We start from the raw sequence: 106,475 nt of genomic DNA on the forward strand, positions 1-106,475 counted from the left end.
GCACCAGGATCCAGCGATCGGACGATTTGGTGAGATAGGCGAAGTCAGCGGTGCGCCCCGCGATCGGGAACTTCGCAATCACGCAGTTCATATGGAGGCGGTGGTTTAGCAGCCAGGAACTCGTGTCGAGCAGTTCGGTATGCTGCTCAAGGAAAGTCTGAATGTCGTTTTCGTTCTTGCCATCGTCGGCGAGCAATTGCTCGAAGGCGGAGGCGAGCGCTTCGTCCGGCGGTTGTCGCATGGGTGGTCTTTTTCTCTTTATGCTGGTTTGTCGGAAAAGGCGCCCTCAGCGGATCGCCACCACTTTCGCACCAACGTCTGCGGCCACATCCTTCCAGGCGCGGTTCGCAGTATAGGCCGGCACGCCAAGCCGCTTCGCCAACGCGAGGCAGAAGCGGTCACCGAGCGAAAGACCCGCCGCGCTGGTGACAGCGCGCAACGCGCCCGCCTCCCAGCCCAGCGCTTCGTCTGCGGGTAGGACGGTATAGGGCAGCGCGCCGAGCATCGCCCTGATCTCTTCGATCGGCGCGCCAAGGTGAACGAAATGGCTCACCACCTCAGCCTCGTTGAAGACCCCCACCGCCGCGTCGCCCACCACATTGGCAACCTTACTTCCTCCGCGCTCTCCCTTCAGCAGCGCGAGTATCGCGGACGCATCGAGAACCGCCTCCGTCACTCGCCACTTTCCGCCCGACGGGTGGTAAGGAAGGCGCCCACGGACGCGTCGGGATGGTCAGCATATTTCTTCGCGATCGCCTGCGCGCGCGCGACCGCCTGCTGAACCGTCCTCAGCACCACGCCATCCTCGGTTTCCTCGAGCAAGACCGCGCCGCCGCCTTCGAGACCGAGCCGCTTGCGGATGCTTGCCGGCAAGCTCATGCGTCCGTTGGGCGTTATGTTCACTTGGACGGTCATGAGTCGCATCGTCTCCGCTGTGGCAAGCGAGGGATCACATACCACATGGTGCCTCATAGGAACAGCGTTGTTGCATATGCCAAGATTTGCAACACATGCCACTCGATGTAATTAGCGATAAACTTGATTCCCGCGAAAAGATGTTGGCGGTTTCGGGAGCACTTGTCGGTTCTCCTGAAAGGGTGGACTCGCGGCTAGATTGCCGCTTAGCGACGACGTGCACCTGAAACATTGGACATTGTTCCCGAAACAGCGGACGATCGCCCAGCTGGGACCACCCGAGGCGTCGTGCCATGCGAACCGCGGACCTGAGGACGGCGAGCGACGCCGACTGGGCGGAGGCGCATCGCCGCGAGAAGATCATTCGCCCGCTCGCCTCGATGACGCGCGTGCCCGGCGATGTGGCCGCCCAAGCCATGGTCCAGCTGGAACTCGGCCGCGCTCGCTTCCACAAGCTCCTGCAACTCTACCGAGCCACGCCCGCTGCGGCGTCACTGCTGCCGCGACCGCGAGGAAGGGAGAAGGGGGAGCAGCGGCTCTCGGCCGCGGCTGAGCATCTTATCGCTCGCGGCATCGCTGATTTCTACCTCACGCTCGAGAAGCCCAGCGTTCAGGCGCTCCGCCGCTGGCTGCGACACGAAGGAACGAAGATCGGGGTCAAGGTGCCCAGCACCAAGGCGATCCAGGCCCGGTTGGACCGGCTCGCTCCCCAGCTCGTTACGGCCCGCAGACAGGGTGCCAAGGCAGCCGCTGACAAGTGGGAGCCAACGCGAGGCGTGCTCGAGGCGGACTACGCGCTTGAGCTCGTCCAGTCGGACCACACGCTGGTCGACGTGATCGTTGTCGACGACCTGTACCGCAAGCCTATCGGCCGGCCTTGGCTCACGCTGATGATCGACTTGGCGAGCCGAACCGTGCCCGGCTTCCACCTCGACATGCTGGCGCCGTCCGCTGTTTCGGTCGGTATGTGCATGCGGCACGCCGTTCTCCCCAAGCGGGACTGGCTGGCCGAGCGGAGCATGAAGGCACCGTGGGACAGCCAGGGGCTCATGGATCGGCTGCACCTCGACAACGCGCGCGAGCACCGCTCAGACGCGCTGAAGCGCGGCTGCCGAGCTCATTCGATTGCGCTCGAATATCGGCCGGTGCGTCGGCCGCACTTCGGCGGTCACATCGAGCGGCTGATTGGCACGATGATGGGGGCCGTCCACCTCCTACCCGGAACGACCTTCTCTAACGTCGCCGAGCGTGGCGACTACGATGCGGAAGGTGAGGCGTGTATGACGCTGAGCGAGCTGGAAGTCTGGCTCGCCGCGCAGATCATCGGCCCATATCATGCGGAGCGGCACCGCGGGATCGGCATTCCGCCCGCCCTTGCTTGGGCCGAGGGGGTGGAACGACGCCCGGAGCTGGTCCGCCTTCCGGCCGACGATGCCGCGTTCCTGTTCGACTTTCTACCCTGCGAGCTGCGCGCCGTGACACCACACGGCATCGAGCTGTTCCGCACTCACTATTGGGATGATGCGCTATCCTGCTGGTACACGCGGCCGGGGCAGACGATGCCGGTGCGTTGGGATCCCCGCGACCTTTCGCGCGTCTGGCTCGAGCTACCACACGGCGAGCACCTCGAGGTGCCCTACCGCGATCTGCGGCGTCCCGCGATCACCCGCTGGGAACAGAAGGAGGCGGTTCGCACTTTGCGGGAGCGCGGCCAGCAGGCTGTCGACGAGACGATGATCTTCCAGGCTGTGGAGACCCAGCGATTGATCGTCGCGGAAGCGGCGCACAAGACCAAATCCGCGCGGTTCGCGCTTCAGCGGACCAAAGCGGCACTGCGCGACGCCCGTCGGGCGAGGGGTGGCAGCAAGCTCCGGCTTGAGCAGGTAACCCCTGCCGTTGGCTTATCTGCGGTAGAGGAGAGGACGGGCGGCGATCAGCCGGGGCTTCCTTATCTTGTCGAGGATATGCCCCAATGAGCGACCTCTCCCATCTCGCCGATGGTTATCGCGAGCGCGCGCGTTGGCCCGACGCCGACCGGATCGCCTGGATCCGCAAGGACCGGTGGCTCGGCTTCCCGAAGGCGGAAGCGGTGCGCAAGACGTTGGACGCGATGCTGCGCTATCCGCCGCGCACGCGCATGCCGTGCCTGCTGATCTACGGCCAAACCGGCATGGGCAAGTCGCGCATCGTGGAGCGCTTTGAGGCAGAGAACCCGCGCGGGTTCAACGAGGCTATCGGCGTGGCGACGATACCGGTCGTCGCCGTCCAGCTTCCACCGCAGCCGACCGACGGCGAGTTCTACGGCGAGGTGCTCGAGAAGCTCGGCGCCGGCTTCGCCGCGCGGGGGGACACGCAGCGTGCGCGCCTCCTGACTCGCCGGCTGATGGGGCAGGTGGGTGCTCGCATGCTGATCCTGGATGAGATCAACCACATGCTGGCCTGCACGCCGCGCCAGCAGCGCATCTTCCTCAACACGATCCGCTACCTCGCGAACGACCTGCAGATCCCGCTCGTCTGCACTGGCAACCACGAGGCGCAGGCGGCGCTGCTCACCGACGCGGCGCTCGCCGAGCGGTTCGACGCGGTCGAGCTGGCTCGGTGGCAGAACGACGAAGCGTTCCGCCTGTTGATGGTCACGCTAGCTGCGATCCTGCCGCTTCGGAGACCTTCACAGCTGGAAGAGGAGCGTTGCCGCACGTCGGTACTCGATCTCTCCGACGGCAATACCGGGCGCATCTTCCGCCTCGTCGAGACGTTGGCTGTTCGTGCGATCGAGAACGGCAGCGAATGCATCGAGGCCAGAGACCTCGATGCCGACGACCTCGTGCTGCCCTCGGTCAGCATGAAGGTGATTGCCCAGCGCCGGGGGCGGGCGCGGGCCAGGGAAACGGTCTGAGCCGTGCCGGGCGCGCTGCCGATCGCGCCACGGCCTCATTCTGACGAGCTTATCTCCTCCTGGCTGGCGCGCATCGCCGCTTGTTACGAGATGTCCATCACTGAGTTGCGGCAGGAGCTATCCCCGGGCAGTGCAGGCACCAAGGTCAGAGCGGACGTAGGATGGAAGGGGTCGGAGGCGAAATCCGCGGCGCAACGGCTCCGTGTTGATCAGAATGCGATCATGCGCCTCAACCTGAAGCGCCGCTGGCCGTGGCTGGTGACCGCCTGGTTGCCACGAACCGACGGAAAAGGGCGAGCGCGAGGCGAGCTCGATCTCGCCTGGTGCCATGTCTGCCTTGCTGAGGGCCACGCCACAGGTGGCACCTACCTCGATGCCGAAGCGGCGCTCCCGCTCATCTTCTGTCACCGGCACGGCACCTGGCGGCAGGACTTCTGCCGCCGCTGTCAGCCCCACCAGGAGCCCCGCTTCAGCTGGCGGAGCCGGATCGAGTTCACCTGCACCGACTGCGGCGTACCTCTCAGAACGAACCATTGGAGCGGCCCGAGACCCGCGTCCGACTGTCGGTCGGAGGAGGTGTCCGCCGCCTTAAGCCTGCTGTTCGCCTTCGATGGCGAGTTGCGGAAGGCGCTGCTCGGCAGGTCTGCGTCGCTGACCGGGGTAGGGCAGGTCTCGGCTCGGCAGTTCCTCGCCGTGTTGGACGGGCTCACGCGAGCTTTTCTCGCACCCGACATCAACCGCACCAGCCGCATAAACCTGTTCAACAGCCCGCTGGTACCAAACCTGCCCAATCACGAGCCACAAACCTGGGAAGAGCAGCCCTTTCACGAGCTGTCGCCTGCATATCGTGCTCACGTCTCATGCGCTGTCATCGCACTGCTGTCGGATGAGCCGGTCAGCCGCCTGATGTCGGGCGTGAGGCTCGCTTACGAACGGCATTCGCTCGAATGGCTGCTCGCCAGCACGCCCAGATGGGTCCAGGCGACGCTGGTCCGCGAAAGCACCCGCTGGCCGGCACCGCTCCGCGGGCGCGTCGTGGCGCATCATCGGCGGACGGGTCTGGACGTCGACGACATTCTGGAGCAGTTTGGCGCGTGGCTTGACGAGCGGGAGCAGCGCTTGCGCGAACGAACGTCGCTGATCGGGTAAGGGCGCAACAAGCCCCTAAACAGCTGATCGACAGAGCAAATCTGCCAGTCCGATAACATAGATTATGTTAAGCATCTGAGCGTTATTTTCCGCGGGCTCCCGTCACTGCAGTGCTTCCGTCCAATCACTTCAGCCTGGAGCCACCGTCAGCATGCTCCTGTCGGGAAGGCTTCCAAGAAGGGTCCGCTTCGGCTCGGTTCGGACCGCTTACGACGCTATTCACGCCTGCAACGCCGGTCCGAGCTTCCCGCATGCCTGCCCTGCCGCGCTGGTTCACGCAGCCCGCTCCTGCAAGCCGCAGGAGGTGCAGGCCGGGAGGTCGGCCATGAGCTCCAAACATTGATTGCGCTCTGATCGAGGAAGGACCGACGGAACAGAACGGAGCGACGAGATTAGAATCCCTCACCGTGCCTGAACGAGGCACGGCAGGACGAGGACGAACCTGATGAACGAGAACAACCTGAAGAAGCTGGTCGCGCAAGGATTGTCCGCGATGCAGGCCGGCAGCGACGTCGCCGCCAAGGCGACCGACGAGATCAACAACGACGCGCGCCACCCGGCGCTGCGATCCGCGCTCGAAGAGGGCAACCGGACTTCCCGCCAATGGGCGGACCGCATCCGTCGCGCCGCCGAGCAGGCGGGCCCGGCCGATCAGCAGGACAACCCTGTGCTCGAAGCGCATTACGAGGTGAGCCGCAGGATCCGCGAAGCGGCACCGGACGATGCCTCACGCGACCTCGGCATCATCGCCAGCGGGCAGCTCGCGCTTCACTACTGGATCGCTTCGTTCGGGACCATGGCCAATTACTGCCGGCAGACCGGCATGGACGATGCGGCGCGCGACATGAAGGCGTGCGTGGACGAGGCCAAGCAGGCCGACGAAAAGCACAGCCAGCTCGCCGAGCAGTTGCTGTCAGAAGGCTGAACCGGTGCCGGCCCGCCTTGCTACCGACGACTGGCCAACCGGCATGATCTTACAACAGGGGATAATTGGTGCTTGAGCAACGAAAGCTGGGCGACGGGCTGCGCGTATCTGCGCTGGGCCTCGGTTGCATGGGCATGTCCGAATTCTATGGGCAGGCCGACGAAGCCGAGGCGGTCGCGACCATTCACCGCGCGATCGATCTCGGCGTGACGTTTCTGGACACCGCCGACATGTACGGGGTAGGCCGTAACGAGGAGTTGGTCGGGCGTGCGATCCGCGATCGCTGCGACGCGGTGGTTCTCGCCACCAAGTTCGGCAACGTTCGCGGCGAGGACGGCACCTTCAAGGGCGTGTGCGGGCGCCCGGATTACGTCCGCTCCGCCTGCGAGGCGAGCCTGCGACGGCTCGGCGTCGAGACGATCGACCTCTACTATCAGCACCGCGTCGACCCCGACACGCCGATCGAGGACACGGTGGGCGCGATGGCCGGGCTGGTCCGCGAGGGCAAGGTGCGCCACCTCGGCCTCTCCGAAGCGGCGCCCGCCACGGTCAGGCGCGCGCACGCCGTGCATCCGATCGCGGCGCTGCAGACCGAATATTCGCTGTGGAGCCGCGATCCCGAGGGCGAGATCCTCGACACGGTGCGCGAGCTCGGCATCGGCTTCGTGCCGTACAGCCCGCTCGGCCGCGGTTTCCTGACCGGCGCGATCCGGCGGGTGGAGGATCTCGCGCCTGACGACTATCGCCGGCACAGCCCCCGCTTCCAGGGCGAGAACTTCCAGCGCAATCTCGATCTCGTCGCGGCGGTCGAGGCGATGTCGCGGGAGAAGGGCTGCACCCCTTCCCAGCTGGCGCTCGCCTGGGTGCTGGCGCAGGGCGAAGACATCGTGCCGATCCCGGGCACCAAGCGCCGCGGCTACCTGGAGGAGAATGTCGGCGCGCTCGACGTGACGCTCACCCGAGGCGAACTGGAGCGGCTCGACCGCGCGGCGCCGAAGGGGGCAACGGCGGGCGAGCGCTACGCCGCGCCGCAGATGCAGGCGCTGAACCGATGAGCGGGAGCGACGGACACGGCCTTGTAGGCCGCGTCGCGATCGTGACGGGCGGCGGTCGCGGGCTGGGCCGCGCGATGACGCTCGGGCTGGCGCAGGCCGGCGTGCGGGTCGTCGCCACCGCCGCGCGCGAACTCGCCGAGGTCGAAGCGGTCGCACGGGAGGCAGAGCGGGCATGCGGCGACGATCGGGTGCGGCCGCTGCTCGCCGACGTGACGCGCGCGGAGGATTGTGCCGCAGTCGTGCGCGCGGCGCTTGTGCGCTTCGGCCGGCTCGACATCCTGGTCAACAATGCCGGGCGCGGCATGAAGTATGTGAGCGACACCTTCCTGACAGAACCGACCCGGTTCTGGGAGGTCGCCCCCGACACCTGGCGCATGGTGACCGACACCAACGTCAACGGCCCGTTCCTGATGGCGCGCGCCGCCGTCCCCGCCATGCTGGAGGCGGGATGGGGCCGAATCGTCAACATCTCGATGAACCGCGAGACGATGCGACGGCGCGGCTTCTCGCCCTACGGCCCGTCCAAGGCGGCGCTGGAATCGGAGACCGCGATCTGGGCGCAGGACCTTGGGGACAGCGGCATCACGGTGAACGCGCTCCTGCCGGGGGGCGCGACGCTGACCGGCATGATTCCCGAAGGACTGCCGGATAGTGCACGCACCGGCCTGCTGTCACCCGAGATCGTGGTGCCGCCCTTGCTCTGGCTCTGCTCTGACGCTGCCGCGGCGGTGACGGGTAAGCGCCTGGATGCCCGGCGGTGGATGGGAGAGCAGCCCGGAAGTCAGCGCACAAATGACACGCTGGAGGATGTAGGCTGTTAGGGCAGACCACAGGATATCCGCTCGGCCGGCCGTGGTCTCTTACTCCTTTTGTGCGATATCCCCAGCGACAGGTCTTCTGCTAATCGAGACGGTAAAGGACCTGAAATTGGCCGCACGAGGCCGGGATCAAAAGATCCCGGCCCATTCAGCCTACCAAACAGCGGTCGGCCGCACGCTTCGTCCGCCAGCTTTGCAGCAGCTCGATCTGTCTCTCGTGCACCTCGTCGATAACTGGTGGCTCGGCCTGACAGGTTGCACCGGCCGCCACGACCTGAGATTCCGTTTCGTATCCCTTATCGCTGTTCATGTGATCTAGGAGTGCGCGCAACATCTGCCGCCCTCTTACTACGCGGCTCTTGATTGTGCCGACGGGAACCTGCTCGATTGTGGCTGTCTCCTCATAGCTCAATCCCTCGATCCCGATGAAATTGATGCACCGCTGCTGCTCAGGCGTCAGGCGCGGCCATAGACGGCGAACATCGCTCAGCGTCACAACGGATTCCTGGTTCGACGCCACCGGAATGTCGCCGAGTTCGGCGGTCTCGCTAACTTGTACCGTGCCTCGACGGCGTACCTGCGAAAGAAATGAGTTGCGAAGGATCCGGAAGGTCCACGCCTTCATATTTGTACCGGCTTCGAAGGATGCGCGGCTGCGCCAGGCTTTCAGCACGGTTTCCTGAACAAGGTCCTGTGCAGTATCGGGATTCCTGGCCAGCGATCGCGCATAGCTGGCCAGATTAGGCATAAGCGCGCTGAGCGCGGCACCGAAGTCCGACCAGTCTTCATGTGATAAATGCGGCTCGTCAACCGTTTGTTCGGACACGCAGAACCCCTTGTTCAGTCGAACCAGGCAGCTATTTTGATACCGACCAGTTTACTTTATGCAGAACGTCGACTCGATTGGCTTGTTCCGCTCCTCAGAGATGAAATATCAGTGGCGAAACAAACGCGCGGTAGAGGAAGGGTGGAACCGGGTACGTGATAGCCTGACAACAAGAGGTCAGCGCCGCCGCCTGTTGGCGTACCAAGCCCAGCCTGCAGGGAACACCGCAAACGCCAGCAGGATCGCTCCAACAACATAATGGTCGCGCTGGAGGATCGCGCCGGCGACCAGCAGGCCGGCGGACAGGACGTTGGGATCGGCGCGCCGGGGTGATGCCGGCGTTGAGGAAACCGCGCTTCCCTGTAATTCGATCGGCAGCGCGCCCGACCGCGCAACCCGCTCGGCGAAAGCCACCAGCTCGGGTGAGGCGGCGGCCAGACGGCCAAGGCTCGTCGCCAGCCGGCGTCCGCCTCGCTTGAGGCCGGCCGGGCCGATCCGCTCCCGCAGCAGTTCGCGCGCGATCGGCGCGGCGCGCGCCGCAATGTCGAAGCCAGGATCGAGCCGTCGCACGAACCCTTCGGCAATCAGCAGGGTACGCAGAAGCAAGGCCAAGTCGGGCGGCAGTGCCAGGCGGTAGGTACGCAGCAGCGCGAACACGCGGCCGAAGATGTCGGCCAGCTCGATCTGCTGGAGTACCGCCCCGCGGAACTGGCCGATCAGGGCGTCGAGGTCGCGGGTCAGCGCCTGGCGATCGACATCGGTTTCGCCGGACCATTGCAGCAGCACGTCCGTGACCGACCGCGTATCCTCGCTTGCGATCGCAAGGATGAGCGTGACGACCTCGTTCCTCCGGGCGGGGCTGAGCACGCCGACCGCGCCGAAGTCGATGAACGCGAGCGAGCGATCGGCAAGGACAAAGACGTTGCCGGGATGGGGGTCCGCGTGGAACCGGCCGTTGAAGATGATCATCCGCAGCACGGCATCCGCGTAGCGGCCGGCGACCTCCACGCCCCCCTCCTGCGCCCCGTCGATAATCTCGCGGACTGGCACGCCGTTGAGCCGCTCCTGCACGTTGATCCGGCGCCCGACCTGATCCCAGTAGAAGGCGGGCGTGCGGACGCCGAGCGGCTGCAGGAAGGCCCCGATGCTCTCGCAGGCTGCCGCTTCGGCACTGAGGTCCATTTCCTGCGACAGACTCTCCGCGAAAAACCGGAGCAGGTCGTCAGGTTTGAGGCGCCGTATCTCCGGCGAGTGCCTCGCGGCAAGCCGCGCGATGCGGCGGAGCAGCCGAAGGTCGGCATCGACTCGTTCCGCGATCCCCGGCCGGCGTATCTTGACTACGACTTCGGTTCCGTCGCGAAGGGTGGCGGCATGAACCTGCGCGATCGACGCCGCGGCGATCGGGTCGCGGCCGAAGCTCGCAAACACGTCCTCGATCGGGGAGCCGAGCGCGGCCAGGATCGTCGGCTCCAGCGCCTCGAACGGCAGCGGTGTCACGCGATCCTGCAGCGTTGCCAGCGCACGCACCCATTCCGGCCCTAGCAGGTCTTCACGGGTCGCGAGCACCTGCCCCAGCTTCACCGCGACAGGTCCAAGGTCCCGCAGCAGCGCGACGACCCGCTCGGGCGTACAGACGTCTGCCGGCTGCTCCGAGCGACCTGGCAGCAGACCCAGGCGAGCGGCCAAGCCGTTCAGCCCGTGGCGGCCCATGATCTGGATGAGTTCGGCAAGGCGCGCGCGCTCACCGAGTTGAGGCTCGTCGTCGTTGACGAGCATCACATGGTCCCTTTGTCGACGTGCCGCGGACGGCAGCCGTCGAGAAACAGATCAATCACGCGCAAGATACGTTCGCGAGCTGCATCGTCGTACGCGGGAGGAGACAGCCCGAGCGCCGCGCGGCGCATGGGCGCGACGACGACGAGCGTGACGAACTGCTCGGCAGCGAACACCGGGTCCGCCAGCGACAGCTCGCCCTTGGCATCGGCATGGGCGAGGATGGAGGCCACCCATTGGACAGCCCGCTGATAGCCGAAGTCGTGGATGTTCGCCGCGAGCGCAGGAAAACGCACCGCTTGGGCAATGACGACGCGTTCCATCGAGGCGATCCGAGGCGTCAGGAGCCACTCGAGCAGGCGATCGGCGATGACGCGAAGGCGCGATGCAATGTCGGGTTCGTCGCTGCCGGAGGGTTCGAGCGCGCGCAGCTGCGTATCGATCTCGTCCAGGATGACAGCCTCGAACACGCGAGCCTTGCTGCCGAACCGCGCGTACAGGGTTCGCTTGGAGATGCGCGCCTGTTCGGCGATCATGTCGGCACTGGCGCCGTCGAAACCGTGCTGGAAAAACAGCTCGCGGGCGCTCTTGAGGATATGCGAAGTCAGTCGGAGCGCGTCCTCGGTCGTCGGTCTGCCCATCTTCCCTGGGCGCCGGCTCTTCTTCTCGTCATCGCTCAATCTCGTTCTCCTGGAGCGAGGGTAGCGCGATCCGGACCCGTTGACGAGGATCACGCCGGGACGGTCGGTTCCTCGCCTGCCAGCCCGCTCTCCGACCAGAGTTGTCCTATCGTGTCGCGGTCGATCACTGCCGCGACCCCGGCTTGTAGGTCGGGAGGGACGGTGCACCCACACCCAGCCCTTCCTGATCGAGGCGAACGGCCGTATCTCTGACAGCGCCTGCCTTCTTCCTTGCTGAACGAACGGTTTCACGCAGTTGGGCCTCTTTCACGGTCGCGCTGCGGATCGTGGGTCGAACAGCCTCGACGCGAGCCGTGAGACGCACGGCTCCGCCACGGGCATTCAGCAACGCACGGTTCGCCCTGGCGAGGACGGTTGCGCGGCTTTCTACCACAGCGCTCCCCAACCGTTCGGCGCTTTCGCCGGATCGCTGCAAGGCGTCCCCCAGGGCCACGACACGCCCGCGGGCGCCGGTAAGCGCGTCAGATGCCGCTCCAGCCTTGTCTGCCCAGCCTGCGGAACTCTCCGCGAGCGCCGCCAGCCGATCGCTGGCCCGCTGCTGTTGGGCGGCATCGAGGTTGCGCGACACGGAGTCGACTGTCCGGCTGATCTTGTCCACGAGCGCGACTGGATCCCCTCCCCCGCCAAGAAGCCCACCCTCCTTGGCGGGGATGATGGGAAGCTCACCGACCCTCGTCGCGACGATCGGGGATGCACCGGACTTTGCGCCGTCGAGACTGATGTTGGCCGTCCCTGCCAGTGCGGATCGCGCGATCGTTGCCTTGACACCTGTGACGATGGGGGTTCCCGGTTCGAGGCTGATGGTGACGAGAACCGCTGAGGGATCAGCTCCGTCAAACCGTATGGACGTGACATGGCCCGCCGGGACGCCCGAGAACGTCACTGGTGATCCCTTTTCCAGGCCGGCGACGCTCCCGGTGAAACGGATGAGATACGGGTTTCCGTCTCCACTTCGCGCATCGAAAAGCCAAAGGGTGAAGACGAGAAGCGTGCTCAGCAGAAGGCCGGTGACCGCGAGCACAAGGAATTTGTTGGATCGCGTTTCCATCGCAGGATGCAGACGTTAAGGCGAAGAAGTTTGTAAGTAAACCGTACCGTTTTCCTGTGCTTGGCTTGTGGACGCGGCGGGGAACAGGAATCGTCTGGGCAGGGAGGGGTTTTATGGTTGGAGACTTGAGCTTGCGACCGGGCGACATACCGTGGGGCAATCGGCTGGGCCTTGAGCTCGTTTCGATCGGCGACGGGCTCAGTTCGCTCCGGGTCGATTGGCACGCGGAGCTGGCGGACGAGGAGGAGGCGCTCGCGACCGGTGTGTTGACGAGCCTCATCGATCAGGCCTGCGGCGTTGCCGTGATGTCTCGATTGGGCAGACGGCTGGCGATCTCCACCCTTAACCTGAAGGTGGACCATGTGCGATCCGCCGAGGCGAGATGCCCCGCGACGGCGTGGGCTCACTGCTACGACGCGACCGAGCACCGTGCGTTCGTACGCGCCGAAGTCTGGGATACAGATCCGTCTCACCTGATCGCGACTGCCCAAGGCGTCTTTTCGATCAATCGGGCTGTCGCCCCATGAACGAAGGCGCGATCGGGGCCAGTACCGGGCGGAACGGCTTTGCGAAGCTACTCGGTACCATGATGACGCAAAGCGGTGAAACGTTCACGCTGATCCCCACGGAGGAGCTTGTCGGGAATCCCATTCTGCCCGCCTTGCATGGAGGCGCGATCGCGTCCTTTCTTGAGCTGGCCGCACAGCTTGCTCTCTCCCGCACACTCTCGCCAGGGCAGTCCTGCCGGCTGATCAGCATGAACCTTCAATTTCTCGCCCCGGTCAGACTGGGCGCAGTCAGCACGACGCCGACGCTGGTGCGCGTAGGGCGTCGTGTCGCAGTGGTGCATGCCGAAGGCGTCGAGCGAAACGGAACCGGAAAACTGTGCCTTGCGCAGCTGGAATTCGCCGTCGGACAATCCTCCGGAGACGAGGATCACACCCGACATTCCTGATTGGTTCAGCGGGCCGATCTCCAGAGAGCAAGGATGCTTCTGAGCGCCGTCGCGAAGGCGAGCGGCTCATCCAGCATCAGGTGATGGCGCGCGTTGGGCACCGCGACGATCGGGATCGCGCCGGCTCCCAGTTCGCGCAGATATGCCGCGGAATCCCTGCCGAAGAGCGCGCTGTGCTCGCCGTAGATGATTGCCAGCCGACCGGGCGCCGCGGCGACACGGCGACCCATCGTCATCCATTCGTCCGCCGAGTTGCCGCGCGCGAACACCGCGGGCGAGAACTTCCACGTCCACGCGTCCCCGTCCCGCCGGAGCGAATGATAGGCCATGTAGTCCATCAGGAACGGCTCACCCGCGGGCTGTGGCGGCGCGAGCACGTAGCGCGCGCGTGCGGTCGGGTAATCGGGATACCGGCTGGCGGGCTTGTTCGGGTCGCCCGAGCCGGGGCTGCCGCGTCCGCCACGCCAGTAGGCGGCAAGCGCCTCCGGCCGCATGATCATCAGGTCGCAGATGATCGCGCCCGCGAACCGTTCGGCCGCGATCGTCATCGCGGTCACCGCGACCCCCGCGCCGAAGCTGTGGCCGATGATCACGGGCGGCGCAGCACCGTCGAACAGCCCGGTCGCCTCCGCCACCGCGATCATCTCGCGCCCGCGGCCGTCACCATCGATCCCCACGCGCGCGTCGCTGTCGCCCATGCCCGCAAGATCATAGGCGACCACATGGTAGTCCGCGGCGAGCAACGGCGCGATAAACGCCCAGCAGCGCGCATGGGCAAGAAAGCCGTGCGCCATGAGCACGCCCGGCTTTGCGCGGTCGCCCCAGCGCAGGTAGTGGATCTGCGCGCCCTCTACGGTGACGAAGCCTTCTTCCCGCGGAACGGCCAGCGCATCGACGAACCAGTCCGGCAGGTGCGACCCGTCCTCGGCCCATATCGGGTCGATGTCCGACGATCCGGTAGCCTCGGCGGCGCTCATGCCGACAGCCGGAAACCGCTATAGCCCGCCTCGGCGACCGCATCGCAGATCTCGGCATAGCCGACCACAGACGGATAGTTGAGTAGCTGACGCGGTTTGCCTGGGATGTTCGCTCCCATGTACCAGGAATCGGCCCTGGGAAAGAGCGTCATGGCGGCGATCTCGTCGATGTGGCGCGCCCATGCCGCGTGCGCGTCCGGCTCGGCCTCGAAGCGGGACCACCCGCCCGTGCGCAGATGCTCGAGGAACCGGACGACCCAGTCACCCTGCACCTCCGCGGCAGTCGGACCATTGGAGAAGCCGGACGGGCTCTGCGGGCCGTAGAGGAACACCATGTTAGGGAAGCCCGAAACCGCGTAGCCGAGATGCGTGCGTGCGCCTTCGCCCCACGCGTGCGCCAGCGTCGCCCCGCCGCGCCCGCGAATGTCCATCTGCATCAGCCCTCCCGTCACTGCGTCGAAACCGGTCGCGAGCACCAGGACGTCGTGTCGGCGCTCACCGACGCTCGTGGCTATGCCGTCGGGCAGGATCCGTTCGATCGGCTCTTCCCGCAGGTCGACGAGTTCGACGTTCGGCTGGTTGAAGATGTCGTAATAAGTCTGCTCGAGCGACGGCCGCTTGACCCCGAACGGATGCGGCGGGTCGCTGGGTGCGAGCTTCTCCTGCAACGCTGGGTCGGTGATCCGCTCGCGCACCTTGTCTCGCCAGAAATCGTAGGCCAGCCGGTTGGCGCGCTCGTCCACCAGGATGTCGGCGTAGTTGCCGACCCAATAGTGGAAGCCGCCCGCCGCCCACAGCCGCTCGAACGCCGCGGTGCGCTCCTCGCTTGACACCTCGAGCGCGGACTGGTCGAGCCGCAGGATCTCGAACCCGCCGCTGCTCAGTCGGCGTTGACGGAAGATCTCGGGGTAACCGGGCTTGGCCTGCTCCTGCTCAGCCGCGGTCAATGGGCGCTGGCGCATCGGCAGAGCCAGTATAGGTGTGCGCTGGTAGATCGTCAGCTGCGCAGCCTCGCGTGCCGCCTCCTGAGCGACCTGCACACCGCTCGCGCCGGTCCCGATGATCGCGACGCGCTTGCCGCCAAAGTCGATGCCCTCCTGCGGCCAGTGGGCGGTGTGGTGGGCCGGGCCGGCAAAGCTGTCGAGTCCCGAAAGTGACGGGATGTACGCCTTGGCCGCAAAGCCGGTACACGGTAGCAGATAGCGGGTGGTCAGCCGCTCTCCATCGGCGAGTTCCACTCGCCAGAAGCCGGCATGTTCGTCGAACACGGCGGAGCGCATCCTGACGCCGAGCGTCATTGCAGGCCAGAGGTCGAGAACGTCGCAGGCATGTCGGAAATAGCGACGCAACTCGCGCCAGCCTGGGAAGCGTTCCGACCAGGTCCAGTCGCGCCACACCCGCTCGTCCGAGAACTCGTAGATCGGAACATGCGAATCGACTCGCGCGCCAGGGTAGCAGTTCCAGTACCAGATGCCGCCCGGCTCCGCCGCCGCATCCACCAGCCGAACGTTGAAGCCGTTCTCGCGCAACTTCCCGAGCAGGTAGATCCCGCTGAAGCCCGCGCCGATCACCAGCGCGTCGATGTCGGGCACGCCCGTCATCGCGCAGCGACTGCCGCGACGGCGATGTCGGTCGCCGCCTTGTAATCCGCCTTGCCGTTCGGCGCGCGCAGCGGTCGGTCCGTGACGACGATCGCTTTGGGCGTCTTGTAGCCGGCGAGCGCGGCGCGCACGTGAGCGCGCACCGCCGCCTCGTCTACTGTCGCCCCCGGTGCGGCATGGACCACCGCCGTCACCGCCTGGCCCCATTTCTCGTCGGGCACGCCGACCACAAGCGCGTCCGCGACCGCTGGATGCGTCTTCAGCACCTCCTCCACCTCTTCCGGATAGACCTTCTCACCCGCCGTGTTGATGCACACGCTGCCGCGCCCGAGCAGCGTCAGCGTCCCGTCCGCGGCGACGGTGCACCAGTCGCCAGGCATCGAGTAACGGACGCCGTTGATGGTGCGGAACGTCTTCGCGCTTTTCTCCGGATCCTTGTAGTAGCCGATCGGGATCGCGCCCTTACGCGCGATGAAACCGGGCGTGCCGCTGCCCGGCACGACCGGCCGGTCATGCTCGTCGAACACGTCGCACAGCCCGCCGATGGTGAAGCGTGCGGTCGCCGTCTCGCCCGCCGCGCTGGTGACCGACAGGCCGAACCCCAGCCCTTCCGACGCGCCGAAGCTGTCCATCAGCACGACTTGCGGGATGTGCCGGATCAACCCAGCCTTCACCTCGCGGCTCCACATCACCCCGGATGAAACGATCGTGACGAGGCTGGACGTGTCGTAGCGCCCGGGCGCGGCATCCAGCGCGGCCAGCATCGGCTTGGCGAAGGCGTCGCCGACGATCGCGATCGATTCGACGCGGTCGCGATCGACCGACCGCCACAGCTCGTCGGCATCGAACGATTCACCGCCGAGCGTCACGATGCAGCCGCCGCTCATCAGCGTGCCGATGGACGTGATGAAGCCGGTGCCGTGCATCATCGGGCAGGCGGGCATCGTACGCCGGCCCGGTCCGTCGCGCGCGGTCAGCGCCGCGGTTTCTGCAAGGTCGGCGGGCGTCGGCCCCATCAGCCGCTGCGCGTCGAGTTGCGCCTCGCGCATGTCGGTGTGCCGCCACATCACGCCCTTCGGCATCCCCGTCGTGCCGCCGGTGTAGATGAACAACTCGTCGTCGGGCGAGCGCGCGATGCCGAGCGGCGCGCCGTCGCCCTCCCGCGCGAGCGCCTCGTAGGGCAGCGCGAACGAGGCGCGCTCCGCCTCAGGACCGATCTCCACGAAGGTATGCACCTTGCCGAGCCGGCCGTGCAGCTCCTCGATGCAGGCGCGGAACTCGGCGCTGTAGACCACGACCTCGCTGTCGCTGTCGTCGAAGATGTAGAACACCTCGTCGGGCCGATAGCGGTAGTTGATGTTGACGTGGGTCAGGCGTCCCTTGAAGCACGCCGCCATCAGCTCGCCGTATTCGGGCCGGTTGCGCATATAGAAGGCGACCTTGGCGCCCGGTCCCGCGCCCCGCGCACGCAGCGCCCGCGCGATGTTGTTTGAACGGCGCGCCATCTCGGGCCAGGTGATGACCCGGTCGCCGTGGATCAGCGCGGGGGCGTCGTGGGGCATTACGGGCTCGATCGCGTCGAGGATGTCGCCCAGGTTCCACTGCGTCATGCCTGCTGCTCCTCGTCTCAGGCGGCGCGTTTGCCCCAGCCCTGCAGCGCGGCCGCCTCCGCGCGCACGATCTCCGGCCCGCCGAGCAACTGCCGGTCGAAGCCGATGCGCTTGAACCAGTAATGGAGGCCGAGCAGGTCGGTGAACCCCATCCCGCCGTGGACCTCCGTGGCGGTACGCGCGACGAATCGGCCCACCTCCCCGGTGTGAGACTTGGCATGACATGCCATCAGCAAAGCCTCATCCGGGACCGCGTCGAACGCATGCGCCGCGTACCAGACGAGCGATCGGCACGGCTCCAGCCGCGCCGCCATCTCGGCGCACATGTGCTTGACCGCCTGGAAGCTGCCGATGACGCGCCCGAACTGCTCGCGCTCCCCGGCATAATCGACCGCCCGCGCGATCATCACGTCGCCCGCGCCCACGCTGTCCGCCGCGAGCAGCACGCGGCCCGCGGCGACAAGCCGGTTGGCGGTCCCGCCGTCGTCCTCGCCGAGCGGCTCGGCCGCGACGCCGTCGAGCCGCAACTCTCCCACCGACCGCGTGAGGTCGATCGTGGACAGCGGAAGGCGTTCGAGCCCGTCCGCCTCGCCGGCGACCAGATGCAATTGGCCGCCCTGGTCGGCGATGACAAAGGCATCGGCGTCGGCGCTGTCGAGCACGAACAGCGCGGAGCCGCTGAGCGTGCCGTCCGCGGCCGTGACGCCGCCGCCGTCGCGACGGTTGACGACCTCGGTCAGCCCTACGCCGAAGCGCGCGCTGCCGTCGGCAATGCGCGGCAGCCAGCGCGCCTGCTGCGCCGGCGTGCCGGCAAGCCGCAGCGCAAGCGGGGCGAGGACGCAGCGCGCCACGAACGGCACCGGCGCCACCGCTGCGCCGAGCGCCTCCGCCACTACTAAGGCATCGAGCAGGCCCAGGCCGAGGCCGCCGTGCTCCTCGGGCACCACGATGCCGGGCAGGCCAAGCTCGGCCATTGCCGCCACCACCGCCGCACTGACATTGTTGCCGCCCGCGGCGACCTTCCGGACGTGATCGAGCGGGCAATGTTCGCGCAGCAGCCGGTCGACGGCATCGCGCAGCATCTGCTGCTCGGGAGAGAGGCCGAAGTCCATCTATGCTGCCTCCGCCTTGGGTGCGCGCGCGTGCTCCAGCTTCGGCTCGCGCGGCATGCCGAGCCCCCGCTCGGCGATGATGTTCTTCTGGATCTGCGCGGTGCCGCCGCCGATGATGAGGCCGAGCTGGAACATGTAGTTCCACTGCCAGCTTCCGCCCGCCCGCTCGCGCCGGCTGCCGCCGTACAGCAGGCCGAGCTCCCCCATGGCGTCGATCGCCAGCGCCGAGATCTGGTGCGCCAGTTCGCACGACTGGAGCTTGACGATCAGCTTGGCGAGGCCGCCGGGTTCGCCCTTCAGCGAATTGGACAGCAGCCGCAGGCCGTTGAACTTCATCGCCGCGACTTCGGCCTGCAGCGCGATAAGCCGGTCGCGGAGCGTGGCGTTATCGATGGCGCGGGTGCCGTCGATCTCCTCCACATGCATCAGCTGCACGAGCGCGTTGAGTCGATTCTCCAGCGCCGCCGGATCGCCCAGCATGCCGCGCTCGTAGCCGAGTGTAGCGTTGGCTACCATCCAGCCTTGCCCACGCTGGCCGACGATCTGGTCGACAGGCACGCGCACGTCGGTGAAGAAGGTCTCGTTAAACTCGGCGTGCCCCGTCATCGTGCGCAGCGGGCGCACCTCGATGCCCGGCGTCTTCATCGAGAAGATCAAGTAGCTGATCCCCGCGTGCTTGGGCGCGCCCGCCTCGGTCCGCACCAGGCAAAAGATCATGTCTGCCTGATGCGCGGTGCTAGTCCAGATTTTCTGCCCGTTGATGACGAACTCGCCATTCTCCTCGCGCGCGCTGGTGCGCAGCGCCGCCAGGTCCGAGCCGGCGCCCGGCTCGGAGTAGCCTTGGCACCAGACGATTTCGCCGCGCAGCGTCGGCGCGATCCAGCGGCGCTTCTGCTCCTCCGTGCCGAGCTCGAGCAGCGTCGGAACGAGCATCGAGATGCCCTGGTTCGACAGCCCGCCCGGCACGCCCGCCGCGGCGAACTCCTCGGCGATGATGCGCGAGGTGAGGATGTCGGGTTCGGCGCCGAAGCCGCCATATTCGCGCGGAATGGTGCGCGCGGTGTAGCCGTGTTCGAGCAGCAGCTGCTGCCACGCGACCGCGTCCGCCCCGGCGCGCTGCGCCGCGCCGGGCGCGGCCGGGGCACGGTGGCGGTTCTCGGCGATGAACGCGCGCAGCTCATCGCGGAACGCCTCGTATTCCGGGCCGTAACTCAGGTCCATCGGTTCACGCTCCTGCAGCTGGTGTGAAGACGGGCAGCCGAAACCCGTCGCCGATCGTTTCGAAGGCCAGCGCCACCGGCATGTCGAGCGCGAGCGTGGCAGGGTCGGCGCCGGTCAGCCGGGTCGCCATGCGGACGCCCTCGTCCAGCTCGACCACCGCCGCTACATACGGCACGTCGGCCGCGAAGGCGGGGTGAAGCGCCTGGTGCGTCACCGTCCAGGAAAACAGCCGCCCGCGCCCGCTGCTCGGCTCCCAGGCGAACGACGGCGAGCCGCAGCGCGCGCACATGTAGCGGGGCAGGTGGCGCCACGTCCGGCACTCGCCGCACCGTTGGAAATGGAGCGTGCCGCCCTGGCAGCGCTGCCAGAACTCCTGCTCTACCGGATCCTGCGGGTGCGGCAACGGCTTGGGCGGCGAGACGGCGGGTGCCCGCAGCTTGGGCGCAATGTCGTCGTCGTTCATGCGAACCTCCGCAGGATGGCGATGCTGCCGTCGCCCAGGTCGCCCCAGCCGGTGACGAGCCCCGTCTGTGCTCCCGGCACCTGGCGCTCGCCGCAGTCGTGCCGCAGCTGGCGCACGGCCTCGACGACGTGGTTGAGCCCCCACACGTGCGCCTCGCTCAGCAGCCCGCCATGGGTGTTGAGCGGAAAGCGCCCGCCGAGCTCGATCTGCCCGTCACGCACGAAGTCGAGCGCGCCGCCCGGCTCGCAATAGCCCATCGCCTCCAGCTGGAGCAGCACGACGTAGGTGAAGCAGTCGTAGACCTGGAGGAAATCCATCTCCTCGCGGCGCACACCGGCCATTTCGAAGGCCTTGGGCGCGGCGTAGCTCAGCCCGATCTTGAACGGATCCGGGCGCGAGGGGATATCGTCCGCGGGATAGGGATGCCCCTCGGCGGCGCCTGCGATTGTGACGGGCACATGCGGCATGTCGCGCGCGCGGTCGGTGCGCGAGACGACGACCGCGCACGCGCCGTCGGTCTCGAGGCAGCAGTCGTAGAGCCGGAACGGCTCCGACACCATCCGGGCGTCGTGGTAGGTTTCCCAGTCGAGCGGCCGGCCGTAGGTGAACGCCTTCGGATTGAGTTGCGCATGCCGTCGGCACGCCATCGCCACCGCCCCCATGGCTTCCGGACCGACGCCGTGGAGCTGCGAATGCCGGGTCGCCAGCCAGGCATACATCTGCACCGGCAGGAACACGCCATAGGGCATGTAATACCCGCGGATCGTGTTGGTCAGCGTGTTCATGTTCATCGGCCGCGTGGGCGGAGCGCCCGGCTTGGGCCGCAGCGCGGAGAAGCCGTTCCAGCCGAGCGTGACGAGCACGTGGTCGCACAGCCCCGCCGCGATCGCGATCGCCGCATGCTGGAGCGCGGTCGTCGGACTCGCGCCGCCCATGTGGACGGTCGCGGCGTAGCGCAGCACGTCGTTGCCGAGGTTCGCCGCCAGTTCCTCCGACGTGGTGTAGATGGGCGGCGGCACCATGCCGTCGATGTCGGACGGGCGCAGCCCCGCGTCCGCGATCGCGCGCCGCGACGCCTCCAGCATCATGTCCACCGCGGTGCGCTCGGTGCCCTTGACGTAATCGGTTTCCCCGACGCCGGTGATCGCCGCCTTGTCCGAGAAGGTCATATCTGTCCCTCCTGTACCAGCCGCGACCCTCAGCGGAGGCCCGCCGCGCGGCCGAGCGCGCGCTCGGCATCGGCGACGAGGTCGCGCATCACCTCGGCGGCGGGGCGCACGGCGTGGATCAGCCCCATGCCCTGCCCGGCGAAGCCCGGGATGATGTCCTTGCGCTTCGCACGGATGCCCGACGCCATCACCGGACCGGCGATCATCGACTGGTATGGCATCGGCAGCGGCTCCTTGCCCGCCGCCACCCAGGCGTCGGCCCACTTGCTGCGGATCATGCGGGCAGGCTTGCCCGTGATCGAGCGGCTTACCACGGTATCGGCATCGCCGCTGTCGACGATCGCTTCCTTCTGGAAGTCCTCGATCCCTGCCTCCTCCGTCGCAAGGAACGCGGTGCCGACCCAGGCGCCCTCGGCGCCCAGCATGAAGGCCGCGGCCACACCGCGCCCGTCGGAGATGCCGCCAGCGCCGAGCACCGGCACCCGGTCCCCCACGGCATCGACGACCTGCGGGATGAGCGAGATGGTGCCGATCGGCGAATTATGCCCGCCGCCGTCGTGCCCCTGCGCCACGATCACGTCGATGCCCGACTCCACCACCTGCAGCGCGTGCTTCACCTTGCCGACGACCGCCATGACGACCGTGCCGTTGGCGTGGAGTCGATCCATCCACGGCCCCGGATTGCCGAGCCCCGCCGCGTAGACGGGCACCTTCTCCTCGACGACGACCTCCATCTGGGCCTCGAAGAACTCCTTGGAGAACAGCGCCGCGCCGCCGTTTGCCGCACCCTCCGTGACGGCGCGGCCGGAATCACGCGCGACGATCTCCAGCCCCTCGCGCTCCATGAAGTCGCGCGTGAACGCCTGATAGTCGGCGAGCACCGCGCGCGGGTCCGCCGGCGCGGCCCCGGTTTGCGGCGCCGAGCCGCGCCGCACCGAGGCGGGCAGGAGCGTGTCGACGCCGAACGGCTTGTCGGTCAGCGCGCGCGTTTCGCGGATCCACGCGCGGAGCTGCTCGGGTGAGCACGCTGCCGCGCCGAGCACGCCCAGCCCGCCCGCGTTGGACACCGCCGCCGCCAGTCGCGGGACGCTTGCCCCGCCCATGCCGGCCAGGACGATCGGATAGTCGATGCCGAGCATCCCGCAGATTCGGCTGTTCAGGGCCATTGTCCGTCTCTCCCACATCGTTCTCGTTGCTGATCTACTCCGGCGGCTACGCCTCGAACGCCTGGGTCCAGCGCACCTTCTGATCCATCAGGTCGGGGCTGCGCCGCCCGAGATACTCCGCCGATCCCTCGACGAGCCGTTCCATCTCGCGCCGCGCCGTGACCGCGTCGCGCAGCCGCACCGCATGGACGACGCGCGCGAGGCGACGAACCTGGTTCTCGCGCTCGTGCTCGGAATAGCCGAGCTGGCGCGAAAGGTCGCGGGTCAGCAGATGCAGCGCGGACGTGAGCAACCCGAACAGCGGATTGCCGCTCGCCCATGCCAGAAGGTCGTGGAAGCGCCGGTTGGTTTCCTCGAACAGCATCGATTCCACCTGCTGCTCGAGATCGGCGAAGCAGCTTGCCAGCGCCATCAGATCCGCCGCCGTTGCGCGCCGGGCAGCGTGAGAGGCCGCCCGCGGGGCCAGCGCCTCGCGCAGCTCGATCAGCGCGCGCAGGTCGGTGCCGACGAAGTGCAGTACGAGCGCAAGCGAACTCGTGAAATCGCCAATCTGCGGCCGCGCGACCACCGGCCCGCCGCCTCGACCGGGCTGCAGGTGGAGCACGCCCTGCAGTTCCAGAAAACGCAGCGCCTCACGCAATGTGGCGCGGGCGACTTCGTACCGCGCGAGCATGTCGTGCTCCGGAGGCAGCCGGTCGCCGACCTGGCGTGCGTCGGCCTCGATGTCGTGCACGATCGCCTGCGCCACGCGAAGCGCGCGCTTGCCCCTTGCGAACGAGAGCGCCTCGCCCTGCTCATCCACGTCCGGCATCAATGAATCCTTATCATGGTTTTATGTTGCTCCACTGCTTTATCTTTGTCCAGCGGCAAATTGCTGCCGTCGCCGGCTTGCAAGGCTATTAAAAGGGTATAATGTTAAAGCGCGGGAGGGGAATTGATGACCGACAACGCAGCCTGGATGGAAACCGATGGATATATCGCCATCATCCATCTCAACCGACCCGCGGCGCGCAACGCGCTTGATCCGCAGATGCTGGTGGAACTGGCCGACTGCTGGAGCAGGGTGCGCGACGCCGCCGAGATCCGCGTCGCGGTCGTGACCGGCACCGGCGACGCCTTCTGCTCGGGTGCCGACCTCGGCCGCCTTATCCCGCTCGTCAGCGGCGGGCGACCGCCGGAGGACGAGTGGGATCGCCGCGTGCTCGCTGACCGCGATATTCTCGGCACCGCGCTGCTGCGCACATTTGACGTCGTCAAGCCGGTGATCGCCGCCATCAACGGGCATGCGATCGCAGGCGGCATGGAACTGGTCCAGGGTACAGATCTCAGGATCGCATCGAGCGCCGCGCGCTTCGGCGTGCAGGAGGTCAAATGGGCGATCTTCCCGGGCGGGGGATCGACGGTGCGACTGCCGCGCCAGCTTCCCTTTGCGCGCGCGATGGAATTGCTGCTCACCGGCGATCTGATCGATGCCGGAACCGCGCTCGACTATGGCTTCCTCAACCGCGTCGTTGCGCCGGAGGAGGTGCTGCCTGCGGCGCTCGACTTCGCGCGACGGATCGCCGCCAACGGCCCGATCGCGGTGCAGGCGATCCGCGCGTCGGCGCGCGCCTGTATCGGGCGGCCGGAGAGCGAAGGCATGAACCTCGAGTCGGGCTTCGCCGCGCCGGTGTTCCGAACTGAAGACGCGCGCGAAGGTCCGCGCGCCTTCATGGAAAAGCGTACACCCGTTTTCAAGGGACGTTGAGATGGTTGACGAGGCATCCTCGGGTATCGCGAACGGGCTGGCGGGCGCCGCATTGCAAGGCGCGCTCTCGATCGCGCCGTTCCACGCCTGGCTCGGGCTTCGCGTCGAGGACGTGACAGACGGTGTCCTTCACCTCAGCATGCCGTGGCGCGACGAGATCGTATCGAATCCGCGGATCCCGTCCGTGCATGGCGGCGTGCTCGCCAGCCTGATCGATCTCGCCGGCATGTATGTCCTGCTGACGAGGACGCGTGCGGTCAGCGCCACCGCGTCGCTCCACGTCGATTATCACCGTCCGGCAAGCGGCGGCCCGCTTCACATCCACGCGCGCGTCGTGAAGATAGGACGGACGCTGTCGGTCGCGGACAGCGAGGTGCGCTCGCCCGACGACGTGCTGCTCGCCAGCGGTCGCGGTTCGTATCTCATGCGGGACGGCGGCATCGCGACATGACCGTGCAGAGAATAGGAGAGATCATGAGCATCGAGACCGCGTCGGCGGACGCCAGGCGCACTCCGGCCGAGCCGCGACCGGCCGGCACCATCCTGCTGCTGCGGGATGTGCCCGAATATCAGGTGCTCATGGTGCGACGACACCACCAGATCGATTTCGCCTCGGGAGCGCTGGTGTTCCCGGGAGGCAAGATGCACCCCGGTGACGACGATCCGCGCTGGCGCGATCACGTAACCGGGTGGGACGAAATCGACGCGACCCAGCGCGCGCTGCGCATCGGCGCCATCCGCGAGGCGTTCGAGGAAGCGGGGATCCTGCTGGCCAACTATCCCGACGGCCGCGGCTTCTCCAGTGTATGCGACGCCGAGGCCCGCCGGAAGGTCGATACCGGGGAACTCGCCTTCCTCGATGTCGTCGCCGGATTGGGGGTGAAGCTCTCGCTGACCGCCCTGACCGTTTTCGCCCGCTGGATCACTCCAGAAATGATGCCGAAGCGGTTCGACACCTGGTTCTACGCTGCCCCCGCTCCGGCCGACCAGGTCGCGATCTGCGACGGACATGAAACGGTCGATGCCGAGTGGATCGCGCCAGAGTCGGTCCTGGACCTCGCCCGAAGCGGCGCCCGAACCGTGATCTTCCCCACCTTGATGAACGTGAAGCTGCTGGCCGAGGCCGAGAGCGCAGCGGATTGCCTCGCCCGAGCGGAGGCACGTCCGCTGGTCACCGTGCTCCCGCAGATCGAGACACGGGACGGAGAGCGCGTTCTGACCATTCCGCTCGATGCTGGCTATGGTGAAGTCACACAGAGTTTGACTGAGCTCAGGGCCTGACATCCCAGGTTCCGACTATTGCAGAACCTCCCCATGCCGCTCTGGCAAAACAGAGCGGCCTTTTCTTGGGACTTTGGCCTGACACCTGGAAGTTGCCGAAGGCCGACGTTTCGCGTCGGCTGGCGCCCGGCCAGATCGAGATCAGGATCTGCACATACCGACCGTCACATCTTGGGTGGCGGCGAGACACAATTCGAACGTGGTTTGGCCAGCGTCGGATTAGCTTCCCGACGCGACTCATTCGGGCGTCATATGTGCGACGCCCGGAATGTCTGTAGCGTTACTCTCGAGCTCCGACTATGCTACGGTTCGGTTTACATTTGACGGGACGGCAGGGTGGCTGACGATCGGGCTGAGAACCACGAAAACAAAGTGAGACATGACGACCCGGACGCGAATTTTCACCCAGAATCCAGGTCGGAGGACGGTTCCGAGGAGATGAATGGCGAAAAGAAGCCGTCGCTTCTCGAGCGCTACCCCATCATTCGCTACGTCCTCATCGCCGCGCTTGTCGCCGGCATCATCGCGGCTATCGTTTGGTACATGAATTACCGCGCGAGCGGCCAGTTCCTGCAGTCGACCAACAACGCCTATGTGCGCGCGGACTTCGTGACCGTCTCGCCGAAGGTGGGCGGCTATGTCGAGCGTGTTCTCGTCGCCGACAACCAGCCTGTCCGTCGCGGTCAGCTGCTCGCCGTGCTCGATCCTCGCGACTACCGCGCCAATGTCGAAGAGGCGCAAGCCCAGATCGCCGCAGCCGGCGCCAACATCACCACTGCGCGCCGGACACTTGATGAGCAACAGGCCACGGTCGCCCAGGCGGCCGCCCAGGTCGCGAGCGCCGAGGCTGCCGCCGCAGCGGCAGAGAACGAGGTAAGACGCTACGAACCGCTCACCCGGACAGGGGCGGAATCGCGTGAGCGGCTGGCAAGCCTGGTGCTTCAGCGTGACCGGGCTGCCGCGGAGCTGCGCGCGCAGCGAGCGGCCTACCTCGCCGCCCGTCGCAGTGTTGCAACCCAAGCGGCTCGCATCGGTCAGGCGGAGGCGCAGCGTGGCACCGCGCAGGCGCAGCTTGCGCGCGCCTCGACGGACCTCGGGGCCGTCGAGATCCGCAGCAGCATCGACGGCGTTGTCGCCGACAAGGCCGTCCGGGCTGGGCAATATGTCCAGCCGGCGACCCGGCTGATGTCGGTGGTGCCAGTCGATCAACTCTACATCGAGGCGAACTTCAAGGAAACTCAGGTCGCGCTGATGCGCGTCGGGCAGCCCGTGACCATCAAGGTGGATGCACTGGACGGTGCCGAACTGCGAGGCCGGGTCGCCAGTTTTTCTCCGGGGACGGGCGCGCAGTTTTCACTCATCCCGCCCGAGAACGCGACCGGGAACTTCACCAAGATTGTCCAGCGCGTGCCCGTGCGGATCAGCATCGAGGCGGGTCCGGAGGCGCGGCGGGTGCTGCGTCCCGGACTGTCGGTGGAGGTGACGGTCGACACGATCGGCGCCAAGGGAAGCCGGGAACGAATCAAGCAGGAAACCGAGCGGCTGAAGCGCGGCGAGACGCAGGGCGCGCGCTGATGGCGGCGGAACGCGCCGGCCTGCGCGACTGGCTTGCCGTCGCTGCAGGCACGATCGGGTCGTTCATGGCGCTTCTCGACATCTCGATCGTCAATGCGGCCCTGCCCACAATCCAGGGCGAAATCGGCGCGAGCGGCACCGAGGGCACCTGGGTCGCGACCTCCTATCTCGTGGCGGAGATCGTCATGATCCCGCTAAGCCCCTTCCTGGTGCGCCTGTTCGGTCTGCGCAACTTCCTGCTGGGCGCGGCGATCAGCTTCACCGGCTTTTCCGTCGTGTGCGGCATCTCGACGACGCTGCCGATGATGATCGCTGGCCGTGTGGGCCAGGGCTTTACCGGTGGTGCGCTGATTCCGACTGCCATGACCATCATCGCGACGCGGCTGCCCCCGTCACAGCAGCCGATCGGCACCGCCGCGTTCGGCGGCACCGCGATCCTCGGCCCGGTGCTCGGGCCGATCATCGGTGGTTGGCTCACCGACAATTACAGCTGGCATTATGCCTTCTTCCTCAACGTGCCGGTCTGTGCCGGGCTCGTCCTGCTCCTGCTGTTCGGGCTCAAGCACGAGAAGCTGCGGCTCGACCAGCTGCGCCATGCCGACTGGTTCGGGATCGCGGGGCTCGCGATCGGCTTGGGAGCGCTCACCGTCATGCTGGAGGAGGGACAGCGCGAGATGTGGTTCGAGTCCGCGATGATCGTGAAGCTCGCGATCGCAACGGTGTTCGGCTTTGCGCTCATCACGATCGGACAGGTCCGCTCCGCGCATCCGGTTCTCAAGCTGTCGCTGATCTTCAGCCGGTCGTTCGGCAGCGTCTTCGTCCTCAGCCTTGTCATCGGCGTCGTGCTCTACGGCGTGACCTTCCTGATCCCGCAATTCCTCTCGTCGATGGCGGATTACAGCGCCCTGCAATCGGGCAAGGTGGTCTTCGTCTCCGGCATCCCTGCCCTGATGCTGATGCCGTTCCTGCCGCTCGCGTTCAAATATCTCGATGTCCGGCTGGCTGTCTTCGTCGGGATGACGCTGATCGGCGTCAGTTGCGCCATGGATTGGCACCTCACCGCACAATCGGCGGGGGGCGATCTGAGGGATTCCCAGCTCGTCCGCGGCTTCGGGCAGATCTTCGCCATGATGTTCCTTAACCAGGCCGCGATCAGCGCCGTGGCGCCCGAGGATGCCGGCGACGCGTCCGCGCTGTTCAACGCGGGACGGAACCTTGGCGGATCGATCGGCCTCGCCCTGATGGCGACCCTCCAGGACCGGCAGACTTTCCTGCATTTCAATCGGCTAGGGGAGACGGTGTCGGCCAACGCGGCGACCACGCAGGAGTGGTTCGCGAAGGCCATGTCCATGCCGTCCGGCGAAGCGGGCGCCTATAGGCAGCTTGCCGGGCAGCTCCTCGAGCAAGCTACCGTCATGGCCTATAACGATCTGTTTTTCGCGCTCGGCGTCGCGATTGCGATCACTACCCCGCTGGCGCTGTTCCTCCGCCCGATCTCCTCCGACACGCAGATGGCGATGCACTGATGAAGCGACTTAGCTGGGCCATTCTGCCCGCCCTCCTGACCGGCTGCGTCGTCGGACCCAATTATGGAGGCCCGCCGGGCGTCGCGAGCGGCGAGCGTCCCGGAACGACATTTCGCCGCGCAGATCAGGTAGTCACGTCACCGCAAGCCCCTGTTGCGCGCTGGTGGGAAGGCATGGGCGATCTGCAGCTCACGACGCTGATCAACCGCGCGCTTGCCTCAAATCCCGACGTGGCGATCGCGGAGGCGCGCATCCGCAAGGCGCGCGCCAGCTTGCGCGAACAGCGCGCGAACCAGCTGCCCACCGTCTCGGCGTCGGGCACTGCGATCGTCGCCGATCTTCCCGCAGGCTCGCTCGCGCTGCCGACGCAGGGCGAGCAATCCGATCGTATCAGGGCCGAATTCTACAATGCCGGCCTTGATGCGTCGTGGGAGATCGATCTCTTCGGCGGACGGCGCCGCGCGGCCGAAGGTGCCGAGGCCCAGGCTCAGGCGGCCGAAGCCAATAGAGCTGATGCGCAAGTTCGTCTCTCGGCGGAGGTGGCCCAGAACTATGTGACCTTGCGCGAACTCCAGCAGCGCCTGATCCTGGCGCGCCGCTCCGCGCAGCTTCAGCAGCGATCACTCGCCCTGCTGCAACAGCGCGAGCAGCGCGGCGCCTCATCGCGCGACGAGGTGGTGCGTCTGAAGACCGAGCTGACTCGCACGGAGGCGGGACTGTTGCCGCTTGAGGGACAGATCGCGACCACGCTGGACCAGCTTGCCCTGCTCACCGGCGACGAGCCCGGTGCGCACGACGCGGCGCTCTCCGCGCCCGCTCCGATTCCGATGATCCCCGGGACTGTCGCGATCGGCGATCCCGCCGCCATGCTTCGGCGCCGCCCAGACATTCGCGCGGCCGAGCGGCAGCTGGCGGCATCGAACGCAAAGATTGGCGTCAACATTGCCCGGCAGTTCCCTTCGGTCAGTATCATGGGCATCATCGGCCTGGGTGGTCCCAATATTGCCGATGCGGTCGATCCTGACAGCGTAGCGGGTCTGCTGCTGCCGCGGATCAGCTGGAGCTTCCTTGACTTCGGCCGCAATCGTGCCCGGGTCGAACAGGCGCGGGCCGACCGTGACGAGGCTGAAGCACAATATCGGAAGGCTGTTCTCGGCGCGCTGTCCGATGCGGAAACCAGCCTGACCCGCTTCGGCAATCAGCGACGTAACCTGTTTTCGAGCATCGCGAGCCGGGATGGTTCCAGGCAGTCGGCGACCTACGCCAAGCAGCGATACGAGCAGGGGGCGATCCCGCTGACCACATCCATCGAGGCCGAACGCGCGGCGCTGGCTGCTGATCAGTCGGTCCTGGAAGCGACGGGTGAACTTGATCGTGCATTCATCGCCTTGCAGAAGGCGATAGGACTGGGATGGAGCCAGCAGTGACGGTCTTGCAGCCATGCCAGGGAGGGGCCTGACCGCGTGACGGCGCCGCTTCTGCCGCCACCTGCCCAGTATCTGCGTGATGACGCGATCAGGGGAGGGATGGACCTGATGTTCTTTGCTCACCGATCCCATCTGGCTCATGTCGATACCGAGCTGGCTAAGCAGAACCTCGGGCGGGCACACCACCGCGTTCTTTATTTCTTGGGGAGGCATCCCGAAATTTCCGTCAGCGAACTCCTGGACGTTCTAAGCGTCACCAAGCAATCGCTTGGCAGGGTCATGAGGGACCTCATGGATCGCGGGCTCGTCTCCGGACGGGTCGGGGAGCGCGATCGTCGTCAGAAGCTGCTTTCTTTGACCGATAAGGGACGAGCGCTAGAAAACGCGCTTTTCGAGCATCTCAGGAGCAACATGGCGAACGCTTACCAAGCGGCAGGAGAAACAGCCGTCACGGGCTACTGGATTGTTATGCAGCAGCTCATGCGCGCCGAAGCACGGGAGCAATTCCGCCGGCTGCACTCCAGACAGTGATCGCCGCAAACAGATGCCGGACCAGGTCGAAGGGGGGCTTCATCGACCTGGCCCGGCCGGTTTCACCTATCCTGCAAGCCCGGAGGGGGTAAGGGACTTGCCAGTGGTGAGCTCGTTCTCCAGCACCGGGACCGCAGTGCCGGCGACCTGCTGCAGCGCCGGATCGGTTCCATCCTGCGCGTAACCCTTGTGCACGGCCCATGCGGCCTGCTGGACCTGCGCGGACTGGGTCAGATACAGATTGTCGAACGCGCTTTTGGGCGCCTTCTGGAGCAGCTTGAGCAGGGCGGCTCGGTCGGCGGACAGGCTCGAGGGCGGCGCCTTTATCGTGCGCTGATCGTTCTTCAGCGCCGCAAGTAGCGCCTGGTGGCTGCTCTGCGTTTCCGCCAGCACGCGCTTGGCATAGGCCTTGACGTCATCCCGCTGCGCGCGTGTCGCGGCGAGCTGCGCGGCCTTGATCTGGTAAAGGTTGGCGTCGGCCGCCGCGAGCACGTAATTGGGTCCGCTCTGGCTCGCGATCGGCGAAACGCCGACGTCGGCGCTGGTCATCGTTCCCGAAGTGGCGGGCGAAACGGCCTGCGCCAACACTGGTATCGGCGCCAGGGTGAGCAACGCAGCCACTATCGCAGTCTTCATTGAGATCCTCCATTGGTGTTGTGAGGCGTTGACCGAAATCAACGAGCTGAACGATAAGGAAACGGAACGGTTCCCTTTCTCTAAACTCGTTTGGTGAACCCACTGGATGGATGGCCGCTCGGACGGCTGGAGGTGCGCGGCGATGAAGAACACGACGGCCAGGGGGACCGTTCCCGCGCCGGCAGCGTCAAAAGCTGAAGCGCCAGGCCGGACTGCCGGGTCCTTCTTGCGCAGGAGCGAAGTCTCGAGTGCCTCGATCGCATCCGTCCTGCTCTGCGTCGCCTGCCTCGCTGGCTGCGACCGAACGCCTCGCCAGGCGCCGCCGCGAGCGACGGACACGATCAACGTGCCACCGCAGACGTCCACCGTCGATGTGCCGATCGTCGCGGACCTGGACAAGCTGGCCCGAAGCCTCGAACAGGCGATTCCACGTCGCCTCTGGTCGATCGACAAGCCGGGGCAGACCTGCCTTCCGCCGAAGAAGGTCAAGATCCTCTTCGCGAAGATAAAGACGCCCGCCATCCAGTGCCGCATCACCGGCACCGTCGTCCGAGGGCCGCTGGTGCTGGAGGGCTCGGGAAAAACGATCATTGTCACCATGCCGCTTCACGCCGCGATCAGCGCGCGCGACGTGGGAGGCGTACTCAGCCGGGAAACGGCCGAGGCGGACGCCCGCGTCCGGGCTGTGATCAGGCTCGACATCGCCCGCGACTGGTCGCCGCGCGGCACGGTGTCGATCGCCTACGACTGGACCGACGAGCCCCACGTCGACTTCCTTGGCCAGCGCATCGAGTTCACCAGCAAGGCTGACGCCAAGCTCGCCGGCGTCGTCGCGCGCCTGGAGCGTTCGCTGCCGCAGGAACTCGGCAGATTGCAGCTGCGCGAGCAGGTCGCGCAGGTCTGGGGGTCGGCGTTCACCTCCGTCCAACTGAACCGGGCGAACCCGCCGGTGTGGATGCGGATCACGCCCCGGCAGTTGAGCTACGGAGGCTACACCATCTCGCGCAACCGGGTGAACCTGGCTCTAGGGCTGACGGCAGTTACGGAGACGTTCGTCGGCGACCGGCCACCTGATCCGCAGCGCCGGCCGCTCCCCGACATGACGCGCACGCAGCCCGGACCCGGCCGCATCCTGTTCGCCATACCCGTCATCGCCGACTATCGTCAGCTGGAGCCGGTCCTCGCCAAGGCATTGGTGAAGCGGTCGCGCCGCCCCTTCGAAGTGCCCGGTGTCGGGGCCGTGCGCGCGCAGTTCCACCAAGTGACCATCTACGGCACGACGGGCGGCAAGATCGCAGTCGGGCTTCGCTTCAGCGCGGCAGCCGAAGGCGGGGAGCCTTCGCGGGGCACGATCTGGCTTACCGCCACGCCGCGCAACGCCGTCAACGATCGCCGTGTCGCGTTCGACGATCTCACCGTCGCCAGTGTGACCGACTCGGTCCGGACAAGCCTGCTGCTGAAGCTTGCCAACACTCCCGGCATATCTGGCACTGTGTCAGCCGCGCTGACCCAGAATTTCGAAAAGGATTTCGACAAGCTGTTCGGCAAGATCACCCGTGCGATCGACGAGAAGCGTATCGGCGACCTGATCGTGCGCGCCCGCATCACGGACGTGCGGACGGGCCAGCTGAAGGCGGCGGGGCAAGGCGTCTACCTGCCGGTATGGGGGCGCGGCACGGCCACGATCGGCCTTGCGCCACGGCGGGCCGGAAATTGAGATCTCTGCTGCAGCCTTGACGCCTGCTTGATCGTCCCAGCGGCAACGCTGCAGCCTCTTTCGATCTTGGCAGAACTATTCAAAGGTCAAATCAAATCATCCGGCTCTGTCTCACGGTATCGTCGGACGCGCATCGCTCTGCTTGGTCGCCCGGTGGAGGGCTGTGACGCGCTTGACTTGTGCGATGCTGCAACCCGCCAGCGCCGCCGTTTTCGCTATGCTCATCCCAGCCTCACGAAGTGAGACGATGCGGCGATGATGGGCCAAGTCTGGTTTTCGACCGGTGTAGCGTCCCTCCCGCTTGGCGATCGCTATGCCTTCCCGCTGCCGCTCGCGGCGCAGTTCGTAATCATCGCGAGCGGTCTGAAGCGCAACCCTCAGTAACATGTCTTGAATTGCCTCTAGGACGATGCGCGTCACCCCGCCATTGTCCTCGGCAAGATCGGTAAGATCCACGATTCCTGGTACGGCTAGCCTCGCTCCCTTGTCGCGGATAGCGGTGACGAGCCTCTCCGCCTCAGCCAGCGGCAGGCGACTGATCCGATCGATCTTTTCGGCGATAACCACTTCGCCCATTTGCAGGTCGGCTATCATGCGAAGCAACTCGGGCCTGTCAGGACGCGCGCCGGAAGCCTTCTCGCGATAAACAGCTGCGACATAATACCCCGCGGCACGCGAGGACACGACCATCGCCTCTTGTCGTTCAAGATCCTGCTCGTCGGTGCTGACGCGCAGGTACACGCGAGCAGCGCGGACTGTCGTACTCATGTTGGCTCCGTTGGGTATACCCTTGTGAGCCACCGCTGCGGCATCCGGCTCGGAATAGCAAGCGCCGATCCTGTCGAGCCTAGCTCAGCTAGTCAGGCCTAAGTAGCTACCGCGCGCAGATATGAACGGCCACCAATCACTAAACCCGTTGAAGGGTCCTGCTTTGCGCTATCCGTCAGCGCCGACATCCGGTAAGGTCTGGTGATTGGGTCAGCCAAGCGAGGTCAGTGCAGATGGAAGCACAGAGGGTCAAGATCGTGGATGGTGGCAAGCTCGTGATCCCGGCGGCAATGCGCCGTGAGCTCGGGATCACCACAGGTGACACCGTTCTCGTCGATGTGGACGATGGCGAGTTGCGGGTACGGTCCGTACCGAGAGCGTTAGAGCGGGCTCGCGCGATCCTTCGCAAGTATGTGCCCGAAGGCGTCGGCCTGGCTGACGAGCTGATTGCCGAACGCCGGCGTGAGGCGGAGCGTGAGTAGCAAGGTCGTACTCGACGCCTCCGCCCTGCTCTGCCTTCTGAACGACGAGCCCGGGGCTGATCGGGTAGTCGACGTGCTGACCCGCAGTGTCATCGGAACGGCAAACCTGGCCGAGGTCGTGTCCAAGCTGCGGGAGCGTGGCCTGTCGCTGGACGAGGTGCGTGAGGCGCTCGGCGGGTTGCACCTCGATGTTCGGCCGCTCTCCCCTGCCCAGGCGCTCATCATAGGCGACCTCCGGCCGTCGACGAAGGCACTTGGTCTTTCGCTTGGCGACCGGGCATGCCTTGCTTTGGCGATCGATCTGCAAGCGCAGATGTTCACGACGGACGGCCCGCTGGCGAGCGCGGATGTCGGCATTACCATCACCAACGTGCGCCCTCTGGCGTAGTAGGCCCATATTCGTGCTTTTGGGTACGGTACGCTGCAGGCGGGGACACGCATGACAACCGTTCCGACACTGGTGCGCGACACCATTCTGATCACGCACGCCAACCCCGAGGATAACCGGTTCGCGCGGTGGCTCGCAGGTCGCTTGACCACTGCCGGGTACAAGGTCTGGGTCGACGTTGGCGCGCTTCGGGGTGGCGACGATTTCTGGGACAAGATCGAGCACGTGCTGCGGCACGAGGCGATCAAGCAGATCGTCGTCGTGTCCGAGCACATCGGCAAGCAAGGCGTAAAGAAGGAACTCGCCCTCGGCGACGTCATGCGTCGCAAGCTCGGCGATGCGGAGTTTATGATTCCGATCCGAATCGCCGACGTGGATTTCGGCGATTTCCCGACGGAGATCCTCCGCCAGAACGCACACAATGCGTTCCCTAACTGGGCTGCCTGCCTTCAGCCCCTGTTCGAGACGCTCGACTCCTCACGTGTGCCAAAGGTCGAGCATCCGGACGCCGAGCAGCTTGCGATGATCGTCGCTGCCCAAGAGGACGGTCGAAAGCTGGTCACTTCAAGTCCCGAGACGCTCTACAGCAACTGGTTCGAACTCCGGGCGAGGCCTGACGTCTGGATCCTGGAGGCGAAGGGAACGACTGCGCAGCTGGAAGCCTGGAGCCAGTTCACACGTGTTCCCCATGTACTACACGATGGAGGGGTGATCGCCTTCTGCGGACCCGATGCTATCGAGCGTCTCGACAACGGCGCTCCGCCTTTGAAGGCGCGCGCCAGCTTGCCATTCAACGGCGTGATCGACGGTACCTATAGCCGCCACTTCGTTGAGCGTTCCAATGCACGGCGGATCGCCGTCAATTTGATGCGTCAGCACTGGGACTTGGCCATGCATCGTCTCGGGCTACTTCCTGTCGATTTCGCCTCGGGCGCCCGCGGCCGCTTCTTCCCCGACGGACTCATCGACGGAAGAGTGAAGCTGACGCTGAGCGATGGACATCGGGTCGACCGGGTCCTGAGCGGCAAGTTCAAGGATCGGCGCTGGCATCTGTGCCTTGTCGCTCAACCCAAGCTCTGGCCGGATGCTCTCTTCCGGGTCCATGCCAATGTCGCGGTGACGACCGATGGCCGAACCCCGCTCCCGGGTGAACAGCTGCAGCGTATCCGGTTGCGCCTCACGCGGTCTTGGTTCAACGACAAATGGCGCGACATGCTGCTCGCCGCGATGGGGTGGCTTGCCGAAGGTGATCCGACCCTAGACATTGCCGCGTCCGGTGAGCGCCTTGCGGTTGCCAGCCTACCGATGAGCTTCGACTTCCCAGTCAGCTTCGCCGCGGAAGAGGACCGCCGAGTCGAGGAGGACGAATCCGGCCAGATAACCCTGTCAGAGGACTTCGAAACGGCTTTCGACCGGGATGAGATGCCGGAGGAGGCCGACGCATGAGCATTCTCACGCATCGCATCGCCGAACCTTTGCTTGAGTTCGGTCACGGGCAGCAGATGGAAGCGCCAAAAGATGGGCTCTTCCTCTTCGGGCCGCTCGAAGGCCCCGATGGCCGCTCCCAGGTGCGCTTGGGCGTCATCGGGACGGAGAGCGGCGTCGGCCTATCCCGCCGCTGGTTAGAGCGGATCAGCCTACATATCCCCGGCAAGGTCGATGCGAAGGGCAAGCCCGTTCTATGGGCACCCGCATGGCCAGGCTTCGAGGCCTGCTTCGGCATCGCGCTGCCAACCCGCGGCATGGTCGAGCTAGCGCTCAAGAGCGGCGACATCGATCATTGCATCAAGAAGAACAATCGCGCCGACGCGGTCCGATCCACGGTGCTGCTGTTCGCCGACGCGATCCGCGCGCACATCCGCGCCGAGGAGCGCCGTCCCGACGTCTGGCTCGTTGTCGTTCCGGACGTCGTCTATCGCTACGGACGTCCCCAGGTAGCACCACCGCCCAGAGACGAGCGCACTCCCTCTGACATCACGAGCTTCAAGGACGCCAAACGCTTCTTCCAGATGGGCGGCGACCTGTTCCCAGACACGGTGCGGGATGCCGAAACCTACCTGTTCTCGAGCAATTTCCACCACCAGTTGAAAGCCGAGTTGCTGCAGGACGGCGTCGTCCTCCAGCTGATCCTCGAAAGCACGCTGGTCGACCGCAACCTCAACATCACCAACGACCGCCGGCGCGGCCTCCAGGACGAGGCCACGGTTGCCTGGAACTTCTGCACCACGCTCTACTTCAAGATGGACGCCAAGCCGTGGGCGCTGGCCCATGTCCGCCCTGGCGTTTGCTACGTCGGACTGGTGTTTAAGAACGACGACACGCCTGCGGCAACGGGCGAAGCCTGTTGCGCCGCGCAGATGTTCCTCAACTCAGGCGACGGTCTCGTATTTCGCGGCGCCCTTGGGCCCTGGTACTCCGACGAGCGCAAGGAATATCACCTGTCGAGGAGCGCGGCGGCGAATTTGATGACCTCGGTGGTCGAGGGCTATAAGCTCAAGCACGGCAAGCCACCGAACCAGCTGTTCATCCATGGCCGTCACCGCTTTTCCCACGATGAGTGGGACGGCTTTTGCAGCGCAGTGCCCACTGAAACACAGCTGGTAGGAGTCAGGATCAAGCAGCTCGATGATGTTCGGCTGTTCCGCCCCTCTGCGTCGACACCGGTCCTGCGCGGCACAGCCCTTACCGTGGGTGACTGGTCAGGTTACCTTTGGGCGCGGGGGTTCGTGCCGCGGCTGGCAGGGTATCAAGGGTTCGAGACACCCAAGCCGCTCACCGTCGACGTGACGCATGGCGAAGGGGACATTGTAGAGGTGCTCGGCGACATCCTTGCGCTCACCAAGGTAAACTATAACGCCTGCGATTTTGCGAGCGCCCTGCCCGTGACGCTCAAGTTCGCCGACCGGGTGGGTGAGATCCTGATGGCGTCGCCTCATACCGTTACCGCACCGCCGCTGCCGTTCCGGCACTACATCTGATCCCATGAGCGCCGACTGATGCCGATGGCAGGTCGAGCGTAAGGCGAAGACTCTGACGTCCACCAATTTAGGTGCAATCCGCTATTTCGGAAGCGTGCCGCCGGGCAGATGCCGTCCACCATTTCAGGAAAACCTACAGCTTCGATACGATCCTGACCATGATCATCGACATCCCAACCGCCGGCGAATTTCATGCCGCCGGCCTCAAGCAGGTTCACCTGGCGTGGCAGATCGCGATGGACTCGGTGCATGATTACGATGGTGCAACGTACTACAAGCTGGCCGACGAAACGCCCGAGGAAGCGGTTGAGGAATTTTGGCAGCGCTCGCAGCCCGCGCTCGCCAACGCGTACAGCCTCATCCAGCAAGGCATGGAGCTGGCGCTCAAGGGTCGGATCGCGGCGGTATCGCCCTATCTCCTGATTGGTGGGCCGAAGGATTGGCCGAAGGGCACCGCCACTGGGCCGGTCTCGTTCGGTGAATTTCGCACGCTCGACGCCACGGACCTCATACCCGTCCATAACAGTGTGGTTGCCTCTCCCTTGGACGAGCCGTTCAAGACGTTCTGGGAACAAGTCAGGCGCGATCGCAACAAGATCATGCATTCATCGGCGCCGGGCACGTTCACGCCCGAGCAGGTGGTGAAGACGCTGCTGACAGCGATCGAAGCGCTCTTTTCGGAGGTCCCGTGGGCGCAACGGTTGATCGAATTGGAGGACGAGAGCAAATTCGCCTCGCTCGGCTTCGTCGACAATGCCCGAAACCACGTCCTGCGACAGATCGCCACCGCCATCCGTCATCTGAAGCCCGCTGAGGCCAAGCGCTTCTTCGGCTATGATGACGATCGGCGGGGCTATGTGTGCCCGCACTGCTATTTCGCGTCGAACCGCGATTGGCAGGACGACTGGCCCCGCCTTGCTCAGTTGACGACCAAATCGCCTGGGGCGACCGAGCTCTACTGCCTAGTGTGCGAAGAGACGACTGTTACCGAGCGCGCGCCGTGCGGTCAGACCGAATGCAAGGGCGATGTCATCGCCGAAGGGATCTGCCTGACGTGCACACATAGCCAGGACGAGTGTTTCGACGTCGCATCCGGCTTGGTGGATTCGACGCTCTCCAAGGCCGATCACTGCTACGACTTCGTGTTTGGCTACGGCACCGCTGGCGCTGGGGGCTACTTCGCAGGCGACCAGCAGACCCTTGCCAATGACGCAGACGCTAAAGAGCATGGCAGATTTGCCATGCGCGAGAAGCATCTTCAGCGGTGGAACACGGTCTCGATCATGCATGTGCAGCGGCGTAACTTCCCCGATCTCACCGATGCAGATCGGGTGCTAGGTCATTGGAGCCGAAATGGCGACAATCTCGATTGGATCGACGGTGTCCGTGCCGATCGCCCAGATATGGGAGGCCTATCGGAATGAGCCAAAACGACGGCGAAAGCCTCAAAGCGATCATGGCGGGCACCGTCGCGGTGCTCAATCAGGTAACTTCCCTGGAGCCGTTTCTTCCTGACCTTTCGCCTGACGATCGCGAGCGGGTTGACGCTTATGTCGCGCGGGCCTCGGCCGAGGCGACGTTGCGCGCATACAAATCCGACTGGCGGCTTTTCTGTGCCTGGTGCGGGGAGAATGGATATCGGCCGCTTCCGGCGGCACCCGCAACCGTTGCAGCCTTTTTGACCCTGCTTGCCGAACGCGGGTTCGTGCCGGCCGAGCCGCGGCGAACGAAGCGCGGCACTGTCCTCGAGCGCAGAGATCCCGTGCCGTTGGGCCGTGCCACTGTCGGCCGTCGCTTGGCCGCAATCGTCTTCGCCCATCGCGCAGCGGACATGGAGCCCCCCACTACTCAGCCTGACGCCGCCCGTCTCGAGAAAGCCGTGCGCGGCATTCGTAAAGACAAAAAGGGAGAGCTCCCCGGAAAGAAGCGCGCGGCTGATGGGGACGTCCTTCGTGACATGCTCCGCAGTATCACAGGCGAGGATCTCCGCGCCTATCGTGACAGGGCGCTGCTCGCCATCGGAATGGCCGGTGCAATGCGTCGCTCCGAATTGGTCGCGGTGACGGTCGGGCGGGTATCCGAAGATGGTCGAGGCCTGCTGATCCGCATTCCCTCCTCGAAAACCGATCAGGAAGGTCAAGGGCACACGGTCGCGATCCCAGACGGCCAGCGTCTCGAGCCGGTGCAGCATTATCGGGCATGGCTCGCTAAAGCTGGAATCGATAGCGGGCCAATCTTTCGCAAGCTGACACCGCAGGGTCGACTGACCGGGAAGGCAATGAGCGCGCAGGGCGTAGCACTGGTCGTCAAGGCGGCGGCTGTGGCTGCCGGCTATCCGCCGGAGCTCTTCTCAGGTCATAGCCTCCGAGCCGGGTTCCTGACCGAAGCAGGACGCCAGAACGCAAACCTCTTCAAGATGAAAGAGCATAGCCGGCACGCTTCGCTCGAGATGGTCGCGGAGTATGTCCGCGATCATGAGCGGTTCCGAGAGCATGCAGGTGAGGGCTTCCTTTGAAGTCACGCGGAGCCGCAATCTCCGCTGCCGCGCGTGCGATTAGCTTCCGGGCGCGGGCTGCAGGTGTAGCTGTGCGCGGTTGGGGTAGCGAAAAAATGGTCCTGGTGCGTCGGCCAGTCCGCCGGCGCATCGCGCGAGCCAGGCGATACGCGCGCCGCACCTTCCTGCTTGGGTGGGGCGCAGCCGGATTGGCCATTATCGTTCAGCTCCTGACGCCCATGGCTCTGCTGTATCTGTGGTTGCGCTCGCCGACGGCATCGAGCCATCTACCAAGTGCCGTCCTGCCATATGCGACCGTCCTGGTATTTATGGCCGGATATGTGTGCATCATGGTGCTGGGGACCGCGGCAAGCATTATCCTGAAGGCCGCGATCAAGGGCTACAGCTCCGGCACACGCAGCCTCGTTATCTTCCTGATGAGTATCGGACTTTATCTCTTCGTCGCATTCATGGGTGCCGTGGTGGGGCGTGAGGCGCCGAAACTTCCGGGGCAGGTCCCTGTGCTGCTGACGTTCTACATTGCGCTCTACGTGATGTTTTCAGGTTGGACCACCAAGCACATCTGGGACCGGATTACCGACGACGGCCGGGACAGGCTGCACCTCTTCTTGGCTGGTCGCGCGATGCGACGCCGAGCGCAATCGCGCCTTACGGCTGTTGCCAGGCGGTCGTGAAGTCGAGAGCCTCGATCATGTCGAAAAGAGAGCAGCACGGGACCCCGAAGTCACGACAGACATCAGGCACCTTCCGGTTGGCACCCTGCTTGCCGGGTTTCGATACCTCGAAGCTTACGACCGTGCGTTCGCCCGGCTCGACGCGTCCGTAGGCCACCAGAAAGGGATCGCGCCCGACTAGCTCGACGCCGTTCTCGTCGAGGGGACCATAGCCTTGCAGGGTTGTATCGGCGACCAGCGCGGGGTCGAGATCCTCGGCCAGGATCAGCGCCGCGCGGCATTCTTCGGTGCAGAGCCAGTCCACGATGTCGCCCCGACCGGAGGTGACCTCCTCGAATTGCTCCAATGGAATTTTGACGTTGCCGAGGGTGCCTTGGTGTCGCAACCACTCCCAAAACACGGGAAAACGCCGGAGCGGATAGGCTCTGCGATCTCCTGTTATGAGCGTGTCGGCATCGAGCAGGTAGAGCAAGCGACCCCCGCTATGCCATCTGTTCGGTCATGCGACCGATCGCCGTGGGTTTTACGCCGAGCACCTTGCCCGCCTTGGTCGTCGTCAAGGCGCCACCCGCGACCATCCGATCGACAAGCGCGAGGAGACCCTGTCCAACCCGGTGGCGCCTTACGACATAATAGTCAGGCGCGCCTTTCGCTGGCTTTCGCGGAAACTCGAGACGGTCCTCATCGAACCGGGCGGCGAGCTGCCGGTACATGGCCGCATCGATGAGGCGCTCCCGTAAGAGGTTGTAGGCGACCATCTTGCGGCTGACTTTGCGAGCGTTTGCAAAGACGCCGATTTGGTCGATCAATCCGTCTAGGTCGGCGACACCGGCGAGCTCCTGCAGCTCCTCGCGGCCAAGAAGGAATTTCGCCGCCGCGTCATCGCACAGCCGCTCGATCACCTGTTCGCTGTCATATCCGCTGATACCGCTCTGCCCCAAAAGGATGTGGCCGAGCTCATGAAGAAGCGTGAACGGCCAAGCTGCCTTGGAGTCCGTTTCATTGACGACGATGAACGGCGCGACCTCGTCCGCGAGAGCCATTCCCCGGAAAACACCTGGGCTGAGATTGCTCGTCCAGTGGCCGAGATTGCCGATGAGCAGCACATAGACGCCCGCAGCCTCAACCGCATCGCGCAAGATCCGGAAGGCTTGCTCGATCGTCCGGGCCTGGCGGTAACCCCCTCGATCAAGGTTCAGCAGTTCACCCATCGCCTGAGCAAGGGCATCCGCACCCGCCCGTGGGTCAATGGACCCGACGAACGTCCGGATTTCAGCCTCTTCGGCGTCTTCTAATGCACCACGAACAAGGGACTGGCGGGTGCGAACGTCACGGACCAGCGCACCGACGGTCGCCTCCGCTCCGGCCTCCCGATCCGGAAGCGTCCGAAAGTCATGGGTTCGGGGGGGCGCTGCCGGTGGTTCGGGTAGGTAGAACGTGAGCAATGGACGACGATAGCGATCCGCCATTTTGAGCAATTGGGGGCGGCTGGGCTCGCGATCGCCCGCCTCCATCTCCGCCAGGCGTGCAGCGGCGCTTTCACCGCCAAGACCGATCCCTTTGGCGGCATCCTCAAGCGTCAGGCCCGCGCTCTCGCGCGCCCATGACAGGATCTGAGGATTGACCTTCGGCATGCTTGGTGGGGCTACTCCGCTGATGATGTTCCCTTGCTATATGCCTATGGTGCAGGCCTCTGTCATCGCCGAAGCGCGGCGCGGAAGCTAAACCGTTGAAACATAGGGAGTGATGTCGAATGGGGCAGGCGAAGCAGCGAGCAGCCGCGCGTGCAGGAGTTCACGCGGAAATTGATGCTCGGCTGCGGGGGCTCGGCATCGACACCACCCAGTTTGGCTTTTTCGATCAGCCGGCCTTTGCGGCGGAGGAAGGTCGCGACGGCACCTTCCTCGATCAATACGCCTTGTGGGTGCAATCCCGCCCGCGCACCGCCGAATATGATGAGCGCGTCCGTGCGATCGTCCCCCGGCTCGCCGAATTCCTGGCGGATCTGTTCGAACGTGAGGATATGCAGCGTAGCTGTGTTCATGTCTCGTCGATGATGCAGCGTATCCTCGATCGGCTCGGTGTCTGGAGTTTCGGGCTGAAAGGCTCGATGATTGCCGAAGTAGCCAGCGAAGATCTTTGGCGCGGACAGTCGATGTGTGACCTCTCCGATTTCCCTGGTGCCGAACTGGGCCACGCATGGGTCGTTGCGCCGCCTTTCGTGATCGTCGACGGAACGATCCGGCTGCAAAATCCTGTCGGCGACCCAATGAACAGCTACACCCCAGCCATTGTTGCGGTAGAGCATACGACGATGGTGAAGCCGACCGTCGACGACGTCGTTTCCGCTCAGCTTCGCGCCCGGATCGCTCGTGATGAAGGACGAGAAGACAGCCAACTCCATCACCGCCTGGTCCCAAACCTGAAGGATTTCAGTCGCAATTTCCCAAGCAGTGAGATCCGCTATGGCGAACTGGTACTCCGCTACGTCCCCGCTGGCGTGCGGATCAGCGATGTCGGGCTGGAGCAGATAAACGGCGCGGGCGAGAAACTTCGGGGTGATGAGGTTTGGAACGACCATGTCGCACCCGCCTTCGCCGACTTCATCGTTTGATCCGGTTGGCTCGCACGGGTCGCGCTAGCTTTTTAGGCGGTGCCGGCGGGAGCGAGCGTCTCGGCGCTGATCATCCGGACCGCAAGCTCGCCATGTCCAGCAAGCTGCTCGAGCAGCAAAACGCTGTGAGCCTCGGCGTCGTCTGCGGTGGTGAACATCTCCGTCGTGTAACGCCCACGCGCCATGCTGCAGCCTGGTATATCCTGAACTAGCGAGACGTAGCTGTCCGGCCAGCGACAGACGATGAGCCAGGGCCAGCCGGTGGTGGGTGGCTCATAGCGAGAAATCAGCACATTGTCCGAGACCAGGGCCGATGGACGGTGATCGAAAAAGTCTGGAGCCACGGGCCCCGGACGGGGAAGGTTCAGAAGGCGTTCCGCTTCCGCTTGTTCGTGGCTGGTCTCCAAAATCATCGCGTAATAGCGTCCGAGCCCGAGACCGTCGCCGCGCAGCGGTACGGGCACATCGACCAAGAGAACGCTTGGCGCTGAGATGATCGTCGAGGGATAGAGCATTCGTCGTCGCGCGAGGTCATCGGACAGGCGGTAGGTCGCAAGGCTCATCTTTTTGTCCGTCGGTCGGAGCCGTCGGCATCGGCTCATTGAAGCCGCCACCACCCTGCTCCACAAGCATCCGCAGATTCCGGCAAGAAGCAGACTATGAACATATGGCGCTGACTTTCAACGCGGTCCTCGACGAAGCGGGCATAAGCCCTGATTCCGTTCGTCTCCTGCGGCATCAAACGCATTCTGCGGGCCGGACGCCTTATTCGCTCTGGCGCGACGATCGGGCGGGCTTCCTCGTGTATCAAAGCCTTCAGACGAGCCAGAACCGCGCTCGTCTTTCCGCAAGATATTGGGCGAGCTTCGTCGTGACGCCCGCGGCAGCCACCCTGTTCGTGGGACTTTACGAAATCTCGCTCATCGGGAGTGCGCCCGACGACATTGTCGACCCGCTGCGTCACAAGCTCGCAACCGAAGGCGGCACCCGGCCGCTCGATCTCTATGCGCAAACCTCCGTATTCGCGTTGGAGGACATGAGCGGCCGTTTGACCATCGACTGGGGCGCAGGAACCCGGAGTTGGATCCAGCGTGCCGGTAGCCAGGCGAAGGCTATACTCGAATTGAGCCGCACGTTTCAGGAGGAAGCGTTCCCAGGTTATGTGCGGTTCATCGGCAACCTCTCGTCGCTGGAAGCACTGCCAAAGGGCTGGATCGCCGCGCTTACCGCGGCGCGGGGCGTTTACCTTCTGACCTGCCCGCGCACGCGCGAGCAATATGTTGGTTCGGCCACAGGCGAGAGCGGTTTCTTCGGCCGCTGGCTCACCTACATCCGAGATGGCCATGGCGGCAATCTGGGTCTGAAAAGTCGCGACCCGAGCGACTATCAGGCCAGCATTCTCGAAGTGAGCGGATCAAGCGCCACCGTCGAGGAGATCATCGCTGCAGAGCAGCTTTGGAAAGCGAAGCTACAAAGCCGGGAGCTGGGCCTTAACCGTAATTGAGGGTGTTTCACCGACCGGCGTGAAGTGCCCGACGTGCTTCCTCGGTGATCGTGTAAACCGCTTGCCGCTGGGCGCCCCGATTTTGGTGATCCACCCGGTAGCCCTGATAATGCCGCCTGACGAAGCCGGCGCGAACCAACTCGGAAACGGCGCGGCTGACATTTGTGCGGCCGGACTGACGAACCCGCTTGCGGACCTGAGCGTCGACGATCCTGTTTGCCGCCACCGGATCGACCGGAAGGGCACACTTAGCCTCAAGGTCTTGTCGCACCTTGTCTGCGATCGCGAGACGACGGGGGTCGCGCTGAGCGACGGGAACCAGTGCGTCGCATAGCCAATCCCGGACGGGAATCCGGCGGTCACCCTCGCGGATGTACGGTCCCGCCGATCCCGTCTGAGCACTCGCCTGGGCGATCAAGTTGAGCACCATGAAGCTGTAACGCGGTCGCTCGCATACGATCGTCAGCCGCTCCAGAATGGCCGGTAGGTCAAGCGGGCGCGTAGGCTCTCCGGCTTTCACCGGCCGAGCACAGTCCTCAAGGGAAAAGAGATCGGGCTGAAACATGGAACATTACAAGCACAGAGTGCCGGCAAAGTGAATCCCGCACAGGAGGGCCACAAAGACTTTAACCGCTCGTGGCACTTCACCGAGCGAGGTAAAGTGCCGCGAGCGGTACGGATTTTTGACGGCGGGGCGCGGCTAGAGGGTGATGAGGATGCGGCTCTTAAACAACTTACGCAATTGGATAGCCAACGCGCTACGTGTTGAGGAGCCGGCCGAGACCGCCGCGCTCCAAGAAACCAGCGAGCGTGATCTCCATACACTCGACAGCTGGCGACAGATGTTGTCGGGTCTGCCGCGAACGATCGAGTGCCCGCAAATGACGTTGTTCGGGCGCGACGAGGAAGGCGCGATCTTCAAGGGTTCGGGTCGCATCGAAATCGTCAGCACGACCAAGATGCGGTTCTATATGCATGCGGCGCCTTCGGTAGATTTGCGGCAGGCACTGGAGGTGTTCAACCGGCAGAAGTCGCAGCCGTATGACGCCCGTGACCTCCTCCGCTTGTTTGCGACGGACTATCGCGGGGTCGAATGGGTGGGCGGCTATACCCAGGTGGACTTCTTCGCCGACCACAATAACGGGTGGCCGCTGAGCGGCGAAATCGACGCACTGCACGCGCTGGCTAAAGGCTACTGGGTATCGAAGCGGAGCAATGTCGAGCTGTTGCTCGTGCCGCCAATCGACCTGCCGATGAGCGAGCCGCTGACAACCACGGCATTCATCGGCGAGCGCCGTATCTTGGCGAGCCGCGGGCCGGGCCAACACGTGATTGAGGTCCTCGGGACTAGCATCACCTTTTCGTATGAGCCGTCAGGCCAGGCGTTGTGGATCACTGCCGACGCGGGCGGGGTTCTCTCTCATCCGTTCTTGGAGAATTGGCTGACAGAGCCGCTGCGTATCCTGCTCGGCGTGCCGGTCTATCCGCGCATGGTCGCGCGCAACCTCGGTGACGGCACTGCGCATGTGTGGCTGCGGCCATCGCCGCGCCATCGGGAGCCGTCTGCGATCGGCTTGCTGCAGCCCTTCGCGATCGAACACGGACGGGCGGAAGCCTTTTGGAAGCTCTACGCCGACATTCTTACGTTCATCGTCAAGGTCGGATCTTTCGAAGCGAATCCGCTGACACGTTATTACGATGAGCTCGCCGAAGCCCAGCTCGGTTCGCGCTGGGTGCTCACGCTGACGCTCGCCGGCGCGGCTGAGGCACTGGCGAACGAGTTGATGACCGAGGACGACAGACGGCCAGAATTCTCCGATGAACTTCTTGCGTCAATGAAAAAGCAGATCGAGGCGTGGAAGGACGACCCCGCCTTGCGCGGCCGAATGCTCTCCAACCTTGGGATGGTGAGCAAGCGCAGCGTCGTCGCCTTCATGCGCCAACTCGGCAAGGCGGGCACGCTGGAGGCGGCGCACGTGCAGACTTGGTACGAGATTCGCAACTCGGTGATGCATGGCAATCTCGTCGAGCCATGGTCCAGCGAGGAAGGCGACGCCCGGCTGCACCAGATGCTCGATCTCCTCCACGCTCTAACCCGCGCCCGGATCGCCGCTGGCCGGTGATGCATCCCGTGGCTTATTCTGAGCGCATGCGTGCACCGCATGCGTGGTGGGGAGCGCCCCCCACGTGGTTGGAAAGACTTTTCCGGGAACCGGCAAAGTGTTTCCGGCTGGAACGACTTGGGGCCACTATTTCAGAGCGGTGACACCTCATCGTAGCGTCCCGCTTGGCGCAATTGGCGGACGATTCCATTGAAGGCAGCGGTCACACCCTGCGAGCGACCGATGTCATTGGCCTGGGCTGCCGCGTCCCAGAAATTCTCCAGAGGCCAGCGCTCCGGGCAGTGTTGAAGCAGGCAGCGCAAGGCCAAACGTACCTCGACGACGTCGACGCGAGTGTCGGAGGATCGTGCGGTCGCGGAGCGAAGGATATGGACGGAAAGGGCGATGACGACGCGCTGGTGGCGCGGAAGGGCACTCATAGCTCAGCGGAAATCGTGTGACTTGAACCGCACGACCTCCTTTGGATCCATGCCGTCAGCGTGAGGCGGCCAATAGCAGTTGCGTGGCTCGGGCTTCCAACCCTTGTCTCCGCGGTCGGGGGCGCCGGCATGGCGAGCTCCATCGCCTCGACCGGTCCGGTGCGGGAATGACAGCTCGCCCACTCGGTGAAGCAGATCCCCGTGATCGATGATCCGATCGCAGATGACGTGGATTACCTCGCCTTCTTTCTGGACCCTGCCCTTCATGCCGATCATCGATGCCGACATGACGGTTCGGCGCTGCGCCTCGAACCGGTCCGGCCAGAGTATGCCATTCGCGATGCCTGTCTCATCTTCAATCGTGATGAAGAGGACGCCCTTTGCCGAACCAGGTTTTTGTCGAACAAGGATGATGCCGGCGACCTCGACATGGCGACCGTCTCGGATGCTCGCGAGATCCGCGCAACGGGTCACGCCTCGCCGCGCCAGTTCGTCGCGGACGAATGTGAGAGGATGGGCGCGCAGTGACAATTGGAGCGAGCGGTAATCTTCGATCACCTCGCGACCATCCGTTAGCGGCCGCAGGGTGACGGCCGGCTCGAGGCCCTCGGCGCTCACGGTCTGCGCTTCGCGGTCAGCGGCCGCAAATAGCGGCAAAGGTGCCTCGCCGAGGCCCTTCACCTTCCAGAGCCCTTGGCGACGATCGGCGCCGAACGCGTGGTAGGCGTCGGCGTCTGCCAGCTTCTCGATAGCCGCCCGCTGGACCCGTGATCGGCGCCACACGTCCTCGACAGAATCGAACAGAGCGGTCGAGCGCGCGCCGACTATTGCCGCACCGTCTGCGTTCGAAAGACCGCGGACCTGGCGCAGTCCAAGCCGCACCGCGAGATAGCGGCCGTTCGTGGGCTCCAGCGTACAGTCCCACCGGCTCGCGTTGATGCAGGGCGGACGGACCTCCACACCGTGATCGCGTGCGTCGCGAACGATCTGCGCGGGCGCATAGAAGCCCATCGGCTGGGCGTTCATCAGGCTGGCGCAAAAGACGTCAGGGTGATGATGCTTCATCCAGGCCGAGGCATAGGCGATCTTCGCGAAGGAGGCGGCGTGGCTCTCCGGAAAGCCGTAGGAGCCGAAGCCTTCGAGCTGGCGGAAGGTGCGCTCGGCAAATTCGCGCGGATAATCGCGCGCCACCATCCCCTCGATCAGCTTCTCCGAGAAATGCGAGACCCCGCCGGTAAATTTGAAGGTCGCCATAGCCCGCCGCAAAGCGTCCGCCTCGGCGGCCGTGAAGCCTGCGCCGACGATAGCGACCTTCATCGCCTGTTCCTGAAAGAGCGGAACCCCCAGCGTTTTTTCCAGCACCGCACGCAGCTCGGGCCGGGGATATTCCGGCTTCTCCAAACCCTCGCGCCGCCGAAGGTAGGGATGCACCATGTCCCCCTGAATCGGCCCTGGCCGGACGATCGCGACCTGTATGACGAGATCGTAGAAGCGCTGCGGCTTCATCCGCGGCAGCATTGACATCTGCGCGCGGCTTTCGATCTGAAAGGTCCCAAGCGTATCGGCCTTCTGGATCATAGCGAACACCGCAGGGTCATCATCCTGCAGGTCCGCAAGGCCGATCTGGCAACCTTTCGCTTCCTCGAGAAGGTTGAAGGCGCGGTTCATGCAGCCAAGCATCCCCAAGCCGAGGACGTCGACCTTCATGAATTTCAGGGCGTCGATGTCATCCTTGTCCCATTCAATAATCTGCCGGTCGTCCATCGCGGCCGGTTCGATAGGTACCAGGTCGTCGAGACGGTCATGCGTGAGGACGAAGCCGCCGGGATGCTGGGACATATGGCGCGGCGTACCAATCAGCTTGCGCGCGAGATCGAGCGTCAGGCGCAGCCGGCGATCTCCGAGATCCAAATTGAGTTCTTCGACCTGCTTCTCGCCCACACCTTCGGCCGACCAACCCCAGACCAAGCCTGCAAGCGAGGCGGTCAGATCTTCGGGCAGGCCCATCGCCTTGCCGACATCGCGCACCGCGCCGCGCGCGCGATAGCGGGTAACGACGGCTGTCAGAGCGGAGCGGTCACGGCCGTAGGTCTCGTAGATCCACTGAATAATTTCTTCACGGCGCTCATGTTCGAAATCGACGTCAATGTCCGGCGGTTCGCGGCGCTCGCCCGATACGAAGCGCTCGAAGAGTAACTCGTGCTTAATCGGGTCGATCGACGTGATGCCCAGCACGAAGCACACGCAGCTGTTCGCCGCAGACCCGCGTCCCTGGCAGAGGATGCCGCGACGTCGCGCTTCACGCACGATCGCATGGACGGTCAGGAAGTAGGGGGCGTAACCTAGTTCACGGATCAGCCGCAGTTCGTGGTCGATCTGGCTGCGGTAAGGTTGCGGCACATCACCATCGAACAGCCGGTCGACCGCATCGTTCGCCATCTGCTCAAGGGCTTCTTGCGCCGTGAGACCCTCGACCACCCGCTCGTGCGGGTATTGATAAGCGAGTTCGTCCAGACTGAAGGTGCAAGCGCGCGCGATGTCGACGCTGGCCTGCAGCGCATCGGGGTAGGCGCGAAAGCGCCGGGCCATTTCGTCGGGTGATTTGAGCGCTCGGTCGGCATTCACCTCCCGCCGGTAGCCGAGCTCGTCGACGGTGCACTTCTCGCGAACCGCAGTCACGACATCCTGCAGGAGGCGAGCCTCAGGCGCGTGATAGAGGACGTCGCCGGTCACGACGGCACGGACGCCGGCACCGCCCGCCTGACGGGCAAGCGCGTCAATCCGCACCGCGTCGTCGGGACGGCGACGCTGAAACAGCGCCATGTAGGCCCTGCGACCATAAATGGCCTTCAGGTCGGCAAGGCTGCTCAGATTTTCTGTGTCAGCCTCGTGCGGCAAGAGGATCGCGATGACGCCCGCTGACCACGGCTGCAGGTCATGCCAATGAAGGAGGCACCCGCCCTTCCCCGCGCGCTTCTTCCCGACGGTCAAAAGCCTGGTGACGCGCGACCACGCTGGTCTATCGGTCGGATACAGGATGAGGCGACGACCGCACGACAAATCGACGCGTGTGCCCGCTATCGATCGCACCCCAGTCGCTTTCTGCGCCTCCCAGGCGCGCACGACGCCTCCGACGGTGCCGATGTCACCTATCCCGAGAGCGGGATAGCCGAGCAGGGCTGCGGCTGAAAATAGCTCTTCCGGGCTCGATGCGCCGCGCAGCAAGGAAAAGTGCGTCAGCACCTGAAGCTCGACATAGGCGCTCATGCGAAGACGCCGTGGATCCACCAGCTAAGGTCGCCAGTGTTGTCGTCCATCCCATCGCCGCGCCGGAACAGCCAGTACCGGCCGCCATCTTCGTCCTCGACCCGATAATAGTCCCTGACGGCCCAGACCTCTGCATCGCGCCGCCACCATTCGCCATGGACGCGTTCGGGTCCGTCGCCGGCGACGACGCGGTGAGCTGTGCCGCGCCATTCGAAGCGGCGGGGCGGCTGATCGGGAAGGAGTGCTACGACGCCCCATAGCGGCTCTGGTCGAGCGAACAGTCGAACCGGACGCTGCCATTTGGGCCAGTCGCCTGGAATATGGACAGGGTTCGTGCGTGCTACCGCGCGTTCCGGAACATGGCTTTCAACGGGAGCGATCCGAAAAACCGAGCCACTGCCGATACGGCCAGCGACCACATCCACCAAGCGAGCTGGGTCGCGGACGAGCGTGTCTCCTGCGAGCACCGCCCCTAGATCAATCGCGTCGAGAGGCTCCGTGTGGGGCGCTGCCAGCCAAAACCGCTCGACACCCAGGCCTGGGTCGATGCGCTCGATGCGCAGCTTCAGCAGTCGCAGAAGATGCGGCACCTCGCGTGTCGGCCGCGACGTGCCGATGCCCACGATCTGTTCGCTGCCATCAACCCGCAGGCCGGCAAGGCGGAGCGAGCGGACGCCAAGCCCCCGCCCCTGCAGCAGTTCGGCGAGATCATGCAGGAGATCGCCCATGACCTGCTCGATCGCGTCGGCGGTGCCGATCGGCTCCAGAAGGCGGCGCTCCACCACGGGGATGGATGGATCGTCGCGCGAAGTGATCGGCTCCGCGGTCGAGCCAAGCGCCTGATCGAGCCGGGTGATGGCCGGCAAGCCTAGTCGCCGCGCTAGGGGACCGCGCGCCACCGGCAGGAGATCAGCTACTCTCTCGAAGCCGAAGCGCCGCGCTGCGCTGAGCGCCGTTGGGTCGAGCCTGAGTGCTGCGATCGGCAGCGAGGAGAGCGCGACCGTGGTGGCACCCGGCGTCACGCAGGCGAGATCGTCGGCGCCAAACCGGGCGATTGCGTGAGCCGCACCGGGGGTATCGGCGACGGCCACGCGAGCGGTAAATCCCGCCCGTCGGCAAAAGACGAGCAGTCTCTGGCAGAACTGGTACTCGCCGCCATGGAGGTGCTCGCACCCGGTGAGGTCGATCCACAGGCCATCGGGGGGCGACACCGCTGCGATCGGCGACCATTGCCTAACTGCGAAAAGCGCCAGCCGATCGAGCAGCGCCGCGTCGGCCTCCGGCTCGGCGGGACGAAGGTCCAGGTCCGACACAAGCGCACGCGCGTGCGTGGCAGCCATGCCGACATGGATTCCGAGCGCTTGCGCGCCAGCGCACGCCGCGACGATCTCTTCTCTTCGCCCAACCTTCCCGAAGAGAGCCAGCGGGGTAGCGACCGCCTCCGCGACAGGTGCGGTCTGTTGCGGTTTCGCCGCTGGCGGCGCTTTGAATGGATGCTGGGCGGCCTCCGATCGACGGCCCAGCTCGCGGGCAGGCGGCTGCGCATGCCGTGGCAAGGTCACGATCTGTGCCTCAACATCCGCGCGCGTGAGCATTCCGCTGCGGGCCCACCGGGCGCCCGGCCGCCATCCGCCCCCGCGCGGGACCGAGCAAGCGCCGGGATCGTCGTCGACGGGTAGCTGGAGGCTCGGCCGTTTAGGCGGCCGCGTGGCGGACCGTTCCTGCCGTCTCAGCCGTTCGATGGCCAAGTGCGGCAGGAACGCGGAGACGACCCGTCTCATCGCTGCCTTCCACGATCAGGGAAAAAGCCTCGCCACCTCGTTGGCGCGCGAGTTCGACCGTCCAGCGTGGCCGTCCTACACCGGCGACGCCGAGCCTCTCCGAAGGGGCGCTCGCGATCCGCCAGCGAGTCCAGGCAGCCGATGGCTCGCCAAACGGATCGTGATCACGGCGCCGCCGCCGTCGCAGGAGCAGGACCGGGAGGTCGGCATCAGCTGCAGCAAGCTGAAGGCGGCGGGAGGCGACCATCGAGACCTTCTCAGCCTCGGCAACGATGGCAGCAGGCGTACCGTCTCGGATCGCATCTTCGACCACCGCGAGCAACTCAGCATCATCGCGCGGCTGGGCGTGAATGACGGCAGCTGAGGACAACCCCGCCTGAGACAACGCCGGGGCGTACAGATCGCTGCGACAGCTTGCCCAAAGGACCGGTCCTGCGCTGATTGCAGCTTCCCGAGCGGCTATACCGCACAAAAACAGGGTCACCGCCGCATCGTCAACGAGCGAGCATGAATGCGCGGTCGCCTCATGGAGCGCTCCCGCTCTCAAGCCCCCGCTGGCAAGCCGCTGGTCAAACTCGGGCACCCCGAAGGGCATCGTCCGGTACTCGGCGATGGGTGTCGCGATGGAGCGAAGCTGGGCTATGTTCGCAAGGCGGGAATCGACGGCAGGCATAAAAACAAAGACTCGGAGCGTTCCCCTTATGTTCTGCCATCCTTGTCTTTGGGTCAACAGTTCGATCGTGTCGAGCTCCCGTCCGAGGACGACCTTTTCAGACCGCGCATCGGCTCGGCGGCAGCCCTAGTCCGTCCACTCGAAACAGCGACCACGCTCGATGAACATCCGCAGGATACGACCGGATCGCCGCACCAAGTCACGATCGCGACCGTGCTGGGGCGATTTCGCACCGTGAAACAGGTTGCAGCGAACGCAATATATGGTCCGTAAGAGCTGCGGCCAGGTTGGAACATCTCCGTCTGTCCAGCCCACTGGTTGCATCCGGACGCCCACGCGTCGACGGCGGTCGAAAAGCTCGTCGCGGTCCTGCGCCCAGAAGGCATCACGACCGAGCTTCTGCCGCACGTCCCGGACGTTGAGCACCGGCCATAATTGCGAGAAGGCCATCACGCGTCGTTGAAAATCGTCATCCTGCATCAGCTCTTCATAGGCATCGGTAGCCCGCCGGTTTTCGGCAATCGCGGTGATCATGGCCGCGTCATGGTCCGCGCCGGTCACCGATTCCATCCAGCCGTTGAAGCCCATCCAAAGGCTCATAAATGACATGAAGGCTGAGCGTTGCCGGTCAGCGTTATCGATCAGCTCGTGTGCAAGATCGGCCGTTTCCGGGTCGAGCGATCGAAAATTGCTGAAGTGACCATCGTCGATATGCTTCCCGATTAGGCGATCGCCGCCGATATCTGGCGAAGCGTAGCCACGAAGGTATCCAGCAGCTGACGGCCTTGCATCGCTGCTGGCGCGGTATCATCGACCCCTGCCCGCTCCTTGCCGCTGGCGATGTTGCTCGAACCAAGATGTGCGTCGGCGAGCCGAAGATCGTAGATCCCGAAGAGCGGCGCCATCATCGTGCTCGCGTCGTTCCCAGGGATTAGACTGCCGAGGAGTTTCTCCAGCGCCTTATTCGAACCCGGCTTCCGACCATCCTTGGGTTTGGGCAGGTTGAGAGGCGCAAGGACGGCATCGACGTCGACCCGCTCCATGAAAAGGCGAGTGACCTCCTTGGCTAGCTCCAGCAAACCGTCTGCTTCAGCCGCCTGGAAGCGGTGCGCGCGGCGCAACAGCCGAGGCACGGCCTGGTCGTCGCGGAGGAGCGGGACGCCATATTTGCCGCTGAAAGCCGCGTCGATCTCCGCAAGCGCCGCGGCCAGCTGCGATTCTGGTGCGATCGTACTGGCCGGTGTCACATCCATCTGAGCGGCGAACAACTCCTCTGCCACGCCGCCGTCGGGCGTTACGTTATGAGCGCTCCACAGCCGCTGCTCCCAAGGATCGAGTGCTCCGATGTCTTTTGCGAAGACCGTGATCAGGCCGAGCCGGTTGACCCCGAAGTGGACACCGGTGCTGGCGCCCAGGCCTCCGGTTTCCGCGCTGTACCAATGCAGGCTCGCGCCGCGATGGCGCATCAAGGTGGAGACGACGGTGGGATCGAAATATAACCATGTCGACACCCCAGCCAGACCATCGCCCGACCTGCGGGTGCCGTCACTCTCCAGTATGAAGCTCGTGGTATGGGGATCCTTGTCGCCCCGGATGCGTGTACTCAGCCCGCTTGGCTGGACCCATTCCGTTCGCCACATGGCGCCCATCGTGCGGTACTGATCACTGGGGGTCGGCCAGCGCCCCGGTCCGGTTCGACCCTCCCGCTCGTCCCTGCCCCTGACTTCGGCGAAAGCGTCGCCTGGCCAGCTGTAGACAGGCTTGTCGATGGTGGTGGCGGTCCGCTGGTGATAGCTCGAACAATACAGGGCCATGCCGCGGGCGCTGAGGTAGTCACCAAGGAACTCCGGCCTAATCTCAAGCAGGATCGGGCGGTCCTCAGCATCTCGTTTCAATCGCGCGACCTCGGCCCAGCCCTCCTCCGGTCGAAACCAGCAATCACCTTCACGTAGAAGGCGGAGGGCCACGACCAGGTCGGGATGCAGGTGCCAGATGTGAAGGTGTTCGTCCTCGAGATACTGGTCGATCACGAGATTGGAACCGATCGGCTGAGTGGACCTGCCATAGAACAGGTCGGAAGCGCGATAGCCCCACGGTTCCATGCCGCCCCGGTGTGCGCCGACCCCCAAGTCGCTCCAGACGACCTTGTCGCCCTCTGATCGATGGGTGTCGAAGATCGCGGCAGTGGCGATGCCCGTATATTCCCGCAGCTCGACGATACCGGCCTCAGGTGGGTCGATCACGACATCGGCATCGTGGCGGAGCGGTATCCATGGCCGCCCTTGCAGCGGCAGCACATCACGCAACTCAAAATATCTCTGTACGATCGGCATAGGCACCCCCGGGTAGCGGAGCATGACTACCCCTGATTGCAGAGACCTTGAATCAGCTTTTTGCGATATTCTACCGTGCAGCAGGCGCCGTCGCAGAAGTCGCCGGTATCGGCTTGGTTATAGCTGCCACAAAGCACGGGACCATGTGGGCGAACGGTATCAGGAGGGATGATGAAGCTAACCAGCGATGCTGTCGAAGTGGTGAACCGCAATGCGCTCGTCACCGTCGCACTCAATCAAGGCTACAACGCCTATCTGCCGGTCTATGACAATGGCATCGACCTGATCCTGTTGAACGAGGCGACTGGCGATACCAAGCTGGTGCAGCTCAAAGGCCGGTGGACCATCGATAAGAAATATATCGGCCGAGACATCTGGATCGCGTTCCCCGACCGCGGTGTCTGGTACGTCGCACCGCACGACGAGATGCTGCGGTTAGGGGAAAGGCACACCACAACAAGCAGCTGGGCTCGAGGCACCTACAGCAAGAGTCCTCTCAGCAGGAGCGATTGCGAAGAATTGGCGTCCTATCGCTTCGGCGATCCGGACACGGTCATGGATGATGCCGCCGCTTTGAGCGCGGGCGGATAACATCCACTTTGGTGCAAAGCGCCGCAAGCTCTCGTGCACCACCTTACTCAGAGGGTGAGACCGATGCACAAAAGCAGGATCGCCGCCGCGCCCGCAGCGAGCTTCCCGCCGGCAACGACGCGTGCCGATCGCCCCACGCGAAGCCGCTTGCCCGTCCTGTCCATTCCGGAGCGGAGCCCGAGCACGCCGTCGGTCGCCAATACGGTGCCGATGATGAAGAGCAGAACCGAGATTGCCTTGGCAAAGCCGTGAGGTGACAGCCCGGTGACGATGAAGACCGCAACGAGCCCGATCGTGAGCAGGCCGTACAGTGCAAATCCGATGTCGAGCAGCCCGCGCAGCCGCTTCGGCCCGTTCCAGTCCGTAGGCCGTCGAAGGAGGATCATCGGGCGCAGGCAGAGCTGGCAGCTCTCGAGATTGCTGTCGCGCGGCCAGTGATTGATCAGATGGCCGCAATGCGGGCACCCCGGTCGACGGTATGGGAATGCGGTCGCCCGGATCAGCATGGCGAAGTCTCCGGCGCCGGTGCCAGATAATAGGCCGTGATGGCCGCCCCGATGATCATTCCCTCGACGGTGACCGACTTACCGATCAGGTGTCCGGCGATCACGTCCCCAACGAGCCGCCAGCGCATCCCGTCTCCCTCGATCAGCATCAGCCCACGTGGCGTCATGTCCACCACGCCGGTTAACCGGACAGGGCTGCTGGCCGTCATTCTGCTGCCTCGGCATAGACCCGGGTTTCCTCGGCCGAGGCGCCATTGAAGCATACCAAGGGACAGTGGAGGAGAAGCCGGCCGTGATAGTGCAGCGTGCGCCCGTCCAGCCTGATCGGATCGCGAGCGAGGCGTTGGCAGGATTTGTTCGATCGGTTCCTGAAAGCGCAGGGCGCGGCGAGCGGGGAGAGGGGCACCTTGGTCACTTCTTCCGCTTGGGATTGAGGCGGCGGTTCGCCGAAGAGGTCGCACTGTTCCATTACGGGTTCCGTTCTCCCCCCGAGTGGTGGCCGCGGTTGCCAGCGCTGGACCATGGCGGCGTGAAGTCGTCGCGAGATTTTCCGTCGATTCAACGAAGCGCTGCCAAGCGGCGTTGACTTCGTCTTCGGCGCGTTTGCGTCCCTCGCTGCCTTGCCGAAGCCCCAGCGGAGCTTGCCGGGATCAACCTTCTGCCGCTGGCGATACCGCTCGCGCGTATAGTCGCGGTCGTCGATCGCCACTACGCAGCCCCTTCGACGCTGGATTGATAGTAGACGCCTTGGTCGCGGTGCATCGCGATCTTCAGAAAGGCGGGGCACTCGACAAGCACCGCCAACCACGCCGCGCACTCGGCCCTTCCGAGCGCCGACGAGTGACTGGCCAGTTCCACCCAGACGAGGAGGGCGAGGCCGGCGATAGTCCCGATGCGGACGTCCCGCCGAAGGCCGGCAGGAAGCTTTAGAATGCTCGGTAGGCGCACCCATGCCGGGGTGGCGAGATCACCCCTGAGGTACAGCGGCGATGCGGCGTAGATCGCCAGTATGATCTGGGTCTCAAGCATGGTTCGCCCCCCGATCCGCGATCGCGCCCGCAGATCGATCCGAATGAAGCAACGGTGCGAGCGCCTCACGGACATTCGCCAGCGTCGGCTTGGTCTTTGCCGCGATGCGGATCGTCGTGTAGCCAGCGCGCGATGTCATCGCATCACGCTTTGCGTCGGTCGCGGCGTTATGGGTATAGTCGTCGACCTCGATCAAGGCGACGATCGTTCCAGTCTCCCGGTCCTGCACTACGAAGTCGATGATCTTCTGCGAGAAGCTGTTTCGATCAGCGGGGGACACCTTGCGCCCGAGCCGACGTGGAACCTGCAGGAGAGCCCCCATTGCCACCTGCGCGTGGATGCGGTGTGCGGGCAGGGCGCGCTCGATCGCCGCGAGCATGGCCAGCTCGCGGTCGGTAAGAAAGCGCTTGGCCACCGGCGCGGGCGGTCCACTCGGTGCCGCCGCGCTTTTCACCAGCGCAAGTATAATGACCGCGCAGACGATAAGAAATACGGTCGCGATTGGCGATCCGAACAGTTGTGTCATTGCGTCACCCCTCGGAATGGAAGGCGCGGCCAACAACCGGGGCCGCGCCGGTCTGCCGGTTACCAGCCGTCGCGGCGCCCCTCGCCGCTGTCCTTGAGCCCACGCCGGTCCAGACTGGAGCGCCGGATCTCCAGTTCAACGCCATCGCCCTTGTCGCGGGTTCGGATGTCGCGGGGATCCACATTGTTGCGCTTGGCGAAGTCCTCGGCTGCCTTGTCGCTGCCGAACTTGCCGACGTCGTCGAAATCCCATCCACTCATCGTCGTCTCCTTCAATCCGGCGGTCCGGCCGGTCGGTCGTCACAGATCGAGCCCCAGGCTGCGTTCCGGCAGCGGCGGCAGCACGTCGCTGCGGTCGGGCTTGAGCTCGGGCGGTGATTTGAGGGGATCGCCCGGTGCAGACGCAGCCTGGCCCTTCCCGGCAGTCGGAAGCGGCGGGTCGCCTGGCAAAGGCGGCAAGTCCGACAGATCGACAGGGCCGGGATCGAATTTTTCGCGCGGGCTGGTGCCCGTGCCGCGTTCCCGGTCGACGTCGAGCCGACCCACCGTTTCGAGCGCCGAGGTCTTGTTTCCGGGGTTGTTGTCGAGCTGGCGCTCGAGCTTCGCTTTATCGTCCACCACCATCGTCATTTCGTCGCGAACGCGGGTGACGCCGACGTTGAACAGGCGCTGGTTGGACAGGTTGCGCTCCTGGCTCGACATGACGGTGATCGCCTTGTCGGTGGTGATGCCCTGCGCCATGTGCATGTTCAGCGAGTAAGCGAGGTCGAGCCGCGACAGCATCGGATCGCCCAGGTCGAGCGTCAGCCGCTCCTTGCTCGCGGTTTCGACGGTGACGCCGCTCGCATCGATGGTGAGGACGCGTGCGAGGGCGGCGTTGTGGAGCCCCCTCCCCTTGTCGTTGGCGGTCCAGCGAATGCGATCGCCTTCGCGCAGATGAAGATCTTTCTTCTCGCTGAGCTGAAGGCGGTCGCGCTTCTCGGTTGGCGAGAGTTTCTGTGGGTCGAACCGGATGCGCCGGCGACCGTCGAGAAGATCGACCTTGCCGTTGGGGTGGACCTTGTCGACGTCGTAGCGGCCGGCGGCGAGGCCGACGTCCTGACCGCCTCCCCTGCCTACCTCGAGGGTTTGTCCGGGCCGGTAGGTGGATGCGTACCGCAACTCCTCGCGCGTGGTATTCACCCGCTCGTAGACGGTGAGGTGAATCCCCTCGCCGCGCACGGTCTTCTCGGCCGCAAGCCCGTCCTGAATGCGTTGATTGATGATCGCGCGCGAGGCGCGGCCCGACGCGAACACCGCCGTCGACTCCCGATCGGCGCTCGAGAGTCCGAGCCACATTTCGGCTGCGTGCAAGGCCGGGCTATTGTGCTCGATGACGCTGTCGCCAAGCACCTTCATGGCCTTGCCCGCTTCGCCGACATTGGCCAGGGCCGCGACGGTGCGCAGCTGATCGGTGCGCTGGCGGATGTTCTCGTCCATGCGCGCCATGGTTCCCCCGCCGGCCTGGATGAGCGCGAACGACTTTCCGGCATCGATCGAGGAGAGCTGCTGCCGGTCGCCAACGAGAACGAGTTTGTCGACGCCCAGCGCGGCCGAGATTTGATGGAGCTTCAGCATGTCGTCGCTCGACACCATCGAGGTCTCGTCGACGACGAGCATCTGGCCGCCGAACACGGCCCGCGCCTGCTCATAGGCGTCGCCCTGCCGGTTCGTGACGTGCCGCTCGTTGGCAAGAATGAAGGAGGCGATGGTCTGGGACTTGATTCCGGCGCCCTCTGCGAGGTCCGCCACCATCTTGTTCTGGAAGGCGAGGCCCGTGACGGCCCGCCCCTCCGCCTCGGCGACCCGCGCGACGGACTGCAGCATGGTCGACTTGCCGGCGCCGGCTATGCCCTGCACCACCACCGTCCGGTCCTCCGAAGAGACAATCAGTGTGGCGGCGGCGAGCTGCCCGGCGTTGAGCTCGCGATCCGCATGTGCCTGCAAGCGCTCGGGAGCCTCGCTGGCCGCAATCATCGGAGTGGAAGCGCCCTTCCCCTGCTCCACCGCCTTGAGAATGCGCTCCTCGGTCCTGAGGGCCTCCTGCGTGGTCACCATGCGGGGCCGGGTGTCGCCCACGCGCGCCTCGCCCGCGATCAGCTGGCCGCGTTCCACAAGCTGAGCGATCCGCCGCTCGACATGGTCGACCGTGACGCCCTTCAGACCGAGATCCAGAGCGGTCTTGCCGAGCTGGTTGACGTTGAAGGCGGCTTCACGCTCGGAAAGCATGCGCACGGCGGACGCAACAGCCAGCTGCGCACGAGCTTCTGCCGGCGAGTGGGTCACCCGAGCCAGGCCCCGATCGACGAGAGGATCGTGCGGCTTGAGGATGTCGCCAAGCTTTTCCCAGGCGTTCGTAAGCGCCTCGGAGACGGCGCGATAGCCGCGCTCGAGAGCGCTTCCCGGCTCGCGCTGTTCGGATCTTGCAAGCGCCGCCTCGAGCAGGGCCTTGCCATCGAAGCCGAGGGCCGCCGCCTTCTCGATCCACTCGCGTCGGAGGCCGTCGCGGTCCTCAACATTCAGCTTGGGATCGCGCGTATTGGTGGTGACGCTGTCGCGCCCTTTGGGAGAGGTAATGCCGAGCTCGGCCGCCTTCTCGAGAATGGCTTCGCGGCGCTGGCTGAACGCCTCCAGCACCGCCTTGGGGACACCGGCTACCTCGAACGTCCCGTGCTTGCCCTTGAGCTCTAGCCTGTAGCCCAGCTTCTCCATCTCCTCGCGCAGGAAGGCGTGGTAGATCGAGCCGATCACCGTGTTGTTGCTCCAGATCTTGTCGGCATGGAGCGCCTGCCATTTGCCGTCGGGCATCTTGGTCAGGTTGGCGATTACTGCGTGGACGTGCGCCTGAGGATCGAGGGCGCGGCTCGTGTCATGCTGGAACAAGGCGAAGACGAGGTTGCCGGTCTGCACCGGAACCTTGCGCCCTTCCACGTCCTTGCGCCCTTCGGCGAGGTTCTTCTCGACCCAGGCCATCGCCCGCGCGACCGCCTTCATGTTGGCGCCGTTCTCGCCGAGGATCCGCTTGTCGCCGGTGACATAGGCGAGCAGCGACACCGACTTCGGAGCCGAGAAGGTGAGGTCGACGCCCGATCGCCGGTTCTCGACCTGTGCCACGCCCTCCCCGCTCGGCAGAATACCGTTCAGGATGCCTTCGAAGGCATCCTTCGCCACCTCGCCGGACAAGCCCAGGTCGGAGGCGCCCTCGCCGCCCCAGGCACTGACCTCCGAGCTGTCGTCGACGGTGTAATAGTCGTCCTTGGCGAAGTAGCCGGCGGCGCCGGAGGCGGAACGGACGGAGGCGACCGAGAGCACTGGCTAGATCCCCATGTCCATGCCGTCAGGCTCGCGGCCGGCGGAGAAATCCTGGCGTAGCTCGACGATCGTCTGATCCTCGACCCGCGGCGCGCTGTGATGGCTGCGACCGTCCTTTCGATCATCACGTTCTCGGGCCTGCGCTGCCTCCTGCTCTGCTGCCGCGCGCGCAGTCTGTGCGATGTCGGCCGCATGTTGACGGGGTGCCTGTCCGTCGCGGTCGGCGTTGTTTTCGTGAACCGCCTTGCTGGTCGATTCCTTCTCCGCATCGACCTCGGCAGACAGGATGCGCGCGGCCATTTCCTTCGCCACGTTGACCGGCTCTACCACCTCCTGGATCACCTGGCCGGCACCATCACGCCCACCGGCTTCACCACCCCCTTCTCCGTCGAACACTTCCTCTCCGCGCTTCGATCGCACCGGCTTCATGTCGGGGCGGGGCAGGAAGCCGTCCGCGACCTGGGGATAGTCCTTCCAGACGAGCTTGATCCGAGCGGCCGGGAAGCCGTCGGGGAACTTCACGAAGCCATGCATCGAGGGCAGGTTCGTGATGTCGTCGGCGATCACGAGCGGTTCGACCTGCTTGCGCGGAGTCAGCGTCGAGGCGTCGCGCGTGTTGTTGTAGCCGTAGCTGTAGGCCTCATCCATCTGGCGGACTTCGCGGTTGCCGATATAGCGGGCGCACTGCTCGGCGGTGTCGAGATCGGCGGTCGCGAGGATGAGCTTGGAGCGGGCAAGCGAGGCGAGATTGCGGGCGCCCTGCTCGCCATATACCTCGACCAGCTTTTCGAAGCTGTGGATGCCGAGGATCATTGCGCCGCCGAAGGCGCGGGCCGTCTGAAGGCCATTCTCGATGGCTGGCAGCCGGTGAAGTGCGCCGAGCTCGTCGAACATGAACCAGGTGCGCAGCGACCGCGTGCGCGGCATGGTCATGAGCCGGTTGATGGCGAGGTCCATCCAGAGCGTCAGCAGCGCCCGGTTCATCGGCATGTCGACGTAATTTGAGGTGATGAAAAGGATGGAGCCTGGCTTCTTCTCACCCGTGATCCATTCGCGGATCGAGAAGCGCGGACCCTCGTCTGGCAGGAAGCGGAGGACCTGCGCGTTCGTGTTGAAGACGGCGCGGATCGACTCCGCCATGCGGGCGGCTTCCGGGGCCGTCAGAGGGTCGGCGATGGTGTTCTGAAGGTAGCGGTGAACGCGCTTTAGATCGGCCGTCATCAGATGTTCCGACAGCGCGAGATTGGTGGTCTCACCACGCTCCTGCAGGCGGACGCACATTTCGATGAAGAGAGTTCGCGCCGCGAGCGCCCAGAACGGTTCTGAGGAGCCGCCGTCCGACGGGATCAGGGCCGCAGCGGCGGCGGTAAACTCACTGTGGGTGCAGCAGTCCGAAAAGATCGACCATGCCGGGCAGCGCCGGTCCATCGGATTGAGGATCGTATCGCGCTCGGGGTCATAGAATGCCTCGACATAGGCACCGGTGAGATCAAAGATGACGGCGCTGTCCTGACGCTCGCGCATCTGCTTGACGAGGCTGCGCAGCTCGGTCGTCTTGCCCGACCCGGTGGTGCCGACCAGCATCGTGTGCGACTGTTCCATCCGGTGCGGGAACGGGATGCCGGCGAGTATGTAGGGATGGTGGATCCCGGCGGCCTTGCGCGCCGCAAAGGGCAGTTGCAGCACCTGCCGCGGCGAGAGGTCGGGCAGGCACTCCCGGGCTTCCTTTTCGAACGCCGCCTGGTTGTGTTGGGACACCTCCGCGAGAAGCAGTTCGCGCTCGACTAGCATGGCGCCCCGCTCGTGTCGCTCCTGCAGGATCGACCGGCCCCGACGCCGCGAAATATCGACGAACCAGATGGTCAGCGGGATCGTGAGAAAGACGGAGACGAGGATGGCGCCGAGCAGGCCCCGCACGGCCACACTCCAGGCCCTCTGGACCTCGGGCATATACTGCACGACCGCCATGATCGTGCGGTGGATTTCGCCGTTGGGGAGGGTGACGTTGACCCGCTTGGCAGGGTCCAGTCCGACCCAGTCCCAAAGCATCGCGTAGAGCTTCATGCAGACGAGCTGGAAGCCGTGCTCGTCGAGCTTGAGCGATAAGATGATGAACCAGGCCGCGAGGAAGGCGAAGAACCACAGGATGAAGGGCAGCTTCGCGCCCGAGAACCACATCAGCATCTCGTGGGTGAGAAGCTGGCTTCCGCGCGTGAAATTGCCGGCGTTGCGATGGACTTTGCCCCGCGCCGAATGATGGGTCAGGGGTATGGCGCGGCCATCGGTGCGGATGTCCTTACGCGCCATGGTATTGCTCCAGGCGCTTGTCCGCATTGGCGATGATCCGCTCGCGGAATTCGGGATATTGCTCGCTGATGATGACGTCGAGCGCGAGCTGCATGAACTCGCTGATCCGCGCCAATCGGCGGTGGCTGGACGTGATGACGCTCGCCGTGCCGAGATAGGCATCGACTGCCGCCCGGATGATCTCGGAGGGCTTGCATTCCTGGTCCGTCGCGAGGGCCAGAATGCGATCATACTGCTGGCGGTCGAGCCGGACCGTGCAGTGCCGTGTCGTCGAGGACAAACCAGCCTCCTAGCAGAGAGGCTGGTGGGGACCTGAGAAAGCGTGTGGAGATATAACCGATCGCGCGGTGGGCGGCAAAGAGAAATGGGGAACACAGAGCGCGTGGCACCACGTGGCACGGCTAAGTCACTGAAGGCTTGGGATAAACAGACTCCCTCGCGAACGTCCCACGCCGTGGCACGCTCTCCGGTCGCCCTAAGCTATTGAGGGAACACGGGAATCCTGCACCTTCAGGTGCGTAGGGTGTGCGCATATCCCAAGAGACCGCTATATGGTCCCGGACCTGTCCGGAGGTCGTTGGAAATGGCCCGTAGCCGGGTCCGGCTGGGCAGAGGTCCGCCGGCAGGCGGAACGGCGAGAATCGGCCCTCGCGAAGCTGCGGTCCCGCCAGCGGGCGCCCTGGTCAGGCGAGGATCGTCACCCGAATGGGCGGAGACAAGGCGCATGCCTTGGCTCCGTGAGGTTGGGGTGCCGGGCCCCAACGGGGTGCGGCAGCCCTAGCGAATAGAGCCGTCATCGGGCGAGAAGCCCGATGCGCCCCCGCACCATTCTTCTCCTTCCGGGGCGGAGGCTCTCCCGCTATGGTCAAACTGTTCATAGCCCGATCAGCCTTGAACAGAGGCACCTATGGCAAAGACACTGGAACAGGAGCGCGCAGCGTTCGAAGCGGATGCACAGCGATTGGAGGAACGCCGCCGAAAGCTCGAAGAGCGAGAGCGCGAGCAGGCCATATCGGCGGTGGAAAAAACGGGCCTGCTGAAGCTTGAGATCAAGCGGCTGACCGCGATCGTCGAGCGGGTAAAATCGCTCGGAATCGACGAGGTCGAAAAGCGGCTGAGAGCCTGAACCCAGCCTGCCGCGGCAGCGCTGCGGCACGGGCATAGGGGGTTCGATGCCCCCTATGCCCGTATTCCTCCCAGCAAAAAAAGGGAGAGGCGACGCGCGCCCCTCCCCTTTTTGTCGGTCTCAGAACTCGTCGAGGATCCCGCCCGGCGCGGTGTAGACGATCCGGTCGATCATCGCCGGTGTGAGGTTCCCGTAATCGCCCTCGTCGATGGCGAGATATCCCTGCTCTTCATCCTCGATGACATGTTGATCGAAGAAGCTGTGAAGCGCCCGGCGTTCCGCGTTGGCGACCGCTGCGAAGTAGGCGTTGTTGTGGGCGGCGGCGGTGTTGGTGATCGTCTGCATGGCTATGCTCCTGTCTGTCTTGAATGACAGGGGAAGGCGCGTCGGGCGGGTGAGGTCGGGTCAAGGATCGCCGGCTTGCCGGCGACCGCGCAGCGGCGGTGGGGGTCACGATTTTCTTCGGCGGCCACCGGTGTCGAGGGGGGAGCGCTGCGCTCGATCCGCCGGAGAAAATGGTGGGGCCCCGCCGTCCTTGAGGCGGCCTCGCCCGGCCGACAGAATGGGAAGACTGTGAGAGATGTTTCCTCTCGGTCGGAGGACCAGGCCGAGGCGTAGCGGCGTGCGGACCGGCGGGTCCGCGCGTCACGCGAGCGAGCCTGCGTCTGGCAGCCTTCGCTATTCCATGCCGTCATGGAACAGCCTCCAGAGGAGCGCGTCCCCTTCAATCTCGCGGAGCCGAAGCTCCAGCGACAGGGCCGCTTCCCGCTCCGCGATCCGGGCGTTTTCGGCGGTCGTGAGGGCGGCGCGATCGATTCCGGAGAGAAAGGTTTCTCGGTGGTTGAGGAGGCGCCGCAGCCGTGCCGTTTCGCGGTCGATCGATGCGATGGCGGCGACGGCAGCGTGGGTTGCGGATACGGTCATGGTTGCGCTCCAGGTGCGAGGGGATTGAGCGCTCGAGCGCCCTTTCGTTCGAGACGCCGCCGTTTTGGCGGAGGGAGAGAAGAGGAGCCGGGCGCGCGACCCCGCCCAAGGGCTGATCAGGGGTGCCCGTCGCAGTGGCAGTAGGGCATGGCCGCTGTGCCTTGGTGTCGCGGATGGTCTGTGTTAGTTCCCGCGCTGCGCTGCGAAGGCCGTGGCGCCGGGACTGGTAATCCCGTCGAGAAAGGCAACTCGGTGTGGTTTCACGCCGGGGTGCCTGCGCATATGTCCAGGTGCCTCGGCACTAAAAGCGTAGGCGCATGTCTCGACGTGTTACCAGCCCCGGCTCCCGCGCCCCAGCGCGGGAGTTGCTTGGCGAGAGCGCCCAAGTTGCTCCGATGATGGTCGCGCTCCGGAATGCGATATGGACCTCAACGAGAAGGATCCGGGCGTGACACGGGCGCTCGCCTTGGCGCTGATGCGTCAGGCGCGCGAGTATCTCGGCGCGATCGGCGAGGACGAGGCGTCGCTTCATCTGCAACGCGCGATCGATGCCCTCCTGAAGCCCGCGCCCGGCAATTCGGCGCAAGCCTGAGCGGCAAAAAAGGGCGCGCCATGCGAGGTGACGCGCCCTCCTTCGGCGGCGGGAACGGGCGGAGGCTATGCCCATTCCAGCCGCGAAGTGTCGTCGGCGTCGGCCAGGCCGATGAGCTGGTCGAGCCGATCAAGATACGGGGTGATCCCCTCCTCCTCCGCACGGCGCCGGACGGCCGGGTTGGCAAGCCGCACGCGGACGGCATCTATGGGTATTTCGCCGATGCTGTCCGGCGCCAGTCCGAGGCTCTCAAGCAGGACAGCGGCGTTGCCCGAGGCGAGATCGAGTTCGAGGCCCCGATCGGAGGTGAGAGCGACCCGCATGGCGATCGTTGCTGCCCCCTCGTCCCGCCATACGCTGACCCGGCGGCATCGGAACTGGGCCTCTTCGACGACGCTGATGACGTCCGCGTCGAAGTCGAAAATCCTCGCGATCGCGGCCAGCGCGAGTGGGCAGACGCGTGCTTCGAAGTGATAGGAAAGATACTCGTCCTCGGGCGCGTCGGGGTCGAGCAGAACGGCTCTGCAGCGGGCGCTTTCCTCGCGAAGGAAAGTCCGGAAGGCGGCGAGTTGCCGGGCGTTGATGGTGGCTCGCGGACCCGGCTGGTCATCGGCCGCCGTCGCGATACGGAACGTGATGGACATCTCGTCCTCCCTTGTTGAACCGCAGCCGATCCTCCCCCTCTCCTTTTCCGCCAGCGGCGGGATGCCGGAGCGAGCGCGCAGGCGCTCAGTCTCGCGGCGCGAAGGGGCTCGATGCCCCTGAGCGCCGCTTGTCGACGCAAGAAAGGAAGAGAGGCCCCGGCTTACGCCGGAGCCTCTCGGACAAGCGCCTCAGGCGGCGCGTTGGCCCCGCTGCTGGGTGAGGCGGACGATGTGCAGCGGAACACCCGCCTGCCGCAGCTTCTGGGCGAGATTCTGCTGGATGCCCGAGCCTTCGCAGATGACCGCTTCGACCGGCTTGAGGTTGAGGATGCGGTCGTTGCGGACGAAGGCGGCGCGGTTGCCCTGGCTGCGATCGAGGCGGAACTGGATTACCTTTACGCCGCGCGAGGCGGCCCATGCGTGCGCCACGGCATCGCACCCCTTGGCCTGCGCGGTCGTCGCGAGGATCATCTCCGGGATGCGCGCCTTGATGCTGTCGAGACCCTTCCAGAGCAGGTCGCCGTCTTCCCAGACCTGACCGCCCGAGAAGGCCACCACAGGTCCTTCGGGCGCGAACTGTTCGCGGCGCTCGCGGGCGCGTGAGGCGAGATAGTCGCGGGCGTCGATCATCGATGCGTTGAGCGCGCTCGACACCCTGCTTCCCCGGACCGGCGAGAAGGGCTTGCCGGTTTCGACGCGATATACTTCGGCGGCGTGGTCGCGCATGCATTCCATCGCTTCCCGGCAACCTTGCAGCGTCTGACACAGGAGCTGCGTGTCCTCCAGTTCGGTCGCGTAGATCTCGGAGGGGTCGTAGGCGCGGGCGAGGTCGCCGAGCTTCTTGGCCGCGTCGTCCTCCCGGCCCTCGATCCGCTTCGCCACGACGTGGAAGCTGTTCGCGAAACCCCAGGCGAGATCGGTCGCGAAGGCCTCCATGCGCGTGTCGCGCAGCACATCGAACATCGTCTGCATCATCATCTCGACGGCGGCCCGGACTTGCTCGGGGTCGGGCATGTCCAGCGCTTCCGGCGCCTCGACGATGCTGAGCTTGGCCATCTCGCTATGCTCGATGAAAGCGCCTTCGTAGGTCTGGGTCAGGTCCTCGTTTTCGCGCGCGGCGGCAATGTGGCTGGCGAGGTCGGCGAAGTTGGTGAAACTGGTCTGCATGATAGCCTCCTTGGAATCTCATCCATTCGATGAGGCTTCTCATTCGACGTGCGGCGGTCGTGCCGGTCAGGGACGTTAACCGGGAAGCCGGCGCCAGTCGGATCCCGGTTAACGCCGCGAAGCGGGGAGCGGGGGAGCCGATTTTCTCGGGCCCGGAGCGCAGCGCAGGGTGCGTGAAAATTGGGGGAACCGCTCATCCTTGACGGGCTCGGATCCCCGCACGTCACAACTAGGAATTCAGAGAGAGAGATTTTTTGGTCACCACCTCTCCTCACGCTCCCCGCAAGGTGATCGTCACCCGTAAGGGCGGAGACCCGGCGGAGACGGGGCTCCGGGAGCGACAGCGAGTAGAGCGCCGGTCCCGCCCGCAGGGTGGGATGCGTCGAACCATTGGCGGTTGATGACAGCGCGACGACGGCAGGTCGCAGGCGGCGGGCAAATCTGGCAAGCAGCGTCTTTGACGAACCTGCGGAGTGCGCGTGAAGGCCCTGATCCAGGCGAACTATGAGGAGCGATTGTCGCGCTATGCGACGCTGCTGCACGGGACCGAGCCACCCGGCCTGGCCGCCAAGCTCGGCGTCTATGCGCAGCTGCTCCGGCAGCATGAAATCCATGGCGATCGCCTCTGGACGATCGAGCCGATCCTCTATCCATTGATGCTGTCGGCCGAGACCGACCTCCACCTGGCCGTCGCGCGGCTGCTCGAGGATCCCCGCCGGGCGGAGGGCAGCGTGTTTGCGTTTCTGGAGTTCTGTCGGAAGAACCGGGAAAACATCGCCTGGAAGGCGGGCACACCACCCGCCGATGTGCTCGACGCGCAGGTCGCGGCGCTCGAGAGTCATCGGCCGACGATCGCGGCGATCATGGGCCGCCGGGACCGGTTCTTCGCGCACCTGGACAAGAAGTATTTCCTCGATCCGGGGCGAATCTACGAGGATTATCCGCTTGAAGGGTCTGCGGTTATCGCGCTCGCCAATGCTGTGATCGCCGTGATCTCGGAGCACCAGTGGAAGCTCAGGGAGCACGCCAATTTCCATTTCGCCGAGTTCTTCGAGATCGGTGTCGACAACATGGTGCGCAATCTCGAGGCGGGCCGCCGCCAGAACTACCCGGGCCAGCTCGACTGACATCGATCGATCGATTGTCGGTCCGCCGGCGGCACGAAAAATGCTATACGGAGTCGGGGCGCAGGATCACGATGCATGGAGAGCGTCATGAGATTGGCGATGGACGAGGCCATGATCCGGGACGCCGCGGAGGCACTCGCCGCGCGGTTCAAGGATCTGCTGGTCGACGGCTTGGCGCGCAGCTTCACCCTGTCGCGCGACGAGGTGGTGCTGGCGCTGGGTTTCACGCAGAGCGTGGCCGACCTGCTGACGCCGACGATCCCGGCGCCGGCGATGCGGCTTCCGGCCTGAACACAGGCGGACAGAGCGGCGCGTGAGCGCCGCTCCGTTGCGCTTCAGAAGAAGTCGATCTTGTCGGCGATGATCTCGCAGCCGTAGCGCGTCACGCCGTCGCGGTCCTCCCAGCTCGAATAATGCAGGCGGCCGGTGATCGCGACCACGTTGCCCTTCTCCCGGATCGCGGCGGCACGGCCGAGACCGTTGAAGCAGGTGATCTTGTGAAACTCGGTTTCCTTGGCGGTGTAGCCGGTGGCCTCGTCGACATAGGTCTTGCCGTCCCTGAGCTTCACGCGATCGGTCGCGACGATGAGGGTGGTGACGGTGCCGCGCGTCTCGGGGTCCTTGGCGACCCGGCCGGTGATGTTGACGTTGTTCATGGGACTGCTCCTTCCGATGCTGCGGCGGCCTTTCCGCCGGTGACACCGAAGAGCGGCGTGCGGGCGCGGCCGACACCGGAGCGCGAAGCGCGGAGGGAAACCCCGGGAGCGAGCTGGCGCGGGCAGCCGCGTAGCGGCAACACGGGCGAGCGGATGGGGTTGTGGGACGCGGCCGTCTCGCCGCAGGTGTCAGGAACCGGCGACGGAAAGGCGCTGGCACCAAAGGATGACGGGGACCCACCACGTCGATGCGGGGCCGATCGGCGATTGACCGGCAAATGCAGCGTCATCTCATTGGACGCGTCTGGCGGCGCAATGGGTCAGGAGGTCCGCTTAACCTGGGCGATCTTGCCAGCGTCGTAGGCGGCAAGCCAACGCGTGCGAATGGTCTCGTAGAGGCTGGCCGGGAGCACGCCGTATGCGACGTCGCCGGCCGGATCGCCGGGCGCTGGACGCAGGTCGGGGCCGGGCCATTGGAAGTGGTTGAGTTCGGTGAGGATCACCCATGATCGCTCGTCGTCGAGGCCAAGGCGCGCCTTCGTCGCCGCCGGGATCTCCACCGCGAGTTTAGGGTCAGCCGGGGGCGTGTGCGTCACCGGAAGGACGGTGACCATTCTTGCGCCGGCCTTGGTGGTTGCGGTCAGGAGGATGGCGCAGGGGCGGTCCTTGCTGCCCTCTTCGTGGCCGGCCTTGGCTTCGTGGCTCCAGAGATAGGCGTAGCGGATGACGAGGCCTGGAACCGGTTCAGGTATTTTCACGCGTCAGGACTCGACCTCGTTATCGAACGCGGCTGCCTCGGCAGGCGCTCGCGCGGCGCGCACGCCCTCGGCAATCTCGTCCGGGATGTTGTCGAGCGTGTAGACCTGACGATCACGGCTCTTGAGCCGCTGATATTCGGCATGCGACAGAAGCACGAGGCTTTCATGCCCATGATGGGTGATGGTCAGCGGGCTCTCGAGGGCCTGGCGGCTGAAGCGGCCGAAGGATTTCGAGACCTCGACGGAACTGGCGGTCTGGGGCATGGCGATTCTCCTGCCCGGAATATACGGAGTTTCCGGATAAATTCAAGGACGGCGGCTGACTATCGGGCAGGTCGCGTCCAGAGCGAGAGGTTCCCTCTGGCGCCTTGCCAGTCCTGGCCTTGGCGCGAGAAGCCCGCCCGGCTCAGCTTCCCGTGCATCCTGGGATTGTCGGTCGTGGCGAAGCAGGCTTTGGTGAGCGGATCGGCCACGGCGCGAACGAGGCGCTCCCCGAGGCCCTGCCCTTCCATGTCCTTTGCCACGACGATGTAGCCAAGTTCCGGGGCATCCTCATAGCCATCGATTGCCACGCCGGCCTCGGCGAACTTCTTGCAACGATAGTTTGTGGACGGGTCTTTGAGGACGCCGGCACCGACGATGCGATTGGTCCCGGGCTCGCGAAGCAGTTCCACGCGGTGGCTTCGGCCGAGCCGCGGCAGGATACGTTCGATCGTGTCGGGGATCGCCCCGCCGTCTTTCACAAGCGCTGCAAGCGCTCGTTGATCGTCCCGCCCGAGGTCGGTGAAGCGGCCGGTCCAGGAAACGGGTTGATCATCGGCCGCCATCGGCACTCCTTGCTGACCGCGTGTCCGCGGCTTCCCGGATTCTACCGAAGATCGGTGTCCGGCCTATAGCCGGAAACAGAAAAAAGGGCCCGCTTCGCCGGGGGGAGCGAAGCGAGCCCTGGTGATCCGTGCGCCCGATGAGGCGCACGGCGTGAGGTCAGTCGGCCATCTCGGGCTGGCGGCGGCGACGGCCGCCGGAAGCGGGCTCGCCACCGGAGGCGGGCTCTCCGCCGAACGCGCCATCGGCCGAGGATTCGCCGAGCCCGTCCGTGCCTGCCGGCGCCGCCGGCTCGCCCGCGCCCGGCAGCGGCGGCAGGCCGTCGTCGGCCGCGATCGTGTCGGTGGGCGCATCGCGGCGGCGCGTCGGACGCGACCAGACGATGTTGTAGGAGCCGTCCTCCTGGCGGAAGGCCGAGATGTAGAGCGGCTTGTCGAGGCTCGGATCCTCGATCTTGCCGTTGAGGAAGGTCTCGCCGGTCGAGTTGGACGAGAGTTCGAACAGCGCGCCGACCTGAACCCACTGGCGGGCAGCCGAGAGCGCGAGGATCTCGAACTTGGGCGCGCGGGGATTGGCGGAGTGGACGGTGCGCAGCGCGATCACGATCGCGATGGTCAGCGTCGAGATCTTGCCGGTGTAGGTGCCGCTGGCGTTCTGGGTGATGGTGCCGATGTTCATGGGTGGTCTCCTGAGAAAGTTCGCTCGAACCCCTTGTCCGAACACCTTCTCTGACCCCCTCCTCTCCTCGGCCGTTCGGCCGAGTAAGGCGCGTCAGCGCCGCTCCGACAAGCGCCACTTCGGCGCCGTCGGGATCGTGTCACTGACCGAGTGGAACGGGAGTCAGGACTTTCGCGCGAGCGAAGGACGCCAAAGGGCGATGATGTCCTGCATCTCCTCGGCAAAGCCCAAGCTATCGATGTAGACGGCGCCGCGGTCGTTCTGCCCGAGGAAGCCGATAACGCTGGTGATGTCGTTGGCGATGGCGATATCGAGGCCGAAGAGATCGGCAATCTCGAAATGGCCGAGATCGGGGCCATTCCACCAAGCCATCAGGAAGTTCGCGACGCGGCGCGCCTGGCCGGTGTCGCTCATCGCGATTGGGATCAGGCGCGTCAGCGCCGCGCGCGCGGAATCATAGTCGGTCTGGATCGAAGTCATCGGCGGGCTCCCGGATGACAAGCTATCGGGATGCGTGCGCTGCGCAAAGGACTTCCCGCTGCCCTCAGAGACGCAGCGGCGCTGGCATCGCCAGCCATTCGGGCTGATCGTCCGCGATCGGAAGGTCGAACTTCGCGGCCTCGGTCTCGCTGAACACGGTCGCCCGCGCAAGGCTGCCGAAGCCGTCCTCATTGTTCCAGAAGCTGAGGCCGGGTTCGCCGTTGCGCGTGGCAAGGACAAAACCGTCCGCGCCTTCGTCGCTCGCCCGGGCGATGGCACGATCGAGCATCAGCGAGGTGTGGCCATATTCGATCGTGTCGGCGGTTATCGCGACATAGCCGCCGCCAAACTCGCCGGCGCGCAGCCTGTCGCAATCCGAGGCCCACTCGAAACCGAACGGCAATGCCGACGGGGCGCAGCGCTGGATGAGCTTGGCCGCGGTCTCCACGCCGAACTGCTCGCCCGATAAGAAGACCACGACCACGCCGTCCGCATCGGGCCCGGCGAAGTCGATGTCGAAATCTAGGCTCGGATAATTTTCGTCCCGGAAGAGGTCGAGCAGCCCGTCGAACGGGCTCTCCGGCGTGCGCGGGAAGAGCGCGGCGAAGTCCGCGCCCAGGTCGCGATAGTGGGCCTCGAGCACGTCGAGGCCTATCTCGGCATCGTCGATCATCTCGATCGCGCCGACGACGCGGTGAAGAAGATCGGCCTCAGCGCTGGTGACCGCAATGCCGAACGCGGCCTTGGTATAGCTATTGGACATGACGGCCTCCGTGGCTGGCGGGGTTGTCGGCATCGACACCGCGGACGACGAGCGGCGGCACGGTGAATTCGGCAGTATCGAAATGCGCGAGGACGGCCTCGAACGAGCCGAGCATCTCGATCTTGCTTCGGCTGATGACGACCTCGTCATCCTCGGTGACCGCGTAGGACGTGATGCGCTCGTCGCCGGTCGAAACGACGCGTTCAGGTCCCCACTGGCCGGAATAGCCGCCGCACCATCGAACGAAGGGCAATCGATGGGAAAGGCACCAGCTTTCGAGATCGTCGAAGCTGCCGCCGGCCACCTCATGGGCGAAGAGGCTGAGCGGCTCACCCGCGACATGATGATGCGCTTCGAAAGGCTCGCCGTCCCATTCGATGGCGAGTCGCTCGCTTGCGATGATGTCGACCAGCTCGTCGAACTCGGCGGCGTTGAGCGTGCCTCCGACGATGATCGAGGCGGATACGCGATCGGCCATATGGACCTCCTTCGGTTGTGCGCGCCTCGGCGCGCATGAATTGACCGGCACGCGCTCGGCCGCCCCGCCCGGGACGGACGCATGCTGCCCGGCCTCGGTTGCGGAGCATTGCGGCTTATCCGCCGCTGCGCCGCATCCGGTGCTGGACGTGGCGGGCTGCGCCTTCGGCGCTGCTGATCGCCTTGCCGGCGGCCGACGCCGCCTGGCGGGCGCCAGCCTGGCGGAGAAGAGTCCGCGCTTCGCGCAGTCGTTCGACCGCGATGGCGATGGCCTGCCCGTGCTCGGGCGTGGCCGGGGTGATCCGGCGCATATCATTCCTCCGAAAGGGATGGAGCGGCGCGCGAGGCACCTAATCGTCTTCGGGCAGCATGATCGTCATGACCCGTGTCGTGACATCGGGGTCGCCCGGATCCTCGGAGCCCCATTCGAGCGAGCGATCATAATAGTCGATCGCAAAGCGGATCGCCCTGCCCCTGAACAGGACCTCGCCGCGGCGGCGTTCATCGCGCTCGTCGGCCGCGAAGGCGCACCGGTCGATCGCCATCAGCAATTCGCCATGGGCGCGCAGCGTCGCGTCGGGGTCTGAGCCTTCGGCGAGCGCCGCTGCGCAAGCGGCGGTGATGACGATCCGCGCCGCCGGATCGAGACCTTGCCGGACGCGATCGTTGAGCGTGGCGATGCGGGAGAGCTGGTCTGTCATTCTGCCTCCATCAGGCCGGCATTGAAGGTCGCGATCCAGGCTTCCATCGTCGGACGCTCTGAGACCGGCACGAGGCTGGCCGCGTCCTGGAAACGGATCAGGTTGGTCGGGGCGTCGCGGCGGATCGCCGCGATCTCGGCCTCGGGAAGGAGCCGCTCCGCCCGGATAAAGTCGGTAATCTTGCCCGGCTTGGTCTTGGTCGAGCGGCGCCACAGGCCTTCGACGGACCGGAGCCGGGGCTCGGCTCGGGCCTCGATCAGGACAATCAGGCGCAGGCACCAGGAGGGAAGCGCGCGAACCTCGTCAGGCCGGATCGCTCCGCAAAAGAAGCAGCTTGATTTGGGAGGCACCGGCAGGCCGGCCGAGACGATGCGCGCCACGCAGCGATCGCGGGTCCAGCCCCATTCGCGCAGCGGATAGCGGCACTCGAACAGGGGGTCGTCGATGGCGGAGGCGTGCGCGTAGCGACGACTGTCGGCGGGCGACGCATCGTAGCCGATCAGGCGAACGACCTTCTGACCGCGAGACCAGGCGGTCTGCGCCGGCGCCCAGTCGCGAAGGTAGGCATCCTGCGGCGCGACCTTCCATTTGAGCGAGCAGCTATGTCGGCCCAGGCTGATGCTGGGAAGCGTTGCGTTGGTGAGCACATTGGCCAGGATCGAGTAGTAAGGCGGCCAGTGTTTGAAGCGTCGGGGAACGTACCGGACAATCTCATAGGGGATGCCGCGCGCCGCCATCCACGCCGCCATCATCTCCTGATAGGCATAGGTCTCGGGCTTCTCGGCCCCGGGATCGGCGGACAGGACGAGATCAGGAGCCTCGCCGCGGGCCTCCAGCTCCACGAGCAGCGCGGTGGAATCGACGTCGATACCGTAGGCGAGGACGACCGGTGGCGGGGCGGAAACCAGGATGTAGTCGGGAGACCGGGCCATCCCGGCCTCGGCGTGAGGAAAAGCGGACATGAAGGATGGCCTCGGATCTTGAAGGCGGTCATCGCCTCCGATCCTCCAGACCCCCCTCCCCTCATTCCTGGCGGCTGGGCTCGCCCAGGAGGATGACGGCGATCGACGGCTTGTCATCGGCATCGAGCTTGCGGCTGTCGAACACCTGTCGGCCGCCGAGGCCGATCGTCAGCATCTCGAAGGTCGGCGAGATGCCGCCGTTGGCGTTCGCGATGTTCGTGCCGTGATCGTGATACTGGATGTCGACGAAGCTGGGCGGCGCGCCGCGCTTGTGCTCGCCGAAGAAGAACGTGACCCTTCGCCCGTCCGACGTCTTCGCCGTTATCGTGAAGTTGCCGTCGGGGATGTCGACCGGAAGCGTCGGCACGTCGTTGAACCGGGCAAAGCCGATGCTCTCGGCATCGGCCGCCGTCATGACGGGGAGGGTCGTGATGTCAGCCATGGTTGGTCTCCGCATCGACAGGAAAGAGCGGCAGCGTGGGGTGCCGGATCGGAAGAGCCTTGGGATAGGGCAACCGGGGGAGCGCGCGGCCTCGGCGGCGCGCCTCTCGGGTGAGCTCGAAGCAATAGGCATAGAGCCCGGCTTGCTGGTGGGCGAGCAGATGCCGCTCGCGTTGAAGCCGCCAGAGCCAGCGGCGCGGCTCCTCGCCTATCGACGGCCTCGGGACGCCGAGCGCGACCAGCTGGTCGATCGCACCAGCATGTCCTTGCTCGCCGAGACGAATTTTTGAGCGGGTCCGTCCCGAGATGGTGATGTCGCCGACGCGGAGCATGGTACGCGGCCTCGTGATCGCCCGGTGCGCGGCCGAGAGCGCGCAATAGACCCGGCCAATATGCCCGGCGCCGGGGTCGCTATACGAGACCACGGCCTCGATTCCCGGCCGTTCACGGCGGAGGTGCCGGAAGGCGCGCGCCACGAAGAAGCTCTCGCCGTTCTGCGGCACTGCGTCGGTCAGGATGAGACGGGCCAGGACGCAGCCGCGTGCGGGATCGTCGAAGCCGGTGTGGCGTGAGATCACGGCGCCGGTGGTCGGCACTGCGAAAACGGCGACGCCTTCGAGAGCACCACTGCGATCGAACAGGCCGACAGCGACTTGGGCCGCCGGATAGGTCGGGAGGTAGTGGTGCCGTGCGATGAACGCGCGCGCCACGGCATGGTCGATGACCTCGACCCGATAGGCGCTTGGATCGATGAGCTCGAGGTCGCGCGCCCATAGCGCGCGCCGCTCGCGCCATCGCTGGCTGCGGTCGGTTTGCATGAGGTGATGATCCGAAGGTCAGAGCAGACGAGGCTGACGGGCGTGATCGTCCAGCATTTGCCGTGCGAAGCGCTCGGCGCCCGCCTGGTCGGTTGATGGGAGCAGGTCGTGTGTGCAAAGCAGGCGAAAGCTATGATCGCGTTCCATCGCGCACAGCCATCGATCACGGCCCTCGACATCCACCATCGTGAGGGCGAGGCACCGCGACCCGGCATAAGGGTTGGTGTCGATCGGATCGCCGGCGAAGCCGGCCAGCGACCAGAAGCGCCAGCCGAGCGGCGGCTGATCCTCGATCTCGGCGGTGAGGCGACATTGGCCGATGGCGACATCGATCGCCGTCATCGCGCGGCCTTCCGTGGCGCGACCGCGAGAAGCTCGGCAAATCGCTCCATGATCGAAACCGCGGTGGGAAAGCGGTCTGGCAGGGAATGGCGTGCCAGGATCGGGCGCCGGGCCGCGGCAATGTCCTCGGCCTCGGCCGGAGTGGGCAGCCGGGGCGGCCAACCTTTGACGTATCGCAGACCTGGCGGCATCGACGCTTCTAGACGGCGGCGCTCGAGCTGGTCGGCCTTGGCGCGCGCGACGTCCGACCTGAGCCCGGCGCTCAGCAGCCGGGGCGCGACGTCGGCGAGCCACCGCGTCGGCTGGAAGGGGAACGTCGAACGAGCCTCGATGCCGACCAGTTCACGATAAACCTCGGCATTCGACGGCGCCGCTGCCGACGCCTCGAGGTCCTGCAGCGAGGCGAAAATGCAATAGCGACAGGACAGCCGGCTCGAGCCCCACGTCGAATAAGCTTCATGCAGCAGGATCCCGAGCATGCGGTGGGCGTGAAACACGTCGCTGCTCGTCCAGTCGGCAATCGGATGCCACGTCATCATCGTCGTTCCGTGCCGGTTCCCGGCCTTGGCGTACCGCTCGTCGGCCTTGGCGATCGGGATCGAGGCCCGGTTGTGGCTTTCGTCGCGGCGCAGCCCGAGAACGGAGATGATTTGTTCGCCCTGGTGCATTCGGGCAACCGCCGGTCCGATCACCGCCGCCTTCATTTCGGATTGGCAGAAGCGAAGCGATGCCGACGACCACGGTCCGATCAGATTATAGGTCTCGAGCGCCGCGTATCGCCGCTTGCCGCTCTCGAAACGCTGGATCCAGCGATCGACCAGGTCGCCCGCCGCTCGCCGGACGACAGTGAGCGGCATGCCCGCCTCGGCGGCGATGCGCTGGACGGTCTCCGGGGTCGTGGCCCATTCGGCACGGCCGAGATCGGCATGGATCGCCATCCGCCGTTCGCGCGGATGACCGACGAGATCGAGGAATAGGTTGACCGCGGCCATCGCGGCGCTCGAATCCTTTCCGCCCGACAGGTTGAAGACGATCCAGGCGCCGGCCCGGATAGCGCCGATGATTTCGGGCGTGAGGGCAATGCCCGGAAGCTCCGGGCTGATCATGTGCGATGAAGCCGCCGAGGCGAGGCGAGCGTGGTGGATCATGGTCTGCTCCGGCGGCGAGAGGGCGAACGCGAGGCCGGTCAGGCGAACAGCCGATCCGCCTGGGTGACGGACGGCGAGAGCTGCAGGTCCCGCCGAAGCTGCTGCGCAAAGCGATCGGGGGCGAGCAGTGCAGTGACGGGCGCGAAGTGATTGCGCTGGCCGCAATAGTCGGTTCGGCCGCTGACGCGGCGGTAGAGAACCTCCCGATCCTGGCCCAGCCCGCCTAGCGAGAGCTGGACATAAACCTCGTCACCATGGAGCGTGATCTCGCCGGAGACCGCAGCACCGCCCTTGTTGGAGCGGACGGAGTAGCTCTCGGCCTCGAGGCCCAGGGCCTCGGCGAGCCGGCGCATCGCGGTCCGCCCTTCGGCATGGAAGGTGCGCTTCGCGGCCTCGTCATAGGCGACGCCGCGATAGGCGAGCGTGCGAAGCACAGGATGTCGGCGGATTTCGGCGATCTGGTCCATGCAGGTGCGGCGCAGGGCCATGCTGTCCGGGCGGCGCTCGGCTACCGACACGAGGTGCCTCACGAGCAGGATGACGGCTGCGTCGGTCTCAGCGTCCTTTCCGGCATTGCGACAGTCGGTGATCGCCGCGTGAATGGCGTGCAATCCTGCGCCGATGGTGGTCAGGGCGCTGGGGTCGAGCGCCTGCTGGTGGCGCATCGCGACATCGTAGGTCATGGACGGGGTACTCCGGTCTCAAGCGCAAATCCGCTCGACCAGCCCCTCCCCTCTCTTCTCCTTCACGCCGGCGGGCGTCGACGATCAAGCAGCCGCCGGCAGGGGTATCGGGGTGCAGCGTCCGCTGCCGAGATTGATGAAAGCTCCGGCGTGACCGATCGACCCGCGACCGAGCAGGTCGAACAGGAGTGAGAGCGCGTGGCTCGCGACGATGCGGTTCACGAAGAGGGATTGTCGCTCCAGGGCCTCGGCGACCGAGCAGGATGGCGCGTCGTCGTCCGGCACGCTCTCGTCAGCGAGTTCCGGAAAATCTTCGAGGACGGTGGGCAGGCGACGCTCGTTCCGGCGATGGGCAGCGGCGGGGCAGCCGATGATGTATTGGCCATCGCCGGCGCGGTTGCCGAGGTCCAGCCAATAGGCGGGTGCCTTGGACCCTCCACCGAGCGCGGCGCCGAGGGCGCGGCGAGCTGAGGCGGTATCGACGCAGCTGATCAGAATGTCCGCCCCCGATACATCGATCGCCTCGGGCGCTCGGCCGTGAACGGCTCGCCAGGCGAGACCGTGCGCAAGGTTGATCCGCTCCGTCAGCGTATGGGCTTTGGAGTTGCCGAGATCGCAGCGGTAGAAGGGCTGCCGGCCGAGGTTCGCCTCGGTTACGACGTCATCGTCGACCACGATCACATGAAGGGATCGCGACGAAATTGCGCGCAACGCCGTATCGAGCGAGGCGAGGCCCATCAGAATCTGGGCGCCATTTCCCCCGCACCCGATCAGAACGACATTGATTACGCGGTGGTGGAGCCCTTCCGGCAGGAAGTGGCGATCACGTGTTTCAGGCGTCATGGCCGTATCCTTCGAAGGGGCTGCGCGGGAGCGGAAGAAACATCCCGCCGGCGCAAAGCCGAGAGGCAAACTCGGGACTGTCGGGACCGCCAAGGCGACCGATGACGAGCGCAATCTTGGTCGCGTGAGCGTCATCGGCATCGTCCGTGGCGCTGAAGAAGGCCCGGCCATGGCCGTGGCTGTGGATATCGCAGACGATGTGGCGGTTCCCGGGCAGGACAGGTGTCCGATAGACCAGGCGCGACGGCGTCGCCTGGTCGATCTGCGGGAAATCGAGAAGGAAGCGCCGATCGTCCTCGTCCCACACGATGAAGGCGGCCGCCTCATTGGGCAGCGCCGCGCCGAAATGATCGATGATCTGGGCCAAGAACGCCCGCGGTATCAGGCCGCACCGAAGGTTGGCGCGAGGCTCGCCCACGCTGCCATAGGGAAGGTAGGCGGCAATCGGCGGCGTGACAGGCACATCGAGCTCGAGCCACGGGCGCCTGACAATCAGGAAGACGCCGTCTCGGCCGATCGCGAGGCAATGGCCCGCGCGCGAAGCCCGTACCGCGTCCAGGCCGGGTGAGCTGCCGCTCGGCGGCGCAGGGAAGCACGGGACGGCCGCGAGCAAGGCAGCCGCCGTGGGGTCATCGGCGAGAGCCGTCATCGTCTCGTCCTTTCGATGAGTTGGCCAAGCGTCAGCGGCTCGATAGCCTTGCGGGACGATGCCGCAACCGACCGACGTTTGACGGCGAAAGCCTTGAGACGCCTGACCGGGAAGCGGGCGGCGCGGCGCGCCGCAAGGTCGTCCCAGAGGGAGATGAGTCCACCCTTGCCCGAGACCGTCTGGTCCTGCCCGTGATTGGGATGAGTCGACCAGGACTCGAACAATGCCCGCTCGAAGTCCGGGATGGCGGAGACGGACAGCGTTCCGGGCTTCGGGATATTCCCCCAGCAAAGCGTGCCGTCGGCGTAGACATTGAGGATCGGCGAATGGAAGACGATAGAGTCGGCAGTCGGCCGCTCATCCTCTCGAAGCGCGTAGACTCCCAGCGATCGCTTCGTGGCAACGAGCAGGTGGGCCGGGTAAGGGACCGAAACCACCGTTCTGGTGGAAAGAGCCTTCAGGCCGGCGAGCGGCGTGCTCAGATTGAAGTAGGCCGGACGAACCTCCGCCGGGATCCACCACGCGAGGAGATCCTGGTGCGCAACGAGCACGTTGTGCGGGAGGAGCTCGGGCGCGGCGGCGCGACCCAAGGCCTCGGACCATTGGCGCAGGTGCGCCCGTGTCAGCGGCGTGCCGGCGGCGATCCTCGGCCCGGCGTCGTCATCATGCTCGATGTGATGAAGGCTGGCGAACGCCCGCCCATCCTGGCCGGGAGCGCCGTAGCGCGTGCCGCTTCTCGCGGCCTCGGTTCGATAAAGCAGGATGGCGTTGGTCAGCACCAGCCCGCCGGCGGTGGCTTCGAATTGGGTCGAATGCTTTGACATGGCTGCCTCACAGGGTGTCGGGATCGAGCTGGATCAGCTCTTGGGCGGCGAGCAGAAGCCGGGCGCCCGCCTCGAGCGATGCGAACCAATCGGTGACGCGAGCGGCGTCCGGCAACGGGCAGAGGCCGGCGATGTCCATGAAACCGTATTCCATGCCGTGGCGTGCGACATCGTCGACCTCGCGCGCGAACTGCTCGACGGGCACGAGCGTCAGAGGAGGCAATGACGAGCACTCCTCCAGGTCCGGCAGATATTCGTGGAGGGTCGCGCCGTCGAAATGCCAGGCGTTCTTCTCATCCGGCAGGGCCCGAAGCGCCCGGTGGCTGCATCGCAGATTGCGAAGCGCGCTGCGCAGGCCGTTCGGCAGCGACCGCAGCGGCGCTGCGTTCGCCGCGATCATCCAGTCCGGCCTTCTGTCATTCATGTCAGAGGGAAGGATGGTGTCTTCAAGATCCTCCGGATCGGCACCATGATAGGCCACGAGCGCGTCGCGAGCGGCTTTGTCCTCGATTTCGCCATCCCAATAGTACATCGAGATTTCTTCGAAGAGATCGTCGTAGCCGAAGATCGGAAGCGCTGAGCCCATGGTCCGGGCGAGCGCGGTATAGGCAGCGGCGCGCCAGCCGATCTGGGCGTCGCTGGTCTCGATCCAGCCGAGGTCGAGCTGTCCCATACTGTCGCAGACGATGGCGATGGCCGGCGCGTCCATGTCCTCGCTGTTGAGGACGGCGACGCGCAGTTCGGCCAGTTCGAGCGGCCTGAGAATATCCAGAACCGCCTTATCGAAAACGCGCTCGATGCGGCGTCGAGCCTCAGCGCGCGTGCAACGCCGTGCCGTCTGGTCGCGCGATGCGACCCAACCGCCAATCAGCTTGTGATGACGTGCAAGCGGCTGATCGAAACTGACCGGGATCTCCCGGGACAAGACGACCGACCGACCGGCCAGGTCAGCCGAGCGGGGGCAGTCGCAAGCCGTTGGGAGACTGGAGGGGCTCGGCCGGTTCGCCGTGTTGCGATGCCGGGTCGATGAGGATCTTGAGGTGGAGGGCCTGGGCCTGCGGGTCGCAGGGTGGTCCGGGAGAGCGGGTAGCGTCGCCATCATCGAACTCGATCCATTCGAGAAGTGTCTTGCGGGATGCGGCGGGAAGGACCGCGTCGGCCTTGCGCGCCACGGCTATCCCTTGGTGCCGACCGCGCGGCGGTACTCGGTGACATGGGTACCCGCGGTGACGCCGGCGTCGACCAGTTCGGCGTTCAGGATCGCGGGATAGAGAGTGGCGTGATACGCGCGCAGGCCCTGCGGGTCTTCGGCAAGGTGGGGCGGAACCGGAAGGTCGATCCCGTCATATCGATAAGCGCGCGAAAGGTGATTGATCTGCATGGGGCTTCTCCTGAGAGATTGAACACGGGCCGAAGCGGGGCCGTCACCAAAGACTTGCCGGCTCGTTCGATTTGGCCTCGGCCGGGAGCGCGCTCGGAGCTGGTGCCGGCGACGCGGAAGTGGTCGCCGTCTTTGCCGGCGCCGGTGTTGGCCTTGCCTTGGCGGCCTCGGCCGAGGCGAACTTGGCGGCTTCAGCGGCCTCACGTTGATCGGCGATCTGATCGGCGAGAGTCTTGCGCGTCGCGATCAGCTGACCGAGTGCGCCGTCGGCGCCACGCGCGAGTTCCGCGTCGATTTCCGCTGCGCTTGCGGTGATCGAGATGGGCCGTGTCTCGGCGACCTCGAGGGCGGCCGCCGTGCCCTCGACCTTCCGAGGGATGACGGTCAGGGTCACAGTGTCGTCCGGCCCGGCGACAAGGTCGAACCCTAGCGAATAGCGGTGGAGCAGTGGGAGCAGGTTTGCGATAAGCATGGTCGTTCGTCCTTGTTCGGATGCGAGGAAAGTGGATCAGGCGGCGAGCGCATCGACGCGGCGGCTGGACATCGGGGCGGCGCCGGGCGCCGCGCCATATTGCCCGTCGAGGGTCATCGCGCTCGGCAGCCGGCCCGCCCAATCGAAGCCGGCGGCGTTCAGCATTCCGGTGACCAGATCGGCCTTCTTGGAGCCGAGAAGCTTGGCGAAGGCCTTCTCGCCCATGTGCGAGATCAGCCCGGACTCCCGGGCGACGAACTTCAGCTCGTCCTTGGTATATCGCTCGAGAAAGCCGCGATCGACCTGCCAGACCTGACGGATGTCGACGTCGAACGCCCTTGCGAGATCGGCGACATGGCTGAACGATTGCACGTCGCGGGCGTAGGCGGCGCCGATCGCCGAGAGCGCGGTTGCCGCCTGGGCCTCGGAAAGTTCGCGAACCTCATTGATTTTGCCCCCGAAGTCCAGATCAGGGAAGGACGGGTTGACGAGAAGGCCGGCTCGCGCCGTCAGCGTGCCCGACTTGATCTGGGAGAGCGTCCCGGTCAGCGCGGCGACGAGGATGGCGGTTCGAGCATCAAAAGCGTTGTCTGCGAGCCCGCGCGCCAGCGCGGTGCGCCAGGTTGCCTCCCGCAGATCGCTTGTGCGGCCCGCGATCGACTTCGCGGTGACGCTGGGGCCATTGGCATTCGCGTTCGATCGCACGGTCGCCCGACCTGACGGAGTTCCCGGCGCGAGCGCGGCTCGCCGAGCGGTCGCCTCGACCCCGTCCGCGCGCTCATCTTCCTGATCCTCGGCCTCATCAGCTTCGGCGAGGTCGCCTTCGTCGGGGGTGTCATCGGCTGCGGCGGAACGATCCTGCTCTTCCTGACGGGCCTGCTCGACCGCGTCCGTCTTGAGCTGGAAGCATGCCGCGTTGGTGCAATGGCCATCGTCGACGTGGGTCTCGAAGAGCGCGCGTTGGGTCCCGGAGTTGAAAGGACAGGTCGTGCATTCGGACTTGTCGAAACAGGCGTCGGCAAGGTTTTGGGTTACGCGCATGAGGAGGTCGCGGGTCTTCCCGATGTCGAGGCCGGCTCCCAGGATAGTCTCGAGCGCCTTGTCCTGCTTGTCCGCCGGCACGGCGGCGAGCAGCTCGGCGTGGCCGACCTTGATGCGGCGCTTGTCGAGCGCGAGCTTCACCGCGTCCGAAAGGTTGGCCAGCGCGAGGCGGCGGTCGAGCTTGGCGCGCGACCAGCCAAGACGTCGACCGGCCTCGCCGCGGTCGTTCTGGCAAGCGGCGAGGACCCGGACCGCGGCATCGGCCTGCTCGGTTTCGGAGGCGTCATCCCGGATATCGTTTTCGTCGATCGCCGCCTCGAGCGCTTCCTGGTCGGTCATTTCCCGGATGATGACCGGCGCTTCGCCGTCCGCACCGAACGCCTCGAGCGCGGCGCGATACCGCCGCCCGCCGGCGACGATGATGTAGCGATCCTTGCCATCGTCCGCCGGGCGCACCAGAATCGGCTGAAGCATGCCGCGCAGCCGGAGCGACGCGACAAGTTCGTCGTGCTTCTTGCTGTCGAAATAGCGGCGCGGGTTGTAGCCGATGGCTATCCGGGCGAGTGGGACCATGGTGGTTCCGGTGGGCTGGGGTGCGGTCACGGCCGATCTCCTTGCAGGGTAGCGGGGCACCTCCGTCGGGGATGGACGCCTCACTCTGGCGAGCCTCATGCTCACCCCATTTCTGCCCACCTCCCCTCTCATCAGCCGGCGAGCCGCTCGCGGTAGATGTCAGCCGCCCATTGCTCGATCCACGGAGCCGTCATCTCGTCGTGATCCAGATCCCCGCTCTCGATGAGCTCGCGGATCTCGACTCGAGCCTGCGCGATCGCCGTTTCCCAAGGGTCCGCCGGGACGGGATCGGGTTCCGCAGGCCGATGGTGCGGCAGGCGCAAAGGGTGGTTGGCGAGACGTGCGTGCTGTGCCGCCACCCACCGAGCCATATGGTCGGCGACGAAGCGGTCGCTCTTGGATACACGGGCCTGGCGGGCGGCTTTTCGGGCGCTGATGCCATATGCCTGGCTGTCGATCGACGCGATGCGGTGCTCGAATGGGAGCAGGTACGGCAGCGCCGAACCCTTCACGCCAAATGCGTGCAGCCAGACCCCCCTGGGCAATATCTGATCCAGATGGTCGATGACGGCGATGACCCCCTCCGGACCATGGACGTCTCTCCGGCACATGCTGCCGACGCCGATCAGCGACCCGGGCTTCAGCGATCCCCACAGCGCAGCGATACAGCGCTCATAGTCCTCCGGACGGCGGCCCTGGATGACCGGCATCAGGGTGTCGACGATGCCATGATCCTGAGCGAGACGGCGACAGTCTAGATTGGCGCGGATCGTGCGCGAGAGGCGGTCTATGACCTCTTCGCGGTCCCGAGCGATTTCTGCCTCAACGCAATAGTCGGCGCTCGCCCACCACCGAAAGGGGTAGGCCCCAGCAAGCGCGACATAGTCGCCGAGTGACCATGGGAAACCGCCGTATCGGGCCGCCGCGACGAATCCGGCCGAGTCTAGGCAGAGCGCCGCCAGCCCCTTGGCATTCCTCAGCTGGGAAAGCCGCCACCCGTCCCATTCCCGCCACCCGCGGCGCTCGGTCCAGCGAGACAATCCATTCGCGGAAATAAGCGCGGGCTGCTGCAATGCGCGAGCTTGGGCGAGGATCGGTCCCTCGCTTAGGTGCGGCAGCCCGACGATGATCTCAATCGGCATAGCGGGCTCCTTGGGCGTGGTGATATTGACGGCTCGGCGCGTTCACGATATGTTCCTTGGCGCAGGAGATTTGCCATGACGACGACACCGTTCCGCGAGCGCTTCGACCTCGACATCACGCTGCGCGATGCGGCGCTGGATTCCGAGAATCGGCCGACGCGCCGCATGATCGCGAACGCGTCGATCGGGATGCACGTCGAGGACGCCTATTATTCGGTTCGTGAACTGCGCGAGGCGGTGAGCTGGGTTCATGAGGGCATCCCCGCCGGCAAGGGGAAGCTGTCCGAGATCCTCGCCAACGACGGCGCCGACGACTTCCAGCGTTGCATCTATTTCTGTCTGGCCGGGCGCGGCGTGGTGGCGATGCTCGACGATCTGGAATGGCTCGAGGATCTGCTCGAACGTCGCGGCCGTGTCGCGGGAGAGCAGGGGCGGCTGAAGGCGACGCGGATGCCGCTCACCAACCCCTATGTCGCCGACGCGCCGGACGGTCCGATAGTGAAGCTGGACGCCGCCTTCGAGCAGGGCCCGTCATGGTTGGCCGACCCGACCTTATCCGTCTGAGCGGAGGTCGGTGCTCGTACCTCAGGCCTCGAAAGGGCTCCTGCGACGGGCCGGCGATGGCGCCGCCTTCCTCGTTTTGGCGAGCGCGAACGCCGACTCTTAGCGCCGCGCGCGCCGGATCGTGCGTGAGCTTGGTCAGCACGCTCCGGCGATCAGAACGCTGGGCTTCAAAGCACCATCTCGACTTCGACGCGCTCGCCAAACGCCGGCCAGGTGCAGACGCGGAAAGGCTGGATCGGATTGGTGGTGCACACGATGCTGACGCGACCCGGCCGCTCGTCGAACAGCCGGGAGGCGACGCGGTTCGCGTTTTCGCGACTGCAAAGGAGCAGACGCTTGGGTGACAGGCCGGTGCTCAGGTCAAGCATGTCAGATCCTTTTCGGAAAGCATGATACCGGCAGGACTCAGGTAAAGATCGTCTTGTGGATCTTCGTCGTCGGCACGAGCCGCCATTGCCGCTCCATGAGGCGGCTGATCCGGTAGCGGCCGCGGGTCTCCGGGTCGCGAAGGGTCACTCGGCGCCCCTGCTTCTCGACAATGAATTCCTGCCCGACATGGCCGTCCGAGAAGGTGACCGGCTGCTCCAGCCGGATCCGATCGCCGTCTGCGATCTTGCGCGAGCGGCGTTTCAGGTTCTCGGCGCAGCGACGACGCCAGTCGAGCGCGTGCTCCTTGTCGGTCGGCGTCAGCAGGCCGAGGATGTGCTGGGGGCATCCGTCCTCGCACGGCCCCATCGACTCGGTCAGTCGGGTAGGATTGGTGCTGCTCATGGAGTCAGCCCTGATCCCCCCGCCGAACCGCACGTGCAGCTTTCACCGCATGCGGCTCTCCACTGTGACGAACCATCACTTTGCCGTAGATCGGGCAGGCGGCCTCTGTGAGTATCCCAGTGGCATTGCTCGCACAGGACCACCGTCCTGCGGGCGCGTGCCACCTTCATTCTCACGACAAAACCGCGGTGCGAAACATCGGCCATCCCCCGGATATGGTGCACCTGACACGGAACATCGGATCGACCGCAAGCCTCGCATTGCTTGGCATTCTGACGATCAACCCAGTCCGTACGTGAGTGGGTGAACACCTGCGTCCAAGGCTGGATATCAATCCTGGACGAGGTGGCCGGATCACGTTTCAGATGAGCCAGTTTCCAGACTTTGACCGATCGGGGCTGGCCATCGACGTCGTAGCCGATGGTGAATTCCTGCCCCGTCCTCATGCGGGCCAAGACCGCTCGCACATTGGTTTTGTGCTTGCTGGCCAAGGTCTTGAACAAGCTCCACCGCTGGAGAAACTCAAGCCTGTTCAGCTTGAAGCTCACATCCTTGGCGAGAGCATAGTAGTTCGCAAAACCCCGCAATTCGGCGTTGTAAGCTAGGACGATCTCAACGTCGCTGCAGCTGAGCAGCAGGCTACGATGACGCGGCTTCAACACCGACAGATCACCATAACCTTTTGCAGAAGCGAACGCGTGGACCTTCTCCCAAGGGACATGCAGCTGCATCACTTCCGACGGCGGCCTACGAAGGAAGCTGACGGAACCTTGTCGGCTCCGGACAACCCGTTGGCGTGTCGTATATGTGCGGACCTCATATCCAAGGAAGGCGGCTCCATCGCTCGCCTTGCGGATACCGCTTTTCTCCTCGGACACCGTGAGCGCCAGCGCCTCGGTCAGGAATGCCCTGACTTCGGCGAACACGCTTGGTGCATCCTCCTTGCTACCGATAACCCCAATCATGAAGTCGTCCGCGTAGCGACAGTAACGAAGTCGGCGATAACCGGGGTCCATCGCGTCTCTCGACGGGATGGACCGCTTTTGCGGCAGTAAGGTTTGGATTTTGGCCAAGGAGGCCGCAACCTTCACCTCGTCGACATTGTCTTTGGCCCGCAGCATGGTGACGCGCTTCCGTTGTTTCTGGATGCGCCCAGCCAGTCGCCCATATTCCGGGTTCGTGGCACGGACCTTCCCCCTCTCGAAAGCCGCGATCCGTTCCGCCATGAACATATCGAGTTCATGGAGGTAGATGTTGGCCAAGATTGGAGAGACGATACCGCCCTGCGGAGTGCCGCTGTAGGTCCGGGTGTGAACCCGGTCTTCCATAACACCCGCCTTAAGCATGCTGCCGATCAAGCCGATGAATTTCTCGTCATCGATCCTTTTCCGCAACAGCCGCAGGAGGATGTCGTGGTCGATGTTCTCGAAGAACCCCGCGACATCCACATCTACGAGCCATTTCACCCCCGTCCATACGGCTTTGACGTGTTCAAGCGCCGTATGACACGACCGGCCCGGCCGGAATCCATGGGAGGCGTTCGAGAACACCGGTTCATAGATCCGTTCGAGCAGTTGCCGCGCCACTTCCTGAACGAGGCGGTCGTCGCGCGTGGGAATGCCCAGCGGACGCCGTTTGCCCTTGCCTTTCGGGATAAACACCCGACGCACTGGTTTGGGATCATAGGTCCCTGCCGTCACGCTGGCGATAATCGGGTCGAGGTCTTCCGGTCCGAAGTCCGCGAAGGTCTCGCCGTCAATACCCGGCGTCATCGCACCCTTGTTGGATCCGATCTTCTGGAGCCCCTCCTCCCAAAGGAGGCGAGACCCCATCAGACGATAGAGTCCATTCACCCTTTTGCCCGACGCAACGAGCGCCGGAATGGCCTCCAACCGGCCTTTCACAGTTTCTGGCAGCATCAGCACACCCCATGATCGGTGGTTGAAGAATCACAGCTGCCGCCCTTCCCCCGGTCTTCCCCGCTTTCGGCCCGATCGCTCGAGACCTTATACAGTTGCACCGCCGCCTCCGAAGAGGTCGATGTCCCGGGCATTACCCCGGGCATTTGAGTAATATGGCGGCTCCGTACCCATGCAGGCCGGCAGAAGCCGCCTGTTTAGGGCATCCCGTAGTTACGCTGAATGGAGATGCGGCGCGGTTAGGTGTCCCGTTCGTCCACTAAACCCCTCGACGAGAGGCGCACCGGATGGGCTGAGAAACAGGCGGCCAAGACATGAGACCGCTGTCATCATCCGGACCTGGCGTGACAGTCGCTTTCGCCAGTATCGCTATATAGATTGCTGCAGACTGGGATTTAAGCAGTGTAGCCTTCACCATACGCACCTTGCCCTGACCGTCATCGCCTCCATTTGCGACTAAGACGCATCTGGCCTTTTCCGAACATGCTATTGTTCCCCGTCCCTTTCGGGATTTCAGACCTTGTGAGGCCCGAGGTTAGTCCGGCGAGCAGAGGCATTCTCAACTTACCTCATCATCACTGATACTCCATTTCAGCGCCGCAACGGCGCACTGTCTTTGTAGCCGAAATTTTCGCCGGTCTTGCTGTTGGGGCTCCAGAGGACCTTGCAGACGATCGCGAAGATCTCGCCCCCGATGCCATTCGTCAGGACTTGGGCAGCGGCGTAATAGGTGCGGTTCTTGGGGCAGGACGAGGCGAGGATCCTCAGTCCCTTCGTCCCGCCCTCGACATCGCGCGTGTAGGTGAATTGCGCGTCGAGATAGGCCTTGGCAGTCGGATGTCCGCCCATCGAGGCGAACGGCATGGTCAGCCATCCCATGGCTGGTCTCCTTGGCGAAGAGGAAGTGGGGTCAGGCGGCTTCGGCCAGCGGCTCGACGGCCTCGAGGGGCGCGGACTCGGCCGGACTGATCTGGTCGTCCGCAAACCCGCACAGATAATTGAAGGCCTGCTCGGCCTTGGATGCCGCGTGAATGATCGCGGTCTTGTCGGCGCGCAGGATGCCGAGCCAATGGCCCACATAGCTTGCATGATTGTCGTGGAGTTCATTGGGCAGGCCGAGGTGCGCGCAGACGAGGCCACTCCCGATCTCGGCCACGAGTTCCTCGAAACTATAAGCTTGGTCACCGAACCGCTTGCCGAATGTCCGGGCGAGCCGCGCCGTGCCTCCGGACCAATGAACGGTTTCATGGGCTCGGGTCGAGGCATAGTGGTCCATCGACTTGAACGAGCGCTGATGCGGCATCTGGATATAATCGAACGTGGGGTGAAAATAGGCGCGGTCGCCGCCGTGCCGCACCTCGGCAGGAATCGGCTCGAAGAAGGCGTCGATCGCGGATTGGCGCGCCGAAGGATCGACCGGCGTAGGATCTTCGTCAGCCGGATAGAAATAGGCCGGCAGGCCATCGATCTGGTCGGCGTTGAAGACGATGTAGTGGCGTAGGAAGCGGATGCTGCGCTCGGTCTCCGCGCCGGTGACGGGGTCGGACTCCGTTTTCTTGAAGCTCGAATAATAGACCGAGAGCGAGCCTTGCTCGCCCCGGCGGACGTTGGCGCCCAGCGCCTCGGCCTGGCGGTATGTCATCCAGTAGCGCGACCGATAGCCGCGCACATCGGCAATTGCCCAAAGGTAGAGGACATTGATCCCCGTATAGGGCGTGCCGCAATGCCGAAGCGGTCGCCCGCCGGCGCCGGTGACCCGCCAGGGGCGGCTCCAGGGTGCGACGCCCTCTTCGAGCTTGCGGATGATGAGGTCGGTGATCTCGGCCGCGGCGTCGCGGCTCGGCTTCTGTTTGCTGCGCATGACCGTTGGTCCCGTGGTTTGGGCAAGGGAAGACCGCCGGCGCGAAGGAGCACCGGCGGTCTGTCGCTCAGGAGATGGAGCGCGCTTCAGGCGTCCGCGGGTTCGAGCGTCTCGTGATCGGCGCTGGGTTCGCCCTCCCCGTCCGAAGGCTCGACCTCATTGGCCTCGCCTTCGCCGTCATCGGCCTCGGTCGGGTCAGCCGGCGCTTCGGTGGCGGCGTCGAGGAAGCGCATCGCGTTAGGCACCCAGGCGAGTGCCGCCTCCTTGACCTCCGGCTCGACGATCGCATCGCCCGCAAAGAGCTTCTGGCAGCTTTCCGATATTTCGGTCTTCTTGAGCGAGGTATGACGGACGGTCAGCGCCGGCCCGCCGATTTCGGTGAGCAGCGTGAGGATGCTGCCCTTGTTCACGCGGTCGAAGAAGTTCTCCGAGGTCGGCCGCCACCAGCTCGCGACGTCGATCTCGAGGATCGATGCAAGCCGATTGTGAAGCTTGATCTGCTCGTTCGACCAACCCGGCTTCGCCTCGAGCGACATCGCGACGATGTAGGCGAGCCAGTTGGCCTTGGTGTCGTCGTCGAGCGCGCGAAAGGCCTCGAACCGCGCAACCTCGCACTCGTGCTCCGTCCAGGCGGCGTCGAGACCGTCCTTCGCCTCGGCCAGATAATCGCGCGCGCGCGAGCCCGGAATGTCGCCAGAGGCGGGATCCTGCGGCGCGCTGGCCCGGATGGTCGTGCCGTACTTCACGGAGCTGAGGTAGCGGGACGCCGAGTTGGTCCGGGCGTCGACCATGACGAACAGCGCATAGTCGAGCGCGAGCGCCGGCTGCGCCATGATGCAGGACGCCAGAATGTCGCGCCGCTGGACCGCCAGTTCGTCGTAGAGCCGGGCGCTGAGCGGCTTGCCGCCGGGCGCCACGGCCTCGGGCCGGTACTTCGGCTCGGACGAGGCATTGCCGCCGATGCGGGCGCCACCGCGCGTCGACTCTCCGTCCTCGCCGTCGTCGTGGTCCTCGTCGCCGGGCTCGTCGATGACGAGCTCCTGCTCGCTGTAATATTGGCTGTCGAGCCGCATCTCGCCCTGCGGGGTGAGGAGAAGGAAGGCGCCGACATGAGCCTTCATTTCCTCCGGCAGGACCGGCGCGCGGTTCTCGATGGCCTCGGCCTCGGCGATCAGACGATCGTCCTCCTGGTCGAGCAGCTTAAACGCCTCGTCGTCGAGCTCCTCGTCCTGCATCTCGGCCTCGATGACGGACCGGCGCTCCTCGATCTCCGCGAGGCGCGCGGCTTGTTCGTCGGTGAGCGGAGGCTGCTGCAGGATCGCGCGATAGAGTCCGTGCGCCGCGTTGTGCGCGTAGTTGCTCGCGATCGGGCGGATCCAGGCAAGACCGGTCTCTTGGCCGATGCGTGCGGCCTCGGCTTCCATGATCTCGCCGGCGAGGCGGTGAGCGATTTCGGGATCGACCCAGCGGTCATTGCCGTCGGTGAAAAGATCCCCATCGATCTTGCCGCCGGCGTCGCGATACCGCGCCTCGCCGACCAGCACCGCGATCGGGTCGCTCGCCTTCAGCGTCTCGTTGGCGATCACGCGGCGGATGGTGTCGGCCGTGACGTGGCTCGACTGATAGCTGTTCCAAACCAGAAGCTGCTTCTCCTGGTTCTCGGTCGACGCATAGGCCTTGGCGATGTCGAGCGTGATCGCACCCTTGCTGAGCGCCTCGAAGATCGGCTCCGCAAGCGAGGCCAGGCGCAGCCGCCCCTCGACGAAGCGGCGGGTCACGCCAAAGCGTTTGGCGACCGCGTCGATATCGCCCGTGGTGCCGATGAAGTGCTGGAACGCGCGGCATTCCTCGGCCGGCGTCATCTTGAGCTGGTGGAAGTTGGTCGCGGTCGACGTCTCGGACAGCTCGGCATCGTCGCCGGTCAGCACCATGACCGGAACATCGAAATCGGTCTCGGAGATGGTGCCACGCTCGGCGAGGAGGCGCAACGCACGCCAGCGACGGCCGCCGTCGAACACTTCGAAGGTGCCGCGCGGCTTCTTGGCGGGCGTGACGAGAAGGTTCTGCAGCACGCCCTTGGCCTCGATGCTCGCGGCCATGGGTTCGATCTGGAGCTGCTCGTCCGGGGCGGTGCGCACGTTGATCGGAGACAGGCGCAGCTTGTTGAGCTTGATGGTCTGGATCACAGGGGTAACTCCTTCTGGCGTTCGGGTATTTCCGAACACCACCCCAGCTCCCCCTTCCCTCTCTCTCAGGCGTGCCTGAGGTCGCTTAGAAGTACGCCGTGCGCGCGTGCCGATCGGACCGTCCTCATCGCCGGAAGACCGGTCAGGGCGAGCCCGAGACGATCCGCCCGACGATCTCGGCTGCCGTCGGTACCGGCACGAAGACCCTGGTCCGGTACTGGATCACCTCGGTGAAGCATCCGATCGACTTGAGCCAGGCGAGCTGCGCCGGCGGCGCACCCACCAGCTCGATCCGGGGTGATCCGTTCACGAGGGAGCGCTTGATGCACATCGGGAACGGCCGTGCCAGATCGACGCTCCGGCCGGTCAGCGCGGATTTCACGAGGTCGGTGGGCGGGAGATTGTCGGTCCGGTCCAGGCCGAGCTTCGTGAAGAGCTGCACGACGTGATCGTCAAACACCAGGCGGCCGAGCCAACTGTTGCCCTCCTTGTCCGCGATGCGATTGACGACGAGGTGGTCGTTGGGAAGCGCGGACCAGATCGGGAGAAGGAGGCCCGTCGCAAGGCGGATCGTTTCCGTATCGACTTTGTTGGCCGCCTCCTGTGCTTCTTCCAGCCACTTCTCGGAGAAGAGCTGGCGATCGATGGGGCTCCAGGCGCTTTCGAACAGCTCTTGCTCGCGCATATATTCGCGCCGCGTGGGACGGATGAGTTCGAACCGCGGGATCGGTGTGCCCTCCTTCTCCTCCATGAGGGCGCGGGCGCGGGTCTGCAGCGCAACCATCCCGGACTTGGCGTTCATCAGATAATCGGCGGTGCCGTCATTGTCGGCGATGCGCAGGACCCGCTCAAGGGAGACCGGCGTCCGCCGCCGAGCGATCTCGATCGTGAGCAGATGAGAGGTCGCGCCACTGACCGGGTCGGTGCGCAGCACGGTGTCGTCTATGAGGGTCGCCGTATCGACCAGGATGGTTTCAACGCCGACATCGAGCCGTCCGGCCTCGCGCGCGGCCGATACGCGCGTCTCGACGAGTGCGAGGAACTCGTCGAAGATCTTGTTCTGCAGCGCGATCGGCAGCGCCAGGATGCGGTTGAGCCACCGCTGGATCGGCGGGAGGTCGTCCTTCATGACGCCGTCCTTGTCGCAGAGCTCGAGACCGGTGCGCTTCTCGAACTCGGCACGGGAGACGCTGGTCAGCTTCCCTCCGACGAGCAGATGAAACCAGCTCACCAGGGCCGCGCAGGCATATTCACTTTCGAGATTGTCGGCGGGATCGAACAGGTTCTGACCACCCGTCTGGCGTTGACCGCGGGTGAGCGCGCCCAGGCTGTCGAGCCGGCGGGCGATCGTGCTCGTGAAACGGAGCTCGCCCTTGCAGTCGGTCGTCACCGGCCTGAACAGGGGTGTGCTCGCCTGATGGGTGCGATGGGTCCGGCCAAGGCCCTGAATCGCGCGATCGGCCCGCCAGCCGGGTTCGAGCAGGAGATGAACGCGCTGCTGCTGATTGGGGACGTCTCGAGAGGCGTGATAGGAGCGCCCAGTGCCGCCCGCATCGGAGAAGACGAGGATCCGCTTGCGACCCTGCATGAACGCGGCGGCCTCGGCCTGACTGGTCCTGGTCGAGCGACTTTCGAGCTTCTGCCGTCCATCGCCGGTCGAGACGAGGCGCTTCGTGCGCCCGGTCACCTCCGCAACATTATCGTGACCGAAATGCTCGAGGATGCCCTCCAGCGCCGACATGATCGGCGGAAGGGCGCAGAGATTCTCGATGAGCTGGGCCCGCGCCGCTTCGGCCTCGGGATTGTAGACGGGGTTGCCCGCCTCGTCTTCCATCGGAACCGAGCGCTGCGCGCCGGTCTCGTCGGTGAAGATCCGCATCTGACGGGTCGGGAAAGCGCGCTCCAGATAGTCGATCATATATTCCCGGGGCGAGAGGTCGATCTCGAGGTCCGCGCGGTCGTCGGGGCTGAGCGCGCCTAGTCTCCGGTCAAGAATGGACTCGGCCGTCGTGACGAGCTGCATCACGACTGACTGCCCCGCGGCGAGATGCTCGTGGACCGCGGCGATGACGGTGGGGAGCTTCATGGAGAGCAGAACCTGTCCGAAAAAGCGCTGCTTCGTGGACTCGAACCGCGAGCGCGCGGATGCCTTGGCGCCGCTGTTCAAAGTCGCGTTCTCAAGCGCATCGACGATGCCGGTCAGTTCGAGCGCCTTCTCCAAGTTCTGGTGAATGATCGACCACGCGTCCGCATAGGTGTCGTAGATCTCGATCTGCGCGGCGGTCAGCTCATGGCGCAGAATGTCATATTCGACACCTGCGAAGCTCAGTGCGCGGGCCATGTAGAGGCCGGTGGCCTTGAGATCGCGCGCGACCAGCTCCATCGCGGCGATCCCGCCTTTGCTGATGCTGCTGATGAACTGCTCCCGGTCGGGGAAGGCGGTCCCTGGGCCCCAGAGCCCCAGTCGGACCGCATAAGCGAGGTTGTTGACGACAGAGGCGCCGGTGGCTGAAGCATAGAGGACGCGGGCCGCGGGCAATTGGTTCTGGAGGAGCACGCCGCAGATTCCCTGCTGGGATCCATCCTTGGTGCCGAGAGCGCCCTCCCCACCCGCAACGCCGCCCATCTCGTGGGCCTCGTCGAAGGCGATGACACCGTCAAAATCGGCCCCGGCCCAGTCAACCAGCTGCTTCAGGCGACCGTAGTCACCACGCATCGAACGCAGCGTCGGATAGCTGACGAACAGCACGCCCTGGTCGAGGCTGATCGGCTCATCGATCTTCCAGTTGGAGATGGGCTGAATGTCGCCGTTAAGGCCGCCAAGGGCCGTCCAGTCGCGTCGCGCGTCTTCGAGGAGCGGCGCATTCTTCGAGACCCAGATGTTGCGGCGGCGGCCCTGGAGCCAGTTGTCGAGGATGCAGGCCGCGATTTGACGACCCTTCCCCGCCCCCGTGCCGTCGCCCAGGAAGAAGCCCTTACGATAGGAATGGCCGTCTTCGGCCAGCACGAGGCCGACACCCTCCTTGTCGGGTCTGAAAGTGCCTGGGATCCACTGGGTCCAGGCATGCCCCGCGTAGACGACCGTCTCGAGTTGGGAGGCGGAGAGCAGCCGCTCGGCGACGGTGCGCTCGGGCAGCGCCGGCACATACTCTGGGACCGGCGCCGGGATCGAGCCCATGGCGACAGATTCGACGAGCGGCGTTGGATGCTCGCCAGCGCTCGCGAAGCTGATACGGCTCGGTCGATATGGAAGATAGACGCCGCTCTGCTCGAGCAGCGGCGCCGGCGTCTCAAGTTTCGCATATTCGACGGGGAGCACGTGGTTGCGTGCCGGGGCATGGTAGGCGCGGGGCGCCGGACGGCTGCTTTTGACGGCCCGGAAGAGCGAAACTCCACCTGAGCGCTTCGGCGCCGACGCTCCGCGATCGGGCTTCGCCGACGATCGTTCGGGGATGATCAGGATATCGAGCAGCTCGGCAACGGACGAACGCTGGATGAGCGCGGGGGGCGACCGGCCGGGGACCTTGTCGATGACAAACAACCGCACGGCGATCGAAGTCCCATGCTTCAGGTAGCACTTCTCGAGACGGACGGCCGCCAGGACGCTCACGTCGCGCAGGATCGTCTCATATTGCTCACGCATGCGTGCGCTCGGGCCAAACCAATCGGGCATGATGGCAACGAGCCGGCCGCCCGGTTGAAGACGGCGCAGCGCCGCTTGCAGATGACGGACTGCGGCATAGTCGTCGGCGCCGCGGCCGACCGACCTCGAAAAGGGCGGGTTCATCAGGATGAGGGTTGGTCGATCGACGCTTGCGAGGGTGGAATTGATGGTCGCACCATCGTGCCCGGTGATCGATGCTGAGGGGAAAGCCGCCTTCAATCGGCCACGGCGGAGCGGATCGAGCTCGTTCAGATGGAGCGATTCGACGTGACGGAGCTGCGCGACCAATAGGCCGTTACCCGCGCTCGGCTCGAGCACGATGTCGTCGGGCTGGACGTTGGCGAGAAGCGTCATAACCGCAGCGATGTCGACAGGTGTCGAGAATTGCTGCCATTCGATCTGATCCTCGCTGCGAACCGTCTGAGTGGGCAGGCGATCGGACAAATCGATCAGCGCGCGGACGTCGCCGAACGCCGCAATTTTTTGGGCGCTCGACTGAAGATGGATGGCAAGGGCATGCTCGAGGAGTTCAAAGCTGGCGCGTTGTGTCCAGCGACCGTCGGCATCAGAACCGCCGAAGGCCTTGGTCATCGCGTCGTTGAGGTGACGACGCTGAATGGCCTCGTCGGAGCGCAGACGGGGTAGAAGGAGGCGCACGGCCTCGCGCTCAGCCTGGGCGGCCGCTTCGAAGAGATCGGACATGGGTGTGGTCTCCAGAGTGGGCTGCACCCTCGGCAGCGACACCCTTTCGATCCCCCTCCCCTCTCCTCCGGCGCTTCGCGCCTAGACGCGGCTCTGCTGCGCTCGGGCATCGAGCGCCTTTGCCCAATCCTTGTAGATTGGCGGCGGGGGCGCGCGTTCGATGATGAGGCCCGACCGGGCGTAATGCGCTTGGGCACTTTCGGCTGCCCTGTGCCCTTCGGAATCGTTGTCCTCGGCGACCAGGAGCGTTGTGACCGTGGGCGGAATGACGAGCTGGTTGAGCCGACGTGCGCCGAGTGAAGCCCAGCACGGGAGGTTGCTCAGGCGCGCGAAAGCGTCGGCCGTCTCAAAGCCCTCGGCGATGGCAAGGGTGTTGCCCCCTGCCCCGCCCCGCCAAGCGCCGTGCCCCGGGGCGCCAAGCATGACCTTGCGCGTGTAATGGGCGGTGTCGGGGTTCAGGAATATGCGTTGAATTGCGACCAGACGGTTTCCCTCGCGCACCGCTACCAGGAGAGCGGGTTCGAAGATCGTCTTCGGCTTGGGCAGGTAAGGGCAACGCGGATGGAAGCGAAGATCGCGTGGTGGTGGGAGGAGGTTCCGGCACTGGAGGTAGCGCTCGGCAAGGGTGCCCGGAACGTCGACCGCCTCATTCCAGATTCTTTCGACGTTCATCGGCCGCGGCGAGTCCGCCAAGGCGGGTGGCGGATAATGGCGACCCGGGCGAACAAGGCGCAGTTCACGCAGGACGTCTTCGCGCGAGCATCCTGCGAAACAGGTGACGAGAATGCCGCGATCCCCTTGCCGAATCGACAAGCTTGGATCGCGATCGCTGTGTGCGGGACAGCGGCACATCGCGACATTGCCGCTCCACGTGCCGCCCAGGGCCCCGACAATGTCGACTATCTCCTGCGATGGCCGTCTGGCTGTAAGCGGCATAATTCTACCTCCTGCTTACACGCTCGGCCCCTCCTTTCCTCTTTTCGGTCGGTCTGAGACTTGGAGACAGATTCAGCCTGCGCTCGCCTCAACGCGAACGGCTCGGAGATCATCGGTTAGTCGTCGCTTCGATTCGCGCGGCGTTCAGCATAGGCGACGACGAACTTCTCCCAGATCCGCAGCCACTCTGAATCGGTGCGCGGCCGGCTAAAATCGGGGCATCCCTTGCGGAATGCAGCCGCCATGTCATCCACTGACCACGGATGGCCCTTGGTCAGCGCGATCTGGCGGAAGACGGCCTCACGCGTGCCGTATGAGAGAGACCCGGCGGGGAACGGAAGAGTCGGCGCATCGTCCTTCGCGGGCGCGGACTTCGCTGCATGGGCCGGTTTGACCGATGATCTCGGTGCCGTTTTCGGAGCCTCGCCCCCGACGAGTCGAAGGTGCGGCCCCACGAGCTTGCGCTCCAGCGGTGCCGGTGACGGATGAAGAATGACCTTCCGCCCGGAGAGATCGACATTTGCGTTGGGATAGACCGCCGACACGATCTGCATGGTTTCGCGGACGGTCTGTCGGAAGCGCTTGCTGTCGGCCTCGTTGCCAAGGTGCTTGGCGAGCTGGTCCCATGAGATAACCTGGCCCTTGTCGGATCCAATCCGCGGGAGTCGGTAGGCAAGGTAAGTGTAGAGATCGAGCGCCGTTGGCGTACCCTTGAGCTCGCGGATGGCGATCTCATTGAGTGGCACGGCATGGTCGATGAGGTGCGAGTAGAACGCCTCGGACATACGGATTTCGCGCGCGAATGAGCCGTTCTTGTCGAGCGAACCGGCATATTCGTTGGAAATCTTGACGTCCCGGACAGCGAAGGCGTTGTCTTCCGTGTCGGTGCCGTCCCAGCGGATCTGCCACTCGCACGCCAGCAGCCGATCCACCTGCTCTCGCATCAGGTTGGCCGTCCCGCGTGGTCCATAAGACACGGTCTGGTAGCCAAGGCGGCGCATCCACTCGGTGAAATTGCGGCCAAGATAAACGTCCCGCGATTGCTTCATGACCGCCTGAGAGAGGAGGTAGATCAGGGCAACGCGTGGATAGGCGCCATAAGGCACACCAAGGCTTCGCATGACGGACTTGCCGTCGACATTCTGAAGCACTGGCCTGGGATTGATGGCCAGCGCATATTTGCCGTCCTCACGGACGATGGGCTGAGTGTCGTCCTTGGGCCGCTTGGTTGGCAGCGACATCGCACAAAGCGCGGAGTGGAGGAAGGCAGGAACCGGTTCTTCGTCCTGGACGCGCAGGAATGCGTCCAAGGTGAGCTGGGTGCCGGCGGTGGTGGCGAGCTTGCGGACGCTCTCCTCGCCGCCGTTGAGCATTGCTAGTGCGTACTGATGCCCCAGCGGCCTATGCTGATCCCCATTCATGGTCTGCCCTTCCCCCCGAATCGACCGGGGGCTGTGATGGGCATGTCTCAACAGGTTTGAGGCGTGAAATCAACCCCGTTGGCAGTTTGGGAGGGGAAAAGGCCGCGAGAGTTGCAGAAACACCGATGATGTCGGTGCCGTTCTGCGCCCTCCCCCTGCCCTCCTTCACCCAAAATCGAAAAATCAAAACGATTCGCGAATCGGTTTTTTATAGGGTGATTCTAGTAATAGGTATGGGCTCTGAGATCATCGGTCGGCTCGCACCGAGATCATCGCTGATACGCACCGAGATCATCGCAAAGTACCGAGATCATCGGTGGTTATCCACAGGTAGCCGTTTGTCGCCACAATCCCAGCGCCAGACTTTGCAGCAACACGCAAAGGCACGGAGATCATCGGTCGCAGCCGCCGCCGATTGGCCAGAAAGCGCGCACATGCGCAAGGGGCTCGGAGATCATCGGTCAACTTGTAAGTCTGGTGGCCATTTCCTTGCTCGAAACTGCCAACGTGGCTATCATGGCGCATCAAACCCACAGAAGCGGACTGAGATGGCTACCGACCCCTCCCTAGCACAGCCGGACGACCTCATCGAAGGTGGTCTGGACGTGCTCCACAGAAAGTCGTTGACGATCCTCAAGCGCATTCGTGACAGCGCGGTTGATCCCGAAACCGGTCAGAAGAAGGGTCCGACCTTCCCGATTTCGAAAGCTGCTGCACTGGTCGGGCGGACGGCATCTGCTGTCCGGGAAGCGGAGCGCGACGGCCGCCTCCCCGCTCGAGGGCGGACGGGCTCCGGGCATAGGCTGCAGTATACGCTCGAAGAGCTTGATCATATGCGCGAGGTGTTTGGAACGCGTCCCTGGCGCGAGCCAACCGATACCCCGGCGATCATCTCGGTCTGCAACTTCAAGGGGGGCGTCGGCAAGTCGACGATCGCGCTGCATCTCGCCCAGCATTTTGCCATCAAGGGCTACCGGGTCCTGTTCATCGACTGCGACAGCCAGGCGTCTTCAACCATGATGTTCGGCTATCGCCCCGACGTGGACCTCGACGAGGAAGACACGCTTTACGGGCATTTTCACAATCCGGAGCTGCTTGGCGTTCGCAAGATTATCCGCAAGACGCACTTTCACAACCTCCACCTGATCCCGTCGAACCTGCGACTTTATAATCTCGAGTATGAGATCGCCGGGCACATGGCGCGAAATCAGAACATGGAGATCATCGACCTGATCGCGCAGGCCATTGATGAGGTGGTCGATGACTATGACGTCGTGATCATGGACCCGCCGCCGGCATTGGGCATGGTGTCGATGGCTGTGCTCCAGGCCGCTAACTGCATGGTCATTCCGGTGCCGCCGAGCCTTGTCGACTTCGCCTCGACGGTATCTTTCATCGACATGACGCGAACGACGATGAAGCAGCTCGAGCAACTCGCGGGGCGGGGAAGGCCGGCCTACAACTTCATCCGGCTGGTCGGCAGCCGCGTGGACGAGAGCAAGTCGATGCACCGGGAGATACTGTCGATGATGCGGCAGGTCTTCGGTGGCTCAATGACGCAGTCGGTGATGGTCACCAGCGCCGAAATCGACAATGCCAGCTCCAGGATGAAAACCGTTTTCGAACTCGACAAGCCCGTCACGTCGCACGAGGTCTACAACCGCTGCATGAAGCATCTCAGCGACGTTTGCCAGGATATTGAGCAGGACGTTCTGCGCACCTGGGCGAGCAGGGCAGGGGGCCGAATTTAGGGAGAGTTGCCACGTGGCAACTCCGATATTTCTCACGTCGGCGAGCACGGGCAATCGGGGAGTGAGACGAAGCCGGATCACCGAGTTGCCACGTGACAACAAAGTGGAAGAACCCAATAGAAGCAATATGTTAGGTAGGAATACCATGTCAGATCGCACACGGCAGGAACGTCAGTGCAAGCGCCTGGGGGCGGCGCAGTTGCCACGTGGCAACTCTGGCCTGTTGGCACCCGTCGGCGAGGGCAAGAGAGAAGGAGAAACGGGCCGATGAGCAAGGGCAACAAGGGCTTCGGCTCGATGTTCACAGAGGGGCTCGACGACGAGGAGAACCTCGATAAGGCGACCCCTGCGGACGGCATCATGGCAAGTCGCAGCCAGACGCTCGCGCGCATCGCGACGGGGAAAACGGTCGCCGACCGGACGGAGTGGGTCGATCCGGAGCGGTGCCGCCCATGGCGGATGCACAATCGCGATCTGGATCATTTGAACGAAGATAGCTGCCGCGATCTCATCGACTCCTTCCTCTCCGCCAAGAAGCAACGGATCCCCGCTATCGTTCGGCGTCTGAAAGATGACCCGAACTTCGACTTCGAGATCATCGCCGGCGTCCGCCGTTGGTGGACGGTGAAATGGCTGCGAGCGCATCACCACCCGGAGTTCGAGTATCTGGTGACGATCCAGAGTGTCACGGACGAGGAGGCGTTCCGGGTTTCAGATGTCGAGAACCGCTCGCGTAAGGACATCTCGGATTGGGAGCGGGCCAAGGAATATACGGTGGCGCTCGCGGAGTTCTACGAGGGCTCGCAGTCGCAGATGGCCGAGCATTTAAACCTTTCCAAGTCGTGGCTGAGCCGGCTTCTCGACGTTGCGCGCTTGCCCGAACCAGTTGTCGCGGCGTTCTCCGATACGCACGACATCACGGTACGCGTCGCGCGTGACATCAAGCCGCTTACCGGAGATCCGAAGGCGCTGGCGAAGATGCGCGAAGAGGCTGAACGCATCGAGGAAGAGCGCAGCCAGAAAGGCTTGAAGCTGAGCGGGCCGGAAGTCGCGAAGCGGCTCGTGAAGGCGACTGTCGCGCCAGCCGTGAAGGCTGCCGCCGAGAAGGAGATCACCGGCAAGGGGGGCAAGGTCATCCTGCGCTATACGAAGGCGCGGGGAGGGGGGCTGACGATCAAGGTGCCGCCGAAGGCTGAGGCGTCGCCCGCCGAGCTTTTGAAGGCGATCGAGGGGCTGCTGTCGTAGGGTGATGGAGCGCGGCGTCTGGCGAGGTCGCCGCCTTATATGGCGTCCCGCTTATATTTGTCGGCGGTGCTCTGCGTCACGGAGTGGCGGCTTCGCAGGCCGAAGTTCGCGCGGATGAAGTCGCCGGCTTGACGCGTCCTCGCGCCTACGAACGCCTGGGCATGTCCCACGGTCGACCGGTTCTGCCGCGTGATCAGTTCTCGCTCGGGTAGGCTCACGATCCGATTTGCCAGCGTAGTGGACCCGGCAGCAACGAAGAGGGTCTCCGGTCCGATCGGAAGAGTGACATAGGACGAGGCACTACCAAGCCAGGCGAAGCTGACCGGCACGTCGAGCGGCCAATCGGAGACGAACAATTCCCGGCGATTGTTCGTCTTGATTATGCGCCAGTCCATGTTGATGAACGCTCGTCCGCGATCCGCGTCGTCGATGACCAAGCGCAGGACTTCCATCTGAAGCGCGCTCACGGCCTCGGGCGGCAGGGCCCCATCTTCGCCGCGCAGCACGGACTTCGCGGCCTCTGCGCTTGCGAGAGCGCCGACGGCGTCCTTCATGCCGCGCATATCCAGCGGTGTCCGGAACCACAGCGACATGACGAACCGGCCCCAATCCGAGCATTGCGCGTCGCTGAGCGAGTTGACCTTGCCGTCGAGGAGCAGCGCGTGAACCTTGGCCGCAGCGTCATCGATCACCTGCATGAACAGGGTTTCCATCTGCTGGGCATGCTCGGGCGGGAACCCGATCGTCTTGTACAGGTCCCGCTCGAAGCAGACGCTCTTGGGTGATGCAGGACTGCTCTCGATCTCCCCGATCCGATTGCGCCGATAGCGCAGCAGGGTGTCGCCATCCTTCCACTGGTCGAGGAGGAACTGCGGGATGAAGTGATGCCGGGACGGAGGGTTCTGTGGCTTGGATTGCACGGTGTCTGTGGTTCAAGAGGGATGAGCAAGTGAGGCGAGTAGCTTGCGCGCGCCTTGCGGGGTGACCTTCAACAGGCGCGCGACAGCGGCCGGCTGAAGGCCCGGATAGGCAAGCTGCAGGCGGGCAAGGAGAGGGGCCTTGCTCCGCTTCGTGACGGCCAGATCGGTCTGGATGCGCGACGCCGCACGCTCGATCGCGTCGAGGTCGCGCAAGCCAGCATGCGCCGTCCGACCGATCGCCTGGGCCAAGGTCTCTGCCAGATCGGCGGGGGAGGGGGGCAGAAACTTGGACATCAGGATGAACGAGGGGATCACGCGGGTCGTGAAGCCAGCGCGGCACAGCATCCGCGGTACGGCGGCGGCGATCAGCCAGTTTCGATCGCGTCCACGGGGAGGCAGCTCGAGAGCGCGACCATCGACGCTGACGACATCCCAGCTGCCTGGTGCCGCTGGTTCGGTCAGCGCGAACAGCTGGAAAATGCGGTTGGCGACAGAGAGGAGGTCACCGGAAGGGAAGGGGGCGTCCGCCACGGTTCGCAGCTGTCGCCACATCGGCCCGAAGTGCGCCAAGTCTTCGGCCGCATAAACCTTCGCCTCGGTGCGGTCATCGAGTACCGTACGGAGCACGTTGAGCGTGGCGCGGCCGAGCGAATCCTTGAGATCCTCGTCGCGGCTGAGCGCAAGGTGGAAGACGGCGGCAACCGAGATCGGATCGTTGAGGCCTTCGGAAGCGCGGGGAGGGGGTGTGCGGCCGGCGATCCAGTCCTGCAGGTCGCGCACCGCGATCGGCACGCCGGCGAGGCCGGCCAGGACGGTGGCGCCTTCCAGGCGCGAGCGCGCGAGAAAGATGTCGGCGCATGGACTACCGTGCAATCGGCCATCGAGGCGCCCGAGCAGGAGCAGGCTGTCGTCGGCGCGCAGGTTGTCTGTCCGCGTCATAGGATGGCGACAATGCCATGGCGGGAAACCAAAGTCAGCAGTTCGTTTCTACATCCGTGACCTCCCGAAAGTGGACATTCGATAATTGCAGTTATCACATAAGCAGATTTGACCGTTCTTTATAAGGTGGGCTACAAGCGCGGCTGAGGAGCGAGGCGCGTCGTGAGCACCGAAACCGCCCGGGAAGGGCCAGAAATCCCCGTAGCGCCGCCTGAGGCTGTCCTGCCGGCCGTCAGGGCGCCGGCCGACCTTGCGTGGACGATCGTGCAGATGCGCGCCGGCGAGCGCATCACCGTCAACGAGGGCCTGATCGCCGCCTATCAGGCCGCTTCATCGCCCCATAGCATCCGTGCGCTCAAGTCCGACGTCGAGGCGTTCGATGCGTGGTGTAGGCGCAACAACCGGATCGCGCTGCCGGCCACGCCCGAGACCGTGGCCGATTATCTCGACGCGCGGGCCGGGAAGGGGAGCCGGCCGGCCTCGCTATCCCGCTACAAGGCGTCGATCGCCAAGATCCACCAGCTGCTCGAGCTCAAGGATCCGACGCCGGCGCCGCTGGTGAAGCTGCGGCTCCAGACGGTGCGCCGCGAGAAGGGGGCTGCGCAGAAGCAGGCGCGGCCGCTGCGGTTCAAGGGCCCGGTGCGCGACGTCGAGCGCGACAAGGCGCGGGGGCTCAACATCCGCGCGCTGCTCGAGAGTTGTGGCGAGGATCTGCCGGGGCTGCGTGATCGGGCGCTGCTATCGGCCGCTTATGACACCGGGCTGCGCGCCTCCGAACTGGTGGCGGTCGCCATTGAGCATATTGAGGAGGCGATCGATCCCGAAGCGCGGCTGCTGCAGATTCTGCGTCATAAGGGCGATCAAGACGGGGACGGGGCGACCGCCTACCTCAGCCCGCGCACCGTCGCGGCGATCGCGGCGTGGACCGAAGCGGCGGGGATCACGACAGGGCCGCTGTTCCGGCGGGTGCAGGTGCGGCGCTACAAGGCGCGGGCAGCCGTGCGCGGTCGGCCGATCGACAGCATCTCGGGCCGGGAGACGTGGGATCTGCGCAAGACGCTGTCCAAGCCGGCGGTGAAGGCGCGCGTCGAATATGACATCGGCACCGTGGCGCTGCACCCGGGCTCGATCGGACCAATCTTTCGGTCGATCATCGGCCGCGCGTTCGACCGTGGCGCGCTGCCCGATTTGACGGCGGACGATCTGGCGCGGTTGCTGAAGGGGATCAGTGCGCACTCGACGCGGATCGGGCTCAATCAGGACCTGTTCGCCAGCGGGGAGGATTTGGCCGGCATCATGGACGCGCTGCGGTGGAAGTCGCCGCGGATGCCGCTCGCTTATAATCGCAATCTCGCGGCAGAGCAGGGGGCGGCGGGGCGCCTTATGGCGAAGATTGGCTAGTCATGACGGCCTAAATAGGTCTTTGGATGATGCCGTGCGACCACACGACGGCGGCAGGTAGATCGAGGGATTTGCGCAGCGGCAAGAACCGGAGAAGGGAGGCTGAGCCCCCGGGGTCTTGAGCTACAACGTTAAGCCTAAGAAACGGGCAGGGGCCTGGTAGCGCGTAGTGTATGAGCGAAGCCACCATCGCTCAAACTCATCAGCACAGTCCAATTTCGAAGAGGAAACAAGAAAGTGGTTCCGGAAACGGTATGGATCTTATCCTGTGTAAACGCTCGCGCTAAATGGCGGCGTTCTGATCGCGCTA

General features: G+C 65.0%; 110 protein-coding genes and 1 pseudogene (1 of these 111 cut by a window edge). 35 read left to right on the plus strand and 76 right to left on the minus strand.

All coding sequences use genetic code 11. From position 1 onward, the window contains the following. The 3 genes in view from L8F96_RS13240 to L8F96_RS13250 are tightly spaced (at most 45 nt apart) and all read right to left on the minus strand, a layout consistent with a single transcriptional unit that may run on beyond the window. Positions 1–241, minus strand: the 5' portion of a protein-coding gene (locus L8F96_RS13240) for a Shedu immune nuclease family protein (RefSeq protein ID WP_046408723.1). 644 nt of this gene lie to the left of the window's left edge; the window shows 241 of its 885 coding nt (coding positions 1–241); its start codon is at positions 239–241; its stop codon lies off the left edge, out of view. Positions 242–286: 45 nt separating this feature from the next. Beyond that, entirely contained in the window at positions 287–676 is a 390-nt protein-coding gene (locus L8F96_RS13245; RefSeq protein ID WP_334656265.1) for a type II toxin-antitoxin system VapC family toxin, read from the minus strand. Continuing rightward, the gene (locus tag L8F96_RS13250) at positions 673–915 is read right to left on the minus strand and encodes an AbrB/MazE/SpoVT family DNA-binding domain-containing protein (protein WP_046408726.1); all 243 of its coding nucleotides are present in this window, start codon (positions 913–915) and stop codon (positions 673–675) included. Before L8F96_RS13250 ends, L8F96_RS13245 begins: the two co-directional genes overlap by 4 nt. A gap of 293 nt (positions 916–1,208) precedes the next feature. Between L8F96_RS13250 and L8F96_RS13255 the strand changes: the two genes are divergently transcribed. The 6 genes from L8F96_RS13255 to L8F96_RS13280 all read left to right on the plus strand — a co-directional run bounded on the left by L8F96_RS13255 (position 1,209) and on the right by L8F96_RS13280 (position 7,761). Continuing rightward, positions 1,209–2,891, plus strand: coding sequence for a Mu transposase C-terminal domain-containing protein (locus tag L8F96_RS13255; RefSeq protein ID WP_170172170.1), 1,683 nt, complete (start codon positions 1,209–1,211; stop codon positions 2,889–2,891). Continuing rightward, positions 2,888–3,811: a TniB family NTP-binding protein gene (locus L8F96_RS13260; RefSeq protein ID WP_170172169.1), complete on the plus strand. Its 924-nt coding sequence runs from the start codon at positions 2,888–2,890 to the stop codon at positions 3,809–3,811. The genes L8F96_RS13255 and L8F96_RS13260 overlap by 4 nt, the downstream gene beginning before the upstream one ends. A 3-nt stretch (positions 3,812–3,814) precedes the next feature. Next, a complete protein-coding gene (locus L8F96_RS13265) occupies positions 3,815–4,960 on the plus strand; it encodes a TniQ family protein (protein ID WP_082102867.1) in 1,146 nt (381 codons plus the stop codon). 445 nt (positions 4,961–5,405) lie between these two features. Continuing rightward, positions 5,406–5,885, plus strand: a complete 480-nt coding sequence (locus L8F96_RS13270) for a YciE/YciF ferroxidase family protein (RefSeq protein WP_046408731.1) — start codon at positions 5,406–5,408, stop codon at positions 5,883–5,885. Between the two features lie 68 nt (positions 5,886–5,953). Beyond that, positions 5,954–6,940, plus strand: coding sequence for an aldo/keto reductase (locus L8F96_RS13275; protein ID WP_269430564.1), 987 nt, complete (start codon positions 5,954–5,956; stop codon positions 6,938–6,940). Next, positions 6,937–7,761, plus strand: coding sequence for an SDR family NAD(P)-dependent oxidoreductase (locus L8F96_RS13280; RefSeq protein ID WP_046408732.1), 825 nt, complete (start codon positions 6,937–6,939; stop codon positions 7,759–7,761). Before L8F96_RS13275 ends, L8F96_RS13280 begins: the two co-directional genes overlap by 4 nt. A 145-nt stretch (positions 7,762–7,906) precedes the next feature. Here the strand turns inward: L8F96_RS13280 and L8F96_RS13285 are convergent, their stop codons facing one another. The 4 genes from L8F96_RS13285 to L8F96_RS13300 form a co-directional block, all read right to left on the minus strand. Beyond that, positions 7,907–8,584: a sigma-70 family RNA polymerase sigma factor gene (locus tag L8F96_RS13285; protein WP_231621898.1), complete on the minus strand. Its 678-nt coding sequence runs from the start codon at positions 8,582–8,584 to the stop codon at positions 7,907–7,909. A 177-nt stretch (positions 8,585–8,761) separates the two neighbouring features. Continuing rightward, positions 8,762–10,360, minus strand: a complete 1,599-nt coding sequence (locus tag L8F96_RS13290) for an ABC1 kinase family protein (RefSeq protein WP_046408733.1) — start codon at positions 10,358–10,360, stop codon at positions 8,762–8,764. After that, positions 10,360–11,037, minus strand: coding sequence for a TetR/AcrR family transcriptional regulator (locus L8F96_RS13295; protein WP_231023661.1), 678 nt, complete (start codon positions 11,035–11,037; stop codon positions 10,360–10,362). The genes L8F96_RS13290 and L8F96_RS13295 overlap by 1 nt, the downstream gene beginning before the upstream one ends. A gap of 124 nt (positions 11,038–11,161) precedes the next feature. After that, positions 11,162–12,106 (minus strand): MlaD family protein, encoded by a 945-nt coding sequence (locus tag L8F96_RS13300; RefSeq protein WP_046408735.1) that lies wholly within the window; start codon positions 12,104–12,106, stop codon positions 11,162–11,164. Positions 12,107–12,237: 131 nt separating this feature from the next. On the opposite strand from L8F96_RS13300, the gene L8F96_RS13305 reads away from it, so the two are divergent. After that, a complete protein-coding gene (locus L8F96_RS13305; protein ID WP_168770733.1) occupies positions 12,238–12,633 on the plus strand; it encodes a PaaI family thioesterase in 396 nt (131 codons plus the stop codon). Further along, positions 12,630–13,061: a PaaI family thioesterase gene (locus tag L8F96_RS13310; protein WP_052742494.1), complete on the plus strand. Its 432-nt coding sequence runs from the start codon at positions 12,630–12,632 to the stop codon at positions 13,059–13,061. Before L8F96_RS13305 ends, L8F96_RS13310 begins: the two co-directional genes overlap by 4 nt. Before the next feature lie 5 nt (positions 13,062–13,066). Here L8F96_RS13310 and L8F96_RS13315 read toward each other — a convergent pair whose 3' ends face one another. From L8F96_RS13315 to L8F96_RS13355, 9 genes are read right to left on the minus strand one after another with little or no spacing between them, the layout of a single operon-like run. Further along, positions 13,067–14,038 carry an alpha/beta fold hydrolase gene (locus L8F96_RS13315; RefSeq protein WP_046408737.1) on the minus strand — a complete coding sequence of 324 codons (972 nt, stop codon included), beginning with the start codon at positions 14,036–14,038 and terminating at the stop codon, positions 13,067–13,069. After that, positions 14,035–15,630: a flavin-containing monooxygenase gene (locus tag L8F96_RS13320; RefSeq protein WP_231023660.1), complete on the minus strand. Its 1,596-nt coding sequence runs from the start codon at positions 15,628–15,630 to the stop codon at positions 14,035–14,037. Before L8F96_RS13320 ends, L8F96_RS13315 begins: the two co-directional genes overlap by 4 nt. Before the next feature lie 5 nt (positions 15,631–15,635). Beyond that, on the minus strand, positions 15,636–17,249 hold the full coding sequence (locus tag L8F96_RS13325) for an acyl-CoA synthetase (RefSeq protein WP_046408739.1): 1,614 nt from the start codon (positions 17,247–17,249) through the stop codon (positions 15,636–15,638). Between the two features lie 17 nt (positions 17,250–17,266). After that, positions 17,267–18,361 carry an acyl-CoA dehydrogenase family protein gene (locus tag L8F96_RS13330; RefSeq protein WP_046408740.1) on the minus strand — a complete coding sequence of 365 codons (1,095 nt, stop codon included), beginning with the start codon at positions 18,359–18,361 and terminating at the stop codon, positions 17,267–17,269. Next, positions 18,362–19,582, minus strand: coding sequence for an acyl-CoA dehydrogenase family protein (locus L8F96_RS13335; protein WP_046408741.1), 1,221 nt, complete (start codon positions 19,580–19,582; stop codon positions 18,362–18,364). Between the two features lie 4 nt (positions 19,583–19,586). Next, a complete protein-coding gene (locus tag L8F96_RS13340; RefSeq protein WP_046408743.1) occupies positions 19,587–20,045 on the minus strand; it encodes a Zn-ribbon domain-containing OB-fold protein in 459 nt (152 codons plus the stop codon). Then, positions 20,042–21,214, minus strand: a complete 1,173-nt coding sequence (locus L8F96_RS13345) for a thiolase C-terminal domain-containing protein (RefSeq protein WP_046408744.1) — start codon at positions 21,212–21,214, stop codon at positions 20,042–20,044. Before L8F96_RS13345 ends, L8F96_RS13340 begins: the two co-directional genes overlap by 4 nt. Positions 21,215–21,243: 29 nt before the next feature. Then, positions 21,244–22,380, minus strand: coding sequence for an NAD(P)H-dependent flavin oxidoreductase (locus L8F96_RS13350; protein ID WP_046408745.1), 1,137 nt, complete (start codon positions 22,378–22,380; stop codon positions 21,244–21,246). Positions 22,381–22,426: 46 nt separating this feature from the next. Then, complete coding sequence (locus L8F96_RS13355; protein WP_231731945.1) at positions 22,427–23,128, minus strand: FadR/GntR family transcriptional regulator; 702 nt, start codon at positions 23,126–23,128, stop codon at positions 22,427–22,429. Positions 23,129–23,317: 189 nt separating this feature from the next. On the opposite strand from L8F96_RS13355, the gene L8F96_RS13360 reads away from it, so the two are divergent. From L8F96_RS13360 to L8F96_RS13390, 7 genes are all read left to right on the plus strand, one after another. Then, complete coding sequence (locus L8F96_RS13360; RefSeq protein WP_046408802.1) at positions 23,318–24,127, plus strand: enoyl-CoA hydratase-related protein; 810 nt, start codon at positions 23,318–23,320, stop codon at positions 24,125–24,127. Position 24,128: 1 nt separating this feature from the next. Beyond that, entirely contained in the window at positions 24,129–24,578 is a 450-nt protein-coding gene (locus tag L8F96_RS13365) for a PaaI family thioesterase (protein WP_046408747.1), read from the plus strand. Positions 24,579–24,601: 23 nt separating this feature from the next. Next, positions 24,602–25,408, plus strand: a complete 807-nt coding sequence (locus L8F96_RS13370) for an NUDIX hydrolase (RefSeq protein WP_046408748.1) — start codon at positions 24,602–24,604, stop codon at positions 25,406–25,408. A gap of 438 nt (positions 25,409–25,846) precedes the next feature. After that, the gene (locus L8F96_RS13375) at positions 25,847–26,983 is read left to right on the plus strand and encodes an HlyD family secretion protein (RefSeq protein ID WP_046408749.1); all 1,137 of its coding nucleotides are present in this window, start codon (positions 25,847–25,849) and stop codon (positions 26,981–26,983) included. Further along, positions 26,983–28,509, plus strand: coding sequence for a DHA2 family efflux MFS transporter permease subunit (locus L8F96_RS13380; protein WP_046408750.1), 1,527 nt, complete (start codon positions 26,983–26,985; stop codon positions 28,507–28,509). Before L8F96_RS13375 ends, L8F96_RS13380 begins: the two co-directional genes overlap by 1 nt. Beyond that, positions 28,509–29,936: an efflux transporter outer membrane subunit gene (locus L8F96_RS13385; protein ID WP_046408751.1), complete on the plus strand. Its 1,428-nt coding sequence runs from the start codon at positions 28,509–28,511 to the stop codon at positions 29,934–29,936. The genes L8F96_RS13380 and L8F96_RS13385 overlap by 1 nt, the downstream gene beginning before the upstream one ends. Positions 29,937–29,972: 36 nt before the next feature. After that, entirely contained in the window at positions 29,973–30,467 is a 495-nt protein-coding gene (locus tag L8F96_RS13390) for a MarR family transcriptional regulator (protein ID WP_046408752.1), read from the plus strand. Between the two features lie 66 nt (positions 30,468–30,533). Here L8F96_RS13390 and L8F96_RS13395 read toward each other — a convergent pair whose 3' ends face one another. After that, entirely contained in the window at positions 30,534–31,088 is a 555-nt protein-coding gene (locus L8F96_RS13395; RefSeq protein WP_231621900.1) for a DUF4142 domain-containing protein, read from the minus strand. Between the two features lie 361 nt (positions 31,089–31,449). Between L8F96_RS13395 and L8F96_RS13400 the strand changes: the two genes are divergently transcribed. Further along, positions 31,450–32,820: a DUF4403 family protein gene (locus L8F96_RS13400; RefSeq protein WP_231023657.1), complete on the plus strand. Its 1,371-nt coding sequence runs from the start codon at positions 31,450–31,452 to the stop codon at positions 32,818–32,820. Between the two features lie 111 nt (positions 32,821–32,931). On the opposite strand, the gene L8F96_RS13405 is transcribed toward L8F96_RS13400, so the two are convergent. Next, complete coding sequence (locus L8F96_RS13405; RefSeq protein WP_046408804.1) at positions 32,932–33,588, minus strand: recombinase family protein; 657 nt, start codon at positions 33,586–33,588, stop codon at positions 32,932–32,934. A 233-nt stretch (positions 33,589–33,821) separates the two neighbouring features. On the opposite strand from L8F96_RS13405, the gene L8F96_RS13410 reads away from it, so the two are divergent. From L8F96_RS13410 to L8F96_RS13440, 7 genes are all read left to right on the plus strand, one after another. Next, positions 33,822–34,070: an AbrB/MazE/SpoVT family DNA-binding domain-containing protein gene (locus tag L8F96_RS13410; RefSeq protein ID WP_046408754.1), complete on the plus strand. Its 249-nt coding sequence runs from the start codon at positions 33,822–33,824 to the stop codon at positions 34,068–34,070. Further along, the gene (locus L8F96_RS13415; RefSeq protein ID WP_046408755.1) at positions 34,063–34,458 is read left to right on the plus strand and encodes a type II toxin-antitoxin system VapC family toxin; all 396 of its coding nucleotides are present in this window, start codon (positions 34,063–34,065) and stop codon (positions 34,456–34,458) included. Before L8F96_RS13410 ends, L8F96_RS13415 begins: the two co-directional genes overlap by 8 nt. 51 nt (positions 34,459–34,509) lie before the next feature. Beyond that, on the plus strand, positions 34,510–35,904 hold the full coding sequence (locus L8F96_RS13420) for a toll/interleukin-1 receptor domain-containing protein (RefSeq protein WP_046408756.1): 1,395 nt from the start codon (positions 34,510–34,512) through the stop codon (positions 35,902–35,904). After that, positions 35,901–37,436 carry an argonaute/piwi family protein gene (locus L8F96_RS13425; RefSeq protein ID WP_046408758.1) on the plus strand — a complete coding sequence of 512 codons (1,536 nt, stop codon included), beginning with the start codon at positions 35,901–35,903 and terminating at the stop codon, positions 37,434–37,436. The genes L8F96_RS13420 and L8F96_RS13425 overlap by 4 nt, the downstream gene beginning before the upstream one ends. Positions 37,437–37,594: 158 nt before the next feature. Further along, a complete protein-coding gene (locus tag L8F96_RS13430; RefSeq protein ID WP_168847130.1) occupies positions 37,595–38,860 on the plus strand; it encodes a hypothetical protein in 1,266 nt (421 codons plus the stop codon). Beyond that, on the plus strand, positions 38,857–39,951 hold the full coding sequence (locus L8F96_RS13435) for a site-specific integrase (RefSeq protein WP_046408759.1): 1,095 nt from the start codon (positions 38,857–38,859) through the stop codon (positions 39,949–39,951). The genes L8F96_RS13430 and L8F96_RS13435 overlap by 4 nt, the downstream gene beginning before the upstream one ends. Positions 39,952–40,139: 188 nt before the next feature. Continuing rightward, on the plus strand, positions 40,140–40,625 hold the full coding sequence (locus L8F96_RS13440) for a hypothetical protein (RefSeq protein WP_046408760.1): 486 nt from the start codon (positions 40,140–40,142) through the stop codon (positions 40,623–40,625). Here the strand turns inward: L8F96_RS13440 and L8F96_RS13445 are convergent. Next, positions 40,600–41,097, minus strand: coding sequence for a DUF4411 family protein (locus tag L8F96_RS13445; RefSeq protein WP_046408761.1), 498 nt, complete (start codon positions 41,095–41,097; stop codon positions 40,600–40,602). The genes L8F96_RS13440 and L8F96_RS13445 overlap by 26 nt on opposite strands. A 10-nt stretch (positions 41,098–41,107) precedes the next feature. Then, on the minus strand, positions 41,108–42,259 hold the full coding sequence (locus L8F96_RS13450) for an ImmA/IrrE family metallo-endopeptidase (protein WP_046408762.1): 1,152 nt from the start codon (positions 42,257–42,259) through the stop codon (positions 41,108–41,110). Between the two features lie 119 nt (positions 42,260–42,378). On the opposite strand from L8F96_RS13450, the gene L8F96_RS13455 reads away from it, so the two are divergent. Continuing rightward, on the plus strand, positions 42,379–43,239 hold the full coding sequence (locus L8F96_RS13455; RefSeq protein ID WP_052742498.1) for a hypothetical protein: 861 nt from the start codon (positions 42,379–42,381) through the stop codon (positions 43,237–43,239). A gap of 32 nt (positions 43,240–43,271) precedes the next feature. Here the strand turns inward: L8F96_RS13455 and L8F96_RS13460 are convergent, their stop codons facing one another. Further along, entirely contained in the window at positions 43,272–43,802 is a 531-nt protein-coding gene (locus L8F96_RS13460) for a hypothetical protein (RefSeq protein ID WP_052742499.1), read from the minus strand. A 104-nt stretch (positions 43,803–43,906) separates the two neighbouring features. On the opposite strand from L8F96_RS13460, the gene L8F96_RS13465 reads away from it, so the two are divergent. Continuing rightward, positions 43,907–44,743, plus strand: a complete 837-nt coding sequence (locus L8F96_RS13465; protein WP_046408763.1) for a GIY-YIG nuclease family protein — start codon at positions 43,907–43,909, stop codon at positions 44,741–44,743. A 7-nt stretch (positions 44,744–44,750) separates the two neighbouring features. Here L8F96_RS13465 and L8F96_RS13470 read toward each other — a convergent pair whose 3' ends face one another. Then, the gene (locus L8F96_RS13470) at positions 44,751–45,308 is read right to left on the minus strand and encodes a hypothetical protein (protein WP_046408764.1); all 558 of its coding nucleotides are present in this window, start codon (positions 45,306–45,308) and stop codon (positions 44,751–44,753) included. 151 nt (positions 45,309–45,459) lie between these two features. On the opposite strand from L8F96_RS13470, the gene L8F96_RS13475 reads away from it, so the two are divergent. Continuing rightward, positions 45,460–46,866 carry a hypothetical protein gene (locus tag L8F96_RS13475; RefSeq protein WP_205499285.1) on the plus strand — a complete coding sequence of 469 codons (1,407 nt, stop codon included), beginning with the start codon at positions 45,460–45,462 and terminating at the stop codon, positions 46,864–46,866. A 422-nt stretch (positions 46,867–47,288) separates the two neighbouring features. Here L8F96_RS13475 and L8F96_RS13480 read toward each other — a convergent pair whose 3' ends face one another. From L8F96_RS13480 to L8F96_RS13500, 5 genes are all read right to left on the minus strand, one after another. Then, positions 47,289–50,552 carry an error-prone DNA polymerase gene (locus L8F96_RS13480; RefSeq protein WP_046408768.1) on the minus strand — a complete coding sequence of 1,088 codons (3,264 nt, stop codon included), beginning with the start codon at positions 50,550–50,552 and terminating at the stop codon, positions 47,289–47,291. Then, positions 50,549–51,976 carry a Y-family DNA polymerase gene (locus L8F96_RS13485; protein WP_046408811.1) on the minus strand — a complete coding sequence of 476 codons (1,428 nt, stop codon included), beginning with the start codon at positions 51,974–51,976 and terminating at the stop codon, positions 50,549–50,551. Before L8F96_RS13485 ends, L8F96_RS13480 begins: the two co-directional genes overlap by 4 nt. A gap of 271 nt (positions 51,977–52,247) precedes the next feature. Continuing rightward, positions 52,248–53,006, minus strand: a complete 759-nt coding sequence (locus tag L8F96_RS13490) for an ImuA family protein (RefSeq protein WP_231621901.1) — start codon at positions 53,004–53,006, stop codon at positions 52,248–52,250. A 126-nt stretch (positions 53,007–53,132) separates the two neighbouring features. Next, complete coding sequence (locus tag L8F96_RS13495) at positions 53,133–53,594, minus strand: hypothetical protein (protein WP_205499273.1); 462 nt, start codon at positions 53,592–53,594, stop codon at positions 53,133–53,135. 134 nt (positions 53,595–53,728) lie between these two features. Next, positions 53,729–55,339 carry a hypothetical protein gene (locus tag L8F96_RS13500; protein ID WP_046408812.1) on the minus strand — a complete coding sequence of 537 codons (1,611 nt, stop codon included), beginning with the start codon at positions 55,337–55,339 and terminating at the stop codon, positions 53,729–53,731. A gap of 171 nt (positions 55,340–55,510) precedes the next feature. Between L8F96_RS13500 and L8F96_RS13505 the strand changes: the two genes are divergently transcribed. After that, positions 55,511–55,930, plus strand: a complete 420-nt coding sequence (locus L8F96_RS13505; protein WP_126002494.1) for a hypothetical protein — start codon at positions 55,511–55,513, stop codon at positions 55,928–55,930. A gap of 47 nt (positions 55,931–55,977) precedes the next feature. Here the strand turns inward: L8F96_RS13505 and L8F96_RS13510 are convergent, their stop codons facing one another. Genes L8F96_RS13510 through L8F96_RS13550 form a run of 9 tightly spaced genes read right to left on the minus strand, consistent with a single transcriptional unit; the run spans position 55,978 to position 63,928 of the window. Continuing rightward, positions 55,978–56,436, minus strand: coding sequence for a hypothetical protein (locus tag L8F96_RS13510; protein ID WP_126002493.1), 459 nt, complete (start codon positions 56,434–56,436; stop codon positions 55,978–55,980). Continuing rightward, positions 56,430–56,645 (minus strand): DUF5818 domain-containing protein, encoded by a 216-nt coding sequence (locus L8F96_RS13515; protein ID WP_126002492.1) that lies wholly within the window; start codon positions 56,643–56,645, stop codon positions 56,430–56,432. The genes L8F96_RS13510 and L8F96_RS13515 overlap by 7 nt, the downstream gene beginning before the upstream one ends. Continuing rightward, positions 56,642–57,145, minus strand: coding sequence for a hypothetical protein (locus tag L8F96_RS13520; RefSeq protein ID WP_046408775.1), 504 nt, complete (start codon positions 57,143–57,145; stop codon positions 56,642–56,644). Before L8F96_RS13520 ends, L8F96_RS13515 begins: the two co-directional genes overlap by 4 nt. Further along, positions 57,145–57,465, minus strand: a complete 321-nt coding sequence (locus tag L8F96_RS13525; RefSeq protein WP_046408777.1) for a hypothetical protein — start codon at positions 57,463–57,465, stop codon at positions 57,145–57,147. The genes L8F96_RS13520 and L8F96_RS13525 overlap by 1 nt, the downstream gene beginning before the upstream one ends. Next, on the minus strand, positions 57,458–57,991 hold the full coding sequence (locus L8F96_RS13530; protein WP_046408778.1) for a DUF2726 domain-containing protein: 534 nt from the start codon (positions 57,989–57,991) through the stop codon (positions 57,458–57,460). The genes L8F96_RS13525 and L8F96_RS13530 overlap by 8 nt, the downstream gene beginning before the upstream one ends. Before the next feature lie 59 nt (positions 57,992–58,050). After that, on the minus strand, positions 58,051–58,251 hold the full coding sequence (locus L8F96_RS13535) for a hypothetical protein (protein WP_046408815.1): 201 nt from the start codon (positions 58,249–58,251) through the stop codon (positions 58,051–58,053). A gap of 39 nt (positions 58,252–58,290) precedes the next feature. Then, positions 58,291–61,341: a MobF family relaxase gene (mobF, locus tag L8F96_RS13540; protein ID WP_046408779.1), complete on the minus strand. Its 3,051-nt coding sequence runs from the start codon at positions 61,339–61,341 to the stop codon at positions 58,291–58,293. Positions 61,342–61,344: 3 nt separating this feature from the next. Then, on the minus strand, positions 61,345–63,648 hold the full coding sequence (locus L8F96_RS13545; protein ID WP_046408780.1) for a type IV secretion system DNA-binding domain-containing protein: 2,304 nt from the start codon (positions 63,646–63,648) through the stop codon (positions 61,345–61,347). Then, positions 63,638–63,928: a hypothetical protein gene (locus L8F96_RS13550; RefSeq protein ID WP_010339736.1), complete on the minus strand. Its 291-nt coding sequence runs from the start codon at positions 63,926–63,928 to the stop codon at positions 63,638–63,640. Before L8F96_RS13550 ends, L8F96_RS13545 begins: the two co-directional genes overlap by 11 nt. 627 nt (positions 63,929–64,555) lie before the next feature. Between L8F96_RS13550 and L8F96_RS13555 the strand changes: the two genes are divergently transcribed. Continuing rightward, positions 64,556–64,774, plus strand: a complete 219-nt coding sequence (locus tag L8F96_RS13555) for a hypothetical protein (RefSeq protein WP_010339735.1) — start codon at positions 64,556–64,558, stop codon at positions 64,772–64,774. A 120-nt stretch (positions 64,775–64,894) separates the two neighbouring features. Here L8F96_RS13555 and L8F96_RS13560 read toward each other — a convergent pair whose 3' ends face one another. Both L8F96_RS13560 and L8F96_RS13565 read right to left on the minus strand, forming a co-directional pair. Further along, complete coding sequence (locus tag L8F96_RS13560) at positions 64,895–65,119, minus strand: hypothetical protein (RefSeq protein ID WP_046408781.1); 225 nt, start codon at positions 65,117–65,119, stop codon at positions 64,895–64,897. A 333-nt stretch (positions 65,120–65,452) separates the two neighbouring features. Beyond that, complete coding sequence (locus tag L8F96_RS13565) at positions 65,453–65,698, minus strand: hypothetical protein (RefSeq protein ID WP_037448177.1); 246 nt, start codon at positions 65,696–65,698, stop codon at positions 65,453–65,455. A 421-nt stretch (positions 65,699–66,119) separates the two neighbouring features. On the opposite strand from L8F96_RS13565, the gene L8F96_RS13570 reads away from it, so the two are divergent. Next, positions 66,120–66,290 carry a hypothetical protein gene (locus tag L8F96_RS13570; RefSeq protein WP_164521873.1) on the plus strand — a complete coding sequence of 57 codons (171 nt, stop codon included), beginning with the start codon at positions 66,120–66,122 and terminating at the stop codon, positions 66,288–66,290. Positions 66,291–66,355: 65 nt separating this feature from the next. Here L8F96_RS13570 and L8F96_RS13575 read toward each other — a convergent pair whose 3' ends face one another. Together L8F96_RS13575 and L8F96_RS13580 are read right to left on the minus strand one after the other, a co-directional pair. Then, positions 66,356–66,934: a hypothetical protein gene (locus L8F96_RS13575; protein WP_046408783.1), complete on the minus strand. Its 579-nt coding sequence runs from the start codon at positions 66,932–66,934 to the stop codon at positions 66,356–66,358. Positions 66,935–67,123: 189 nt separating this feature from the next. After that, entirely contained in the window at positions 67,124–68,101 is a 978-nt protein-coding gene (locus L8F96_RS13580) for a DUF2493 domain-containing protein (protein ID WP_037448183.1), read from the minus strand. Between the two features lie 515 nt (positions 68,102–68,616). On the opposite strand from L8F96_RS13580, the gene L8F96_RS13585 reads away from it, so the two are divergent. Continuing rightward, the gene (locus L8F96_RS13585) at positions 68,617–69,228 is read left to right on the plus strand and encodes an AbiU2 domain-containing protein (protein WP_037448276.1); all 612 of its coding nucleotides are present in this window, start codon (positions 68,617–68,619) and stop codon (positions 69,226–69,228) included. Between the two features lie 99 nt (positions 69,229–69,327). Beyond that, positions 69,328–69,519 carry a hypothetical protein gene (locus tag L8F96_RS13590; RefSeq protein WP_037448279.1) on the plus strand — a complete coding sequence of 64 codons (192 nt, stop codon included), beginning with the start codon at positions 69,328–69,330 and terminating at the stop codon, positions 69,517–69,519. A gap of 44 nt (positions 69,520–69,563) precedes the next feature. Here the strand turns inward: L8F96_RS13590 and L8F96_RS13595 are convergent, their stop codons facing one another. From L8F96_RS13595 to L8F96_RS13715, 25 genes are all read right to left on the minus strand, one after another. After that, the gene (locus tag L8F96_RS13595) at positions 69,564–69,884 is read right to left on the minus strand and encodes a single-stranded DNA-binding protein (protein WP_037448186.1); all 321 of its coding nucleotides are present in this window, start codon (positions 69,882–69,884) and stop codon (positions 69,564–69,566) included. Between the two features lie 320 nt (positions 69,885–70,204). Then, complete coding sequence (locus tag L8F96_RS13600; protein ID WP_037448189.1) at positions 70,205–70,642, minus strand: hypothetical protein; 438 nt, start codon at positions 70,640–70,642, stop codon at positions 70,205–70,207. A 3-nt stretch (positions 70,643–70,645) separates the two neighbouring features. Continuing rightward, positions 70,646–70,906: a type II toxin-antitoxin system Phd/YefM family antitoxin gene (locus tag L8F96_RS13605; protein WP_037448192.1), complete on the minus strand. Its 261-nt coding sequence runs from the start codon at positions 70,904–70,906 to the stop codon at positions 70,646–70,648. 59 nt (positions 70,907–70,965) lie between these two features. Next, complete coding sequence (locus L8F96_RS13610; protein ID WP_037448195.1) at positions 70,966–71,469, minus strand: N-acetyltransferase; 504 nt, start codon at positions 71,467–71,469, stop codon at positions 70,966–70,968. Positions 71,470–71,626: 157 nt separating this feature from the next. Continuing rightward, the gene (locus tag L8F96_RS13615) at positions 71,627–72,145 is read right to left on the minus strand and encodes a DUF736 domain-containing protein (protein WP_334656282.1); all 519 of its coding nucleotides are present in this window, start codon (positions 72,143–72,145) and stop codon (positions 71,627–71,629) included. Between the two features lie 162 nt (positions 72,146–72,307). Continuing rightward, complete coding sequence (locus L8F96_RS13620; RefSeq protein ID WP_037448201.1) at positions 72,308–72,625, minus strand: DUF7673 family protein; 318 nt, start codon at positions 72,623–72,625, stop codon at positions 72,308–72,310. A gap of 64 nt (positions 72,626–72,689) precedes the next feature. Continuing rightward, positions 72,690–73,388 (minus strand): hypothetical protein, encoded by a 699-nt coding sequence (locus tag L8F96_RS13625; protein WP_037448204.1) that lies wholly within the window; start codon positions 73,386–73,388, stop codon positions 72,690–72,692. Continuing rightward, entirely contained in the window at positions 73,378–73,866 is a 489-nt protein-coding gene (locus L8F96_RS13630) for a hypothetical protein (protein WP_170170816.1), read from the minus strand. Before L8F96_RS13630 ends, L8F96_RS13625 begins: the two co-directional genes overlap by 11 nt. A gap of 115 nt (positions 73,867–73,981) precedes the next feature. After that, complete coding sequence (locus L8F96_RS13635) at positions 73,982–74,176, minus strand: hypothetical protein (protein WP_037448208.1); 195 nt, start codon at positions 74,174–74,176, stop codon at positions 73,982–73,984. A 39-nt stretch (positions 74,177–74,215) separates the two neighbouring features. Next, on the minus strand, positions 74,216–74,566 hold the full coding sequence (locus L8F96_RS13640) for a DUF3768 domain-containing protein (protein WP_037448212.1): 351 nt from the start codon (positions 74,564–74,566) through the stop codon (positions 74,216–74,218). Beyond that, complete coding sequence (locus L8F96_RS13645; RefSeq protein WP_046407161.1) at positions 74,563–75,528, minus strand: hypothetical protein; 966 nt, start codon at positions 75,526–75,528, stop codon at positions 74,563–74,565. Before L8F96_RS13645 ends, L8F96_RS13640 begins: the two co-directional genes overlap by 4 nt. 61 nt (positions 75,529–75,589) lie before the next feature. Continuing rightward, the gene (locus L8F96_RS13650; RefSeq protein ID WP_037448218.1) at positions 75,590–75,970 is read right to left on the minus strand and encodes a hypothetical protein; all 381 of its coding nucleotides are present in this window, start codon (positions 75,968–75,970) and stop codon (positions 75,590–75,592) included. Continuing rightward, positions 75,963–76,787 (minus strand): Mom family adenine methylcarbamoylation protein, encoded by an 825-nt coding sequence (locus tag L8F96_RS13655; RefSeq protein WP_334656283.1) that lies wholly within the window; start codon positions 76,785–76,787, stop codon positions 75,963–75,965. The genes L8F96_RS13650 and L8F96_RS13655 overlap by 8 nt, the downstream gene beginning before the upstream one ends. A gap of 18 nt (positions 76,788–76,805) precedes the next feature. Further along, positions 76,806–77,129, minus strand: a complete 324-nt coding sequence (locus tag L8F96_RS13660; protein ID WP_037448223.1) for a hypothetical protein — start codon at positions 77,127–77,129, stop codon at positions 76,806–76,808. Further along, complete coding sequence (locus L8F96_RS13665) at positions 77,126–78,277, minus strand: phosphoadenosine phosphosulfate reductase domain-containing protein (protein WP_079247000.1); 1,152 nt, start codon at positions 78,275–78,277, stop codon at positions 77,126–77,128. The genes L8F96_RS13660 and L8F96_RS13665 overlap by 4 nt, the downstream gene beginning before the upstream one ends. 38 nt (positions 78,278–78,315) lie before the next feature. Further along, on the minus strand, positions 78,316–78,960 hold the full coding sequence (locus tag L8F96_RS13670; protein ID WP_037448226.1) for a hypothetical protein: 645 nt from the start codon (positions 78,958–78,960) through the stop codon (positions 78,316–78,318). A gap of 84 nt (positions 78,961–79,044) precedes the next feature. Further along, the gene (locus tag L8F96_RS13675) at positions 79,045–79,803 is read right to left on the minus strand and encodes a PRTRC system ThiF family protein (RefSeq protein WP_334656287.1); all 759 of its coding nucleotides are present in this window, start codon (positions 79,801–79,803) and stop codon (positions 79,045–79,047) included. Beyond that, entirely contained in the window at positions 79,793–80,452 is a 660-nt protein-coding gene (locus L8F96_RS13680) for a PRTRC system protein A (RefSeq protein ID WP_046407164.1), read from the minus strand. The genes L8F96_RS13675 and L8F96_RS13680 overlap by 11 nt, the downstream gene beginning before the upstream one ends. Continuing rightward, positions 80,449–81,276, minus strand: a complete 828-nt coding sequence (locus L8F96_RS13685; RefSeq protein WP_046407166.1) for a PRTRC system protein B — start codon at positions 81,274–81,276, stop codon at positions 80,449–80,451. Before L8F96_RS13685 ends, L8F96_RS13680 begins: the two co-directional genes overlap by 4 nt. Positions 81,277–81,283: 7 nt before the next feature. After that, the gene (locus tag L8F96_RS13690; RefSeq protein ID WP_205499366.1) at positions 81,284–82,201 is read right to left on the minus strand and encodes a hypothetical protein; all 918 of its coding nucleotides are present in this window, start codon (positions 82,199–82,201) and stop codon (positions 81,284–81,286) included. Between the two features lie 22 nt (positions 82,202–82,223). Next, complete coding sequence (locus L8F96_RS13695; RefSeq protein ID WP_205499365.1) at positions 82,224–82,448, minus strand: hypothetical protein; 225 nt, start codon at positions 82,446–82,448, stop codon at positions 82,224–82,226. Positions 82,449–82,450: 2 nt separating this feature from the next. Then, the gene (locus L8F96_RS13700; RefSeq protein WP_046407168.1) at positions 82,451–82,657 is read right to left on the minus strand and encodes a PRTRC system protein C; all 207 of its coding nucleotides are present in this window, start codon (positions 82,655–82,657) and stop codon (positions 82,451–82,453) included. Between the two features lie 43 nt (positions 82,658–82,700). Further along, positions 82,701–83,129, minus strand: a complete 429-nt coding sequence (locus L8F96_RS13705) for a PRTRC system protein E (RefSeq protein ID WP_046407170.1) — start codon at positions 83,127–83,129, stop codon at positions 82,701–82,703. 36 nt (positions 83,130–83,165) lie between these two features. Then, the gene (locus L8F96_RS13710; protein WP_334656288.1) at positions 83,166–84,773 is read right to left on the minus strand and encodes a PRTRC system ParB family protein; all 1,608 of its coding nucleotides are present in this window, start codon (positions 84,771–84,773) and stop codon (positions 83,166–83,168) included. A 101-nt stretch (positions 84,774–84,874) separates the two neighbouring features. Then, the gene (locus L8F96_RS13715; RefSeq protein WP_046407174.1) at positions 84,875–85,885 is read right to left on the minus strand and encodes a deazapurine DNA modification protein DpdA family protein; all 1,011 of its coding nucleotides are present in this window, start codon (positions 85,883–85,885) and stop codon (positions 84,875–84,877) included. A 75-nt stretch (positions 85,886–85,960) separates the two neighbouring features. Here L8F96_RS13715 and L8F96_RS13720 point away from each other — a divergent pair, with 75 nt between their 5' ends. Continuing rightward, positions 85,961–86,449: a hypothetical protein gene (locus tag L8F96_RS13720; protein WP_046407176.1), complete on the plus strand. Its 489-nt coding sequence runs from the start codon at positions 85,961–85,963 to the stop codon at positions 86,447–86,449. A gap of 167 nt (positions 86,450–86,616) precedes the next feature. Here L8F96_RS13720 and L8F96_RS13725 read toward each other — a convergent pair whose 3' ends face one another. The 9 genes and pseudogenes from L8F96_RS13725 to L8F96_RS13765 form a co-directional block, all read right to left on the minus strand. After that, positions 86,617–86,817, minus strand: coding sequence for a hypothetical protein (locus L8F96_RS13725; protein WP_046407178.1), 201 nt, complete (start codon positions 86,815–86,817; stop codon positions 86,617–86,619). A gap of 37 nt (positions 86,818–86,854) precedes the next feature. Further along, positions 86,855–87,220, minus strand: a complete 366-nt coding sequence (locus L8F96_RS13730; RefSeq protein ID WP_197075314.1) for a DUF6927 domain-containing protein — start codon at positions 87,218–87,220, stop codon at positions 86,855–86,857. Then, positions 87,217–89,139, minus strand: a complete 1,923-nt coding sequence (locus L8F96_RS13735) for a reverse transcriptase domain-containing protein (RefSeq protein WP_334656289.1) — start codon at positions 89,137–89,139, stop codon at positions 87,217–87,219. Before L8F96_RS13735 ends, L8F96_RS13730 begins: the two co-directional genes overlap by 4 nt. Positions 89,140–89,751: 612 nt before the next feature. Next, positions 89,752–90,018: pseudogene (locus tag L8F96_RS13740) on the minus strand (DUF6927 domain-containing protein); the annotation flags it as partial. Between the two features lie 31 nt (positions 90,019–90,049). Next, a complete protein-coding gene (locus L8F96_RS13745; RefSeq protein WP_066521747.1) occupies positions 90,050–91,000 on the minus strand; it encodes an ArdC family protein in 951 nt (316 codons plus the stop codon). A gap of 86 nt (positions 91,001–91,086) precedes the next feature. Then, the gene (locus tag L8F96_RS13750) at positions 91,087–93,186 is read right to left on the minus strand and encodes a ParB/RepB/Spo0J family partition protein (protein WP_334656290.1); all 2,100 of its coding nucleotides are present in this window, start codon (positions 93,184–93,186) and stop codon (positions 91,087–91,089) included. A gap of 142 nt (positions 93,187–93,328) precedes the next feature. Then, a complete protein-coding gene (locus tag L8F96_RS13755; protein ID WP_126002771.1) occupies positions 93,329–97,552 on the minus strand; it encodes a strawberry notch-like NTP hydrolase domain-containing protein in 4,224 nt (1,407 codons plus the stop codon). An 81-nt stretch (positions 97,553–97,633) separates the two neighbouring features. Then, positions 97,634–98,488 (minus strand): DUF7146 domain-containing protein, encoded by an 855-nt coding sequence (locus tag L8F96_RS13760; protein WP_037569604.1) that lies wholly within the window; start codon positions 98,486–98,488, stop codon positions 97,634–97,636. A 116-nt stretch (positions 98,489–98,604) separates the two neighbouring features. Continuing rightward, positions 98,605–99,909 (minus strand): replication protein RepA, encoded by a 1,305-nt coding sequence (locus tag L8F96_RS13765; RefSeq protein ID WP_037456189.1) that lies wholly within the window; start codon positions 99,907–99,909, stop codon positions 98,605–98,607. Between the two features lie 548 nt (positions 99,910–100,457). On the opposite strand from L8F96_RS13765, the gene L8F96_RS13770 reads away from it, so the two are divergent. Together L8F96_RS13770 and L8F96_RS13775 are read left to right on the plus strand one after the other, a co-directional pair. Continuing rightward, complete coding sequence (locus L8F96_RS13770; RefSeq protein WP_037456192.1) at positions 100,458–101,660, plus strand: AAA family ATPase; 1,203 nt, start codon at positions 100,458–100,460, stop codon at positions 101,658–101,660. Positions 101,661–101,927: 267 nt separating this feature from the next. Next, positions 101,928–102,905, plus strand: a complete 978-nt coding sequence (locus L8F96_RS13775) for a ParB/RepB/Spo0J family partition protein (protein ID WP_007406427.1) — start codon at positions 101,928–101,930, stop codon at positions 102,903–102,905. A gap of 35 nt (positions 102,906–102,940) precedes the next feature. Here the strand turns inward: L8F96_RS13775 and L8F96_RS13780 are convergent, their stop codons facing one another. Both L8F96_RS13780 and L8F96_RS13785 read right to left on the minus strand, forming a co-directional pair. Beyond that, a complete protein-coding gene (locus tag L8F96_RS13780) occupies positions 102,941–103,825 on the minus strand; it encodes a DUF4238 domain-containing protein (RefSeq protein ID WP_037456194.1) in 885 nt (294 codons plus the stop codon). Between the two features lie 12 nt (positions 103,826–103,837). Further along, the gene (locus L8F96_RS13785) at positions 103,838–104,764 is read right to left on the minus strand and encodes a hypothetical protein (protein ID WP_007406383.1); all 927 of its coding nucleotides are present in this window, start codon (positions 104,762–104,764) and stop codon (positions 103,838–103,840) included. Between the two features lie 162 nt (positions 104,765–104,926). Here L8F96_RS13785 and L8F96_RS13790 point away from each other — a divergent pair, with 162 nt between their 5' ends. Beyond that, positions 104,927–106,165: a site-specific integrase gene (locus L8F96_RS13790; protein ID WP_046407195.1), complete on the plus strand. Its 1,239-nt coding sequence runs from the start codon at positions 104,927–104,929 to the stop codon at positions 106,163–106,165. Positions 106,166–106,475: the final 310 nt, after the last annotated feature.

The sequence above is a fragment of the Sphingomonas panaciterrae genome (assembly GCF_036890205.1).
GTDB lineage: Bacteria > Pseudomonadota > Alphaproteobacteria > Sphingomonadales > Sphingomonadaceae > Sphingomonas > Sphingomonas panaciterrae.

What these genes read in the sequence shown, in the direction of transcription:
- L8F96_RS13775 (WP_007406427.1), top strand. Translation starts at nt 101,928, where the DNA reads ATGAGCAAGGGCAACAAGGGCTTCGGCTCGATGTTCACAGAGGGGCTC.
- L8F96_RS13360 (WP_046408802.1), top strand. Translation starts at nt 23,318, where the DNA reads ATGACCGACAACGCAGCCTGGATGGAAACCGATGGATATATCGCCATC.
- L8F96_RS13605 (WP_037448192.1), bottom strand. Translation starts at nt 70,906, where the DNA reads ATGCCCCAGACCGCCAGTTCCGTCGAGGTCTCGAAATCCTTCGGCCGC.
- L8F96_RS13460 (WP_052742499.1), bottom strand. Translation starts at nt 43,802, where the DNA reads ATGAGCCTTGCGACCTACCGCCTGTCCGATGACCTCGCGCGACGACGA.
- L8F96_RS13280 (WP_046408732.1), top strand. Translation starts at nt 6,937, where the DNA reads ATGAGCGGGAGCGACGGACACGGCCTTGTAGGCCGCGTCGCGATCGTG.
- L8F96_RS13645 (WP_046407161.1), bottom strand. Translation starts at nt 75,528, where the DNA reads ATGTCCGCTTTTCCTCACGCCGAGGCCGGGATGGCCCGGTCTCCCGAC.
- L8F96_RS13730 (WP_197075314.1), bottom strand. Translation starts at nt 87,220, where the DNA reads ATGAGCAGCACCAATCCTACCCGACTGACCGAGTCGATGGGGCCGTGC.
- L8F96_RS13575 (WP_046408783.1), bottom strand. Translation starts at nt 66,934, where the DNA reads ATGTCCATCACGTTCCGTATCGCGACGGCGGCCGATGACCAGCCGGGT.
- L8F96_RS13545 (WP_046408780.1), bottom strand. Translation starts at nt 63,648, where the DNA reads ATGGCGCGTAAGGACATCCGCACCGATGGCCGCGCCATACCCCTGACC.
- L8F96_RS13570 (WP_164521873.1), top strand. Translation starts at nt 66,120, where the DNA reads ATGGACCTCAACGAGAAGGATCCGGGCGTGACACGGGCGCTCGCCTTG.
- L8F96_RS13700 (WP_046407168.1), bottom strand. Translation starts at nt 82,657, where the DNA reads ATGCAGATCAATCACCTTTCGCGCGCTTATCGATATGACGGGATCGAC.
- L8F96_RS13735 (WP_334656289.1), bottom strand. Translation starts at nt 89,139, where the DNA reads ATGCTGCCAGAAACTGTGAAAGGCCGGTTGGAGGCCATTCCGGCGCTC.
- L8F96_RS13425 (WP_046408758.1), top strand. Translation starts at nt 35,901, where the DNA reads ATGAGCATTCTCACGCATCGCATCGCCGAACCTTTGCTTGAGTTCGGT.
- L8F96_RS13590 (WP_037448279.1), top strand. Translation starts at nt 69,328, where the DNA reads ATGGACGAGGCCATGATCCGGGACGCCGCGGAGGCACTCGCCGCGCGG.
- L8F96_RS13350 (WP_046408745.1), bottom strand. Translation starts at nt 22,380, where the DNA reads ATGGCCCTGAACAGCCGAATCTGCGGGATGCTCGGCATCGACTATCCG.
- L8F96_RS13525 (WP_046408777.1), bottom strand. Translation starts at nt 57,465, where the DNA reads ATGCTTGAGACCCAGATCATACTGGCGATCTACGCCGCATCGCCGCTG.
- L8F96_RS13720 (WP_046407176.1), top strand. Translation starts at nt 85,961, where the DNA reads ATGACGACGACACCGTTCCGCGAGCGCTTCGACCTCGACATCACGCTG.
- L8F96_RS13380 (WP_046408750.1), top strand. Translation starts at nt 26,983, where the DNA reads ATGGCGGCGGAACGCGCCGGCCTGCGCGACTGGCTTGCCGTCGCTGCA.
- L8F96_RS13510 (WP_126002493.1), bottom strand. Translation starts at nt 56,436, where the DNA reads ATGCTGATCCGGGCGACCGCATTCCCATACCGTCGACCGGGGTGCCCG.
- L8F96_RS13375 (WP_046408749.1), top strand. Translation starts at nt 25,847, where the DNA reads ATGAATGGCGAAAAGAAGCCGTCGCTTCTCGAGCGCTACCCCATCATT.
- L8F96_RS13785 (WP_007406383.1), bottom strand. Translation starts at nt 104,764, where the DNA reads ATGACGCGGACAGACAACCTGCGCGCCGACGACAGCCTGCTCCTGCTC.
- L8F96_RS13685 (WP_046407166.1), bottom strand. Translation starts at nt 81,276, where the DNA reads ATGTCAAAGCATTCGACCCAATTCGAAGCCACCGCCGGCGGGCTGGTG.
- L8F96_RS13340 (WP_046408743.1), bottom strand. Translation starts at nt 20,045, where the DNA reads ATGAACGACGACGACATTGCGCCCAAGCTGCGGGCACCCGCCGTCTCG.
- L8F96_RS13255 (WP_170172170.1), top strand. Translation starts at nt 1,209, where the DNA reads ATGCGAACCGCGGACCTGAGGACGGCGAGCGACGCCGACTGGGCGGAG.
- L8F96_RS13755 (WP_126002771.1), bottom strand. Translation starts at nt 97,552, where the DNA reads ATGTCCGATCTCTTCGAAGCGGCCGCCCAGGCTGAGCGCGAGGCCGTG.
- L8F96_RS13430 (WP_168847130.1), top strand. Translation starts at nt 37,595, where the DNA reads ATGATCATCGACATCCCAACCGCCGGCGAATTTCATGCCGCCGGCCTC.
- L8F96_RS13335 (WP_046408741.1), bottom strand. Translation starts at nt 19,582, where the DNA reads ATGGACCTGAGTTACGGCCCGGAATACGAGGCGTTCCGCGATGAGCTG.
- L8F96_RS13745 (WP_066521747.1), bottom strand. Translation starts at nt 91,000, where the DNA reads ATGCGCAGCAAACAGAAGCCGAGCCGCGACGCCGCGGCCGAGATCACC.
- L8F96_RS13635 (WP_037448208.1), bottom strand. Translation starts at nt 74,176, where the DNA reads ATGCGCCGGATCACCCCGGCCACGCCCGAGCACGGGCAGGCCATCGCC.
- L8F96_RS13385 (WP_046408751.1), top strand. Translation starts at nt 28,509, where the DNA reads ATGAAGCGACTTAGCTGGGCCATTCTGCCCGCCCTCCTGACCGGCTGC.
- L8F96_RS13535 (WP_046408815.1), bottom strand. Translation starts at nt 58,251, where the DNA reads ATGAGTGGATGGGATTTCGACGACGTCGGCAAGTTCGGCAGCGACAAG.
- L8F96_RS13655 (WP_334656283.1), bottom strand. Translation starts at nt 76,787, where the DNA reads ATGCAAACCGACCGCAGCCAGCGATGGCGCGAGCGGCGCGCGCTATGG.
- L8F96_RS13490 (WP_231621901.1), bottom strand. Translation starts at nt 53,006, where the DNA reads ATGCCTGCCGTCGATTCCCGCCTTGCGAACATAGCCCAGCTTCGCTCC.
- L8F96_RS13470 (WP_046408764.1), bottom strand. Translation starts at nt 45,308, where the DNA reads ATGTTTCAGCCCGATCTCTTTTCCCTTGAGGACTGTGCTCGGCCGGTG.
- L8F96_RS13560 (WP_046408781.1), bottom strand. Translation starts at nt 65,119, where the DNA reads ATGCAGACGATCACCAACACCGCCGCCGCCCACAACAACGCCTACTTC.
- L8F96_RS13420 (WP_046408756.1), top strand. Translation starts at nt 34,510, where the DNA reads ATGACAACCGTTCCGACACTGGTGCGCGACACCATTCTGATCACGCAC.
- L8F96_RS13620 (WP_037448201.1), bottom strand. Translation starts at nt 72,625, where the DNA reads ATGACTTCGATCCAGACCGACTATGATTCCGCGCGCGCGGCGCTGACG.
- L8F96_RS13530 (WP_046408778.1), bottom strand. Translation starts at nt 57,991, where the DNA reads ATGACACAACTGTTCGGATCGCCAATCGCGACCGTATTTCTTATCGTC.
- L8F96_RS13630 (WP_170170816.1), bottom strand. Translation starts at nt 73,866, where the DNA reads ATGGCCGATCGCGTATCCGCCTCGATCATCGTCGGAGGCACGCTCAAC.
- L8F96_RS13455 (WP_052742498.1), top strand. Translation starts at nt 42,379, where the DNA reads ATGGGGCAGGCGAAGCAGCGAGCAGCCGCGCGTGCAGGAGTTCACGCG.
- L8F96_RS13565 (WP_037448177.1), bottom strand. Translation starts at nt 65,698, where the DNA reads ATGACCGTATCCGCAACCCACGCTGCCGTCGCCGCCATCGCATCGATC.
- L8F96_RS13495 (WP_205499273.1), bottom strand. Translation starts at nt 53,594, where the DNA reads ATGGGCTTCAACGGCTGGATGGAATCGGTGACCGGCGCGGACCATGAC.
- L8F96_RS13315 (WP_046408737.1), bottom strand. Translation starts at nt 14,038, where the DNA reads ATGAGCGCCGCCGAGGCTACCGGATCGTCGGACATCGACCCGATATGG.
- L8F96_RS13715 (WP_046407174.1), bottom strand. Translation starts at nt 85,885, where the DNA reads ATGCCGATTGAGATCATCGTCGGGCTGCCGCACCTAAGCGAGGGACCG.
- L8F96_RS13615 (WP_334656282.1), bottom strand. Translation starts at nt 72,145, where the DNA reads ATGAACATCGGCACCATCACCCAGAACGCCAGCGGCACCTACACCGGC.
- L8F96_RS13290 (WP_046408733.1), bottom strand. Translation starts at nt 10,360, where the DNA reads ATGCTCGTCAACGACGACGAGCCTCAACTCGGTGAGCGCGCGCGCCTT.
- L8F96_RS13650 (WP_037448218.1), bottom strand. Translation starts at nt 75,970, where the DNA reads ATGGCTGACATCACGACCCTCCCCGTCATGACGGCGGCCGATGCCGAG.
- L8F96_RS13765 (WP_037456189.1), bottom strand. Translation starts at nt 99,909, where the DNA reads ATGAATGGGGATCAGCATAGGCCGCTGGGGCATCAGTACGCACTAGCA.
- L8F96_RS13250 (WP_046408726.1), bottom strand. Translation starts at nt 915, where the DNA reads ATGACCGTCCAAGTGAACATAACGCCCAACGGACGCATGAGCTTGCCG.
- L8F96_RS13365 (WP_046408747.1), top strand. Translation starts at nt 24,129, where the DNA reads ATGGTTGACGAGGCATCCTCGGGTATCGCGAACGGGCTGGCGGGCGCC.
- L8F96_RS13450 (WP_046408762.1), bottom strand. Translation starts at nt 42,259, where the DNA reads ATGCCGAAGGTCAATCCTCAGATCCTGTCATGGGCGCGCGAGAGCGCG.
- L8F96_RS13500 (WP_046408812.1), bottom strand. Translation starts at nt 55,339, where the DNA reads ATGCCGATCGTACAGAGATATTTTGAGTTGCGTGATGTGCTGCCGCTG.
- L8F96_RS13300 (WP_046408735.1), bottom strand. Translation starts at nt 12,106, where the DNA reads ATGGAAACGCGATCCAACAAATTCCTTGTGCTCGCGGTCACCGGCCTT.
- L8F96_RS13705 (WP_046407170.1), bottom strand. Translation starts at nt 83,129, where the DNA reads ATGCTTATCGCAAACCTGCTCCCACTGCTCCACCGCTATTCGCTAGGG.
- L8F96_RS13770 (WP_037456192.1), top strand. Translation starts at nt 100,458, where the DNA reads ATGGCTACCGACCCCTCCCTAGCACAGCCGGACGACCTCATCGAAGGT.
- L8F96_RS13595 (WP_037448186.1), bottom strand. Translation starts at nt 69,884, where the DNA reads ATGAACAACGTCAACATCACCGGCCGGGTCGCCAAGGACCCCGAGACG.
- L8F96_RS13660 (WP_037448223.1), bottom strand. Translation starts at nt 77,129, where the DNA reads ATGACGGCGATCGATGTCGCCATCGGCCAATGTCGCCTCACCGCCGAG.
- L8F96_RS13370 (WP_046408748.1), top strand. Translation starts at nt 24,602, where the DNA reads ATGAGCATCGAGACCGCGTCGGCGGACGCCAGGCGCACTCCGGCCGAG.
- L8F96_RS13410 (WP_046408754.1), top strand. Translation starts at nt 33,822, where the DNA reads ATGGAAGCACAGAGGGTCAAGATCGTGGATGGTGGCAAGCTCGTGATC.
- L8F96_RS13345 (WP_046408744.1), bottom strand. Translation starts at nt 21,214, where the DNA reads ATGACCTTCTCGGACAAGGCGGCGATCACCGGCGTCGGGGAAACCGAT.
- L8F96_RS13325 (WP_046408739.1), bottom strand. Translation starts at nt 17,249, where the DNA reads ATGACGCAGTGGAACCTGGGCGACATCCTCGACGCGATCGAGCCCGTA.
- L8F96_RS13670 (WP_037448226.1), bottom strand. Translation starts at nt 78,960, where the DNA reads ATGACCTACGATGTCGCGATGCGCCACCAGCAGGCGCTCGACCCCAGC.
- L8F96_RS13260 (WP_170172169.1), top strand. Translation starts at nt 2,888, where the DNA reads ATGAGCGACCTCTCCCATCTCGCCGATGGTTATCGCGAGCGCGCGCGT.
- L8F96_RS13475 (WP_205499285.1), top strand. Translation starts at nt 45,460, where the DNA reads ATGCGGCTCTTAAACAACTTACGCAATTGGATAGCCAACGCGCTACGT.
- L8F96_RS13760 (WP_037569604.1), bottom strand. Translation starts at nt 98,488, where the DNA reads ATGCCGCTTACAGCCAGACGGCCATCGCAGGAGATAGTCGACATTGTC.
- L8F96_RS13270 (WP_046408731.1), top strand. Translation starts at nt 5,406, where the DNA reads ATGAACGAGAACAACCTGAAGAAGCTGGTCGCGCAAGGATTGTCCGCG.
- L8F96_RS13435 (WP_046408759.1), top strand. Translation starts at nt 38,857, where the DNA reads ATGAGCCAAAACGACGGCGAAAGCCTCAAAGCGATCATGGCGGGCACC.
- L8F96_RS13465 (WP_046408763.1), top strand. Translation starts at nt 43,907, where the DNA reads ATGGCGCTGACTTTCAACGCGGTCCTCGACGAAGCGGGCATAAGCCCT.
- L8F96_RS13555 (WP_010339735.1), top strand. Translation starts at nt 64,556, where the DNA reads ATGGCAAAGACACTGGAACAGGAGCGCGCAGCGTTCGAAGCGGATGCA.
- L8F96_RS13310 (WP_052742494.1), top strand. Translation starts at nt 12,630, where the DNA reads ATGAACGAAGGCGCGATCGGGGCCAGTACCGGGCGGAACGGCTTTGCG.
- L8F96_RS13405 (WP_046408804.1), bottom strand. Translation starts at nt 33,588, where the DNA reads ATGAGTACGACAGTCCGCGCTGCTCGCGTGTACCTGCGCGTCAGCACC.
- L8F96_RS13680 (WP_046407164.1), bottom strand. Translation starts at nt 80,452, where the DNA reads ATGACGGCTCTCGCCGATGACCCCACGGCGGCTGCCTTGCTCGCGGCC.
- L8F96_RS13675 (WP_334656287.1), bottom strand. Translation starts at nt 79,803, where the DNA reads ATGACGCCTGAAACACGTGATCGCCACTTCCTGCCGGAAGGGCTCCAC.
- L8F96_RS13665 (WP_079247000.1), bottom strand. Translation starts at nt 78,277, where the DNA reads ATGATCCACCACGCTCGCCTCGCCTCGGCGGCTTCATCGCACATGATC.
- L8F96_RS13610 (WP_037448195.1), bottom strand. Translation starts at nt 71,469, where the DNA reads ATGGCGGCCGATGATCAACCCGTTTCCTGGACCGGCCGCTTCACCGAC.
- L8F96_RS13725 (WP_046407178.1), bottom strand. Translation starts at nt 86,817, where the DNA reads ATGCTTGACCTGAGCACCGGCCTGTCACCCAAGCGTCTGCTCCTTTGC.
- L8F96_RS13580 (WP_037448183.1), bottom strand. Translation starts at nt 68,101, where the DNA reads ATGCAGACCAGTTTCACCAACTTCGCCGACCTCGCCAGCCACATTGCC.
- L8F96_RS13505 (WP_126002494.1), top strand. Translation starts at nt 55,511, where the DNA reads ATGAAGCTAACCAGCGATGCTGTCGAAGTGGTGAACCGCAATGCGCTC.
- L8F96_RS13480 (WP_046408768.1), bottom strand. Translation starts at nt 50,552, where the DNA reads ATGAGCGCCTATGTCGAGCTTCAGGTGCTGACGCACTTTTCCTTGCTG.
- L8F96_RS13515 (WP_126002492.1), bottom strand. Translation starts at nt 56,645, where the DNA reads ATGACGGCCAGCAGCCCTGTCCGGTTAACCGGCGTGGTGGACATGACG.
- L8F96_RS13625 (WP_037448204.1), bottom strand. Translation starts at nt 73,388, where the DNA reads ATGTCCAATAGCTATACCAAGGCCGCGTTCGGCATTGCGGTCACCAGC.
- L8F96_RS13640 (WP_037448212.1), bottom strand. Translation starts at nt 74,566, where the DNA reads ATGACAGACCAGCTCTCCCGCATCGCCACGCTCAACGATCGCGTCCGG.
- L8F96_RS13330 (WP_046408740.1), bottom strand. Translation starts at nt 18,361, where the DNA reads ATGGACTTCGGCCTCTCTCCCGAGCAGCAGATGCTGCGCGATGCCGTC.